General features: G+C 44.5%; 110 protein-coding genes and 3 tRNA genes (2 of these 113 running past the window's edge). 99 read left to right on the top strand and 14 right to left on the bottom strand.

Features of this window, described 5'->3' with window-relative positions:
- From hflK to K401_RS0103750, 12 genes are all read left to right on the top strand, one after another.
- On the top strand, positions 1 to 537 hold the 3' portion of the coding sequence (gene hflK, locus K401_RS0103805) for an FtsH protease activity modulator HflK (protein WP_024291726.1). The gene continues 462 nt to the left of window position 1, outside the view; 537 of the gene's 999 nt are visible here — the last part of the coding sequence; the start codon falls outside the window, past its left edge; it ends in the stop codon at positions 535 to 537.
- Positions 537 to 1,400, top strand: coding sequence for a protease modulator HflC (hflC, locus tag K401_RS0103800; protein WP_024291725.1), 864 nt, complete (start codon positions 537 to 539; stop codon positions 1,398 to 1,400). Before hflK ends, hflC begins: the two co-directional genes overlap by 1 nt.
- A gap of 117 nt (positions 1,401 to 1,517) precedes the next feature.
- Positions 1,518 to 1,994 (top strand): SAM-dependent methyltransferase, encoded by a 477-nt coding sequence (locus K401_RS0103795; protein WP_024291724.1) that lies wholly within the window; start codon positions 1,518 to 1,520, stop codon positions 1,992 to 1,994.
- A gap of 258 nt (positions 1,995 to 2,252) precedes the next feature.
- Positions 2,253 to 2,849: a cytidylate kinase-like family protein gene (locus K401_RS0103790; protein ID WP_024291723.1), complete on the top strand. Its 597-nt coding sequence runs from the start codon at positions 2,253 to 2,255 to the stop codon at positions 2,847 to 2,849.
- 124 nt (positions 2,850 to 2,973) lie between these two features.
- Positions 2,974 to 3,585, top strand: coding sequence for a L,D-transpeptidase family protein (locus K401_RS0103785; RefSeq protein ID WP_024291722.1), 612 nt, complete (start codon positions 2,974 to 2,976; stop codon positions 3,583 to 3,585).
- A 135-nt stretch (positions 3,586 to 3,720) separates the two neighbouring features.
- Complete coding sequence (locus K401_RS0103780; protein ID WP_024291721.1) at positions 3,721 to 4,896, top strand: aminotransferase class I/II-fold pyridoxal phosphate-dependent enzyme; 1,176 nt, start codon at positions 3,721 to 3,723, stop codon at positions 4,894 to 4,896.
- Positions 4,893 to 5,339, top strand: a complete 447-nt coding sequence (locus tag K401_RS0103775) for a VanZ family protein (RefSeq protein WP_024291720.1) — start codon at positions 4,893 to 4,895, stop codon at positions 5,337 to 5,339. The genes K401_RS0103780 and K401_RS0103775 overlap by 4 nt, the downstream gene beginning before the upstream one ends.
- A complete protein-coding gene (gene truA / locus K401_RS0103770) occupies positions 5,336 to 6,097 on the top strand; it encodes a tRNA pseudouridine(38-40) synthase TruA (RefSeq protein WP_024291719.1) in 762 nt (253 codons plus the stop codon). The genes K401_RS0103775 and truA overlap by 4 nt, the downstream gene beginning before the upstream one ends.
- A gap of 48 nt (positions 6,098 to 6,145) precedes the next feature.
- Positions 6,146 to 7,324, top strand: coding sequence for a cation diffusion facilitator family transporter (locus tag K401_RS0103765; RefSeq protein ID WP_024291718.1), 1,179 nt, complete (start codon positions 6,146 to 6,148; stop codon positions 7,322 to 7,324).
- 76 nt (positions 7,325 to 7,400) lie between these two features.
- On the top strand, positions 7,401 to 7,979 hold the full coding sequence (locus K401_RS0103760; protein ID WP_034619966.1) for an RNA polymerase sigma factor: 579 nt from the start codon (positions 7,401 to 7,403) through the stop codon (positions 7,977 to 7,979).
- Positions 7,980 to 7,987: 8 nt separating this feature from the next.
- The gene (locus K401_RS0103755) at positions 7,988 to 9,442 is read left to right on the top strand and encodes an anti-sigma-I factor RsgI family protein (RefSeq protein ID WP_024291716.1); all 1,455 of its coding nucleotides are present in this window, start codon (positions 7,988 to 7,990) and stop codon (positions 9,440 to 9,442) included.
- A gap of 88 nt (positions 9,443 to 9,530) precedes the next feature.
- Positions 9,531 to 9,602 (top strand) — tRNA-Gln (locus K401_RS0103750).
- Positions 9,603 to 9,671: 69 nt separating this feature from the next.
- On the opposite strand, the gene K401_RS0103745 is transcribed toward K401_RS0103750, so the two are convergent.
- From K401_RS0103745 to K401_RS0103735, 3 genes are read right to left on the bottom strand one after another with little or no spacing between them, the layout of a single operon-like run.
- Positions 9,672 to 10,784 (bottom strand): glycoside hydrolase family 88/105 protein, encoded by a 1,113-nt coding sequence (locus tag K401_RS0103745; RefSeq protein WP_024291715.1) that lies wholly within the window; start codon positions 10,782 to 10,784, stop codon positions 9,672 to 9,674.
- 1 nt (position 10,785) lies between these two features.
- On the bottom strand, positions 10,786 to 12,312 hold the full coding sequence (locus K401_RS0103740; RefSeq protein ID WP_024291714.1) for a response regulator transcription factor: 1,527 nt from the start codon (positions 12,310 to 12,312) through the stop codon (positions 10,786 to 10,788).
- A complete protein-coding gene (locus K401_RS0103735; RefSeq protein WP_024291713.1) occupies positions 12,306 to 14,087 on the bottom strand; it encodes a sensor histidine kinase in 1,782 nt (593 codons plus the stop codon). The genes K401_RS0103740 and K401_RS0103735 overlap by 7 nt, the downstream gene beginning before the upstream one ends.
- 215 nt (positions 14,088 to 14,302) lie before the next feature.
- Here K401_RS0103735 and K401_RS0103730 point away from each other — a divergent pair, with 215 nt between their 5' ends.
- From K401_RS0103730 to K401_RS0103660, 15 genes are all read left to right on the top strand, one after another.
- Positions 14,303 to 15,658, top strand: coding sequence for an ABC transporter substrate-binding protein (locus tag K401_RS0103730; RefSeq protein ID WP_024291712.1), 1,356 nt, complete (start codon positions 14,303 to 14,305; stop codon positions 15,656 to 15,658).
- A gap of 105 nt (positions 15,659 to 15,763) precedes the next feature.
- Positions 15,764 to 16,675 carry a carbohydrate ABC transporter permease gene (locus tag K401_RS0103725; protein ID WP_024291711.1) on the top strand — a complete coding sequence of 304 codons (912 nt, stop codon included), beginning with the start codon at positions 15,764 to 15,766 and terminating at the stop codon, positions 16,673 to 16,675.
- A 5-nt stretch (positions 16,676 to 16,680) separates the two neighbouring features.
- Positions 16,681 to 17,526: a carbohydrate ABC transporter permease gene (locus K401_RS0103720; RefSeq protein ID WP_024291710.1), complete on the top strand. Its 846-nt coding sequence runs from the start codon at positions 16,681 to 16,683 to the stop codon at positions 17,524 to 17,526.
- Positions 17,527 to 17,580: 54 nt separating this feature from the next.
- Complete coding sequence (locus tag K401_RS0103715) at positions 17,581 to 19,290, top strand: glycoside hydrolase family 2 protein (protein ID WP_242842291.1); 1,710 nt, start codon at positions 17,581 to 17,583, stop codon at positions 19,288 to 19,290.
- A gap of 115 nt (positions 19,291 to 19,405) precedes the next feature.
- Positions 19,406 to 19,478: transfer RNA gene (locus tag K401_RS0103710), tRNA-Gln, on the top strand.
- A gap of 178 nt (positions 19,479 to 19,656) precedes the next feature.
- Positions 19,657 to 20,382: an acyl-[acyl-carrier-protein] thioesterase gene (locus K401_RS0103705; RefSeq protein ID WP_024291708.1), complete on the top strand. Its 726-nt coding sequence runs from the start codon at positions 19,657 to 19,659 to the stop codon at positions 20,380 to 20,382.
- Position 20,383: 1 nt separating this feature from the next.
- Complete coding sequence (locus K401_RS0103700) at positions 20,384 to 21,223, top strand: CvfB family protein (protein WP_024291707.1); 840 nt, start codon at positions 20,384 to 20,386, stop codon at positions 21,221 to 21,223.
- Positions 21,224 to 21,252: 29 nt separating this feature from the next.
- Complete coding sequence (locus K401_RS0103695) at positions 21,253 to 21,837, top strand: class I SAM-dependent methyltransferase (RefSeq protein ID WP_024291706.1); 585 nt, start codon at positions 21,253 to 21,255, stop codon at positions 21,835 to 21,837.
- Between the two features lie 320 nt (positions 21,838 to 22,157).
- Entirely contained in the window at positions 22,158 to 23,270 is a 1,113-nt protein-coding gene (locus tag K401_RS0103690) for an ABC transporter ATP-binding protein (RefSeq protein ID WP_024291705.1), read from the top strand.
- 104 nt (positions 23,271 to 23,374) lie between these two features.
- On the top strand, positions 23,375 to 24,463 hold the full coding sequence (locus tag K401_RS0103685) for a PucR family transcriptional regulator (protein ID WP_013271513.1): 1,089 nt from the start codon (positions 23,375 to 23,377) through the stop codon (positions 24,461 to 24,463).
- 151 nt (positions 24,464 to 24,614) lie between these two features.
- Positions 24,615 to 25,301 (top strand): cell division ATP-binding protein FtsE, encoded by a 687-nt coding sequence (gene ftsE, locus K401_RS0103680; RefSeq protein WP_024291704.1) that lies wholly within the window; start codon positions 24,615 to 24,617, stop codon positions 25,299 to 25,301.
- The gene (gene ftsX, locus K401_RS0103675) at positions 25,291 to 26,199 is read left to right on the top strand and encodes a permease-like cell division protein FtsX (protein WP_024291703.1); all 909 of its coding nucleotides are present in this window, start codon (positions 25,291 to 25,293) and stop codon (positions 26,197 to 26,199) included. The genes ftsE and ftsX overlap by 11 nt, the downstream gene beginning before the upstream one ends.
- Positions 26,200 to 26,253: 54 nt before the next feature.
- Positions 26,254 to 26,568: a hypothetical protein gene (locus K401_RS0103670; protein WP_027352193.1), complete on the top strand. Its 315-nt coding sequence runs from the start codon at positions 26,254 to 26,256 to the stop codon at positions 26,566 to 26,568.
- A 37-nt stretch (positions 26,569 to 26,605) separates the two neighbouring features.
- Positions 26,606 to 26,740 carry a M23 family metallopeptidase gene (locus K401_RS34170; protein WP_084492777.1) on the top strand — a complete coding sequence of 45 codons (135 nt, stop codon included), beginning with the start codon at positions 26,606 to 26,608 and terminating at the stop codon, positions 26,738 to 26,740.
- A 39-nt stretch (positions 26,741 to 26,779) separates the two neighbouring features.
- A complete protein-coding gene (locus K401_RS0103660) occupies positions 26,780 to 28,087 on the top strand; it encodes a S41 family peptidase (RefSeq protein ID WP_024291701.1) in 1,308 nt (435 codons plus the stop codon).
- A 64-nt stretch (positions 28,088 to 28,151) separates the two neighbouring features.
- Here the strand turns inward: K401_RS0103660 and K401_RS0103655 are convergent, their stop codons facing one another.
- The gene (locus K401_RS0103655) at positions 28,152 to 29,174 is read right to left on the bottom strand and encodes a threonine aldolase family protein (protein WP_024291700.1); all 1,023 of its coding nucleotides are present in this window, start codon (positions 29,172 to 29,174) and stop codon (positions 28,152 to 28,154) included.
- A gap of 360 nt (positions 29,175 to 29,534) precedes the next feature.
- Between K401_RS0103655 and uvrB the strand changes: the two genes are divergently transcribed.
- The 5 genes from uvrB (at position 29,535) to K401_RS0103630 (ending at position 35,210) form a co-directional block, all read left to right on the top strand.
- A complete protein-coding gene (uvrB, locus tag K401_RS0103650; RefSeq protein WP_024291699.1) occupies positions 29,535 to 31,520 on the top strand; it encodes an excinuclease ABC subunit UvrB in 1,986 nt (661 codons plus the stop codon).
- A gap of 146 nt (positions 31,521 to 31,666) precedes the next feature.
- Positions 31,667 to 31,906: a FeoA family protein gene (locus K401_RS0103645; protein ID WP_242842346.1), complete on the top strand. Its 240-nt coding sequence runs from the start codon at positions 31,667 to 31,669 to the stop codon at positions 31,904 to 31,906.
- Positions 31,899 to 33,896 carry a ferrous iron transport protein B gene (feoB, locus tag K401_RS0103640; protein WP_024291697.1) on the top strand — a complete coding sequence of 666 codons (1,998 nt, stop codon included), beginning with the start codon at positions 31,899 to 31,901 and terminating at the stop codon, positions 33,894 to 33,896. The genes K401_RS0103645 and feoB overlap by 8 nt, the downstream gene beginning before the upstream one ends.
- 121 nt (positions 33,897 to 34,017) lie before the next feature.
- Entirely contained in the window at positions 34,018 to 34,794 is a 777-nt protein-coding gene (locus K401_RS0103635) for a threonine/serine exporter family protein (RefSeq protein ID WP_024291696.1), read from the top strand.
- Positions 34,791 to 35,210, top strand: a complete 420-nt coding sequence (locus K401_RS0103630) for a threonine/serine exporter family protein (protein ID WP_024291695.1) — start codon at positions 34,791 to 34,793, stop codon at positions 35,208 to 35,210. Before K401_RS0103635 ends, K401_RS0103630 begins: the two co-directional genes overlap by 4 nt.
- On the opposite strand, the gene K401_RS0103625 is transcribed toward K401_RS0103630, so the two are convergent.
- A complete protein-coding gene (locus K401_RS0103625; protein WP_024291694.1) occupies positions 35,173 to 36,138 on the bottom strand; it encodes a DUF5688 family protein in 966 nt (321 codons plus the stop codon). The two genes, K401_RS0103630 and K401_RS0103625, sit on opposite strands and share 38 nt — an antisense overlap.
- 439 nt (positions 36,139 to 36,577) lie before the next feature.
- Between K401_RS0103625 and K401_RS0103615 the strand changes: the two genes are divergently transcribed.
- The 4 genes from K401_RS0103615 to K401_RS0103595 all read left to right on the top strand — a co-directional run bounded on the left by K401_RS0103615 (position 36,578) and on the right by K401_RS0103595 (position 40,699).
- Positions 36,578 to 37,861 carry a LysM peptidoglycan-binding domain-containing protein gene (locus tag K401_RS0103615; protein ID WP_024291693.1) on the top strand — a complete coding sequence of 428 codons (1,284 nt, stop codon included), beginning with the start codon at positions 36,578 to 36,580 and terminating at the stop codon, positions 37,859 to 37,861.
- A gap of 775 nt (positions 37,862 to 38,636) precedes the next feature.
- Positions 38,637 to 39,596: a phosphotransferase enzyme family protein gene (locus tag K401_RS0103610; RefSeq protein WP_024291692.1), complete on the top strand. Its 960-nt coding sequence runs from the start codon at positions 38,637 to 38,639 to the stop codon at positions 39,594 to 39,596.
- 222 nt (positions 39,597 to 39,818) lie between these two features.
- The gene (locus K401_RS32720) at positions 39,819 to 39,977 is read left to right on the top strand and encodes a hypothetical protein (RefSeq protein ID WP_156882397.1); all 159 of its coding nucleotides are present in this window, start codon (positions 39,819 to 39,821) and stop codon (positions 39,975 to 39,977) included.
- Between the two features lie 464 nt (positions 39,978 to 40,441).
- Complete coding sequence (locus K401_RS0103595; RefSeq protein WP_024291691.1) at positions 40,442 to 40,699, top strand: hypothetical protein; 258 nt, start codon at positions 40,442 to 40,444, stop codon at positions 40,697 to 40,699.
- A gap of 465 nt (positions 40,700 to 41,164) precedes the next feature.
- Here the strand turns inward: K401_RS0103595 and K401_RS0103590 are convergent.
- Positions 41,165 to 41,236 (bottom strand) — tRNA-Arg (locus K401_RS0103590).
- Between the two features lie 112 nt (positions 41,237 to 41,348).
- Between K401_RS0103590 and K401_RS0103585 the strand changes: the two genes are divergently transcribed.
- The 14 genes from K401_RS0103585 (at position 41,349) to K401_RS0103520 (ending at position 57,072) form a co-directional block, all read left to right on the top strand.
- Positions 41,349 to 42,101, top strand: coding sequence for a hypothetical protein (locus tag K401_RS0103585; protein ID WP_024291690.1), 753 nt, complete (start codon positions 41,349 to 41,351; stop codon positions 42,099 to 42,101).
- Positions 42,102 to 42,163: 62 nt separating this feature from the next.
- Positions 42,164 to 43,213 carry a tRNA preQ1(34) S-adenosylmethionine ribosyltransferase-isomerase QueA gene (gene queA / locus K401_RS0103580; protein ID WP_024291689.1) on the top strand — a complete coding sequence of 350 codons (1,050 nt, stop codon included), beginning with the start codon at positions 42,164 to 42,166 and terminating at the stop codon, positions 43,211 to 43,213.
- A 120-nt stretch (positions 43,214 to 43,333) separates the two neighbouring features.
- Complete coding sequence (locus tag K401_RS0103575) at positions 43,334 to 44,017, top strand: redox-sensing transcriptional repressor Rex (protein WP_024291688.1); 684 nt, start codon at positions 43,334 to 43,336, stop codon at positions 44,015 to 44,017.
- Positions 44,014 to 44,928, top strand: a complete 915-nt coding sequence (locus K401_RS0103570) for a LysR family transcriptional regulator (protein ID WP_024291687.1) — start codon at positions 44,014 to 44,016, stop codon at positions 44,926 to 44,928. Before K401_RS0103575 ends, K401_RS0103570 begins: the two co-directional genes overlap by 4 nt.
- A gap of 132 nt (positions 44,929 to 45,060) precedes the next feature.
- On the top strand, positions 45,061 to 46,251 hold the full coding sequence (locus K401_RS0103565; RefSeq protein WP_024291686.1) for an iron-containing alcohol dehydrogenase: 1,191 nt from the start codon (positions 45,061 to 45,063) through the stop codon (positions 46,249 to 46,251).
- An 81-nt stretch (positions 46,252 to 46,332) separates the two neighbouring features.
- The gene (locus K401_RS0103560) at positions 46,333 to 47,196 is read left to right on the top strand and encodes a sirohydrochlorin cobaltochelatase (RefSeq protein WP_242837892.1); all 864 of its coding nucleotides are present in this window, start codon (positions 46,333 to 46,335) and stop codon (positions 47,194 to 47,196) included.
- A gap of 32 nt (positions 47,197 to 47,228) precedes the next feature.
- Positions 47,229 to 48,194, top strand: coding sequence for an FAD:protein FMN transferase (locus K401_RS0103555; RefSeq protein ID WP_024291684.1), 966 nt, complete (start codon positions 47,229 to 47,231; stop codon positions 48,192 to 48,194).
- 124 nt (positions 48,195 to 48,318) lie between these two features.
- A complete protein-coding gene (locus K401_RS0103550; RefSeq protein WP_024291683.1) occupies positions 48,319 to 48,744 on the top strand; it encodes a GtrA family protein in 426 nt (141 codons plus the stop codon).
- Between the two features lie 15 nt (positions 48,745 to 48,759).
- On the top strand, positions 48,760 to 51,651 hold the full coding sequence (locus K401_RS0103545; RefSeq protein WP_024291682.1) for a YfhO family protein: 2,892 nt from the start codon (positions 48,760 to 48,762) through the stop codon (positions 51,649 to 51,651).
- Between the two features lie 114 nt (positions 51,652 to 51,765).
- On the top strand, positions 51,766 to 53,139 hold the full coding sequence (gene argH, locus K401_RS0103540; protein ID WP_024291681.1) for an argininosuccinate lyase: 1,374 nt from the start codon (positions 51,766 to 51,768) through the stop codon (positions 53,137 to 53,139).
- Positions 53,140 to 53,423: 284 nt separating this feature from the next.
- A complete protein-coding gene (locus K401_RS0103535) occupies positions 53,424 to 54,509 on the top strand; it encodes a TRAP transporter substrate-binding protein (protein WP_024291680.1) in 1,086 nt (361 codons plus the stop codon).
- A 67-nt stretch (positions 54,510 to 54,576) separates the two neighbouring features.
- Positions 54,577 to 55,101: a TRAP transporter small permease gene (locus tag K401_RS0103530; protein ID WP_024291679.1), complete on the top strand. Its 525-nt coding sequence runs from the start codon at positions 54,577 to 54,579 to the stop codon at positions 55,099 to 55,101.
- Positions 55,101 to 56,393, top strand: coding sequence for a TRAP transporter large permease (locus tag K401_RS0103525; protein WP_024291678.1), 1,293 nt, complete (start codon positions 55,101 to 55,103; stop codon positions 56,391 to 56,393). The genes K401_RS0103530 and K401_RS0103525 overlap by 1 nt, the downstream gene beginning before the upstream one ends.
- A gap of 187 nt (positions 56,394 to 56,580) precedes the next feature.
- The gene (locus K401_RS0103520; RefSeq protein ID WP_024291677.1) at positions 56,581 to 57,072 is read left to right on the top strand and encodes a YcxB family protein; all 492 of its coding nucleotides are present in this window, start codon (positions 56,581 to 56,583) and stop codon (positions 57,070 to 57,072) included.
- Here the strand turns inward: K401_RS0103520 and sdaAA are convergent.
- From sdaAA to K401_RS0103505, 3 genes are all read right to left on the bottom strand, one after another.
- Complete coding sequence (sdaAA, locus tag K401_RS0103515; RefSeq protein WP_024291676.1) at positions 57,067 to 57,963, bottom strand: L-serine ammonia-lyase, iron-sulfur-dependent, subunit alpha; 897 nt, start codon at positions 57,961 to 57,963, stop codon at positions 57,067 to 57,069. The genes K401_RS0103520 and sdaAA overlap by 6 nt on opposite strands.
- Before the next feature lie 61 nt (positions 57,964 to 58,024).
- Entirely contained in the window at positions 58,025 to 58,684 is a 660-nt protein-coding gene (gene sdaAB, locus K401_RS0103510; RefSeq protein WP_024291675.1) for an L-serine ammonia-lyase, iron-sulfur-dependent subunit beta, read from the bottom strand.
- 39 nt (positions 58,685 to 58,723) lie between these two features.
- Entirely contained in the window at positions 58,724 to 59,521 is a 798-nt protein-coding gene (locus K401_RS0103505; protein WP_024291674.1) for a histidinol-phosphatase HisJ family protein, read from the bottom strand.
- 197 nt (positions 59,522 to 59,718) lie between these two features.
- Between K401_RS0103505 and K401_RS0103500 the strand changes: the two genes are divergently transcribed.
- The 22 genes from K401_RS0103500 (at position 59,719) to K401_RS0103385 (ending at position 91,834) form a co-directional block, all read left to right on the top strand.
- On the top strand, positions 59,719 to 62,421 hold the full coding sequence (locus K401_RS0103500) for a GH36-type glycosyl hydrolase domain-containing protein (RefSeq protein ID WP_024291673.1): 2,703 nt from the start codon (positions 59,719 to 59,721) through the stop codon (positions 62,419 to 62,421).
- A 66-nt stretch (positions 62,422 to 62,487) separates the two neighbouring features.
- A complete protein-coding gene (locus tag K401_RS0103495) occupies positions 62,488 to 62,892 on the top strand; it encodes a hypothetical protein (protein WP_024291672.1) in 405 nt (134 codons plus the stop codon).
- 57 nt (positions 62,893 to 62,949) lie between these two features.
- Positions 62,950 to 64,686 (top strand): cache domain-containing sensor histidine kinase, encoded by a 1,737-nt coding sequence (locus K401_RS0103490; protein ID WP_024291671.1) that lies wholly within the window; start codon positions 62,950 to 62,952, stop codon positions 64,684 to 64,686.
- Positions 64,661 to 66,229, top strand: coding sequence for a response regulator (locus K401_RS0103485; protein WP_024291670.1), 1,569 nt, complete (start codon positions 64,661 to 64,663; stop codon positions 66,227 to 66,229). The genes K401_RS0103490 and K401_RS0103485 overlap by 26 nt, the downstream gene beginning before the upstream one ends.
- Before the next feature lie 104 nt (positions 66,230 to 66,333).
- Complete coding sequence (locus K401_RS0103480; RefSeq protein ID WP_024291669.1) at positions 66,334 to 67,659, top strand: ABC transporter substrate-binding protein; 1,326 nt, start codon at positions 66,334 to 66,336, stop codon at positions 67,657 to 67,659.
- A gap of 67 nt (positions 67,660 to 67,726) precedes the next feature.
- A complete protein-coding gene (locus tag K401_RS0103475; RefSeq protein ID WP_024291668.1) occupies positions 67,727 to 68,620 on the top strand; it encodes a carbohydrate ABC transporter permease in 894 nt (297 codons plus the stop codon).
- 16 nt (positions 68,621 to 68,636) lie between these two features.
- On the top strand, positions 68,637 to 69,458 hold the full coding sequence (locus tag K401_RS0103470; protein ID WP_024291667.1) for a carbohydrate ABC transporter permease: 822 nt from the start codon (positions 68,637 to 68,639) through the stop codon (positions 69,456 to 69,458).
- A gap of 7 nt (positions 69,459 to 69,465) precedes the next feature.
- Positions 69,466 to 72,585 carry a hypothetical protein gene (locus K401_RS0103465; RefSeq protein ID WP_024291666.1) on the top strand — a complete coding sequence of 1,040 codons (3,120 nt, stop codon included), beginning with the start codon at positions 69,466 to 69,468 and terminating at the stop codon, positions 72,583 to 72,585.
- Between the two features lie 63 nt (positions 72,586 to 72,648).
- Positions 72,649 to 73,176: a GNAT family N-acetyltransferase gene (locus K401_RS0103460; protein WP_024291665.1), complete on the top strand. Its 528-nt coding sequence runs from the start codon at positions 72,649 to 72,651 to the stop codon at positions 73,174 to 73,176.
- Positions 73,177 to 73,400: 224 nt separating this feature from the next.
- Entirely contained in the window at positions 73,401 to 75,071 is a 1,671-nt protein-coding gene (locus K401_RS0103450) for a Na/Pi cotransporter family protein (RefSeq protein ID WP_024291664.1), read from the top strand.
- A 121-nt stretch (positions 75,072 to 75,192) separates the two neighbouring features.
- The gene (gene gap / locus K401_RS0103445) at positions 75,193 to 76,224 is read left to right on the top strand and encodes a type I glyceraldehyde-3-phosphate dehydrogenase (protein WP_024291663.1); all 1,032 of its coding nucleotides are present in this window, start codon (positions 75,193 to 75,195) and stop codon (positions 76,222 to 76,224) included.
- Between the two features lie 163 nt (positions 76,225 to 76,387).
- The gene (locus K401_RS0103440; RefSeq protein WP_024291662.1) at positions 76,388 to 77,599 is read left to right on the top strand and encodes a phosphoglycerate kinase; all 1,212 of its coding nucleotides are present in this window, start codon (positions 76,388 to 76,390) and stop codon (positions 77,597 to 77,599) included.
- 55 nt (positions 77,600 to 77,654) lie between these two features.
- Complete coding sequence (gene tpiA, locus K401_RS0103435) at positions 77,655 to 78,407, top strand: triose-phosphate isomerase (RefSeq protein WP_024291661.1); 753 nt, start codon at positions 77,655 to 77,657, stop codon at positions 78,405 to 78,407.
- Between the two features lie 247 nt (positions 78,408 to 78,654).
- The gene (gene gpmI, locus K401_RS0103430) at positions 78,655 to 80,193 is read left to right on the top strand and encodes a 2,3-bisphosphoglycerate-independent phosphoglycerate mutase (RefSeq protein ID WP_024291660.1); all 1,539 of its coding nucleotides are present in this window, start codon (positions 78,655 to 78,657) and stop codon (positions 80,191 to 80,193) included.
- 257 nt (positions 80,194 to 80,450) lie between these two features.
- The gene (locus K401_RS0103420) at positions 80,451 to 81,698 is read left to right on the top strand and encodes a hypothetical protein (protein WP_024291659.1); all 1,248 of its coding nucleotides are present in this window, start codon (positions 80,451 to 80,453) and stop codon (positions 81,696 to 81,698) included.
- An 8-nt stretch (positions 81,699 to 81,706) separates the two neighbouring features.
- The gene (locus K401_RS0103415; RefSeq protein WP_024291658.1) at positions 81,707 to 83,485 is read left to right on the top strand and encodes an ABC transporter ATP-binding protein; all 1,779 of its coding nucleotides are present in this window, start codon (positions 81,707 to 81,709) and stop codon (positions 83,483 to 83,485) included.
- Positions 83,486 to 83,523: 38 nt separating this feature from the next.
- Positions 83,524 to 84,390 carry a DegV family protein gene (locus tag K401_RS0103410; protein WP_024291657.1) on the top strand — a complete coding sequence of 289 codons (867 nt, stop codon included), beginning with the start codon at positions 83,524 to 83,526 and terminating at the stop codon, positions 84,388 to 84,390.
- A gap of 27 nt (positions 84,391 to 84,417) precedes the next feature.
- Positions 84,418 to 85,860 (top strand): sensor histidine kinase, encoded by a 1,443-nt coding sequence (locus K401_RS0103405; RefSeq protein WP_024291656.1) that lies wholly within the window; start codon positions 84,418 to 84,420, stop codon positions 85,858 to 85,860.
- A 17-nt stretch (positions 85,861 to 85,877) separates the two neighbouring features.
- Entirely contained in the window at positions 85,878 to 86,957 is a 1,080-nt protein-coding gene (locus K401_RS0103400) for a GerMN domain-containing protein (RefSeq protein WP_330363130.1), read from the top strand.
- A 62-nt stretch (positions 86,958 to 87,019) separates the two neighbouring features.
- Entirely contained in the window at positions 87,020 to 89,503 is a 2,484-nt protein-coding gene (locus K401_RS0103395) for a ComEC/Rec2 family competence protein (protein WP_024291654.1), read from the top strand.
- Positions 89,504 to 89,603: 100 nt separating this feature from the next.
- Positions 89,604 to 90,575: a DNA polymerase III subunit delta gene (gene holA, locus K401_RS0103390; protein WP_024291653.1), complete on the top strand. Its 972-nt coding sequence runs from the start codon at positions 89,604 to 89,606 to the stop codon at positions 90,573 to 90,575.
- Between the two features lie 56 nt (positions 90,576 to 90,631).
- On the top strand, positions 90,632 to 91,834 hold the full coding sequence (locus K401_RS0103385; RefSeq protein WP_024291652.1) for an AI-2E family transporter: 1,203 nt from the start codon (positions 90,632 to 90,634) through the stop codon (positions 91,832 to 91,834).
- A gap of 191 nt (positions 91,835 to 92,025) precedes the next feature.
- On the opposite strand, the gene K401_RS0103380 is transcribed toward K401_RS0103385, so the two are convergent.
- The 3 genes from K401_RS0103380 to K401_RS31705 are packed head-to-tail and all read right to left on the bottom strand — an operon-like array spanning position 92,026 to position 93,235.
- Positions 92,026 to 92,217: a DUF6774 domain-containing protein gene (locus tag K401_RS0103380; RefSeq protein WP_024291651.1), complete on the bottom strand. Its 192-nt coding sequence runs from the start codon at positions 92,215 to 92,217 to the stop codon at positions 92,026 to 92,028.
- Positions 92,218 to 92,274: 57 nt separating this feature from the next.
- Positions 92,275 to 92,736 (bottom strand): ImmA/IrrE family metallo-endopeptidase, encoded by a 462-nt coding sequence (locus tag K401_RS0103375; protein WP_334291565.1) that lies wholly within the window; start codon positions 92,734 to 92,736, stop codon positions 92,275 to 92,277.
- Positions 92,737 to 92,752: 16 nt separating this feature from the next.
- Positions 92,753 to 93,235: a helix-turn-helix domain-containing protein gene (locus K401_RS31705; protein ID WP_024291649.1), complete on the bottom strand. Its 483-nt coding sequence runs from the start codon at positions 93,233 to 93,235 to the stop codon at positions 92,753 to 92,755.
- 138 nt (positions 93,236 to 93,373) lie between these two features.
- On the opposite strand from K401_RS31705, the gene K401_RS0103365 reads away from it, so the two are divergent.
- Positions 93,374 to 93,667 (top strand): hypothetical protein, encoded by a 294-nt coding sequence (locus tag K401_RS0103365; RefSeq protein ID WP_024291648.1) that lies wholly within the window; start codon positions 93,374 to 93,376, stop codon positions 93,665 to 93,667.
- Positions 93,668 to 93,782: 115 nt separating this feature from the next.
- The gene (locus K401_RS0103360; RefSeq protein ID WP_024291647.1) at positions 93,783 to 96,347 is read left to right on the top strand and encodes a peptidoglycan-binding protein; all 2,565 of its coding nucleotides are present in this window, start codon (positions 93,783 to 93,785) and stop codon (positions 96,345 to 96,347) included.
- A gap of 51 nt (positions 96,348 to 96,398) precedes the next feature.
- Here the strand turns inward: K401_RS0103360 and K401_RS0103355 are convergent, their stop codons facing one another.
- Positions 96,399 to 96,926, bottom strand: a complete 528-nt coding sequence (locus K401_RS0103355; RefSeq protein ID WP_024291646.1) for a YcxB family protein — start codon at positions 96,924 to 96,926, stop codon at positions 96,399 to 96,401.
- 13 nt (positions 96,927 to 96,939) lie between these two features.
- Positions 96,940 to 97,461 carry a YcxB family protein gene (locus tag K401_RS0103350; RefSeq protein WP_024291645.1) on the bottom strand — a complete coding sequence of 174 codons (522 nt, stop codon included), beginning with the start codon at positions 97,459 to 97,461 and terminating at the stop codon, positions 96,940 to 96,942.
- 353 nt (positions 97,462 to 97,814) lie between these two features.
- On the opposite strand from K401_RS0103350, the gene K401_RS33130 reads away from it, so the two are divergent.
- The 25 genes from K401_RS33130 to K401_RS0103220 form a co-directional block, all read left to right on the top strand.
- Positions 97,815 to 98,051, top strand: a complete 237-nt coding sequence (locus K401_RS33130; protein ID WP_024291644.1) for a hypothetical protein — start codon at positions 97,815 to 97,817, stop codon at positions 98,049 to 98,051.
- A 129-nt stretch (positions 98,052 to 98,180) separates the two neighbouring features.
- Positions 98,181 to 98,594: a phage tail terminator family protein gene (locus K401_RS0103335; RefSeq protein ID WP_024291643.1), complete on the top strand. Its 414-nt coding sequence runs from the start codon at positions 98,181 to 98,183 to the stop codon at positions 98,592 to 98,594.
- A gap of 13 nt (positions 98,595 to 98,607) precedes the next feature.
- Positions 98,608 to 98,805 (top strand): hypothetical protein, encoded by a 198-nt coding sequence (locus K401_RS0103330; protein WP_024291642.1) that lies wholly within the window; start codon positions 98,608 to 98,610, stop codon positions 98,803 to 98,805.
- Positions 98,799 to 100,097 carry a phage tail sheath subtilisin-like domain-containing protein gene (locus K401_RS0103325; protein WP_024291641.1) on the top strand — a complete coding sequence of 433 codons (1,299 nt, stop codon included), beginning with the start codon at positions 98,799 to 98,801 and terminating at the stop codon, positions 100,095 to 100,097. Before K401_RS0103330 ends, K401_RS0103325 begins: the two co-directional genes overlap by 7 nt.
- Before the next feature lie 17 nt (positions 100,098 to 100,114).
- Positions 100,115 to 100,588: a phage tail tube protein gene (locus K401_RS0103320; protein ID WP_024291640.1), complete on the top strand. Its 474-nt coding sequence runs from the start codon at positions 100,115 to 100,117 to the stop codon at positions 100,586 to 100,588.
- A 22-nt stretch (positions 100,589 to 100,610) separates the two neighbouring features.
- Positions 100,611 to 101,039, top strand: coding sequence for a phage tail assembly chaperone (locus K401_RS0103315; protein ID WP_024291639.1), 429 nt, complete (start codon positions 100,611 to 100,613; stop codon positions 101,037 to 101,039).
- Positions 101,040 to 101,053: 14 nt separating this feature from the next.
- A complete protein-coding gene (locus K401_RS33125; RefSeq protein WP_166435253.1) occupies positions 101,054 to 101,221 on the top strand; it encodes a hypothetical protein in 168 nt (55 codons plus the stop codon).
- 57 nt (positions 101,222 to 101,278) lie between these two features.
- A complete protein-coding gene (locus tag K401_RS0103305; RefSeq protein ID WP_024291638.1) occupies positions 101,279 to 103,741 on the top strand; it encodes a phage tail tape measure protein in 2,463 nt (820 codons plus the stop codon).
- Positions 103,741 to 104,409: a LysM peptidoglycan-binding domain-containing protein gene (locus K401_RS0103300; protein ID WP_024291637.1), complete on the top strand. Its 669-nt coding sequence runs from the start codon at positions 103,741 to 103,743 to the stop codon at positions 104,407 to 104,409. The genes K401_RS0103305 and K401_RS0103300 overlap by 1 nt, the downstream gene beginning before the upstream one ends.
- Before the next feature lie 10 nt (positions 104,410 to 104,419).
- Positions 104,420 to 105,376: an XkdQ/YqbQ family protein gene (locus K401_RS0103295; protein WP_024291636.1), complete on the top strand. Its 957-nt coding sequence runs from the start codon at positions 104,420 to 104,422 to the stop codon at positions 105,374 to 105,376.
- Positions 105,369 to 105,683: a DUF2577 domain-containing protein gene (locus K401_RS0103290; RefSeq protein ID WP_024291635.1), complete on the top strand. Its 315-nt coding sequence runs from the start codon at positions 105,369 to 105,371 to the stop codon at positions 105,681 to 105,683. Before K401_RS0103295 ends, K401_RS0103290 begins: the two co-directional genes overlap by 8 nt.
- A 16-nt stretch (positions 105,684 to 105,699) precedes the next feature.
- Entirely contained in the window at positions 105,700 to 106,101 is a 402-nt protein-coding gene (locus tag K401_RS0103285; protein ID WP_024291634.1) for a DUF2634 domain-containing protein, read from the top strand.
- Positions 106,101 to 107,156, top strand: coding sequence for a baseplate J/gp47 family protein (locus K401_RS0103280; RefSeq protein ID WP_024291633.1), 1,056 nt, complete (start codon positions 106,101 to 106,103; stop codon positions 107,154 to 107,156). Before K401_RS0103285 ends, K401_RS0103280 begins: the two co-directional genes overlap by 1 nt.
- Entirely contained in the window at positions 107,149 to 108,066 is a 918-nt protein-coding gene (locus K401_RS0103275) for a putative phage tail protein (protein ID WP_024291632.1), read from the top strand. The genes K401_RS0103280 and K401_RS0103275 overlap by 8 nt, the downstream gene beginning before the upstream one ends.
- Before the next feature lie 15 nt (positions 108,067 to 108,081).
- Complete coding sequence (locus K401_RS0103270) at positions 108,082 to 108,477, top strand: phage tail-collar fiber domain-containing protein (protein WP_024291631.1); 396 nt, start codon at positions 108,082 to 108,084, stop codon at positions 108,475 to 108,477.
- Between the two features lie 12 nt (positions 108,478 to 108,489).
- Positions 108,490 to 108,924: a hypothetical protein gene (locus K401_RS31700; RefSeq protein ID WP_024291630.1), complete on the top strand. Its 435-nt coding sequence runs from the start codon at positions 108,490 to 108,492 to the stop codon at positions 108,922 to 108,924.
- Entirely contained in the window at positions 108,917 to 109,540 is a 624-nt protein-coding gene (locus K401_RS0103260; RefSeq protein ID WP_024291629.1) for a hypothetical protein, read from the top strand. Before K401_RS31700 ends, K401_RS0103260 begins: the two co-directional genes overlap by 8 nt.
- A 479-nt stretch (positions 109,541 to 110,019) precedes the next feature.
- Positions 110,020 to 110,292 carry a hypothetical protein gene (locus K401_RS0103255; protein ID WP_024291628.1) on the top strand — a complete coding sequence of 91 codons (273 nt, stop codon included), beginning with the start codon at positions 110,020 to 110,022 and terminating at the stop codon, positions 110,290 to 110,292.
- A complete protein-coding gene (locus K401_RS0103250; protein ID WP_024291627.1) occupies positions 110,285 to 110,425 on the top strand; it encodes an XkdX family protein in 141 nt (46 codons plus the stop codon). The genes K401_RS0103255 and K401_RS0103250 overlap by 8 nt, the downstream gene beginning before the upstream one ends.
- Before the next feature lie 11 nt (positions 110,426 to 110,436).
- Entirely contained in the window at positions 110,437 to 110,856 is a 420-nt protein-coding gene (locus K401_RS0103245; RefSeq protein ID WP_024291626.1) for a phage holin family protein, read from the top strand.
- Positions 110,857 to 110,935: 79 nt separating this feature from the next.
- A complete protein-coding gene (locus K401_RS32715; protein WP_156882318.1) occupies positions 110,936 to 111,091 on the top strand; it encodes a hypothetical protein in 156 nt (51 codons plus the stop codon).
- A 1-nt stretch (position 111,092) separates the two neighbouring features.
- Positions 111,093 to 111,923: a peptidoglycan recognition protein family protein gene (locus tag K401_RS0103235; protein WP_024291625.1), complete on the top strand. Its 831-nt coding sequence runs from the start codon at positions 111,093 to 111,095 to the stop codon at positions 111,921 to 111,923.
- Positions 111,924 to 112,130: 207 nt separating this feature from the next.
- A complete protein-coding gene (locus tag K401_RS0103230; RefSeq protein WP_024291624.1) occupies positions 112,131 to 112,964 on the top strand; it encodes a CPBP family intramembrane glutamic endopeptidase in 834 nt (277 codons plus the stop codon).
- A gap of 557 nt (positions 112,965 to 113,521) precedes the next feature.
- Positions 113,522 to 114,541, top strand: a complete 1,020-nt coding sequence (locus K401_RS0103225; protein ID WP_024291623.1) for a LacI family DNA-binding transcriptional regulator — start codon at positions 113,522 to 113,524, stop codon at positions 114,539 to 114,541.
- Between the two features lie 22 nt (positions 114,542 to 114,563).
- Positions 114,564 to 115,343, top strand: partial view of an ABC transporter substrate-binding protein gene (locus K401_RS0103220; protein WP_024291622.1) — the 5' portion only. Its footprint extends 579 nt past the window's final position; 780 of the gene's 1,359 nt are visible here — the first part of the coding sequence; the start codon lies at positions 114,564 to 114,566; its stop codon lies off the right edge, out of view.

The raw sequence follows: 115,343 nt of genomic DNA, 5'->3' as shown, positions 1-115,343 counted from the left end.
TCTTATATCAGAGATACCGTTGGTATCTATAATGTAGATGAGGTGATCACCACGGGAAAAGCTGAAATACAAGCAAAAGTAAAACAGCTTCTTTCTGAACGGTTGGAAAAAGAAGATATTGGCATCGGTATTAATAACGTAACCATACAGGACTCAGAACCGCCTACAAAGGAAGTCAGCAATGCATTTAAGGCAGTGGAAGATGCAAAGCAGAGTATGGATACGAAGATCAACGAAGCAAAAAAATATCAGTCCGAGCAGCTCCCGGCAGCAAATGCCAGAGCAGATAAAGCAAAAAAGGATGCGGAAGCCTACAAGCAGCAAAGAATTAGTGAAGCAGAAGGTCAGGTATCAAGATTTAACGATATGTACGAGGAATATATAAAGTACCCATTGATTACAAAAAAGAGAATGTTTTACGAGACCATGGAAAATATTCTGCCTTCTTTGAAGGTTATTATCGACGGATCAGATGAAACACAAAAAGTCCTTCCCTTAGAACCCTTTGTGAGCAGTGAGAAAGGAGAAGAAGAATAATGGTTAAAAAAATAAAATATGCAGTTATTATTCTGCTTTTACTATTTATAGGTTTCAATTCCCTTGTTGTCACAAAGGCAGACGAATACACATTAATCAAGCAGTTTGGTAAGGTTATGCGTGTGGAGAATACCGCCGGTCTGTCTTTTAAAACTCCTTTTGTTCAAAGTACACAGAGGATTCCAAGAAAAAAAATGATCTATGATCTCATTCCCAGTGATGTTACGACCAGGGATAAAAAAGTGATGAATGTTGACTCCTTCGTGATCTGGGAAATCACAGATCCGGTTAAATATTTATCTTCGTTAAATGCAAGCATTGAAAAGGCCGAGGTAAGGCTTGACAATGTTGTATATAATTCCATTAAAACGGTTATGTCTGCAACCAGTCAGGAAGATATTATTTCAGGCAGGGCCGGAGAACTTGCAAATGCAATTACAAACAATATAGGAACTTCCATGGACTCTTATGGAATTCACATCCTTGCTGTAGAAACAAAAAAGCTGGATCTGCCAGATTCCAATAAAGAGTCTGTATACCAACGTATGATCTCTGAAAGGAATAATATTGCAGCTCAGTATACAGCAGACGGGGATTATCAGTCTTCTCTGATCCATAACGAAACGGATAAAACAACAAAAGAGACTGTAGCAAAGGCGGAAGCAGAAGCAGAAATGATTAAGGCAGAAGGAGAAGCACAGTATATGCAGATTCTTAGCAACGCATATAATGATGAGTCCAAAGCGGATTTTTACAACTACGTCCGCTCACTGGATGCTTTAAAGGCTTCATTAAAGGGTACCAATAAGACAATTATTTTGAATAAAGACAGTGAACTTGCAAGAATTTTGTCTGGAAATTAACGAAATCTTCAGGGGCTTGAGAGTGCGGAAGATACCTTTTTATTATTGACTCTCACATGGTGTGAGGGTCTACACTGGATTTGCAGGTGAATTAATAATAATATGGAGGTATGAATTATGCAGAATTTTAAGGTAAGCCCTATCGGCAAAATCAACGTGAACCATGAAGGAATGTTTATTGAACTGGAACCAAAGTTTATTCCCGGGCTGCAGGCACTGGACGGATTCAGCCATATCAATGTGATCTGGTGGTTCAGTGATTTTAGCAGCGGGGAAGCAAGAAGTACTCTGGAAACGCCCCAGCCTTATAAAAAAGCTCCGTCTGTCATGGGAGTATTTGCCACCAGGTCACCGGTTCGCCCCAATCCTATTGCGTTAACTGCGGCACAGGTCCTTTATACCGACTTCTCAAAAGGCATCATTCAGATTGCTTATATTGATGCCAATGACGGAACCCCTGTGCTTGATATAAAGCCGTACACACCAAGCCTTGACAGAGTTGAAAAGCCCGGCGTGCCGGATTGGTGCTGCCATTGGCCTGAAAGTTTAGAGGAATCAGGAGAATTTAATTGGGAAAATGAATTTAATTTTTAAGGCATTTCGGCAGTAATCAATAAAAAAACAAACTCTCTTTGGCACAGGAAGGTCAAGACTTTTCCAGAATTTGCCTCCAACTATGAATAAGCGGGACGGATTTGTTGTATACAGGCATTTAAGAATGTGGTAAAATGCAGATATATCAAGATAACCAGGAAATTTAAAGCCCATTTGGCAGCCTTGTAGATATCCTGCTATACAGAAACTATGATGGGTAGCAAAAATTACTCAGCAGAAGATAAGGAGGAGCATATGTTGGATAAGGTGATTACAATTAGCCGGGAGTTTGGAAGCGGAGGACGAGAGCTGGGCATGAAGCTGGCTGAAAGGCTGGAGCTTCCATTCTATGATAAGGAACTGATTTCTTTGTCAGCGGAAGAGATTGATTTGGCGGAGGAGGCAGTTTTGCATTATGACGAACATGTCACAATCCAGCAGGAGCCTTCGGAACAGAAGTTTTATTCTCCCTTTTCTATGGTGTACGAGGTTTCCATGTCAGACCAGATTTTTCTGGCTCAGTCCCGTGTGATACGGAAGCTGGCGGACCAGGGACCTTGTATCATTGTGGGACGCTGTGCGGACAGGGTTCTTGAAAACAGCATTAATTTGTTTGTATATGCCAAGATGGAAAACAGGATTAAACGGATAAATTCTCTTGAAACAGGCGTAAGTCCTGAATTGATGGAGGAAAGGATCCGGGAAATAGATAATAAGCGAAAGGATTACTACCAGTATTACACGGGATGCGAATGGGGGAAGGCTCAGAATTACCACCTTTGTCTGGAAAGCAGCCTGGTAGGGGTGGAAGGCTGCCTAAATGCTTCCATGGCTTATTTACAATGCTTCGTTTAAATACAGTAAAGCGAATTGCGTTCAAATCATAAAATGGAAAATTTTGGAAGGAAATGTAAGAATATTGTAAACGATAGCTTCCAAAATGGATGGTATAATGTAACAAAAAAAGGAGTGTTAGGAAATGATGAAATGGGCAGGAAAAGGATATAAAGGTCTTATTGCAGCCGTTCTTGTCATTGCATTGGCGGCGTCTTCCAATGTTACAGGGTATGCAGAGCCCATAACCGGTCCGGGTGCCAACATTGCCGCAGGCAATTCCGGTTCCACGAATAATGTGACCATATATGTGAGCAAGAGAACAAAGACGCTTTCTCTAAAGCAGAATGGAGTCCTGATCGCGGAATATCCGGTTTCTCTGGGCGCGTCCTCGTCGGAAGGAAATAAAAAGATAGAGGGCGATATGAGAACACCCAGCGGGGAGTTCTATGTATGCACCAGAAATGATAAGAGTGTAGCTTATCTGGCATTGGGCCTTTCCTATCCGGCCATTAAAGATGCGGAAAGAGGATATGCTGACGGTATTATCACAGAAGCCCAGAGAGATGAAATCGTGAAAGCCAATTTAGAAGGAAGGCAGCCGCCTTGGGATACGCCCCTTGGAGGTGCCATAATGATTCATGGCTGCAGGGTTCCTGACGGAACCACCCAGGGCTGTGTGGCAGTGGACAACAGTACCATGGATGTTTTATGGAGTTACTGCAATTTAGGCGTACCGGTTACTATAGGACCATAAGAAAATTTCCCCAAATATGCGGTTTTAAGCCGTTTTTGGGGATTTTTTCAATGTCTGTCCTTGTATTATAACGGCCGTTGTACTATAATAGACGAAATTATGATAAATTACGGAAGACAGAGGTGAGGAAGACCCATGCATTTTTCAGAGAGAATGAATCGTTTTGGAGAAGGCATCTTTTCCAAACTGCTGGAAATAAAGAGGCAGAAAGAAGAAAAGGGAGAACCGGTAATTGATTTAGGCGTGGGCGCACCGAATATTCCGCCGGCAAAGCACATAACAGACGCATTGTGCCGGGCGGCGGCTGATCCGAAAAATTACGTATATGCCATCCGGGACCAAAAGGAGCTTTTAGAGGCTGCGGCCCAATGGTATCACAGAAGATATGGAGTAGATTTAGACCCCTCTCTTGAGATCTGTTCTTTGCTGGGTTCTCAGGAAGGACTTGCCCATATTGCCCTTTCTGTTGTGGATGAAGGCGATGTGGTGCTTGTTCCGGACCCCTGTTATCCGGTGTTTGCGGACGGCCCTGTGCTGGCAGGAGCCAGCCTTTTTTACATGGCTCAGAAACGGGAGAACGGTTATCTCATCGATTTTAAGGACATTCCGGAAGAGGTTGCAAAAAAGGCAAAGCTCATGATCGTTTCTTATCCCAACAATCCCACTGCTGCCGTTGCCCCGGATTCTTTTTATGAGGAACTGGTGGCCTTTGCCAGGGAGCATGATATTCTGGTCCTTCACGACAATGCTTACAGCGAGCTGGTTTTTGACGGCAGGGAATGCGGGAGCTTTCTCAAATTTCCCGGAGCAAAAGAGGTGGGGGTGGAATTTAATTCCCTTTCCAAAACCTATGGACTGGCAGGTGCCAGGATCGGTTTTTGTTTGGGAAACAGAGAGGTTGTCGGCAGATTAAAAACCCTTAAATCCAATATGGACTACGGGATGTTTCTTCCCATCCAACAGGCGGCCATTGCAGCCATCACTGGCGACCAGAGTTGTGTCCGGGAGACCAGACACGCTTATGAACGGCGCAGGAATGCTCTCTGTGACAGCATGACCCGGATCGGCTGGAGGATGGAAAAACCGGAGGCGACCATGTTTGTGTGGGCCAGGATACCAAAAGGGTTTGATGACTCCTTCTCATTTGCCATGGAGCTGGCAGAAAAGTCAGGGGTTTTGGTAACTCCCGGCAGCGCTTTTGGGCCTTCTGGGGAGGGATATGCAAGACTGGCCCTTGTCCAGGATGAAGAAGTGCTTAAGAAAGCCGCCGAAATGGTGGAAAAAAGCGGAATTTTGAGGAAACAGCCATGAAAAAGAAAAGAATATGGACGGTAGTGACCCTGCTTTATGTCCTGTTCATATTTTCCAATTCCATGAAACCATCGGAAATCTCATCAGCTGACAGCGGCTGGGTGCTTCGGGTGGTTCAGGAAGCATTCGTATCCCTGGGGATCAGTGCCGGGTGGCTGACAGAGCACATTATCCGCAAAGCAGGGCATTTTTCAGAATACACCTTATTGGGGATATTGCTGTATGGATGCGTAAAGTCCTATGAATTTCCGGCAGAAAGAAGATATTTTATCCGTTTTACGGCAGGTTTTATGGTACCCTTTGTGGATGAGACCATCCAGTTGATGGTAGAGGGGCGTTCGGGACAGATATCTGATGTATGGCTGGATTGCGGGGGAGTGGCTTTCGGAATACTGTTGGCCGCTTTATCGCTACAATATAGAAGAAAGTCGGGAAAAGTATGATAAAAAATTATCGAATGGTCCTGGAATATGACGGAAGCCGCTATGACGGCTGGCAGAAGCAGGGAAATACAGAACAAACGATACAGGGAAAAGTGGAACATGTTTTAGAGCGGATGACCGGACAGGCAGTGGAGGTACATGGGTCGGGACGGACGGACGCAGGGGTGCATGCATTGGCCCAGGTGGCAAATTTTTACTCAGATGTGAAAATGAAGCCGGAGGAAGTAAAGGAATATCTAAACCAGTACCTTCCCGAGGACATTCGGGTGAATACGGTGGAATTTGCACAGGAACGCTTTCACAGCCGCCTTCATGCCCAGGAAAAAACGTATCTCTACCGGATCGAGACAGGCGCAAAAAAGCAGGTGTTTGAAAGAAAATACATTTATGGCTTATCCAAGACTCTTAATATAAAGGCCATGGAACAGGCCGCCTCCTTGCTCATAGGAGAACATGATTTTAAAAGCTTTTGCTCTAACAGGAAGATGAAAAAATCTACGGTCAGAGTTTTAAACAGAATTGAATTCCAACAGCAGGGAAGCCGTGTTCTGATACGGTATACCGGAAACGGCTTTTTATATAATATGGTCAGGATCTTAACTGGAACCTTAATTGAGGTGGGGTTAGGGCAGCGTAAGGCAGAAGAATTGAAGGAAATCCTGGAGGCAAAGGACCGGAGTGCAGCAGGGTTTACGGCGCCGCCGGAAGGGCTTTTTCTTGAACAGGTGCGCTATAAAGAGTCAAATACTCCACAATAAGCTGCGGGGTATTGCCTTTTCGGGAGTAATAGATGGTAAAGGAGTTATATGACAGAATTTTTGGTTAGGACATTTGTAAAGGATTATAAAAATACAGAAGATACGCAGGTGCGGACCCGGTACGGACTTATGGCCAGTGTTGTGGGGATCTGCTGCAATGTCATATTGTTTGTCTCCAAGCTTTTTATTGGAATGCTGGTAAACAGTATCTCTGTTATGGCAGATGCTTTTAACAACCTTTCTGATGCCGCTTCTTCCATTGTGGGATTTGTTGGTGTGAAAATGGCCGGAAAGCCGGCAGATGAAGACCATCCCTTCGGACACGGAAGAGTGGAGTACATTGCTGCTTTTATTGTGGCCTTTTTGGTCATTCAGGTGGGCTTTTCTTTTTTAAAGACCTCCATTGAAAAAATCATTCATCCGGAAGAGATGACGTTTAAGGCCGTGTCTTTGGCCATTTTACTGTTATCTGTCTGTATAAAGCTGTGGATGGCGCTTTTTAACAATACTTTGGGAAAAAGGATCCATTCCACTGTCATGAAGGCCACAGCAGCGGATTCCCTTGGAGATGTGATCACTACTTCAGCCACCATCCTGTCCATCCTGGTTTATGGAATATTGGGACTTAATATTGACGGGATCATAGGGCTTGTGGTTTCCTGTATTGTCATGTGGGCAGGAGTGAAGATTGCCAAAGATACTCTTACCCCGCTCATTGGAGAACCCATTGATCCCAAGTTATATGATGAGATCACGGAATTTGTAGAAAGCTATGACGGGATCGTAGGAACCCACGATTTAATTGTTCATAACTACGGCCCTTCCAGAAGCATGGCATCCATTCATGCGGAGGTGCCTAATGATGTTAATATAGAAGTATCCCATGAGATTATTGATGCCATTGAAAGAGAAGCAGTAAGAAAATTTGGGATATTTCTTGTGATCCATATGGATCCGGTGGAAACAAAGGATTCCAGGGTCATGGAATTTGGCAGCATGCTGGAAAATGTGCTCCAGAAAATAGATCCCAGGATTTCTTTCCACGATTTACGTATGGTGGAAGGAAAGAACAAGATCAGCCTGATTTTCGATCTGGTGGTTCCACGGGAATATGACAAGAACAAGAAAGATTGTCTAAAGGAAGAAGTCACGAAAAAGGTAACTGAAATAGATAAACGGTGCTGTCTGATCATAACGGCGGAAAGCGGTTTTGGGGTGGAAAAATAAGGTAATAAAAATTTTCCAGTTTATGCAATAAGATGACAGTATTCCGCATTAACTTAGTAGAAAGGAAATCGGATCCATGCTATTTATGGGATTGATGAGCCTTGGCGGGCCTGAGGATTACGGCCGTTTGAGCGACGAAGAGCTTCTTAGAAAAGTTGCAGTTGGAGACCAGGAGGCCTTTCGGCAGCTATATCAGAATACGGACCGGACAATGTATAGCTTTATCCTGTCCATTGTAAGGCACCCCCAGGATGCGGAGGAGATCATGCAGGAGGTCTATCTTAAGATCTGGACTTCTGCGTCAGGCTATAAATCCCAGGGGAAGCCTTTGGCATGGATGTTTACCATTGCCCGGAATTTATGCTATATGAAATTTCGGGAACAAAAACATGATTCGGATGTTACGCTGGAGGATTTAACCGGAGCAGAAACGGGAGAAGTCTGCTCAGAAATTGAAATGGCGGCAGATAAAATGGTGCTTCTGGCCGCTTTGCAGATTCTTAAGGAAGAGGAGAGGGAGATCGTTCTCCTTCATACCTCAGGAGGCATGAAGCACAGAGAGATTGCCGCCAGCCTTAAGATTCCTTTGGCTACAGCCCTTTCCAGATATAACCGTGCAATGAAAAAATTGGAAAATTATTTGAGAGAGGAGTAGGCTTTGATATGGCTGACTTAGATCGCAGACAATTGAATAGACAACAGATTGAAGCCTGCTTAAAATCTGCGGCCAGGAACTTAACTCCTAATGTTCTGGAACGGATTGACTTGAGTACGCCTCAGATAAAGGCAGAGAAGGAAACCCGTTCTGTTTTCTTCTTAAGGCAGAGAATTCTTGCAACCTTGGTGGCTGCATGCTTTTGCATGATCGCCCTGGCTGGGGGAACCTATACTTATCAGAATGGAAAAGTGGATTCGGTCATTGGAATCGATGTAAATCCGAGTGTGGAATTATCCGTGAATAAAAGAAATAAGGTCCTGTCAGCAAAGGCTCTTAATGAGGACGCGGAAAGCATCATGCAGGACATGGATTTAAAGGGTGTGGACTTAAATACGGCCGTCAATGCTGTGATCGGTGCCATGGTTACCCATGGGTTTTTCAGCGACCTGGATAATGCTGTCCTGGTCACCGTATCCAATGACAGCATCAGCAAGGCTTCCAGCTTACGCTTTGCAGTGGTAAATGACATCCAGAATACCCTGGAGCAAAACCAGTTAAAGGCAGTGGTATATGACCAGCAGGTGATGGAAGAGGACGAAGTAAAACGGCTGGCAGAGGAATATAATATCTCTTACGGAAAAGCTTACTTTTTAAGGGAACTGATCCTGCAGAATTCTTCCCTTACCATGGAAGACATGAGGGAGCTGGCCCCTCTGACAATGGAAGAAATCGCGAAAGTGATAACAGAACGCTCTTATGCGGTAGGCGGCAAGACAGGTGCAGAGGAGGAAACCAGCCAGGCACACACGACCCAGGTTACCACCACAGCGGCTCCTGAAACGGCGGAGGAAAGCTCTGCTTCAGAGGAGTCCACAACAACGGCTTCTTCCTCAGAAACGGAAAGCCAGACTCCGGTGCAGCCTTCCCAGACCCAGCCGGCTACGACCGCGACTGCCACGGCAGAAGAAACCAGCTCAGGGGAGGAAGTTTCTTCAACGGAAAAGATCAAGATAGACTATGTGGACTATGACAGCGGTGTTGTCATGGTAAACTTTAAAACCAAAGTAAAGTGGAAAAATCCCACGGTTTCAGTAAACGACGGAGATGGGAATGCTTATTCCGCCAAGGTGGGAGATACGGATTCCTATTCCTGTGAGATCCATGTAACAGGTCTTCAAGGGGGAATGGAATATACCTTTACCTTAGGCGGCATTTCTCCTAAGATCGGAAAGCAGACAACGGTTAAGGGAGTTTTTGAAACGCCTGTGATCGGAGACGGAAATGCAGATCCGGATATAACGGAAGAAGAGAGCGAAGAGACGGAGCAGACGGACCCAGCCATGGAAAGCACGTCTGAGACAACAAAGGATGAGACGGAAACAGGAAAGAATCCTTCCCAGGAAGAAACACATACATCAAAAAGCCAGGAAGAGCCAACGAAAACGGGCAGCTCTTCCTGATGAGCAGCGTTTGGAAATATCTTTTTAAAATGTTAAAAAATGCTTGACCGGAGTGGAAAGCTATAGTATAATACATTCGTTGCACTGATGGGCTATCGCCAAATGGTAAGGCAACGGACTCTGACTCCGTCATTTCAAGGTTCGAATCCTTGTAGCCCAGTGATTAAAATAAACCAGTAATTACAAGGAGATTCTTGTACTTACTGGTTTTTTCGTGTTTGTATTGATTTTAATTCAATGCTTCGATCAGTGAAATCAGAGCCAATGACTGTCCGTAGGCCATGGGGCGAATGGTAATATTTTTATAATGATCTGCATCATAGCCCATTCCGGTTCCTGCGGAAACATTTAAAACGGTTCCATCTTCTCCTATGTTTTTGCATATCGCTTTTATTGCCCGGTCTGCACATTCATGGTATGATTCATCGAGAATGCCCATTTTTATCCCTTTTAATATACCGCCGGCGATTGCTCCCGTACCGGATACTTCTTCGTAGCTTGCAGGATCCATAAGGACGGTATTCCATAAACCAGATGGGGCCTGTAAGTCTTTTAAAGCATTTACCTGGGCTTTATAGGTATCTGTCAGGTAAGTGAGAAGACCTTTATCAAGAGTTCCTTCATAGGACTCAATAAACTCCAGAATTCCATAGGTAAACCAGGAATTGCCTCTGCACCAGAAGATTCCTCCGAAATTATTATTTAACGGAAAACTCCAGCCGTGATAAAATAATCCCGTATGTTTGTCGTATAAGTATTTGATATGTAATAATACCTGATGAAGAGCCTCGCTGATCCACTCCTGATTCTGGAACCGATGGCCCATTTTATTTAAAAACAGAACTGCCATGAATAACGTATCAATCCACATTTCCCCATGGTTTAACAGGACGCCGTCCCGGTTTCCGATGGCAGTTACCACATGCTGGAAGCCGCCTTCCTTTGTTTTTGGAAGCCCGGTCATCAGCCAGCGGGCGTGATCCAGACATAACTTTTCGTATTCCGGGTTTTTAAGAGTATCAAGCAGTTCGGCTAAAACCAGATAGGGGGCAGTGGTATTGATATTTTTACTGGGAAGTTCTTTCTTTAAATTGTTTTCAAACCAGTTATCAAAAAATTCTAAGTAACGGTTATCTCCGTAAAACCTTTGAAGCTTTAAAAGGCCATAGAGGCCTACGCCCTGAGGCCAGTCCCATTCTTCGATGCCAAAATCTCTGGCAATGATGCCCCGGCTTGCGTCCTCCTTTCCTACGGAGCGGTCGTTTTCATAGTCGCCCCCTCCCAGATTCATCAGTTTGTCCATCACAAGATGGATTTTTGGCAGTAATTCTTTGTTTGTCATGTCATTCTCCTCCGTTTAACTTTTTAGCATATGCGCTAGGTGTCATCCCCGTGTTTTTTTTGAAAATCTGGCTGAAATACTGGGGATTATTTCCACATCCCACCTGCTGGGCAACCCATTGAATTTGTTCGGTATGGCCTTCTGCCAATAACTGCTTGGCTTTTTGGATGCGCAGGGTAGTAATGTAGTTTGAGAATTTTTGTTTTGTTTCCTTGCTGAACCGTTTGCTGACATAATCCACATTCATGAAAAGGTAACTTTCAGCGATGCATTTCAATGTAAGATTGGGATTATCCAGATGTTCTTCTACATACTGCATGACCTTTTCAATAAAAGGACTGTATCGCTGAGAATGGCTGGACGGTTCTTTTAAAACCTCGTTAAGTTTTTCACATAACATGGCGCGGATGCCGGAAGTTTCATTCTGCTGGTTTAAATCCATTAAATATTCCGTAGTGTCTACGGATGAAAGATAGCTGCTTTCCGTAGCAAATTTAATTAGAATCCGTGAACCTGCCTGCTTTAAAAAGTCGGGGTTAGTGATGTCGTTTAAAATTGCAGTAAGTTCATCCAGACGTGATTTCAGCGCTGAACCGTCTGCATGAATCAAAAGTGTGGTCAGCTCTTCGATTTTGGAAATCAAATTTTTATAATTGCAGGTGGGGACCGGCTGCAGTCCATTCATAAAATAGATGATTCCGTAACGTTTGATCTTTGTAATCAGGGTTTCTAAAAGCTTTCCCAGGCCTGAAAAGGTAAAACGTTTATAATCCAGTTCCACAGATTGTGCTTTCGGATTTAAGCTTTGCATGAAGGAATCCAATGGATCATAGGAGACCTGGTATCCTTCAAAAAACAGAATCAGGGAGTTTCTTACATAGATACAGTATAATTCGATACCAGGTGCATGTTCGGCCATGTAATCGTAAATGCAGCTTAAAACAGAGATAAAATGATCTTCTTCCAGATAGTGGAGAAAACACATTTCATATCCTGTATTATAGAAATCCATAAACCCGGAATAGGCGTTCCAGACAAATTCTGCAGGTTCAGGCAGAAAAATCATTTCGTTGATTATATTTGCCAGAATGCTGTGGTGTAAGTTGGCAGTCAGCGCCTTCTGGCGTTCTCTCAAATCCTGAAACGCCTGGCGGTGATAGTATTCCTGGATCACATCCCGCATGCTTTCCATGATTTGCTCCTCATTGCATGGCTTGAGAAGATAATGATGAACCCGGTATTTCATCGCCTGTTTTGCATATTCAAATTCTCCAAAGCCAGACAGAAGGATAAACTGGGTATCCATATCGGCCTGGGAAATACGTTCTACCAATTCCAATCCAGACAGGCCGGGCATCCGAATGTCAGTCATAACAATGTCAGGCGATTCATCAAGAATCATGTTATAGGCCTCAATGCCGTCGCGGCAGGTTCCGATCAGTTCGATGCCCAGGCTGTTCCAGTCAATGAGGGAAGAAATAGACTCCCGGATCATTCGTTCATCATCAGCAATAATTAATTTCAGCATTTGCGCTCTCCTTTCGTATCAGAAATGGCATGAAGAGTAGGATTTAAGGGAAAAGATAGCTGGGCGACGGCCTGGTCTTCCTCATTATAGAGGGTAAGTCCGTAGTTCTCCCCATAAGTAAGCTCCATTCGCTCCAGAATATTTAAAAGACCGATTCCAAAACCATGAGGTTCAATTTTGTGTGTTTTCAGTTTCTTTAAAAGGTCGTCTTCAAAAAAGGAACTGTTATTTTTAACAGAAACAAAAAGGGTGGAACCATCTGATTCAGCTACAATCTGAATCCGGCATTCCTCCGTATTTTCCTCCAATCCATAGCGGATGGCATTTTCCACCAGTGGCTGGAGAGTCAGTTTCAGCACAGCACATCCGAAGAGATGCTGGGGAGCGGATATCTCATATTCCAGCCTGTCCTCATACCGGTATTTCTGGATTGTCATATAGCATTGCACAAGCTCCAGCTCCCGGCTTAAAGGAACTTCTTTGTATTTCTGGTCCAGAGTAATGCGAAGGAGAGTGCCCAGGGATTCTGTCATGGAAGAAATATCTTTTGCCCCAATGGTCTTTGCCCTCCAGTTGATGGATTCCAGGGTGTTGTACAAAAAGTGAGGATTCATCTGAGTTTCCAGGGCTTTTAGCTGGGCTTCTTTTATCAGGATTTCATTTAAGTAGTTGGTCCGGATCAGTTGGTTTACTTTATTAACCATCTGGTCGAAGCAGGAGTGCAGAATGCCCAATTCATCGGTACGTTTGCTGTAATCGTAGGAAATCTGCGGTGTTTCGGTCTGCCCTGCCGCAAAGCGTTCCATTTTTAATAGCAGATTGTCAAAATGCCTTGTAATAGAATCAATCAAAGCAGAGGAGAGCAGGATGGCCAGCCCTATGGAGACTGTAATGATTGTCAGGCAGATTTTTAAGCTGGTACGGAGGGAATCCGCGATGCTTCCATATGGTATCAGACAAACATAATCCCAGTCAAATTCCGGTATGATACCTTTTACGTAAAAGAAGCTGTTTCCATCAGGATTTACAAGACCGTATCTGGAATGGAAAAAGTTTTCAAAAAGTGGCATCTCGTTGGCCTTTAAACTGGAGGAGTTATAGATCAAGTCCTCCTGACCGTAAAGAATATAACGGGTGTCATCATAAAAGTGGCTGGTGCCGGTGGCTGCCTTGATCAGTCCGTCAATATTTAAGCTGACAACAAGCGTTCCCAGAGAATCAAGACTTAAATATTCCGACCTCCGCAGATTCTTGACCATAAACAGGCCGTATTCATCGCTGTAGTCGGTAATCCAGAGAGTACGTCCCTTTGCATTTTCGCCTCTTGTGACAAGGTCCTGAGTGACGGCTTCCGGAAGAGTATTTTCCGCTGAGATATGGGTATGAATGGAAAACCGATCCTGATATAGACTCATAAAGTTAATATTGTTTTTCCGGAAGGAAAAATAATATTCATTTAAAGTTCCGTAAAGAGCTTTGTATGCAATGGTACGGTCCTGAACGCTGGAAGAATCCTTTAAAGTCCCAAGTCCGTTTTGGATAATGGTATCAGCCAGAAACATATCGGCCATGGTGGAAACATTGTCCAGCCGGTTATTCAGCTCTTTGGCAGTATAGGATAAGGAGGAGGCCACAGATTGATAGAGCACTTTTTGGTGGGCCTTGGAAACCAGATGAATACTGAACAGAGAAACGAAGGCCAAAAGGATAATGCAAAGAAATACAATAGAATGAATCTTCTTTTTTAAAGAGAGATTTCTGATAAACTGCTTCATAAAGAACCGCCTTTCGCATACTGAACTGATGACAGCTAAATTATATATAAAACATCTCAGCAAAACAACCGGTTAGGGAAAAGAACTATTCAAATTATACAGATAACACGGTTTTTTCAACTTGGAACCCGGTTTTACTCATTTACTGGAATAATCGTGGGAAGTATAATGAAAACGCTTAATACAGCAAAAGTAAATGAATGGAGGAAGGTTTCATGAAGAAAAGAATTGCGTTACTATTGGCGGCAGCTATGGCAGCAGCTTCACTTGCCGGATGCGGAGGCGGCACATCCACAACTGCAGATACTACAGCAGGCTCCGCTGCAGAAGATACTACTGCAGCAAGTGCAGGAAATACAGGCGGAGATGCTAAGCTGACCATGAGCTGGTGGGGAAATCAGGTCAGAAACGAGAAAACTCAGGCTGCATTGGACTTGTATTCGGAGCAGAACCCGGGGATAATCATAGAAGGACAGTTTTCCGAGTGGTCTGATTACTGGAATAAACTGGCTACTTCCGCAGCTGGACAGGCGATTCCGGATCTTGTTCAGATGGATTATTCGTTTATTGATCAATATGTAAAAAACGGACTGCTGGTAGATTTAAAGCCGTATATGGAAGACGGTACTCTGGATGTCTCCAACATTTCTGACAACACCATAGCCAGCGGTACGGTAAATGACGGGGTATACGCGATCTGTGCGGGAATTAATGCACCCTCTCTGCTGTATAATAAAACTCTGCTGGAAGAAAACGGCATTGAAATCAAGGATTACATGACTACGGATGAATTCCTTGATGTATGCCGTCAGGTTTATGAAAAAACAGGGTATAAAACAAACATTGCCTATTATAATGCGGGAGCTTATCTGGATTATTTCATGAGAAGCTATGACATTGTTCTCTATGGAGACAAAAAGATGGGCGGAACCGCAAACGATTATCTTCCATTTTTCCAGATGTATGAGACAGGAATTAAGGAAGGCTGGTTTATTGATCCAGGTGTATTTGCAGAGCTTTCCATCGGTTCCGTTGAACAGGAGCCTCTGGTTTACGGCTCAGGTCCTGAAACCATGTCCTGGTGTGCTTTTTACAACTCTAATCAGCTGACTGCTATTCAGAAAGCAGCTCCTGAGGGTATGGAAATCGGTATTACCACCTGGCCGTCAGCAGATCCGAAGAAATCTGGTTATTTAAAATCCAGCATGTTTTTCTCTGTCGGCGCTCATACAAAGAATCCGGAAGAGGCAGTTAAGGTTCTGAACTTCCTGACCAACTCCAGCGAGGCAAACAACATTCTGCTGGGTGAAAGAGGAGTTCCGGCCTCCAGTGTTATTTCCGAAGAGCTTGCACCCAAGATGAGTGATGTGGATCAGGAAGTGATCCGTTATATCAATGAGGTTGTAACTCCTAATTGTTCTCCCATCAATCCGCCCCAGCCAGACGGCGCAAGTGAGGTTTCCAATTTGTTAAATCAGGTCCAGGAACAGCTGTGCTACGGCGCATATGATGCAGCTACAGCCGCAGAAGAATTCTTTAACGGGGCCAATAATATTATGAGCAAAAAGTAAATGAACCCAATCAGGTGGAGTACAAACTCCACCTGATAAGCAGCGAAGCGGATTGCCGAAGTCCGCTTGACTAAGTATACAGTTATCCATGAATGGAGGATGTCTATGAAAGATAACAAAGGTGCAGGACTCAGGCATTTCCTGAACAAAGAAAGTACAGCGGGAGTGATATTCAGCCTTCCGTTTATCGTAGGCTTTCTGTTGTTCATGGTGGTGCCCATGGGAATTTCCTTTTACTATTCTTTATGCGATTATAACATTTTGTCGCCGCCTGTTTTTGCAGGGCTTAAAAATTACATAAAAATGTTTACCGATGATAAAGTGTTTTTTCAGACCATAGGGGTTACGTTTTATTTCGCCTTAGTATCGGTTCCTCTGCGTTTGGTTTTTGCACTTATGGTGGCCATGCTTCTGCTTAATACATCAAAAGCAACCGGATTTTACCGGGCGGCTTACTATCTTCCATCCATTATCGGAGGCTCCGTGGCAGTCGCCATTCTTTGGAAGCGAATGTTTGCAACCGACGGTGTGATCAATCATCTTTTGGGTATTTTGGGGATTCAGACCAGCTTTGCATGGCTAGGAAATAAAAATACAGCGATTTGGACCCTTATTATCCTGGCAGTCTGGCAGTTTGGTTCTTCTATGCTGATTTTCTTATCATCTTTAAAGCAGATTCCGGTGACCCTTTATGAGGCTGCCAGAGTAGACGGCGCAAATAAAGTTTCTCAGTTTTTCAAGATCACTTTGCCTCTGTTAACACCCACTATTTTCTTTAATCTGGTGATGCAGATGATCAACGGTTTCCTGGCATTCACACAATGCTTTATCATTACCCAAGGAAAACCGCTGAATTCCACTTTGTTTTATACCGTTTATATGTACCAGCAATCCTTTGAGTTCTATAATACCGGATACGGGGCAGCTTTGGCCTGGGTAATGCTGGGAATTATAGGTTTCATAACAATGATTCTGTTCGCAACAAAGAAATTCTGGGTTTATACGGAAGGAGTGTGAGACAGATGAAAACAAAAAGAAAAATAGGAAAAGTTTTTTACCATGTTATTGTCTGCAGTCTGGGGCTTGTGATGATTTATCCTTTGATTTGGATGGTCATGAGTTCTTTTAAGGAAACCAATACCATCTTTATAACAGCAGGCCAGCTGATTCCGGAAAAGTTTGTGCTTTCTAATTATATGAACGGCTGGAAAGGCTTTGCAAAGATTACTTTTGCTACTTTTTTTAAGAATTCTCTGTTTATAGCCGTTGTAGCGACTTTGGGAACGGTATTTTCCTCTGCTTTGGTGGCCTATGGCCTTGCCAGATGCAGATTTTTTGGCAGAAGAGTTTTGTTTGTAGCAATGCTGCTCTCTATGATGCTCCCGGCTCAGGTTCTGATGATCCCACAGTATTTATGGTATCAGAAATTAGGGTGGGTAGGAAGCTATAAGCCGCTGATACTTCCTTATTGCTTTGCAATTCAGGGGTTCTTTGTTTATCTGATGATTAATTTCATAGATGGAATCCCCAAAGAGCTTGACGAGGCAGCCAAGATTGACGGTTGCTCTTATTATAGTATATTTTCCAGGATCATCATGCCCCTTATTTCCCCGGCACTTATTACGGCCAGTATTTTTTCCTTTATGTGGAGATGGGATGATTTTCTTTCTGCTCTGCTTTATATCAATGAGTCCGCCAAATATCCGGTCAGCCTTGCATTAAAATTGTTTAGTGATCCTGGATCTTCTTCCGATTACGGTGCAATGTTTGCAATGGCAACCCTATCCATTCTGCCTGCAGTCATTATCTTTATCTGCCTGCAGAAATATCTGGTGGAAGGCATCAGTACTTCCGGTTTAAAGGGGTAATACGCAACTCTTTTTTTAAAAATTACAAAAAAGCGATGAAAAAGGAGAATGAATATGGTCATTGATAATGTTCCAAGACCTGATTTTATAAGAGAGGATTGGACGGATCTGAATGGAGAATGGGATTTTTCCTTTGATGAACCGGTATTTGACCGGAAAATCCAGGTGCCGTTCTGCTATCAGTCTGAAATGAGCGGAATCGGGGATACAGAGGTTCACCATATAGTATGGTATCGGAAAGCTTTTGTGGTGGAGAAAGACAGATTAAATGGAAAAAGTCTGCTTTTGAAGTTTGGAGCTGTGGATTATGAAGCAGAAGTTTATATTAATCAAATCCATGCAGTTGGCCACAGAGGTGGTCATACTCCCTTTGAGGCAGATATTACCGGGCTGGTATCGGACGGAAAAAACATCATAACGGTTAAGGTTATGGATTACAGTGACGCGGATAAGCCGAGAGGAAAGCAGACATGGACAGGGGAGAATTTTGCCTGCTGGTATACTCCTACCACCGGCATCTGGCAGAGCGTATGGCTGGAATATGCGGGAAAACCCTATATAAAACGAATAAAGGCAACTCCGGATCTGGAACGGAATGAAGCATTATGCGAAATCTTCATTTCATCCATGGACCGTGTTGAAGGAGAAATAGCCTTTCACAGCCTCCCTGCGGAAGGTGGTATGGAAATGGATCTGGGCAGCTTAAAAATTTCCTGTGAAAATGGCTATGGAAAGGGGATTTTGGCTTTACCTGACTTGGATCTGCGCCGGGATCAGCTGACATGGACGCCGGAAAAGCCTAATTTGATTGAAATGGAGGTAAATCTTCCAAATGATAAGGTTACCAGCTATTTCGGACTTCGGTCTGTTTGCGTTACAAATGGAAAAATTCTGTTAAACGGAGAGGTTTTGTATCAAAGACTGGTTCTTGATCAGGGCTACTGGAGTCAAAGCCTTCTTACGCCTCCGGATGAGGAATCCATCCGGAATGATATACTGCTCTCAAAGAAAATGGGATTTAACGGGGCCAGGAAACATCAGAAAGTTGAAGATCCAAGATATTATTACTGGGCTGATAAGCTGGGATTTCTTGTATGGGGAGAGATGCCAAGCTGCTATATGTATACAGACAATACTGTGGAAAACACCTCTAAAGAACTGACTGAATTCATTGAACGGGATTATAATCATCCTTCCATTATTACATGGGTGACAGCGAACGAAAGCTGGGGAATGAGAAACATAAAAACGGATAACAGCCAGCAGAGCTTTTCTAATATGCTGTTTTATCAGGCCAAGGCCCTGGATAGAACCAGGCTGGTCAGCGGAAACGACGGCTGGGAGCAGACGGAGCACACGGATATTCTGGCCTTGCATGATTATGAACTGATGCCGGAAACGGAAAGAAAGTATGATTCCATGGAAGATATCCTAAATAGCCATGCGGAGCGCCGCTTTGTTCTGGCGGATCAGGAGGCGTACCGGGGACAGCCTGTCCTGATGACAGAGTATGGCGGTATTGCCTTTTCTGCAGAAGAAAAAGGCTGGGGATATTATAATAAGGTGAAAAGCGAAGAGGAATTTTTAAGACGCCTGGAGCCTATTACGGATTTCCTGATTAAAAGCAGAAAGTTCTCCGGTTTTTGCTATACCCAGCTTACGGATGTGATGCAGGAGACAAACGGTCTTCTGAAAGAAGACAGAACGCCCAAGCTTTCATTTGAAAAACTGGAAAAGATTTTCGGGAAAAAAATCTACGAATAAGAATTCTTCTGCCGTCCAAATGAACGGTAACTCTTTCATGGCCGGCAGAAAAATCGACTTAAAAAAGACTTGACTAATGTAGAAAAATCTTGTATAATTCCTCTTGTTGTATTGATGGGCTATCGCCAAATGGTAAGGCAACGGACTCTGACTCCGTCATTTTCAAGGTTCGAATCCTTGTAGCCCAGTCTGAAAACGGAACCTCATGGGGTTCCGTTTTTTGCATTGCAGATTGTTAAGTTCTTGTTAAAACTTTCCTTTTTGATAGAATTTCCCCGAAAACGCTCACAGGGTTCTTTCTGGTTTATCTGGACAAGAGCTTAAAAATGCTTTATAATGTTATATAATTTTGATGAGAGGTGTGAAATGTATACATTTGGCAGCAGGGTCCGTTACAGTGAAACAGACGAGTGCGGAAGACTGACATTAACAGGCATCATGAATTATCTGCAGGATTGCTCTACGTTTCAGTCAGAGGACATCGGCCTTGGAATTTCCTACTTAACGGATCGACATAAGGCCTGGTGGCTTTCCTCCTGGCAGATCGTGGTGGACCGTTATCCCGTGCTGGGGGAGGAGATCGTAGTGGGTACCTGGCCCTATGACTTTAAGGGGTTTTACGGCTACCGGAATTTTACCATATGTGATCAGGCCGGAGAGTACCTTGTAAGGGCTAATTCCGTATGGTTCCTCTTTGATACGGAAAAGGGACGTCCCGTTAAAATTGAACCGGAAGACATCAGGGGATATGGAAACGGCAGGGAAACGCAGCTTTCCATGGACTATGCTTCCCGTAAGATCCAGTTGCCGGAGGAATATGAGAACACAGAGCCGGTCATCGTCGGAAAGCATCATATTGACACAAACCATCATGTCAATAATGCTCAATATGTAGAGATTGCCAGAGAGGTGCTTCCCGATGAAGTGGAGGTATCCGAACTGAGAGTGGAATATAAAAAGGCGGCAGTCTTTGGAGATGCAATTTATCCCCGTGTGAGCCGGACAGAGGAAGGTTATACTGTTTCCCTGTGCGATGAGCGGGGAGCAGCTTACGCAGTCATCTGGCTGCGTGGAACAACAGAGAGGATGTAACATGATAGAATTAGGAAAGATGCAGACCCTGGTGGTACAAAGGGTCAAGGAGTTCGGTGTATATGTGGGCGAGGAGGCTGAAAGCCAGGTTTCCGTGCTCCTGCCTAAAAAGCAGGTGCCGGAGGGGACCGGGCCCGGTGACAGGATCCCTGTTTTTATCTATAAGGATTCAGAGGACCGGCTCATAGCCACCACAGCAGTGCCTAAGCTTTTGGTAGGTGAAACCGCTGTGCTTCAGGTGAAAGAAGTGGGTAAAATCGGCGCATTTCTCGACATGGGACTTGAAAAGGATCTGCTCCTTCCTTTTAAGGAACAGACCCATAAGGTTCGGCCGGGAGAAAAGGTGCTGGTGGCTCTGTACATTGATAAAAGCAAACGATTGGCGGCTACCATGAGGGTATATTCCTATATGAGCAATCAGTCGCCCTATAAAAAGGATGATCAGGTGACCGGGATCATTTATGAGATGAATGAGAATCTGGGAGCCTTTGTAGCAGTAGATCATAAGTACTACGGGCTCATCCCCCGGAAAGAGGTTTTTGAAAACTACCGGGAAGGTGATGAAATAACGGCCCGGGTCACCAAGGTAAGGGAAGACGGGAAACTGGATCTAAGCCCCAGGCAAAAGGCATATATCCAGATGGATGCGGATTCCGAAAAGGTTCTTGAGATCATAGAAACACAGTTTGGCGGAAGCCTTCCGTTTACCGATAAGGCAGAGCCGGAGATCATCAAACGGGAGTTTTCCATGAGCAAGAACGCGTTTAAGCGGGCAGTAGGCCACCTTCTGAAAGAAGGAAAAATCAAGATAACGGAAAGTAAAATTGAAAGAATCAGATAACGGGTAAAAAGGATAACAGGAGGATTATTTTGGACTCGATAGACTATTATAATAAGTATGCAGCAAAGGAATTTGAAGAAACAGTGAACCAGGATATGTCGGGGGTCATGAAGGAATTCTTAAATCTTCTGGAGGAAGGCGATACGATTCTGGATTTAGGATGCGGATCAGGCAGGGACAGCCTGACTTTCTATGATCTGGGATATGATGTGACGCCGCTTGATGCATCGGAGGAGATGTGTAAGCTGGCTGAAATCCATACCGGCCTGGAAGTGCTTCAGATGACGTTTGAACAGATGGATTTTGACAATGTGTTTGATGGAATCTGGGCCTGCGCATCCTTACTTCACATTCCGAAAAAGGAACTGTCTGACATTCTTACAAAGATAGCAAGGGCCTTAAATGATAAGGGAATCCTTTATATGTCTTTTAAACTGGGAGATTATGAAGGATTCAGAGGAAAAAGGTATTTCTGTGATTTTACGGCGGATTCTATTACGGAAGTGTTAAGGGATAACGGCCGGTTTGAGATCGTAAAGCTTTGGGAAACAGAGGATGTTCGTTCTGGTCATTCTGACGTAAAATGGCTGAACGTTCTTGTAAGAAAGCAATAGTAACACGTATAAAATTTACAAGACGGTGCCAAAATTATTGGCGCCGTCTTGTAGTTTCTGACTAAAACTGAGGGGCAATATCGGTAACCTATCGAATATAGACAGAAATATCAGAACGATTCTCTTGATATTTTGACGTTTCAATCATTTTTTTGACCCGTTATACAAATTAGCCAAAAGGCCGAAATGGATTTTGGTAAATAACAATATGGTAAAAGAAAAATAATTCATGTATGATTGTTTCAGAACAAAGGGCCGCAGCTATGGGGGCTGCCGGTTCAGATCAGAGAATAAACACTTTATTTTAGGAGGATTAGTAAATGGCTAGTTTATCACTGAAAAACATCGTCAAGAGATATCCTAACGGATTTGAAGCAGTTAAAGATTTTAATCTGGATATTGCTGATAAGGAATTTGTCATTTTCGTAGGACCATCCGGATGTGGTAAGTCCACAACCCTGCGTATGATTGCAGGTCTGGAAGACATTTCTTCCGGTGAACTTTACATTGACGGAAAATTAATGAATGATGTAGAGCCAAAGGACAGAGATATCGCAATGGTATTCCAGAACTACGCTTTGTATCCTCATATGACTGTATTCGATAACATGGCGTTTGGTCTGAAATTGAGAAAGACTCCAAAGGACGAGATTGATAAGCTGGTTCATGAAGCTGCAAGAATCCTTGACCTTGAGCATTTATTAGACCGTAAGCCAAAAGCTTTATCCGGCGGACAGAGACAGCGTGTTGCCATGGGACGTGCTATCGTGCGTGATCCAAAGGTCTTCTTAATGGATGAGCCCTTATCCAACCTTGATGCCAAGCTGAGAGGCCAGATGCGTATTGAGATTTCCAAGCTGCATCAGAGACTTCAGGCGACCATCATCTACGTAACCCATGACCAGACAGAGGCTATGACACTTGGTACCAGAATCGTAGTAATGAAGGATGGCGTTATCCAGCAGGTTGACTCTCCTCAGAACTTATACGATAAGCCAGGTAACAAATTCGTTGCCGGATTTATCGGTGCTCCTCAGATGAACCTGATTGAAGCTTCCGTAGCAAAGAAGGGAAGCGATGTTACTTTAACATTCGGCGGAAATACAATCGCTCTTCCTGAAGGAAAAGCGAAAAAGTTGGAGGATGCCGGTTATGTCGGAAAGTCTGTAGTCTTAGGCATTCGTCCGGAAGATTTACATGATGAGGAAGCTTTCCTTGAGTCTTCTCCCGCAAGTGTTATCAGTGCTACCATCAGAGTTTACGAGCTGTTAGGTGCTGAAGTTTACTTATACTTTGATGTGGAAGATGTAAACTTTACCGCAAGAGTAAATCCTCGTACAACAGCAAGACCTGGCGATACAATTAAGCTGGCTCTTGACTTAACAAAGATCCATGTGTTCGATAAAGATACAGAAATCGTTGTTTTAAACTAAAAATTAATGAAATTTTAAGCAAGCGGTTAACCTACCCGCTTGCTTTTTTTTTCTTTTTGCATTAATATATAATAAGGTAAATTTACGAAAAAGGAGAATATGCCATGATTTCGAATCAAATACTTCAAACAACCATTGAAGGATTAAAAGGGATTACGAGAATTGATCTGTGTATTTGTGATACAGAAGGAAAGGTATTGGCAACCACATTTCCTGATGCGGAAGATTATGAAAGTTCAATCCTGGCGTTCGTGGATTCTCCGGCCGACAGCCAGGTAATCCAGGGATATCAGTTTTTCAAAGTGTTAGATGAGCACCAGCTGGAGTACATCCTCCTTGCAAAGGGAGGAAGCGATGATGTTTATATGGTAGGCAAACTGGCGGCTTTCCAGATCCAGAGCCTGCTGGTTGCGTATAAAGAAAGATTTGACAAGGATAACTTCATTAAGAACTTATTACTTGACAATCTGCTTTTGGTGGATATCTACAATCGGGCGAAAAAGCTCCATATTGAGACAAACATCAAGAGAGTCGTATTCATCATCGAGACACAGCATGAAAAAGATGTAAATGCATTGGAGACAGTGCGCAATTTATTTGCCGCAAAGACAAAAGATTTCGTTACCGCCGTTGATGAGAAGAATATCATTCTTGTGAAAGAGGTAAAGGAAGGCGAGACTTACGAGGATTTAGAGAAGACTGCCAACACCGTTTTGGACATGCTCAATACCGAAGCAATGACTCAGGTCCATGTAGCTTTTGGTACCATTGTCAGTGAGATCAAAGAGGTTTCCAGATCTTATAAGGAAGCCAAGATGGCAATGGATGTGGGTAAGATCTTCTACAGCAATAAGAATGTGGTTGCCTATAGTAAACTGGGAATCGGACGTTTGATTTATCAGCTTCCGCTGCCCTTATGCCGTATGTTCATCAAAGAGATTTTCGACGGAAAATCCCCGGACGATTTTGACGAGGAAACTCTGACAACGATCAATAAATTCTTTGAGAACAGCTTAAACGTGTCTGAAACTTCCAGACAGCTTTATATTCACAGAAACACCCTTGTTTACCGTCTGGACAAACTCCAGAAGAGCACCGGCCTGGATCTGCGCGTATTTGAAGATGCCATCACCTTTAAGATTGCCCTGATGGTAGTGAAATACATGAAATATATGGAAAACCAGGACTATTAATTTTTACGTTACCAAGAACAGTGGAAAGAGAGGCAGTAATACAGCTGTTTTGCGCTTAAGCAGAAGCAGTTGTATTGCTGACTCTTTTCATAAGGCGAAGCCTGTTCCCCAAAAGCAAAAGTAATCAAAGCACAAAATTTAGAGGACTGAAATGATTGAACTTTGGAATGTAAGCAAAACATATGAAGCCGGAAACAAGGCGCTGCGCAATATCAGCATGACCATTGAGGATGGGGAATTCGTGTTCATCATTGGCCGCAGCGGTTCAGGCAAATCCACACTTTTAAAAATGCTTTTAAAAGAAGTGGAGCCAACCACCGGCAAAATTGTCGTGAATGATATGAATTTAAGCAAGATGCCCAGAAAGTTCATTCCCAAATACCGGCGGAAGCTTGGCATGGTTTTCCAGGATTTCCGGCTGTTAAAGGATCGGAATGTCTACGAAAACGTAGCTTTTGCACAGCGGGTGATCGGCGCATCTACAAGGAACATAAGAGAGTCGGTTCCCGCCATGCTTAAAATGGTGGGACTATCTTCAAAATACAAATTTTTTCCTCAGCAGCTGTCCGGCGGAGAGCAACAGCGTGTTGCCATTGCCAGGGCTTTGATTAACCGCCCGGAAATCCTGCTGGCGGACGAGCCTACCGGAAACTTAGATGGGCACAACTCCATGGAGATCATGAAGCTCTTAAATGAGGTCAATAAGCTGGGAACAACGGTGATCGTTGTCACCCATAGCCAGGAGATTGTGGACCGGATGAAAAAACGGGTGGTTGTGATGGACCGTGGGGCCATCATAAGCGACGAGAAAAAAGGCGGTTATACATATGAGAATTAGTACGTTTTGGTATTGCCTGAAGCAAGGTGTAAATAATATATGCAGGAACATTTTGTTTTCCCTGGCTTCCATTGCAACAGTTTCCGCCTGCATCTTTTTGTTCTGCCTGTTTTTCTCCATTGTTATCAATGTGCAGTATGTGATTAAGAATACGGAAAGCACGGTGGGAATCACGGTGTTTTTTAATGATGGGCTGGATGCCAATAAGATCAAGGAGATCGGCAATGAGATCAAAGCCAGAGATGATGTGAAGGAAGTGACCTTTACCTCGGCAGAGGAGGCATGGGCGGAAGCAAAGCAGGAATACTTCGGCGACTTGCAGGACCTAGCGGAAGGATTTGAGGAAGACAATCCCCTGGCCAATTCAGCCTCATATACCATATTTTTAAAGGATCTGGTGGATCAGGATCAGGTGGTGGACTGGCTGAAGAGTCTTGACGGTGTCAGGAAAGTCAATTATTCCAAAACAGCGGCAGAAGGCATGAACAGCTTAAGCAAGGTGATCGGAGTTCTTTCCATGCTGATCATCGGTGTTTTATTGGCTGTGGCCATATTCTTAATCAGCAACACCATTTCAGTGGCAGCGGCCTTCCGGAAGAGTGAAAACCAGATCATGAAATTAATTGGTGCTACCAACTACATGATCCGGGCGCCTTTTGTGGTGGAGGGCGTTATCATCGGACTGGTGGGAGCTTCCATTCCTCTTATTGCCATTTATTTTCTGTACCGGTCTACAGTTGAGTATGTGGTCACAAAGTTCAGCATCTTATCCGGACTGTTTCAGTTTCTGCCGGTGGAGGCCATATTCCCATATATGGCGGCAACTGCGCTGGCTCTTGGTGTTGGAATCGGATTTTTTGTAAGCTTCTTTACCATCAGGAAGCATCTGAAAGTGTAGGAAAAAAGCACCCTGATTTTAACTGCAGGGAATATAGAGGCAGCATTGCTGCATATGATAGGAAAATGCCGGAGAGTGATATCCGGTCCAGAAAAAATTCTAAGCTTTCCAGTTAGGGAAAACAGATTGAGGCCGATCAGAAAGCCAGAACCCCGGAGAAAGGCAGAAAAGGCGGGGAAAGCGGGGAAGCAGGCCATGAAAACGTATAATACGGTTGCTATGGGGAATATTAATTTTATATGGCTCTGCCCGCAGTTAAGCAGGAGCGTTTCAGACGCCGGTGCTTTTGCAGGCAGAGGCATCTTCCCTCCTTTTTCCGGGAACAGCGGCCAAACCTACATACAGTTATTCTGCCGGCATATATCATGATTCCTCATGATGGAGGTGTTTATGCCGTTTCTTTGCATTGCTTCCGGCTTTTGGTATTAAGCCGGAAGTTTGGCAGGGGCAGATAATTGCAAATGTGGGTTATACCGGATATTCCACAAGGCCGTATCTCCATTTTGAGATCAGGGCAGATGGCAGCTATGCAAACCGGTGAAATACGCAAGCCCATAAAGAGCTAGATAGGAGAATAACAGTGGAAAGTAAGAATAAATTTTGGAAGGGCGCCCTAGTAGGAGCGCTTCTGACCACATTGGCAGGTCTTGTTATTGTGGGAATGTCTCTCGGGATCTTTCTGATCGGCAGGGCAGCCATTGACGGAAAAGGTCAGGCAGCTGAATCCGCTCAGGCAGAGAACCAGGAAGGCAGCCTTGATATGAACCGGATCGTGAACAAAATCCAGACGATCCAGAGCGTGATTGATAAATATTATCTCTTTGATGAAAATACAAAAAATGTGGAAGACTGGATCTATAAGGGGATGCTCTATGGATTAGAGGACCCTTATACGGTTTATTATACTGCAGACGAGTATGAGAAGCTGATGGAGGACACTGCCGGGGAATACTGCGGAATCGGAGTCATGGTCAGCCAGAGCGCTGCCACTGGAATCATTACGGTGACAAAGGTCTTTGAAGGAACGCCTGGGGCTGAAGCAGGAATGCTGCCCGGTGACATGATTTATAAGGTAGGCGATGAAGAAGTGACCGGTATGGATCTGGAACTGGTTGTAAAGGACCATATCAAAGGGGCGGAAGGAACGCCGGTAACGGTAACGGTTCTTCGTCCGGATACGGGGGCCTACATTGATATGACTATGGAGCGGCGCCAGATCACAGTTCCTACTGTTGAGCATGAAATGCTGGCAGACAATATCGGATATATATCGGTCAGCCAGTTTGATACGGTTACAGCGGGTCAGTTTAAGAGTGCCATTGATGACCTGGAAAAACAGGGAATGGAGAAAATGATCGTGGATTTGAGAAATAATCCTGGGGGAGTCGTGGATGCAGTAGTTTCCATGCTTGATTACATTCTTCCCGACGATCTGTTGATTGAAGGTGATCCCAATCTGGTAAGAACCAAGAAGAATAAAACGCTTCTTGTTTATATGGCGGATAAAAATGGAGATGGAGAGCAGTATTACGCCTCTGACGGCCATAAAGTAGATGTGCCTATGGCTGTTTTGGTCAACGGCCAGTCAGCCAGCGCTTCTGAAGTGTTTTCCGGAGCTCTTAAGGCTTATGACAGGGCAAAACTGGTTGGAACAAAGACCTTTGGAAAGGGAATCGTTCAGACTCTGTTTCCTCTTGATCATGGTACTGCCATTAAGATGACGGTTGCCCATTACTATACGCCAAGCGGCTTTGACCTTCATGGAAAAGGCCTGGAGCCGGATATTGCGGTTGATCTAAAAGAGGATTTAAAAACAAAGATTAAAATAGAGCATAGCGAAGACAACCAGCTTGGGGAAGCCATAAAAGCATTGAATGAAAAACGTTAAATTGTAAAAGAAAAAGCCCTCTAAGGCAGGCCATTTTGACCACTGTCCTTAGAGGGCTTTTCAATCAGCAGGTTTCCAGAAGACTGATAAACCGGCGGCAGGCTTCTTCGCTGGTAGCCCAGGAGGTGACCAGACGGACGGAGGTATGGCTGTCATCCACCCGTTCCTGAACGATGAAAAGAAAATCCTTTTCCAGCTTTGCGATCACCTGGTCAGGAAGGATGGGGAAAAGCTGGTTTGTCATGGAATCGGAAAGGAAGGGATACCCGCACTTTTCAATCCCTTTTCTCAAAATGGCAGACATTTCATTGGCGTGGGCTGCCAGATCATAGAGGAGGTTGTTGGAAAACAGCTCTTCAAACTGGATTCCCAGCAGCCAGCCTTTTGCCAGCATGGCTCCCCGCTGTTTGATCATAAACCGGAAGTCCGGTTTTAAATCCTGGTGACAGATCACAAGGGCTTCTCCAAACAAGGCTCCGCCCTTAGTTCCGCCAATGTAAAAAACGTCGGTGAGCTTTGCAATATCTTCCAATGTTAAATCATTCACAGAGCTTGTGAGCGCAGAACCAAGACGTGCACCATCCAGGAATAAGTAAAGACCTTTCTGGCGGCAGATGTGGTGAAGGGATTCCAGTTCCTTTTTGGTATACTGTGTACCGATCTCCGTGGAATTGGAGATATAGACCATTTTCGGCTGTACCATATGCTCGTCCGTATGAAGGTCCAAAGCCTTCTGGATGTGGGCTGGAGTCAGTTTTCCATCCTCGCAGGGCATGGCTATGACCTTATGTCCCGTGGCTTCAATGGCTCCTGTTTCGTGGACATTTATATGCCCCATGTCCGTGGAGATGACCGCCTGCCAGGGGCGCAGGGCAGTGCTGATGGTGATCAGATTGGTCTGGGTGCCGCCCACTATGAAATGAATATCCGCATCCTCCCGGCCGATTTCTTTTCTAATGAGGGCGCGGGCATTGCTGCAGTGGTCATCCAGTCCGTATCCGGCATTCTGAATTAAGTTGGCATTGATCATGGCCTCCAAAATTTTTGGATGTGCACCTTCGCTGTAGTCGTTAATAAAACTGTACATAAAAATCCTCCTGCTGTTTCATAGTATGATATATCAAAAGTGTTCCTTACTTTCGATAGTATAACTTATCCGAACTTGCGACGCAAGTTCGGATAAAAGGGGCGTTCTTTGCCCCGTCCATCCGATTATCGAAAGTGTTCCTTACTTTCGATAATATAAGATGTATGATATACTAAAAGCAAGAGAATTTCAATACCAAAAGAACAGATGTTCCCTGTTTTGCTATACTTTTTTATTGCCGTATGCTATAATTGGCAGTGACGTATATTGTAATTCCTGCAAAAAGCTATATACCGGGCGGATATGGTTGCATGTTCATTTGGCGGCTGCCTGCGGGAAATGATTTGGAGGTAAATGATCATGGACTTTGTATTGCATTCAGAATATGCCCCTACCGGTGACCAGCCCCAGGCCATTGAACAGCTTGTAAAGGGATTCCAGGAGGGAAACCAGTTTCAGACTCTGCTTGGGGTCACAGGCTCTGGAAAGACCTTTACCATGGCAAATGTGATCCAGAAGCTGCAGAGGCCCACTCTTATCATCGCTCATAATAAGACGCTTGCAGCCCAGCTTTACAGTGAGTTCAAGGAGTTTTTCCCGGAAAATGCGGTGGAGTATTTTGTTTCCTATTATGATTATTACCAGCCGGAGGCATATGTGCCTTCCACTGATACCTATATAGAAAAGGATTCAGCCATTAATGATGAGATCGACAAGCTGCGGCACTCGGCTACGGCTGCTCTCTCGGAGCGGAAGGATGTTATCATCGTGGCATCGGTTTCCTGTATATACGGCCTGGGAAGTCCCATTGATTATCAGGAAATGGTTATTTCATTAAGACCAGGCATGATAAAGGACAGGGATGAGGTGGTCCATAAGCTGATTGACATCCAATATGACCGGAATGACATGGATTTCAGGCGTGGGACCTTCCGGGTAAGAGGAGATGTGGTGGAGATATTTCCTGCCTATTCCGGAAGCGAGGCTTACCGGATCGAGTTTTTCGGAGACGAAGTGGAGCGCATCACGGAGATCGATACCCTGACAGGGGAGATTCGGGCGGAATTGGGACATGTGGCCATATTCCCTGCTTCCCATTATGTGGTGTCCAGGGAGAAGATGGAGCTGGCTGCACAGACCATCCTGGAGGAATTAAAGGAGCAGGTGGCGTATTTTAAAAGCGAGGACAAGCTGTTAGAGGCTCAGCGGATTTCCGAGCGGACGAACTTTGATGTGGAGATGATGAAAGAAACCGGCTTTTGTTCCGGAATCGAGAATTATTCCAGGCATTTGACCGGAGGACAGCCCGGAGAGCCGCCCTATACCCTGATTGATTATTTTCCCGATGACTTTCTGATCATCGTGGATGAGTCCCATATCACCCTTCCTCAGGTACGGGGCATGTTTGCAGGGGACCGCTCCAGAAAGACCACCCTTGTGAATTTTGGTTTCCGTCTTCCCTCTGCCCTTGATAACCGGCCTTTGAATTTTGAGGAATTTGAGTCAAAGATCAATCAGATGATGTTTGTTTCTGCCACTCCTTCTGTCTATGAGGCGAATCATGAGCTGTTAAGGGTGGAGCAGATCATCCGGCCTACCGGGCTTCTGGATCCTGAAATCGATGTAAGGCCGGTGGAAGGACAGATCGACGACCTGGTTTCTGAGGTAAATAAGGAAGTTGCCAAGAAAAACAAGATTCTGATCACTACCCTGACCAAACGGATGGCAGAGGATCTGACCGATTACATGAGAGAAGTGGGGATCCGGGTAAAATACCTCCATTCCGATATTGATACTCTGGAGCGTTCCGAAATCATCCGGGACATGCGTCTGGATGTGTTTGATGTGCTGGTGGGAATCAATCTGCTGAGGGAGGGTCTTGATATTCCGGAGATCACTCTGGTGGCTATTCTGGATGCGGATAAAGAAGGGTTTCTCCGATCAGAGACTTCTTTGATCCAGACCATAGGAAGGGCGGCAAGAAATTCCGATGGCCATGTGATCATGTATGCAGATACGGTGACAGATTCCATGCGTGTGGCTATTGAGGAGACCAACCGTAGGAGAGCCATTCAGCAGCTTTATAATGAAGAGCATGGGATCACCCCAACCACCATCAAAAAATCGGTCCGTGACCTTATTGCCATCTCAAAGGCAGCCATTGAAGAGGAGAAGGGCTTTAAGAAGGATCCGGAATCCATGGATGCAAAGGAACTGGAAAAGCTTGCAAAGGAGCTTACAAAGAAGATGCACCAGGCTGCAGCGGAGCTGAATTTCGAGGAGGCAGCAAAGCTGCGTGACCGGATGGTTCAGATTAAGAAAATGCTTCAGGATATGGACGATTGAGGGCTGGCTTGACCGCCCGACAAAAATGTTGCCTGGCGGGGGAGATGGTATTGACAGTGATTCTCAATAAGAGTAAAATCTCAATGGACGCATTTAAGGCAAGAGCCTTGGAGCGCCGCCGGTAGGATTGGCTGCGTCCGGAGGAGATTATTATGAAGCTGTATGAAGGAGAAATCGGAAAAACCTACATTGTTTACAGTGTGATGGTAAAGGATGCCATCACCAGGCGTTTGGAGGCTCTGGGGGTCAATGAGCTGACGCCTGTTACCCTGATGAATAAGAAGGGGAGCGGTACTGTGATCATTAAGGTCAGAGGTACCCGCCTTGCCCTTGGAAGAAGGATATCGGAGGGAATCGAAATCAGGGAGGCTGTGGAACATGCGTGAGGAAAACAGGATGATTCATGTCGGGTTTGTGGGAAACCCCAACTGCGGAAAAACGACCTTATTCAATGCTTTTACAGGGGCAAAGCTTAAGGTGGCTAACTGGCCGGGCGTTACCGTGGAGAGAGTGGAAGGAGAGACCAGCTACAAGGGCCGTCCTATCCGGATGGTTGATACGCCTGGGATTTATAGCCTGACATGCTATACTCTGGAAGAAAAGGTAACAAGGAAATGCCTGGAAAATGGGGAAGTGGATGTGATCATCAACGTGGTGGACGCCTCATCCCTGGAACGGAATCTGTATTTGACCCTTCAGCTTCTGGAACTAAAAAAGCCGGTCATTCTGGCCCTTAACATGATGGACATTGTTGAAGACAGGGGAATGGAAATTGATTTACACCGTCTTCCTGAGATGCTTGGATCTATCCCGGTGGTTCCTGTTTCAGCAAGAAAACGGACCGGACTTGATGTGCTGCTTCATGCGGTGGTTCACCATTATGAAGAAGGGCCTCAAGGCGTGGTGGTGAATTATACGCCTAAAATTGAAAATAGGATTTCCAAGATTGAAACCGTACTAAAAGCCCATTACGGGAACATGGATAATCTAAGGTGGCATGCCATCAAATTTCTGGAGTATGATGAGGAGGTCTGGAATGACCATCCCTTGGATTTAAGCAATATTGTTGACCATAATTATGAGAAGGAGATCATAAACCAGAAATACGACTATATAGAAGGAATCATCAAGGAATGTCTGGTGAACAAGGAAGAGAAAGCCGCGTTTACGGATAAAATTGATGAATATCTGACCCATCCCTTTTTGGGCGTGCCTTTTTTCTTGGGCATTATGGCCCTGGTATTCTTTCTGACTTTTACTGTCGGTGACTTTTTAAAGGGGTATTTTGAAACTGCGCTGGGCTTATTTTCCACCAGCATGCAGCAGTTTATGGAAAGCATCCATGCAGCTGACTGGATCACTTCCCTTGTGGTGGACGGAATCGTGGCCGGAGTAGGAGGAATTCTCACGTTTCTGCCTAATATCTTTATCCTGTTCCTTGCGCTGGCTTTTCTGGAAGACAGCGGATATATGGCCAGGGTCGCTTATGTCATGAATGAGATCATGGGTCGCGTGGGACTTTCCGGGAAAGCCTTTCTTCCCATGCTTCTTGGGTTTGGCTGTACAGTTCCTGCTGTTATGGCCGCCAGATCCCTTCCCAGTGAAAAGGACAGGAAAAGAACTATTTTAATTACCCCCTTTATGTCCTGCTCTGCCAGACTCCCCATTTACGTACTGTTTTCCCAGATGTTTTTCCCGGAACATGCCTTGATCGTGGCATATTCCCTGTATCTCATCGGATTGATGGTAGCAATTGCCATCGCTTATGTGACCCACTGGAGCCATAAGGCGGAGGAAGAGGATACGCTTCTCATAGAGCTTCCCGAATATAAGACGCCAAACGGGAGGACGGTAGGTATTTATGTATGGGACAAAGTAAAGGATTATTTAGGAAAGGCGGGAACCACCATTTTCCTTGCCACCATTGTGCTTTGGTTTGTCTTAAACAGCGGGTCGTCAGGATTTGTCACTGATGTTTCACAAAGCTTTGCAGCTGCCATCGGCAGGGTTCTGATTCCCGTGCTGCGCCCTGCGGGCCTTGGAGACTGGAGGATCGCTGTGGCTTTGATTTCCGGGCTTTCTGCAAAGGAAGTGGTGGTTTCCAGCTTTTCAGTCCTGTTTGGAATCAACAATATAAATTCTGCGGCAGGAATGGGAGAGCTGTCCGGCATTCTTGGAGGCATTGGTTTTGGCGGTGTGAATGCTTATGCCCTGATGATTTTCTGTCTCCTGTATTCTCCGTGTATTGCGGCTGTGGCAACGATTAAAAAGGAAACCGGTTCCATAAGATGGACTCTTGGCATGGTACTTTTCCAGCTGGCAGTGGCCTGGGCAGCTTCTGTACTTGTATTTCAGCTTGGTAGTCTGATTTTTTAAACTTCATATTATGGGAAGTAAAAAGCACTTTCCATAATCGGATGAACGGGCTGAAAACAGCCCTTTTATCCTCACTTGCCTTGCAAGTTCGGATAAGTTATAATAATAGAGGAATAAGCCTATGAATGATAAGCTGCTTGTGGAGACTGCAGTTCTGGCAGGAGAGATCATGCTGGTGAGCGGTGCGGAGATTTACCGGGTGGAGAATACCATTGACCACATTTTACGAAAAGCGGGCAGAGAAACTGCGGAAGCCATTGTTTTTTCCACGGGGATCTTTGCATCCCTTAATGATCCCTCCATTGAGGCCATAACCGTAGCCAGAAGGGTTACGGGAAGATCCACCAACTTAAACAGGGTGTATCTGGTCAATGATGTTTCCAGAAGCCTGTGTGAAGACCGCATGACGGTGGAGGAGGCTTATGGAAGACTGAAAGAAATACGGAATGCAATTCAGTACGGCAGAAGATTAAAGGATATTGGAATCATGGGAGTGGCAGTATTTTTTACCCTGCTTTTAGGCGGGAGAGCAAAAGACTGTCTGGCTGCTGCTGTGACCGGAATTGCCCTGGCAGCGGCGATGGAGGTATCCGTAAGGACCAGACTCAATGATTTCTGCGCCAATGGAGTCTGCGCATTTATAATTGCCGTTTCCACCCTTTTTATGGAACGGTGGCTTATGCCCGGAATCAAAAGTGACATTATCATGATCGGTGCAATCATGCCTCTCCTTCCCGGTGTTATATTTACAACGGCGATCCGGGATACCTTAAACGGGGATTATGCCTCAGGAACAGCCAGGATCATGGAAGCCGTAGTGATCGCTCTTGCGGTAGCCGCAGGCGTGGGAGCGGGGATGGGATTATTTCAGTGGCTGACAGGAGGTGGGCTTTCTTGATAGTACAGACAATTGGGGCCTTCCTGGCTGTGATCAGTTTTTCTCTGATCCTGGAGCTTCCAAGGAAGCATGTGGCTTTGGCGGGAGGAATCGGCGCGGCCGGCTGGCTTGTCTATCTGTTGGTGGAAGCCGCAGCTGGATCTGTCATAGCCGCGGCTTTTTTATCCAGTATGCTGGTGGCCTTATCCAGCCACATTTTTGCACGGATTTTTAAGGCGCCGGTTACGGTGTTTCTGGTGGCGGGCATCCTGCCGTCGGTTCCGGGAACGTCCATTTACCGGAGCGTGTTTTATGTGATCAGCAATAACCCGGAGCTTTCCAGCCACTATCTGGTGGAGACGCTTCAGGTTTCGGGTGCCATAGCAATGGCTATTTTTATCATGGATTCTTTGTTCCGATTGGGGCAGAAGAGGTGAAGGCAATGGTCAGCTTATCGCTGCTTTTGGAATAGAAATAGATGTGATTGGACAGGCGGTCTTCTTCCGGGACTTCTTCCTGATTAATGGAGAGAACGGTTTCCGCCAATTCATCGATGGAGATATCTTTGTTGTATGGAATGATGAGGACTTCGTGAATGCTGGAGGGCAGTATGATCAAATCGCTGCCGCTGCATGAGGCGAAGTCTTTTAATATGCCCTCATAAAGAAGGCATCCGGCTCCGTTGATACCGGAAGAATTGGACAGCACGTACATAGGAGGAGACAAAGGAGCGGTATCAAAAAATTCTTCCAGGTCTTCTTCGTTTATATCGTTTTCAGACGATCTTGTTGCAATGTCTTTTATGGCTTCGGGAAGAGAGCGGATTCGGGCAGGGAACAGACGGGGAGTGTTGGATTTGGCAGCTGAGTATATTTCTTCTGCAGAACGGTTCCACGCTTTTTGATGACGGTTGCAGATAAGAGCGGTAAGGAGACTGTCTTCATCGTTTTGAAATGACAGGTAGAATATGATGGAAAGATCCAGCTCCGGATAGGAGATATGAGGTACTTCCTTTAGAAGCTCCCGGTTGGCCGGTTCGTTGATAAGGCGGAAGATGATTTTCTCCATGATCTGATCTGACGATAGGAATTCTTCAATGGGAAGGTCACCCGGCAGTGGACTGCTTTGGTAAAGGGACATGATGTCATCAAGGATGGCATGAAAAGGCCTGCCGTTTTGGTAGGATTCATAGAAATGATTTAAATAGATAGTGGGGGCGGCCCGTTCCTCCGCTTTCCCGATACAGAGCCCATGGAGGATCAGTCCGTTGTTCTTGGTAATGGGCTGAAGCACAAGGGTGAATTCAGGTCCAAGCCGTTCTTTCAGAGAATGTTTGACAGTTTCCAGAAATGTTTCGTATACCATATGTATACCTCCTTAGATTTGTTTATGTAAACTGCTTGATGCAGAATTACAACAAGAATAGAATTGGTGGTGGAATGGATGATTGAGTGTTGAAATATGAGAATTGCCGGATTTTAGGCTCTTTCATTATAATGGAGATGGTAATAAAAAACAATATTATTTTGGGAAGTTTTTCAGAAGCAGAGAATCAGGGATATTTCGTTTATCTTTACCGCATATTTTTTGTGTCAAACCGGGATAAACAATGATAGAGAAGCGTTTAAAGTACGAAAGCGTTTCAGGCCATGTGTGGGTATATTAAAAAAGGCTTGCAGAACAAGGGCTGCCTAATCCAGCCGTTGCGTAAGAGTATAATAATACAAAGAATTATTTATAACATAATGTTATGAACAGGTAAGATTAGCATATAATTAATTAATAAGATCATTAGAGGGAAGTTATGGTCATACATGTTGTTCAACCCGGTGAAACAATATTTTCAATAGCGGAGTATTATAAAATCCCTGTTAACAGATTAATATTGGAAAACGGAATTATAAACCCTGACAATTTAGCTGTTGGCCAAACTATTGTGATTGTTCAGCCGGAAACACTCTACACCGTCCAGACTGGCGATACTTTGGAGAGTATTGCAGAGCAGCACGGTGTTTCACCAATGGAATTATTAAGAAATAATCCATATCTTTCCGATAGAGAATTACTGTACATTGGTGAAACCATAGTCATAAGTTATCAAACAAATAAAACAAGAACAATTGCAACCAGCGGTTATATCTTTTCTTATATAGATGAATCTGTTTTAAAAAAAACACTTCCTTTTTTAACATATCTGACCATATTCAATTATAGGGCTACAACTGAAGGAGAAATTGTCATCCTTGATGATGATACGGAACTTATTCAGCTGGCTAAAACTTATGGTGTGGCACCCATGATGTTTGTTTCCGCTATTTCCGAAGAGGGAATCGTCAGCCGTGAAGTGACCTATCATATTTTAAATGACCCTTCCTTGCAGGATCGCCTGATTAATAATGCTCTTCAAATACTGAAAACGAAAGGTTTTTATGGTATCAACGTATATATCGAAAACATGACCAATGACAACATAGATGGCTTTGCAGAATATTTGAAAAAAGCCTCTGAGATATTTCGCTCAGAAGGTTACAGAATAGTGATTACCATAACACCGGTTACGAATATTGATACCCCGAACATTAGCTTTGAAAGGATAGACTATTCAAAATTATCTGGATTTGTAGATGGAATCATATTCTCTTCTTATGATTGGGCAAGATCATACAGTTATCCAAGCTCAATTTTTCCGGTTAATATCTTAAGAGAATGGTTAGATTATGCGGTCAGTATTATTCCTGCTGAAAAAATATTTCTGGGAGTCACCACTCTGGGGTATGATTGGACACTTCCCTATGTTCCCGGCGCCACAGAAGCTGTTGCAATAAACTTTAACAGTGCGGTCCAGATTGCTGCAGTAAACGATATACCAATACAATTTAATGAAGCTGCACAGTCACCCTACTTCTATTATGTGGATAGTGATGAGGTTATGCATGTAGTATGGTTTAAAGATGCCAGAAGTTTTGATGCAAGAGCTGGGCTGGTAGAAGAATATGGCCTCCAGGGCTTATCTCTTTGGACCGTTATGAGATTTGATACCCAAATGTGGCTTATTATTAATGCTCAATATTACATAGAAAAGATCTAAATACACTTTTCATTAACATTTTAGGAACCATGAATGATCAAACTGCTGCGCTGTAATGAGTATTTTATAATTGTATAGCAATGATAAGTTTCCGTCAGAAAGTTATCCATGACTCAGTACTTCATCTTATCTCCTTAAATAGACAAATACATTTAGTTTGATTTATATAGAGTTAAATATTATGATACTTTATGCCGCAACGTACGCTGAGCCAAAGAATATGCAGCAATCAGGTAATTGGCAATGATGTTTTTATTTACAGTCATAATAAAAAACGTATGGCTTAATTAAGGGAATTGTCCTCGTTATTATCATACACTTACATTGTACAAATTACATTTGAAATTCAAGTAAAAAATTCATTGAGTCGGCTGTTGCCGGCTCTTTTTGTATACAGAATTTAAGAATGTGGAGAACTTACAATAGAAAATTTGTATTAAGCAACGCCGACATGCGGGAAAATTTCGGATTTGGTCGAGACAATTTGAAAAAATTTTAGAAAAGGAATTTTGACAATAGTACGGGAGATAAGGATTATCTGATTTTGAAAAAAGAGCTTAACACATGGTTCAGGAAAATGCTGGAAAGGATTCAGAATGATGAGCGATATGAACAGAAAAGCCTAAAATGCGGATCAGCGGATTTGCTTGTGCAATAAAAAATAAATGAATATGAGAATAAATAATCAATATGATAAGGAATGATTAGATCTATCGGATTATGAAAATCTGGTGGCTTTTGCGTTGGTAAAATAGTATAATGAAGGCATAGCAAAATGAGTAAAAGAGTTGAATATACGGCGATCGGTAAGGTTAAGTCTGCCTTGCAGTGTGTGAAAGAAATTATTGGGAAACTGAAAAGGAATATAACTATGCCATTAGATATTAAAACATATTGGGATATTAAAGGAGAGCCAGTTGCCACTACACCAACAACCTGGGAAGTGGAGGGAAAGTATATCTTAAAGCTGGTGAAAGCAGATGACAATGTACATAGTAATATAAGGCTTTCCGCAGCATTACGTGCAGATGGGGTTCCGGTACCACATATTCTGCCGACAAAGGATGGCAGGGATTATGTGGCGACACAAGAGGGCTGTTATCTGTTGATGGAGAAGCTGGAAGGCAGTCATGTAAGAGAGGTATTTCAGCAAGACTATGCAGCCATTGCTTACCAAACCGGCATTATTATTGCAAAAATCCACTGTGCACTTATGACAATAACCCATATACAGATTGATAGGCCTCCTTTTGATGAGGAGCTGCGAGGCTGGATCAGCAATGGACTTTCTGCCGGCAATTTGCTGACACAAGAAGAGTGGTCTAAGCCAATAGAAGAACTTTGCAGAATTTACCCCCTGCTGCCAAAGCAGCAGATTCACCGGGATCTGCATTATGGCAATTTGCTGTTTGAAGGCACAACGTTGACCGGTGTACTGGATTTTGACCTGGGTAAACAGGATGCCCGCTTGTTTGACATAGCTTATTTCCTGCTGGGGCAGTTATCAGGTCAGAAAGACCTTGCGGAAATAAAGGATAAGTGGCTTACATTTGTCAGCCATTTTCTTAGCGGATATGAAAGTATTAATGTGTTAGAAGAAAATGAGAAAAAAGCATTGCCTTTCATGATGCAGTGCATTGAGCTTATGTTTATGGTCTTTTGGCAGCGGCAAGCAAATCAGGAAGCAGCTGAGGAAACGATTAATATTTTAAAATTTGTAAAACAGATGTTATAAGCAGGGCTGATGGAAAGAGATGGCAATAGTAAGCACATGTTAGGAGTTTAAGAATCCAATAAAGCAATAGCTGCAGCTGCCACCGGTTCCATCAAACCATTCGCTGCTTTTAATGAAATATGTAATACTGGTATTGCATATGGCAGGACTTACTATTGACGTGGACCGTTGGCCGGTATAGAAATAAGGCCGTATAGAAAATAACTGTTTTTAGGAGAAATAATGGAAGAGTATATGAATGAGCCAGTGAATTGTGTATTTACCGATGAGGATATTAGAAAGGAGTATGAGCGATTCAATGACATTAAGAGAGTGGCAGCAGTGTTTTGCCTGGATAATAAAACAGTGAAGCAGATATTGAAGAAAGAAGGGGTATTGTGAGTGTTGGAGACAGAATAATTTATAAATACAATGAACTGAGTAAAGATTATATGAAGACAGGAATCATTGTGGAAAGGTATGGAGATGAATATAATCTCTGTAAAGTATTATTTGATGATGGGACAAGCCATTACCATTTGATAAAGTATTTGAGCAGATTTGAATAGACGGAACTCCATAGTTACTTATCAAAAGATCAAGGGATACGCATGGATTTTACTTCCTGGGAATATAATGGCTGTTTTTATGGGAAGCTGAATTGTGAGGCAGAACAAAGTTTGTCAGCATGAGCAGAAAAAAAACCAGGTTTCCAATTGTTGAATCGGTTATGGTTTATTTTTTATGCTTCGTTCCCCTGAAAGAGCGAAGGTGAAAAGTGAAGCAAAACATAATGCTGGAGTTTTTTTGATTTTTAATGAAATTACAAGAATAAATAATATGATTTACCAGGGAGGAAGAGTATAGTGGAATTTTATTTTAAATCAAAAGGAGCAAAAACACATCTTTACCGGGAAAATGGATTTATCGATGAAGATTTGGGAGAATTGACGGAAACATTTACTGGAAAACTGATAACAAAGAATTTTTTCGGCGAAAACTTTGAGTTAGAAGATATATCCGGATTCTTTTCAAAGGGTAATAGGTATTCCATCAAGAGTTCTAAAGGACTTAAAGGCGTTATTGAGAAAAAGGGCTTTGGGGATAGATACATTTTGAAATAACAAAATTTGATCAAGGAATAAATACTAATTTTAAAGTGGTAAACAGGGCATTGGAGAATCCAGTGCCTTTATTTAGTTCTTATAGCTGCTATTGATTAAAACAAAATACTGGTGATTGAGAGTCTGTAAAATGGAGTGATCACGATCTTGAAGTTGAATTATCTGAGCAGCCTGCCTTAATAGCTGTGATGCAGAACAGGAGCTTGATGATTAAGTGAACAAGAGCTTAAGCGTATAATTAAGGAATAAAATGAGGACAGGGCAAAATATACTGTAAAAGCGGAAACCACATCTTCCCGGAACGATTCGGAATTTTGGATGAGAACAGTGCAATCATGATTACCGGCTTATGGAATGAGAATTGGTGAAGCTTTGGAATGGGAGGCTCAGCAAAGGGCTGATAAATACGAGAAAATCCTTATAAAATAAGGCTTTTTAGAGATGCAAAAACAGACAAAAAAAGAGTGCATCTGATAGGAATCGAACCTACGCACGCGGCTCCGGAGGCCACTGCTCTATCCACTGAGCTACAGATGCATCTTTTATATTCTACTATAGATTCTTTTAAAGCGCAATAGTATTTGTTGATTTTTATCGGTTTTTTTGTTAGAATGGAAAGGAGATTGATTCTCCAGGAGGTCAAGCCCATATGAAAGATTTAATCGAAAAATGGAAGAAGAGTTCAAAGGAAGAGACCAGAAGGCTTCTGAAAATTCTGGCCATTCCCTTGGCGGTAATCATATTGATTTTTGCCGTTGTTATTTTGGATGAGCCTGAACAGGCAGGAAATGATTCGGATCATGTATCAGCTGAGGCGACCGAAAGCACGGCGGCGGAGCCTGAAGAGAAGGAGATCACGCTGCAGGAAGAAACCATACCGGCAATTCATGATCTCATGGAAGCTTATTTCAAAGCCAGAAAGACCTGCGATTTAGAGGCACTTTCAACGGTATATGGCAATACCAGTTCTGAAGAGATCCTAAATGAACAGAGCGTCAGAATGGAAGAAGAAGTGAAATTTTACCAGAGCTTTGAAAACCTGGTGTGCTATACGGCGCCCGGCGTGGACGACGGTGATTACGTGGTTTATGCCAGGTTTGATATCAAATTCCGTCAGGCGGAAACCCTGGCGCCCAGCATGGTTGTATGCTATGCAAAAACAGCAGCAGATGGAAGCTGTTATCTGGTGGCGGATATCAGCCCGGAACAGTCTGAATTTATGAAGAAGGCAAACCAGTCTGAGGCCGTGCAAGGGCAAGCAAAAGAGGTAAATGACGGTCTTGAGAAAGCCTTAAAATCTGACGAAAATCTTTTGGCAGTCTACCACACTCTCATGGACGAGAAGGAAGAGCCGGAGGAGGAGACAACGGATTTAAGCACCAGCCCATCAAACAATACGTAAAACAGATGCTTCTCTGCGTAGCACCCTGCAGAGGAGCATTTTTGGCAAAGGAGAGTTACTTTATGAACGTTAGGGACTTTTATTTTGATCTGCCCGAAGAGCTGATCGCCCAGGACCCCCTTGAGGACCGTTCCGCTTCCAGGCTTCTGGTTTTGGATAAACATACAGGAGAGATCAGACATAAGCATTTTCGGGACATCCTTTCCTATTTGCGGAAGGGAGACTGTCTGGTCATTAATGATACCAAGGTCATTCCTGCCAGGCTGTTTGGAGTGAAAGAGGGAACAGAGGCAAAAATAGAGATTCTTCTATTAAAGAGAAGAGAAGATGATATTTGGGAGACCCTTGTAAAGCCTGGGAAAAAGGCAAAAGTGGGGACGGTGATCTCCTTTGGAGAGGGCCTGTTAAAGGGAACTGTAATTGATGTGGTAGAAGAAGGGAACCGGCTCATCCAGTTTTCCTATGAAGGGATCTTTGAAGAGATACTGGACCGTTTGGGGCAAATGCCTTTGCCGCCTTATATCACTCATCAGCTTAAGGACAAGAACCGTTATCAGACGGTTTATGCAAAGCATGAGGGATCGGCGGCCGCTCCTACAGCCGGACTGCATTTCACAAAAGAACTGTTAAAGGACATTGAGGAGTTGGGAGTATCCATCGCTCATGTGACTCTTCATGTAGGGCTTGGGACTTTCCGCCCGGTGAAGGTGGATGAGATCGAAGCTCATCACATGCATTCTGAATTCTATATCGTGGAGGAGGAAGAGGCAAAAAAGGTCAATGATGCGAAGAGGAATGGGGGCCGCGTCGTCTGCGTGGGAACCACCAGCTGCCGTACGGTAGAATCTGCCTCCACGGAAGAGGGGATCTTAAAGGCAGGAAGCGGCTGGACGGAGATATTCATTTATCCAGGGTACCGTTTTAAAACCCTGGATTGCCTGATCACCAATTTCCACTTGCCTGAGTCCACGCTTGTGATGCTGGTATCTGCACTTGCAGGACGGGATCATGTGCTCTTCGCATATAAAGAGGCGATCAAAGAGCGTTACCGTTTCTTTAGTTTTGGAGATGCCATGTTTCTTACGGATCTTCATGATGAAAAAGAGTCCTGAGAATGAAATGCAAATGCATTTTAACTGAATCAAGTAGCGAAGCGGATTGCGAATATCCGCTTGACTATAAAGAAGAATGGGGAATTCTGCAGTTAAAAAAAGAGGTAGGGGTACATGCTCATGGAAGAGAAGAAAAACATGGTCGGAGGAATATCCAGGAAGACCCTGGAACGTCTTCCGATGTATCATCATTATCTGGAACGGAAATGCCGGGAAGGAACAGAGACCATATCGGCGCCGGCCATTGCATTGGATCTTCGGCTAAATGAAGTCCAGGTGCGCAAGGATCTGGCAATGGTGGCCAAAACAGCCGGAAAACCTAAAATGGGTTATCTGGTAAAGGACTTGATCAGGGACATGGAGGAGTTTTTAGGGTTTCATAATACCAACCAGGCGGCCCTGGTGGGTGTGGGTTCCCTGGGGAAGGCCCTGCTGTCGTACAAAGGATTTGAGCAGTACGGTGTGGAGATTGTCCTGGCTTTTGATTCCGATGGAAGAAAAGTGAATACAAAGATAGGCGGAAAGCCGGTTTTTCCCATAGAAAAGCTGGAAAACCTCTGTCAGAGGATGAATATTCATATCGGCATCATCACGGTTCCCGCGGAATATGCCCAGGAGGTATGCAACCGCCTGGTGGCCGGCGGAGTGAGGGCTATATGGAATTTCGCTCCCACCCATCTGGCCGTACCGGGTCATGTACTGGTACAGAATGAGAACATGGCCGTGTCACTGGCAGCCCTGTCCAAATATCTTTATGAGGCGGACAAGGAAGGCGGGCAGTTGGCAAAGGAGGAAGATGATTGAATACTGTATTGTTGCAATATGCCCTTGAAGTGGAAAAGACAGGTTCCATTACCCAGGCAGCTGCCAACCTTTATATGGACCAGCCCAATTTAAGCAAGGCTATCAAAACTCTGGAAGAAAGCCTTGGTGCGCCGATTTTTAAACGGACTTCCAAGGGCGTGGTTCCCACGGCAAGAGGAAGGATTTTTCTGGAGCATGCCAGAGATGTCCTGGTTCAGATCGAGAGAATGGAGCACTTATACAAGCCGAATGAGGTAAAAGGGGTGGAATTCTCTCTTTCCATGCCCAGGGCAAGCTATTTAAGCCTTGCATTCTCCCGGTTCGTCCGAAATTTAGACCGGGAGGAAGGGATGAATATATGGCTGCGGGAGACAAATTCCACCGATACTTTAAAGGATGTGGAGACCGGTGAATACAATCTGGGTATCATTCGGTATCAGTCCTCTTTGGAAGGACAGTATGCCCAGGCCGCTGCCGCAAAGGGCCTTTTGTGGGAGCCGGTTTTCCAATACTCCTTAAGGCTTCTCATGTCCGCAGATCATCCCCTGGCAGGAAAAAAGGAAATTACCACAGAGGATTTGATCCCCTATATAGAAATTACCCATGGTGACGGAACCATTGGCCGCCGTGAGAGCTGGGAAAAGAAGGGAAGACTTCCGGAGTCTGCAAAACGTGTTTACGTATTTGAGCGGGGAAGCCAGTTTAATCTGTTATTGGAGGATCCCCACACGTATATGTGGGTTTCTCCAATGCCGGAGGAGATCCTTACAAGGTATCATCTGGTGGAACGTCAGTGCAGGAAAAGGGCCGGAACATTTCGGGATACCCTGATCTACAGAAAGGGATATTCGTTCACAGCCTGGGATAAAGCATTTTTAAAAGAACTGGAAGCAGTGAAACGTATTTTTTGAAATAAGAGTGTTAAATATATATCAGTATTTATATACTGATATATATTTTTTTACCTTTGTATTTCCTTTCTGTTTGAGCTACAATACTGCATAGATACAACTGAACTGGAAATTCATAAGGAGGAATATACGATGGCTAGATTTACATTACCGAGAGACTTATATCACGGAAAGGGCGCCTTAGAAGAGCTTAAGAATATAAAAGGCAAAAAGGCGGTCGTGGTGGTCGGCGGCGGTTCCATGAAACGTTTTGGTTTTCTTGACAGGGTGGAAGCATGCTTAAAGGAAGCCGGAATGGAAGTAAAGCTGTTTGAAGGCGTAGAGCCGGATCCCAGTGTGGATACGGTGATGAAGGGCGCTGAAATGATGCGGGAGTTTGAACCGGATTGGATCGTTGCCATCGGCGGAGGCTCTCCCATTGACGCTGCAAAGGCAATGTGGGCATTTTATGAGTATCCGGAGACTTCATTTGAGGACTTATGCATTCCCTTTAATTTCCCGACTTTAAGAACAAAAGCAAGATTCTGCGCGATCCCGTCTACCTCCGGTACTGCTACCGAAGTAACGGCATTCAGCGTAATTACTGATTATAAAAGAGGAATCAAATATCCGCTGGCAGATTTCAACATCACACCGGATATTGCAATCGTTGATCCGGATCTGGCCGAGACCATGCCTCAGAAGCTGACTGCCCATACGGGTATGGATGCCATGACTCATGCGGTGGAAGCATACGTATCCACTCTTCATTGTGATTACACCGATCCTCTGGCGCTTCATGCAATCAAGATGATACATAATGACTTGATCGATTCCTACAACGGGGACAAGGAAGCCCGCGCCCGTATGCATAATGCCCAGTGTCTGGCTGGTATGGCATTTTCCAATGCTCTTTTAGGCATTGTTCACTCCATGGCTCATAAGACAGGGGCCGCTTATTCCGGAGGTCATATTGTCCATGGCTGTGCAAACGCCATGTACTTACCCAAGGTAATCAAATTTAATTCCAAGGTTCCTGAGGCCACAAAGCGCTATGCAGAGATTGCCCGCTTCATGGGTCTTAAGGGAGGGAATGAAGAAGAACTGGTCGATGCATTGATTGAAGAGATCCGTTACATGAACAAAAAGCTGGATATTCCTACCTGCATTAAGGATTATGAAGGCGGAATCATTGACGAGGCAGAGTTCAATGAAAAATTAGTGTCAGTAGCTGAGCTGGCAGTAGGTGATGCATGCACCGGCTCCAATCCAAGGACCATTACGCCCGCGGAGATGGAGAAACTGCTGACCTGTTGTTACTATGATAAAGAGGTAGATTTTTAAATAATCTCCAGTTAATGAATGCAATGTGTGCGGCAGGCGCAGAACCTTTTGGTTTTGCGCCTGTTGTGCGTGAAAAGGAATTTGACAGTAAAGTTCATCTGTGATATGGTAATCGGGAAAAATGAAGAGAAAGCAAGGGATATCAGGATGAAACAGGCGATTTTAGTCGTGAGTTTTGGGACAAGCTATCATGAAAGCAGAAAAAAGACCATAGAGGCCATTGAGCGGGATATAATGGAAGAGTTTAAAGATTATGAGGTGCGCCGGGCATTTACCAGCCGGATCATCATTGAAATATTAAAAAAGCGGGACAACCTTTACATAGACAGCGTGGAGGAGGCCCTGGAAAAGCTGGCGATGGAAGGATTCCAGCAGGTGATCGTCCAGCCTACTTTGGTCATGGGAGGAGAAGAAAACGATGCAATGCTGGCCGCTGTAAAACAGTATGAGGATCGGTTTTTCCGGATCGTGCGGGGAAAGCCGCTGCTTTCTGAAGAAAAGGACTATGAAAGGTTATGCAGTGTGCTGACAGAGGATACAAAGGAATATGACACGGAAGGAACGGAGATCATATTCATGGGGCACGGTACGGAGCATGAGGCCAATGAGTGTTATTCCCGCCTGGCAGAGGTTTTCAGGCAGAATGGATATGACAGATATCATGTGGGGACTGTGGAGGCGGAACCGGATTTTGAAGCAATAGAGAAAGAAGTGAAGCAAACGGATTCCAGCCGGATGGTGCTTCAGCCTCTTATGATCGTTTCCGGCGATCATGCCAACAATGACATGGCAGGAGAGGATGAAGATACCTGGAAAAGCCAGCTGGAGTCTGATGGCTACCATGTGGTCTGCCGGTTAAAGGGCATGGGTGAGCTGGAGGGAGTCCGCCGGATATTTCTGGATCATGCCCGGGAAGCCGGAGAGAAGCTGGAGGATATGAAATGAAAAAAGGAAGGGCGGCAATTTTGATCACAGGTATGGCGGCGCTTTTGCTTGCAGGCTGTGAAAGACGGGTGGAGCCGGTGAGCCAATCCGGCTTTTTGCTGAACACTTTTGTGACGGTGACCCTTTATGATAAAGAGGATCCTGAAATCCTTTCGGGTTGTCTGGATTTGTGCCGGTCTTATGAAAATATTTTAAGCAAAACCATTGAGAGCAGTGAAGTTTATAAGCTGAATCACAGGCCGGCCGGTGAAACGGCCGTGACCGTATCACCGGATGTGGCGGCTCTTATTTCCAAGAGCCTTTATTATTCCCAGGTCTCGGACGGGGCCTTTGATATTACTGTAGAGCCATTGTCCTCCTTGTGGAACTTTACGTCCGAAAATCCAACGGTTCCGCCTGAGGAAAAGATTGAAGAGGCCAGGAAAAAGGTGGATTACCGGAATTTAAAGCTTGATGGAAATACGGTGACCTTTTTATCCCCGGACACTTCTCTTGATTTTGGGGCCATTGCCAAGGGATATATTGCGGACCGGATGAAGGATTATCTGCTGGAACAGGGAGTGAAAAGTGCTGTGATCAACCTGGGGGGAAATGTACTCTGTGTGGGGCAGAAGCCTGACGGCAAGCCGTTTAAAATAGGCCTTCAAAAACCTTATGCAGACAGGAATGAGACCATAGAGACCTTGAATATCAAGGATATGTCGGTGGTTTCCTCGGGGGTGTATGAGCGGCATTTTGAAAAGGATGGCGTAAACTACCATCATATTTTAAACCCCAGAGATGGTTATCCATATGAAAACGGGCTTGTGTCCGTTACCATTTTGTCAACGCAGTCCGCGGACGGAGACGCTTTATCCACCACCTGTTTTTCTCTTGGACTTAAGAAGGGAATGGAGCTTTTGGATTCTACAGACAGGGTGTACGGCGTGTTTATTACAGAGGATGGGGAGGTCTATTATTCCCAGGGTGCCAGGGAGTTTCTGGCAGCAGAGCCTTAGAATCCCTTTACAATTTCCTCTCCCTATAATACAATAGAGGAAATGTAATTTTGCAGGAGAAAGAGGAAACACCCTCCGGGTATACCTTTATGTCCAAAGGGCATGGACAGGAAAGAGGAAATTTATGATCAGAAAGATCTGGGACAAGGTCATGAGCCGGGAAGTCATTTCCTATCTGATATTTGGAGTGCTGACGACGCTGGTAAACTGGGTTGTCTATTGGTTCATGGTAAGGACAGGCATCGACTACCGGGCTGCAACAGCGGCCGCGTGGGTGGTTTCCGTCCTGTTTGCCTTTATTGTAAATAAAATCTTTGTTTTTCAAAGCTATGACCTGCATCTGAGGGTTGTCAAAAAGGAGATCGTATCGTTTACCGCATGCAGAGCAGCGTCAGGCGTCATGGAAATAGTTCTAATGGTGATAATGGTTTCCTGGCTCAATATGGATGAATACGTAAGCAAAATACTGGTATCCGTGGTAGTAGTGATTGCAAATTATGTGTTCAGTAAGGTTTTCATATTCCGGAAGAGAGAGGAAAAACCCCTGTAAAGAGAGGTAAATGGAATGGAACACGATGACGAGATTGAAAAGATATCGAAAGAGCTAGAGGATATGCTGCAAATGACATCAGGTGAAAAAGAAAATACAACAGGGGAAAAGGCTTTAAAGACAGGAAACAAAGAGGAAAAAGAGGCTTACGGTCCCCAGGGAAAAAATACAAAACAGGAATTTGATCCGGCTTCCGCGCCCAGAATCCGTCTTGATATTCCGGTTGACGGAATGGAGGAGCTGTATGATGACGGGACGGATTATGACAGGGATTTGGAGCCGTTGATGGAATCTGTGCCAGATCCGGATCTCATGGAATTTAGTGAAGAACCGGAAGAAGACGAATATGAAGATGGATTAGAGATACGGCAGGAAGAAGACTTTAAACAACGGGCATGGGGAAAGACCGAAGAAAAAGCCTTCAGCCTGGTGAAGCCTTCTGACGGCCTTTTGGCGGCATTTTTTGTGCCAATAGTGATCATGGTCATCATATTTGCCCAGCGGGGGATTTTTCCCTTTGGCGAGGAAAGCTTTCTGCGGACCGATATGTATCATCAGTATGCACCGTTTTTCTCTGAGTTCCGTTATAAGCTGACCCACGGAGGAAGCCTTCTGTACAGCTGGGATGTGGGTATGGGTGTGAATTTTGCGGCCCTTTATGCCTATTATCTGGCAAGCCCTTTAAACTGGCTGGTGATTCTTTGTCCGAAGAATTATGTCATAGAGTTTATGACCTATATGATCGTATTTAAGATCGGGTTAAGCGGTCTTTCCTTTTCCTGGTATTTACGCAGGCACAATCATACCAGAGATTTTGGAATCGCCTTTTTTGGCATCTTTTATGCCCTGTCCGGATATATGGCGGCTTACAGCTGGAATATCATGTGGCTGGACTGTATCCTTCTTTTCCCTCTCATCATGCTGGGGCTTGAGAAGCTGGTAAAGGAAAAGAAGTGTTTCCTGTATTGCATAACACTGGGATTATCAATTTTATCTAATTATTACATATCTATTATGATATGTATTTTTATGGTATTTTATTTCGTTGCTCTTCTTATATTAGAAGGCTGGAAATCCTGGAAGGAACTCCTGATCAATGCAGGGCTCTTTGCCTTGTATTCCTTGCTGGCAGGAGGCCTTTCGGCAGCAGTTCTGCTTCCGGAAGTTTATGCCCTGCAGTCCACTGCTTCGGGAGATTTTAATTTTCCCCAGACCATAAGCTCCTACTTCTCCATATTTGACATGATTGCCAGACATCTTCCTGCGGTGGAGCCGGAAATCGGGCTGGATCATTGGCCTAACATCTACTGCGGTGTAGCTGTTCTCATGTTTTTCCTTCTCTACCTGGGCTGCAGGCAGATCAGGCAGAGGGAAAAGATCGTTATGTGCTCCATGCTGCTGTTTTTCTTTGCCAGCTTTTCTGTCAATGTTCTGAATTTTATCTGGCATGGATTTCATTATCCAAACAGCCTGCCGTGCAGACAGTCCTTCATTTATGTTTTTCTCATGCTGCTGGTGTGCTATGAGGCCTATATTCACTTACATGAGATCCCTTGGAAGCATGTTGTAACAGCCTTTTTTGCTTCCGTGATTTTTGTTCTCCTGGCCCAGAAGCTCATAACGGATGAGGCTTATCATTTTTCCGTATTTTATGTGGCCATTTTGTTCCTTGCCATTTATGCGGGACTTGTGGGCCTGTACCAGAAGGGAGTCAGCCGGAATATGCTGGTGTTGTTAGCCCTTGGTGTGGTTTCTCTGGAAGCTGCCGTGAATACTACGGTCACCAGCGTGACGACCACCAGCCGTACCAATTATGTTAAGGATAATGAGGCCTCTTCAGAGCTGGCAGGAAGTCTGATGCCCAACACCTCCTTTTACCGGATCGAAAAGGTCACGCGAAAAACCAAGAATGACGGAGCCTGGCTGAATTTCCCTACGGTCTCCCTGTTTTCGTCCACAGCCAATGCGGACCTTACGGCGTTCTTTAAAAAGCTGGGCTGCGAAAGCTCCACCAACGCTTACAGCATTACAGGAAGCACGCCTCTGGTGGATGCCCTTTTTGCGGTCAAATATGCCCTGTACTCCGAAGAAACAGAGGACGACGGTGTATCGGTGCCGGTCTCCTCAAAGGATGAGATGTATCTTAAGGAAAATACCTATGCCTTATCTCTGGGCTTTATGGTTCCCTATGACCTTGAGAACAATTGGCAGCTGGACCGTACAAACCCGGCTGAGGTTCAGAATGATCTTTCCGTGGTGCTGGGAGCCAGCCCGGTGCTTTCTGAAATTCCAAGTGAAATCTCGGGAACCAGCTTTACCTTTACACCGGAGGCGGATGGAGACTATTATGTATACGTCAGCAATAAAAAGGTGGAAAAGGTAAATGCTCAGTTAGGAGAGCGGACCAAAAGCTTTGACAATATAAGCCGGGGATATATGCTGGAACTGGGATATTTAAAAGCCGGGGAAGAGATTACCTTGAAAAACGATGACAATGATCAGGACCTGGTAGCTGCTGCCTACCGTTTCCTGCCAGAGGGACTGGAATCGGTATACAATATTTTGAACAAGAATTCCATGAAGCTCACAAAGTGGACGGATACCCAGATACAGGGGACTGTTGAAGCCGAAAAGGCAGGGCTGCTGTTTTTAAGTATTCCCTATGATAAAGGCTGGACCGTTAAGGTTGACGGGAAAGCAGTGGAGCCTTATAAGATATTTGATACGTTTTTAAGTGTGCATATGACTGCAGGAACCCATGATATTTCTTTGGAATATATGCCTCAGGGATTGAAAACAGGCGGTATCATTACGGCAGGAAGTGTGGTTATTCTGCTGGCCCTTGCAGGTATATCCGCAGTTAAAAGGAAAAAGCGCAGGCCCATGCGGGTTCATTCTACAAGTTAAATACTTCGCAGGAAGCACACGGGTATTTGACTCCGTGGGCAGCCGCCAAAGTCAGGCAAGCCTGGCCTCGGCCCGCCGCCTTCGCCAGAATAAAGGAAAGAGGAGATTTTAATTATGAAACTATGGGGCGGACGCTTCACAAAAGAAACCAATCAGCTGGTTCACAACTTTAATGCATCCATATCATTTGACCAAAAATTCTATCATCAGGATATTGAAGGCAGCATCGCTCATGTGAGGATGCTGGCAAAACAGGGAATTCTCACGGCAGAAGACAGGGATAAGATCGTAAACGGTCTTGTGGAGATCCGGGAGGATTTGGAAAAGGGAGATCTGGTGATAACTGCGGAGCATGAAGATATCCATTCCTTTGTGGAAGCAGTATTAACAGAACGGATCGGGGAGGCCGGAAAGCGCCTTCATACCGGACGGAGCCGCAATGACCAGGTGGCTCTTGATATGAAGCTGTATACCAGAGATGAGATCGACGAGCTTTCTTCCCTGGTGAAAGGACTTCTTAAGGAGCTTTTAAAGCTCATGGAGGAAAATCTGGACACTTATATGCCTGGATTCACCCATTTGCAGAAAGCCCAGCCAATCACCCTGGCCCACCACATCGGCGCTTATTATGAAATGTTTGACAGGGACCGTTCCCGTCTTTCTGACATCAAAAAAAGGATGAATTACTGTCCTCTTGGCTCCGGCGCTTTGGCAGGAACCACCTATCCCCTGGACAGGGAATATACGGCGGAGCTTCTGGGATTTGACGGTCCAACCCTTAACAGTATGGATTCCGTGGCCGACAGGGATTACTTGATCGAGCTTTTAAGTGCTTTGTCAACCATTGCCATGCATTTAAGCAGATTCTGCGAAGAAATCATCATCTGGAATACCAACGAATACCGCTTTGTGGAAATCGATGATTCCTACAGCACCGGAAGCAGCATTATGCCTCAGAAAAAGAATCCGGACATTGCGGAGCTGATCAGGGGCAAGGCCGGCAGGGTCTATGGAGCGCTGGTTTCCATTCTGACAACCATGAAGGGGATCCCCCTTGCCTATAATAAGGACATGCAGGAGGATAAGGAGCTGACTTTTGATGCCATTGATACGGTAAAGGGATGCCTTGCCCTGTTTACGGGAATGATTTCCACCATGGCCTTCCGAAAGGATGTGATGGAGGCCAGTGCCAAAAACGGCTTTACCAATGCAACGGATGCCGCCGATTATCTGGTAAATCATGGGGTGGCCTTCCGGGATGCCCATGGAATTGTTGGGCAGCTGGTGCTCTTCTGCATTGAAAAGGGGATCGCCCTGGATGATATGAGCCTGGAAGAATATCAGGCCATCAGTCCTGTGTTTGAGGAAGATATATATGAGGCCATCAGCTTAAAAACCTGTGTGGAAAAAAGAATGACCATCGGAGCACCTGGTCAGGAAGCAATGAAAAAGGTTATAAAGATTTATAAGAAAAGACTTGAAGAATAAGATGTGAAAGAGCAGCAGAAGAGGAGCATCGCTCATGGCCTGAGGACGGTCATGGGTGGTGTTCTTTTTTCATATTAGTGGAAGCTGCATTCTTATATATTAAAATATTTCTCAATAGAGAATTGCTCTGCCTAGCCAACTAAAACACATGTGCATTAATTTTTTGTAAAGATTTGGGCGAATTATGTTAAGAAGATGTTAAAAAAATACTAGGATTCTTAAAAATTTACGGTAGTACTTCCTTTTTTTCCATGTTAAGATTGAAAAAAAGGAGGGTTCATAACATGAAAAAAAGAGCAATTAGTGTTTTAATGTTGGCTGCACTGACAGCCGCATCTCTTTCGGCTTGCGGCGGTTCCAATAAAAATGCAGCCACAACTGAAGCGGCCACAACGGCAGCTTCTGGGGAAACTACAAAAGGGGAAGAGTCCAAGGATGCTGCTTCTGCAGATCCTGAAGTAACATTGGTGTATGCCGAGGTTAATCCCCTGGATACCATTGTAGGAAAGACCGATCAGGCGTTTAAGGATAAGGTAGAGGAATTATCTGGTGGATCGATTAAGATAGACTTGCAAGCCAGTGGTGTTTTAGGAGCAGAGAATGACGTTCTTGATACCATGCTTGGCGGCGGCGGAACCATTGACATGTCCAGAATCTCCGCATTTGCTTTGACCAGCTACGGTGCAACCAAATCCAAACTGCTGTCTATTCCTTATACGTTTGCAGGAAGAGATCATTACTGGAAATTCGTAAACAGTGATCTGGCTCCCGAATTCTTAATGGAGCCCCATGATCTTGGATTAGGAGTAAGAGGTCTGTTCTATGGAGAGGAAGGCTTCCGTCATTTCTTCTCAAAGGATCCGGTAAGCAGCATGGAAGATTTAAAGGGAAAGAAGATCCGTGTTTCCAGTGACCCGGTTATGACAGGTATGGTAAGTGCTTTGGGTGCCAACCCCACAGTAGTCAGCATGAACGAGCTTTATTCTGCTCTTCAGACCGGTGTTGTTGATATTGCAGAGCAGCCCATCGCAAACTATAAAGGCAATGCATTCCAGGAGGTTGCTCCTAATCTGATTCTGGATGGACATACTCTTGGTGCCATTCAGGTTATCATTGCTGATGAATCCTGGGACAAGCTGACCGGGAACCAGCAGAAAGCTATGATCGAGGCGGCTCAGTATGCATCTGACTTTAATAAAAAGCTTTCCCAGGATGAAGAGAATAAAGTATTGGATGAGCTGAAAGCTGCAGGTGTCAATGTGGTAGACGTTACCGACATCACACCATGGCAGGAGGCCTGCAAGGATGTAATTACTGAAAATACAAAGGAAAACGCAGAGCTATATCAGCAGATCCTTGATATGAAATAATCAGTTTCAAAAGAAGGGCACAGAAGCCTTAGCCTTCTGTGCCCTGATCATTAGAAAGGGGATCTTTATGCCAGAAATATTTAAAAAGATTGACAAAATAAAGCCTGCTTATGACATGACTTATAAAGTTGTTCTGCTTATATGTAAGCTGCTTTTGATCGGCGATGTTCTGATCACCAGTATGTCGGTTGCGGGCCGGTACATTTCCTTTATTCCCGATCCTGCCTGGAGTGAGGAGGTCGTTCTGACCTGTATGGCTTATATGGCGGTTCTTTCCGCAGCCCTTGCGATCAGGAATGGTTCTCATATCCGTATGACTGCTTTGGATTCTTATCTGCCGAAGAACCTGCTAAAAGCCCTGGATATCCTGGCTGATGTAGCGGTCTTTGCTTTGGCGGTCATCATGCTTACTGTAGGCTGGAAGTATGCTGCCGGTATAGGAGCCAAGGGATTTTATACCAGCATGCCGTGGCTGTCCAGGTTCTGGATGTATTTCCCGGTTCCGCTGGCAGGTGCTGCTATGATCATTTTTGAATCAGAGGCCTTATATAATCACATAAAAAGTATCTATGTAAAGGAGGGAAATCTGTAATGAGCGGCAATATAGTAATTCTTATTTTATTGGGTAGCTTCTTTCTGATGGTACTCCTGCGTTTTCCAATTGCTTATGCAGTAGCTCTTTCTGCAGTGTTCTGTCTGCTTTCCCAGGGAAAATCCTTCACGATCATCTGTCAGCAGATGGTGAAAGGAATCAGTTCCTTCAGTCTCATGGCGGTACCGTTCTTTATTACCATGGGAGTTTTAATGGGATCCGGCGGCATTTCCGAGAAACTCATTGCTTTGGCCAATGCCTGTGTGGGATGGATGCGGGGCGGAATGGCCATGGTTAATATCGTTGCTTCCTATTTCTTTGGAGGAATTTCCGGTTCCGCCGCTGCTGATACGGCTTCCTTAGGCTCCATTCTCATCCCTATGATGGTGGATCAGGGCTATGATGATGACTTTTCAACAGCTGTGACCATTACCTCCTCCTGTGAGGGACTTCTGGTACCTCCCAGCCACAACATGGTCATCTATGCGACTACGGCAGGCGGAATCTCCGTTGGAAGCCTGTTCCTTGCAGGTTATATTCCCGGAGCCATTCTTGCACTGTCTCTCATGATAGGTTCTTATATTATCTCTGTAAAGAGAAACTATCCAAAGGGAGATAAATTCAGTATCAAGAATCTTGTGAAACAGCTTGGAGTATCCTTCTGGGCCCTGGCAGCCGTGCTGATCGTTGTGTTCGGTGTGGTAGGAGGCGTGTTTACGGCAACGGAATCTGCTGCTATTGCAGTTATCTATAGCCTGATCGTCAGTGTGTTCATTTACAAAGGTCTGGACTGGAAAGGCGTATGGAAGGTTATGGAGGATTGTGTCAACACCCTTGCCATTGTTCTAATCCTGATTGCCACCTCCAATGTATTTGGATATTGCCTGACCACACTCCATGTTCCGGATCTGGCGGCAAGTGCCATTACCGGAATAACAGACAATCCGATTCTGCTGGCATTGCTTTTGAATCTGATCCTCCTGATATTGGGATGTATCATGGATATGTCACCCATCATCCTTATTGCAACGCCTATTTTGCTTCCTATTGCAACCTCCATTGGCATTGATCCGGTCCAGTTCGGTATTATCGTGGTGTTGAACTGCGGCATCGGTCTTCTGACTCCTCCGGTAGGGGCCGTGTTGTTTATCGGTTCTGCGGTGGCCAAGCTCCCAATGGAAAAAGTTGTTAAGGCGACACTTCCCTTTTATGTTTGTATGATTATCACGCTCTTGCTGATCACCTTTGTTCCGGCCATCAGCTTAGGGCTGCCTTCCCTGTTGGTAAAATGATGATCCTGCAGCGCCCCGGCGGGCAATGGTAACATGAACCCATAAGAAGGCTATGGAATCAGGCATTTCTTTTATTAATGCCTGATTCTATTTTTTCATAATGAAATACACTTGGGGTATACTTTAACCGAATCAAGCAGCAAAGCGGATTGCGGACATCCGCTTGACTCAGGAAAGGAAGAAAGAAATGAAATACCAATATACTTACAGGAATACGGCGTCAGATATCTGGCAGTTATCCATGTACTATATTTATGGTTCCATGGTTGGTGTGTGCAATATCATTTTTACAGCGGCAGTTTTTGCTCTTGGAGTGGCCAGATGGAATTCATCCGGCCTTTTTTTCAAGATCTGTGTAATCCTGGGCTGCTGCCTGTTTCCGTTGATTCAGCCTGTTTTAGCTTATTGGAAGGCGAGGAACCAGGCTGCTGCCATCAGACAGGATACCTTGGTGCGCTTTGACGATAAGGGGATTTATGTGAAGCTGGGAGAGAACTGTTCGGAAACCAGGTGGGAAAAAATCAGGAGAGTTGCCCGGAAACCCGGCATGATCCTGATCTTTTCCGATTCCACTCATGGTTTTGTGTTGACAAACCGGGTTTTAAAAGAAGAAAAAGATGAATTTTACGCTTATGTTGTCTCAAAGATCAGAACAAACGGCAAGGGGACGGCTTCATGATGAAGGGGAATCCGAGCCAAAAATCTGCTTGCGAAGACGGCACCCTGTAGGGGTGGCGGCAAGGCCGCCTTCAGAGGTTTCTTTTAAGGAGGAGGACATCATGTTTCCCACCTGTTTCATGGCCAGGATCACCTCGTCTGCTGGGATGGCACTTGTGATCCCGGCACAGGCAAGCTCTGAGGCGGTAAAGGCATTGGCAACACCCATGGCGTTGCGCTTAATGCAGGGAACCTCCACCAGGCCTGCCACCGGATCACACACCAGGCCCATGGTATTTTTAAGGGCAATGGCGCAGCTGTCAGAGACCATCTGGGGAGTGCCGCCGAAGATTTCCGTAAGGGCAGCCGCCGCCATGGCGGATGCAGAGCCTACCTCTGCCTGACAGCCGCCTTCTGCACCGGCAATGCTGGCGCATTTGGCAATGACCATGCCAATGGCTGATGAGGTGAACAGGGACATGATGATGTCGTGTTTTGGAAGATCAAATTCCTCCATCACGGAAATAAGGGCTGCCGGAATGACTCCGCAGGAGCCTGCCGTAGGAGCAGCCACGATCTGACCCATGCAGGAATTATATTCCGTCACGGCCAGAGCCATGCTGATGGCATTGCCCAGAAGATGACCGTAATGGTTCTTTCCTTCGTCCACCGCCTTTTTTAGTCTGGCGGCAGCGCCTCCGGAAAGCCCGCTTGGAGAGCGGAGGGTTTCATCCATGCCGTCTGATACCGATTGTCTCATAACTTCAAAGCTGTTTTCCATGGTGGAGTATACGGTCTCTTCGGTGGTTTCCATATCCTCGGCCTGCTGTGCCAGCACGATTTCCGATATTTTTTTATTGGAAGATGAAGCGGCTGCCACAAGCTCTTCCACGGAATTATATTTTAATTGCATAGATTCCTCCTGTTGAGTATGCTTCTGACACGGTATCCCATTTCTGCTTCAAGGGACCGTGTCAGTTTAGTTTTAACAAAATTGTGTTATATACATGAGGGATGGTTTGGATCTGGGAGACAAGGGACTGGTCAAAATCAGAATCCATCTCAATGGTCATGATGGCAAGTCCACGTTTTTCCTGTCTGTTTAAACGGAAATTGCAGATATTGGCATTGCCTAAGGCCACCAGGTTTGTGACATGGGCAATGATACCGGGAACATCCTGGTGCATGACAATCAGGGTGGTGTTCTGCCCGGTAAAATAAACCTCCATGTCATTTACCTTGGTTATAACGATGTTTCCGCCTCCAACGGATGCTCCCTGGACGGAAATGCTGCTGCCATCAGCCGAGGTTAAGGTGACAAGCGCCGTGTTTGGATGGGCATTTTCAATGGTGCCGGTGCGGAATGTGATGGATATTCCCTGTTCTTCTGCCGTCTCAAGGCTTGTACGGATTCCCGGGTCCCAGGGGTCCAGTTTTAAGATCCCCCCTACCATGGCTTTGTCTGTGCCGTGCCCTTTATAAGTTTTTGCAAAGGAGCCGTGAAACAGGATATCTGCCTTTGCCACAGGAGCACCTAAGAGCAGGGCGGCCGTTTTGCCGATACGGGCGGCGCCTGCCGTATGGGAGCTGGAAGGCCCGATCATGACAGGGCCGATAATATCAAATACATTCATTGCAATCCTCCAATTCTGAGCATGGTTTCTCTCATTCGTTTATATTGGCTTGAATTCCGGATTGCGTCCGCGAAATTCAGTATAATAGGAAAATCCGCATTGCTTTAAAAGCTCCCTGGCTGTATGAAAGTCCGCGCCTAAATCTTCCGGTATGTGGGCATCGGAGCCTATGGTTATGATCTCCCCGCCTAATTCCTTATACCGCATTAATATTCTGTCACAGGGGTTTGGCTGTCCGATCCCTTTCCGGAGTCCGGCTGTGTTGCATTCAATTCCCTTACCCCGTTCTATAATGGCCCTTAAAATGCCGTCAAGAATATCCCGGTAGGCTTCGTAGCTGTAGTAAAGAGCCTTATTGGGGCCATAACGGACAATGTAGTCAATGTGGCCTGCCACATCATAGTTGTCAATATTTTTCACATTATCCAGTGTGGCCTGGAAATATTGAAGATATGCCTCCTGTTCCTCTCTTCCTTCAAAAAATTCAGGATAAGCAGGATCCTTTCTATTAATGAAATGAGTGGAGCCGATAACAAAATCAAAGGGATAGGCTGATAACAATTCCCTGTAATATTCCTTTAAATGAGTCTGAAGTCCCAGCTCAATCCCTATGCGAAGATCGATCCGGTCCTTATATTCGTCTCTTAAGGCAGACATTGCCTCAAAATACTGATCCGTCTGAAGGGTAAAATCAATGACAGAATCCACGTCATAATCATGGTGGTCCGTAACGCAGAGGGATGTCATTCCAAGGCTTAAGGCCCGCTCTAGCTGGGCACGCATGGGAGTTTGGGAGTCTCCTGAAAAATCCGTATGAAAATGGTAGTCTGGCAGCATGGGGTTCTCCTTTCAAAATTAAATTCATTATAATCAATCTCAGGAAGAAAAGCAACGCAGGAGAGCGGAGTTTTTACCGAAAGGAATCTGATAAAGTAAAAAAAATCACCTTTTCAGCAAAATAATTAAATTCAGTAATCCATCCGCTTGGGATATACTTTAAGAAAACTACCCGCTTGAAAGGATGGGAAATTGGGATGAAATATGAGTTTAAGGGAAACCAGGGCGATTTTTATATGGAAAATCCGGACCTGACCAGTTATTTATATTTTCCCCTGGCAAATGAGTCCGGGGTAATGAGCTGCGTATCTCCTGACCTGGGAGGGGACAGCAAGATGGATCAGAATTCCTTTTTAATGCCTCCTGTCAGCTGTGAAAATCTACATAACGACAAATCCTCCAGAAATGTATGGTGCAGGGTTGACGGCAGGGGGTTATGGTCCCTGACCGGCCGTTCATCCTGGCAGCAGGCTCAGCTGTTTTCCGATCATAAGGAATCAGCGGCTGTGGAAGCGGGCTTCATGCATCATAAGCTGACCAGAACTTTAAAACAGCTGGGCCTAAAAGGGACTATCAGCAGCCTTGTTCCGGCCACCGGAGAAAAGGCCGAGCTGATGAAGATCCAGATTGAAAATATTTCCGGCGAATATAAAAGTATTCAGATAGTCACAGCCATCCCTCTCTATGCCCGTTCTGCGGATAATATCAGGGACCACCGGCATGTGACGGCTCTTCTCCACAGAATTAAAACAACACCTTCCGGAGTCATTGTGACTCCTGCCATGACCTTTGACGAACGGGGTCATAAGAGAAACCACCGGTCTTACGGCGTATTTGGAGGGAATGAATTCCAGCGTCCTGTGGGATATTACCCGGTTTTAGAGGATTTTATAGGGGAAGGCGGAAATCTTGAAAATCCAAAAGCCTTATATGAAAACCCGCTGAAGCCTCAGGGTGTGGATTTTGAGACAGGCGGCTATGAAGCTCTTGGAGGGCTTTGCTTTCAGGAATGCAGGATAGGGCCGAAGGAAAAGGTAACGTATTTTGTGGCAATGGGATATGGAAATACGGAAGAAGAGCTGATACAAAGCTGTGAGCAGTTTCTTAATGAAAGGGCGTTTGACAGGTGCTGGGAACAGACCGCAGATTACTGGAATAACAAGGTCAATGTGAGACTGAACACAGGAAACCATGTCTTTGACCTTTGGATGCGGTGGGTAAGCTTTCAGCCCATGCTGCGGAGAATTTACGGCTGTTCCTTTCTGCCTCATCATGATTATGGAAAAGGAGGTCGGGGGTGGAGAGATTTGTGGCAGGACTGTCTGGCATTGCTGATGATGGATTCGTCAGGGGTCCGTCAGATGTTAATTGACAATTTCGGCGGGGTGCGTATGGATGGGACCAATGCCACGATTATCGGAAGTGGACAGGGAGAATTTATTGCGGATAGAAACAACATTGCAAGGGTTTGGATGGATCACGGGGTATGGCCCTTTTTAACCACGGAATTATATGTCCATCAGACCGGAGATCTTGGGATCCTCCTGGAAAACAACAGCTACTTTAAGGATGTTCAGGTTTGCCGCGGGGAGGAAAAGGATCTTAAATGGAAGGCAGAAGACGGGGAGCGGCAGCGGGATGGCGAGGGTCAAATTTATTCAGGAACAATCCTTGAGCATCTTCTGGTTCAGAACCTCACATCCTTTTATGATGTGGGAGAGCACAACCACATCAGGATCAGGGGGGCGGACTGGAATGATGCCCTGGACCTGGCTTCCCAGCGAGGGGAGAGTGTGGCATTTACCTGTATGTATGGGTATAACTTAAAGGGGCTGGCTGATTTTCTGGAAGAGCTGAAAGCCCAGGGAACGGAGGAATTGGAAGTTGCCCAGGAGATAAGGCAGCTGTTAACAGAGGACAGGGCTGTTTACGATGATATTGGTAAGAAACAGGAAATACTGGCTCATTACTGCAGAAGCTGTTCCCACCGCATTTCAGGAAAAAAAGCAGTCATAAATGGAGAGGAATTGCAGGCAGATCTGCGGGCAAAGGCTTCCTGGATATTTGATCATGTAAGAGAAACGGAATGGATTTCTTCCAGGAATGGGTATGGCTGGTATAACGGATACTACGACAATTCCGGAAACAAAGTAGAGGGAGAAGGGGCAGCAGAGGTGCGGATGATGCTCACCAGTCAGGTCTTTTCCCTTATGTCAGGAGTTGCAACGGACCGGCAGGTGGGGGAGGTCGTGAAGGCTTCCCATGCTCATCTATACAAAGAGGACATCGGGGGATACCGGTTAAATACGGATTTCCATGAGGTGAAAATGGATTTAGGCAGGATGTTTGGTTTTGCTTACGGACATAAGGAAAATGGAGCAGTTTTTTCCCATATGGCGACGATGTACGGAAATGCCCTGTACAGGCGGAATGCTTCCAGGGAAGGATATCATGCCCTCATGTCATTATTTGATCATTGCAGCAATTCCGAAAAGAGCAGGGTATACCCGGGAATTCCCGAATACGTGGATGCCAGGGGAAGAGGGGTGTACCACTATCTGACAGGAGCCGCCAGCTGGTATCTTGTTACGGTTATCACTGAAATGTTTGGAATCAGAGGGCAATATGGGGATCTGGTTTTTAAACCCCAGCTTTTAAAAGAGCAGTTTGACTGGCAGCATGAGGCATGGGCATCCCTGATATTTGCCGGTAAAAGCTTGAAGGTCATTTATAAAAATCCCCGGAGTCTGGATCCGGAAACCTATAGGATAACCGGTATCTCATTAAATGGGATTCCCTGCCAACCCTTAAACAGGGATTGGGGCATTGGGAGAGAAGAGCTTTTAAAGCTGCCGGGTCAGGAGCTTCATACCATTACGGTTGATTTGAATGCAGAATAAGCAGACCGGATTCAAAGCCAGGCGGTGCAGGGGCAGGGGAATGGCTGCTTCATTCAGGAGGACAGAGTGGATAGAGAATTGATTGATATCATTAAGATTTCCCAAGAGGGATATACCCCTCTTGTGGATTATGAAACATGGAGAGTGGCTGTGCTGCGGTATTGTGATGATGTGAGAGCAGAACGCCTGGTTTCCATGCAGAGACATCTGGAGACAGATGAGGTGTTTGTATTGCTGGAAGGGAACTGCGTTCTGATTTCAGGCGGAAGAGGAGACCGGCCGGGAGAGGTGGAATGTGTGAGAATGGTAAAAAACCGGCTCTATAATGTGAAGAAAGGAGTCTGGCATACCCATGCCCTGGATGAGGAAGGAAGCGTCCTGATTATTGAGAATCAGGATACCTGTGATAAGAATTCTCCTACTGAGCTTTTAAGCAGGGAGCAGATCAATGCAATCCCAACTTTCTTTTGACATTCCCCGGCAAAATCGCTAGAATAAGGGTAAAAAACGTTTGAATGGGAGGCTGCTATGGCTGGTTTGATGGATGCATGGAGGAATATGAGGATTAAGACAAAAATCCTGATTATGTATTTGACAGTCGTATTATTATCCTTTGTGATCACCTTTTCCGTCATATCCGTCATTAACAGCTCTTATACGAAAAAAGAGATTCTTAATGCAGGCACTCAGACGGTCAGCGCCCTGAAGGGAAACTTATCCCTGATCTTTGATAATGTGACCCAGTTCTCCAACCTGATCTATTTTGATAGAAATGTTCAGGAGGCTTTAAGAAATGTTGACAACAGGGCCATTGATCCGTCCATTCAGAGGACTATCAAGCAGAGCCTGGTCAATATGATCCTGTCAGGAGAATATATCTCCAGCGTGCTGATTATGGATTCCTACCATAATGTATACAGCTCCTATAAAAAGACACCCAAAGGCATTCACGGGGATAAGGCTCTGGAGTCTGAGTGGTACCGGAACTTAAGTGCGCACAATGGAAACGGTTTTTTTATGAAGGGCAGCGAAGGGGTCATTGAATTTTATGGAGACACTCCCTACATTACTTATATCCGTGAAATACGGGATGAAAATACATATAAACCATTGGCGATCCTGCTGGTCACGGTCAATGAGGAAACCATACGCAATTACTTTAACGGGGTCAGTAATTCCAGTGACAGCCACTTTTATATCCTGGGAGATGAGAATGAATACATTGTGGCACCTCAAAACCCGGAACAGCAAAACAGTGAAAACCGGCTGGTGATCACCCAGGATATCGGCATTGAAAACTGGAAGCTGGCCGGCTCCTTTCAGATGGATAATATGACGGCCATGGCGCCCTATTATTCCACAGTTATTCTGCTGATCATGTGCCTTAATGTAATTTTTGTATTTGTCTGCTCGGTCATGCTCACCCGTTTTATCTTCCGCCCATTATTAAAAGTGGAAAAGCATATGATGCTGGTGGAAAAGGGGCAGTTTGATGAAATGGAGGTGGACCGGCAGAAAAATGAAATCAATAACTTAAAGCGTGTATTTAATCATATGGCAAGGTCCATTAAGAATCTGATTTTAAAGGTAAAGGAAGAAGAACAGATCATTGCAAAGGTGGAGCTTGATCTGCTTCAGGCTCAGATCAATCCTCATTTCCTTTACAACACCCTTGATGCGGTATCCGCGCTGGCTCTCATGGGGGATTATGATAATTGCTTTAAAATGACCCAGGCTTTGGGCAGCTTTTACAGGAACAGCTTAAACAGCGGATTGGATTTTATTACGGTAAAGGATGAGATCAGCTGCATTCAAAGCTATCTGACCATTCTGAATATCCGGTATGACAATGAAATTAAGGTAGAGGTGGATGTGGAAGAAGAGTTAAAGGAATGCAGAATATTAAAACTGCTTTTACAGCCTTTGGTGGAGAACGCCGTCCACCATGGAATCAAGCCAAGGGAGGGAAAAGGTACCATTTCCATTAAAGCCTTTTCCGATGAGGATGAAATTATTTTTCTGGTGTCTGATGACGGGGTCGGCATGAGCGAAGAAAAGATCGAGGAAATTATGGATGGCCGGACAGTGACCGGCAAGTCGGGATTCGGCCTTTATAACCTGATGCAGCGGATCACCCTTTATCATGGGATCAAGCAGCCGGTCCTTATTCACAGCGAGATGGGAAATGGAACGGAAATAGCAGTAAGAGTAAAGCGTATGGGAGCAAAGGGGCTGGAGCATGGAGATCAAAGTTCTGATTGTTGATGATGAAAAACTGGAACGGGTACTGATTAAAAGAGGATTTCCATGGGAAGATCATGGATTTTCGGTCATAGGGGAGGCTTCCTCAGGAATGGAAGCATTGGAATTTATCAAGTACAGAAAGCCGCAGCTGGTTCTAACCGATATCAGTATGCCCCATATGGATGGTTTGGAGCTGGCAGAACGTATTTCAGCTCTGGATGAGAGCATTCATGTGATTATGATCACAGGATACCGGGAATTTGAATACGCAAGGCGGGCGGTGAAGCTGGGGGTGGAGGATTTTCTTCTTAAGCCCATTGATATGAATGAGCTGAAAGAAATCACTCTTAAGATCAGGGAAAAAATCATAAAGGAAAAGGACCGTAAGAATGAGGTGGAGATGTTAAAACAGAGCGTTTCCGCTGACCAGGACATATTAATGGAAAGTTTCTTTCAACGGCTGGTAGAAAAGCGGACCAGTGAGGAGGAAGCGGCAAAAAAGCTCCTTGCCTATGGCTGTGAGGCTCTGCTGGAAGGTTGCTGCTGCCTTAACATCCACTTAAAGGAAGAACGGCCGGGGGAAGCCCAGGCCGGGCTCCATAAAAGGGCGATGGACCTCCTTGGCGAAAATTCCATTAACGGAACCATATCTTTTCTTCATTATATGAAAAATATCATTCTGTTTTGTACGGCAGGAAGCTTAAATGACGGCGGGGAAATCGCCTGGAAGATCCATCAGATGCTGGAGGAAAATCACATTGATTCCACCATTGGCATCAGCCGCAGCCATCAGGGCTATGAGGGAATTGCAGAGGCCTTTGCCCAGTCGGAGCATGCTCTCAGCGCATCGGTGCTGTTAGGGGATAACCGGATCATCACTTACGAAGAATACATGCACATCATGGAAAAAAATCCGGATAAGCTGGCTTTTGACTGGGAGGATTTTCTTTTTTCCCTGACCAATGGAATTTCCGACAAGGTGTCCGCTGCGATCGAGGATTATGTGAGTGGGGTCAGGAATTCAAGGGTAACGGAAGTGGAGTATTTAAGGCTTACGGTTATGGATCTCATGTCAAAGGCGGGAAGCACCCTTAATAAGTATGGGGTCAGCTTGGAACAGCTCATCGGGGAAGACCGGTTGTATGAATCCATACAGTCCATCCAGACGGTGGAGGAGTGCCGTCCGTTTCTGGATGAATCCATCCGAATGATTCTCAGCTATCATAACAGCAAAAAGACAAAGCAGGGAAATAAGGTGGTAAACGAAGCCCTGGAATACATTGATGAAAACTTCTGCGATCCCGCGCTCTCTCTTAAAACCGTTGCCTCGGAGGTCTATTCCAATGAAAGCTATTTAAGCAGGGTGTTTAAAAAAGAGGTGGGTCAGAGTCTGATTGAATATATACTGAAAAAAAGAATCGAAGAGAGCATCCGTCTCCTCAATACCACGGATTTAAAGGTTTATGAAATAGCGGAAAAGGTGGGGTTCCGGGATTCCCACTACTTTGGTATCTGTTTTAAAAAGCACGTGGGAGTGACCATTAAGGAGTTTAAGCAAAGGTAGTAAAATTTCTAACCTTTTGGGTCAAAATATTAAATTGAGTAACAAAGGGAGTTTCGGTATACTGATACCATCAGGAAACAAAGAAAACCCAGGAGGAGATTGAGATGAAGAAAAGGTTATTGAAAAGAGTTTCAGCCGTTGCACTTATGGTGGCTCTGGCAGCAGGAATGACCGGCTGCACAGGCAAAGGCAGCGCCGCTCCCACAGCAGCAGGCAGTATAACAGACGGAAAGACGGAAAAGACCGTATTAAATGTATGGCACCAGTGGTCCAATGATACCAATGAATTGAAGAAAAAATATGACGAGGCGGTTTCCGCCTACTTGGCGGAAAACCCCAACATAGAAATCAACACCCAGACCCTGGATACGGAAGCTTATAAGACTAAGATTTCCGCAGAGTTTGCTGGAGATGCAAAAGGGATCGATGTGTTCTACTACTGGGGGGCAGGAACCGCAAGAAAGATGATCAATGCGGATAAACTCCTTCCTCTGGATTCCTATATCACGGATGAGATCAAGGGGAAATTGCTTGAGGGGTCCACGGCAGCTTTTGAATACAATGGAAAGACATATTCTCTTCCCTCCTTTTCCTGGTACATGACCTTATACTGCAATAAGGCTTTATTCGGTCAGGCAGGAGCAGAGCTACCCGATACATATGACAAACTGGTATCAGCAGTTGAAAAGCTGAAAGCCCTTGACGGAGTGACTCCTCTGGCTTCCGGCGCAAAGGATGGCTGGAATGCCGCATTCATTTATCAGGCGCTGGCATTAAGGACCGTAGGGGCAGAAGGAATCAACAAGATGCTCTCCGGCCAGGCTCCCTTTGAAGGAGAGGGTTATGCAGAAGCTGCCGATAAGGTGCAGGAATTATACGAGATGGGCGCATTTGGAGCCAATCCTCTGGAACAGAGCAATGATGATGCCAATGCAGCTTTTGGAACCGGAAAGGCCGCTATGAGGCTTATGGGAAGCTGGTTTGCAAACGGCATTTATACGGATAAAGCCATTACCATCAATCCGGAGGATGTGGTTGCAATGAAAATCCCCATGATTTCCGGCAAAGGAAATGAAACCGATTATTGCGGCGGATTCGTAGAATCCTTCTGGGTGAATAAGAGCTCCAAAAACCCGGATGAGGCGGCCAAATTTGCAATCTATATAAACCAGAAGATGGGAGAGGCTGCGTACCAGACAGGCACAGGCTTCAGCGGCTGGAAAACAGAGGTGGATGAAAACGGCTTAAATCCTCTCTTTGTACAGATCAAGGATCTTCTTTCCCAGGGTAAGACCTCAGTCCTTGCATGGGATACCTCTCTTGATGCGGAGCCTGCCACCATCCATAATGAACAGGTGCAGACCTTATTTGCACCGGGAGCAGATACCGGTGAGTTTATAAAGGAACATGAAGCAGCTATTAATAAGTAAGTAAGAGCAAGGGGGTATCGCTTACAAAAACAGGCGATACCCGTTTTTTGCCCAAAGGAGATTGATTATGAATAACATGTTGGGAAAAAAGAGCTTTGTGGCCTGCTTTGTGCTGCCTGCGCTCATCCTGTTTATCAGCTTCAGCATCATCCCCCTTTTTATCTCCGGAGCCTACAGCCTTTTCCAGTACGATGGCATGGGGAAAATGGAGTTTATCGGGCTTGGGAATTATATCAGGCTGTTTGCAGAGGACCGCCACTTTGTGAAGGCCGTTTTAAATTCCTTTCTTTTAGTAAGCGCATCCTTAATCATTCAGCTGCCCATTTCCCTTTTACTGGCAATGGTTCTGGCAAGAGGGGTAAAAGGAGAAAAGTTCTTCCGCACGGTTTACTTTTTGCCTGTGGTTATATCCAGCATGGTAATCGGTCAGCTGTGGATGAAGATGTTTAACAGCGAATATGGACTTTTGAATAACTTGATCCGGGCATTGGGAGCTTCTGATTTCAATTATTCCTGGCTTTCCAATCCTAAAACAGCATTTCTCTCCACATTGGTTCCTGCTGTGTGGCAATATATCGGCTATCATATGCTGATCTTTTATGCAGGGATCAAATCCATTTCACAGGATTATTATGAGGCGGCTCAAATCGACGGAGCCAGCAAGTGGCAGGTGAATACAAAGATCACCCTGCCCCTCCTGGCCCCTGTTATCAAGACCTGTGTCATATTCTCCATTACCGGTTCTTTGAGGGCCTTTGATCTCATCTATGTCATGACCGGGGGCGGACCCAACCATGCCAGTGAAGTGCCGGCAACCCTGATGTACAATAACTTATTCCGCAGAGGCTTATATGGGTATGGAAGCGCACAGGCATTTTTCATTGTAGTGGAATGCCTGCTGTTTACCTTTATTGTGAGCAGGCTGTTTAAAAAAGCGGAAGAAAATGCATCTGCCATATAAATGAGGAGGCGGTCCTATGAAGATTAAAAAAAAGATAAAGTTTTTGCTGCTGTGCCTCATTGCACTGACTCAGCTTTTCCCCTTATACTGGCTTTTTACCTTTTCCTTAAAAAGCAATGGAGAGATTTTCGGAGAAAACCCCATCGGGCTCCCCTTGGTCTGGAGATGGGAAAATTATGGAAACGCATTTACCCAGACAAACCTGATCCGGTATTTTTTAAATTCCGTATTCTATTCCATGGCGACAGTGGTTGTTGCAGGACTTTTGTCTGCCATGGCTGCTTATGCCATAGCCAGGATGAAATGGAAGCTTAAATCCCTGGTATTCGGAGTTTTCGCATTGGGAATCATGATTCCGGCTCAGGCTGCCCTGCTGCCTCTGTTTCAGGTCCTTGACAAAGCCGGTTTAAAAGGCGGGTATTTAGGGCTTTTGATTCCTTATATTGCCGGGGCGCTTCCCATGAGCATCATGATATTAATCGGATTTTACAAAAGCATCCCAATGGAAATTGAGGAGGCTGCCTGCATTGACGGCTGCGGGATTTTCCGGTGTTTTGCGGCCATCATACTTCCCATTGTCAAGCCTGCTCTTGCCACTGCCTCTATTTTTACCTTTTTAGGGACCTGGAATGAGCTGATGTTAGCCAATACCTTTGTGGACAGCGACCGGTACCGGACCCTGCCCGTAGGCATCATGTCCTTTGCAGGCCAATATTCCACTGATTGGGGCTTAATCGGAGCGGGCATGGTCATAGCCACCCTGCCTACCATTGTTATTTATTTTATGCTGAGCAATCAGATCCAGGATAGCCTGGTTGCAGGTGCGGTGAAAGGATGATAAGACTATGTTTGATTCAAAAGGAAGATTTATTATAGAAAATTATAGCCAAAAGCCGGTATTTTCCAGCTTTTTGCCGGGAATCAGCGGAATTTACGGCATCCCTCTCTGGTGTTTTTATACCAACAGGGGTCAGGCAGTTGCAAGCTTTGGAGTGGAAAACAAGAATCATTCCATTATGGAGTTTTATCCGGCCCACCAGGCATACCAGCTTGTGAGGAACATGGGGTTTCGCACTTTTATTAAGGTTGGGAGCGAGTTATACGAACCCTTTCGGCTGGATTCTGTGAAGACCCGGATGTATGTGGGAATGAATGAGCTGGAGCTGGAAGAAATCAATCATGATACAGGCTTAAAAACCAATGTCCTGTATTATACCCTGCCTGATGAAGAGATAGCCGGTCTGGTGAGAAGGGTGACAGTACAAAATATTTCCCGGCAGGAGCTGCGGCTGCAAATACTGGATGGAATGCCTGGAATCCTCCCTTATGGCATCGGATTAAAAGAAATGAAGGAAATGGCACAGACCATGAAAGCCTGGATGCAGGTGGAGGACGTGGAAAAGAGGATGCCTTATTACCGGGTAAGATACAGTACAGGAGATTCTGCAGTTGTTTCAAGGGTGGAAAAGGGAAATTTCATGGTTTCTTTATCAGAGTTCGGGCAGCTGCTGCCAATAATCGCAGATCCTGAGCTTGTGTTTGAACACGATACGTCATTGGAACATCCGATAGGCCTGATCCGTCACAGCCTTGAGGAACTTCTGCAAAAAAAGCAGATCACTCAAAATCTTGTGCCTTCCGGTTTTGCCTGTATGACCAGGATCCTGTCTGCCGGTGAGGCAATGGAGTGGAACAGTGTGGCAGGCCAGGCCTCAACCAAAAAGATCTTGTCAGATTATGGGAAAGGGAATCTGGACAGGAGCTATTTCGAAGACAGATACAACAGGGCAGCAGAAAAAACGAGGGAACTGGGAAGTTTCATTGATACGAAAACCTCTGATCCGGTTTTTGATGCTTATTGCAAGCAGACTTATATAGATAACGTGCTGCGGGGCGGGTTTCCAATAAAAGCAGGGAAGGATTCCGTCTTTTACGTGTATTCCAGAAAGCATGGGGATATGGAACGGGATTACAATGATTTTTCCATGTTTCCGGAATATTACTCCCAGGGAAACGGAAATTTCAGAGATGTAAACCAGAACCGGAGAAGCGATGTTTTATTCACGCCCTATGTAAAGGATCATAACATCAAGCTGTTTTATAATCTGCTGCAGCTGGACGGGTACAATCCCCTGGTGGTCCGCCAGATCACCTATCAGGCCCTCCGGACTGATGAGATTCTTAAATTTGTGGGAGAGGAAGGCAGAGGCTCTGTGGAAGGATTTTTCCAAAAGGAGTTTTCCCCGGGAAGTCTGTTCGCTTTTCTGGGACACCACTCCATTTCCTTAAAATGCGGCAGGGAGGAATTCCTCAGTGCAGTGACAGAGCACAGCAGACTTAAATTTCACGCGGATTTTGGGGAAGGATACTGGACTGACCACTGGACATATCACATTGATTTGATTGAAGCCTACCTTTCCGTTTATCCTGAAATGGAAAAACACCTGCTGTTTTCTGATAAAAGCTACACTTATTATGAATCAAGGGCGGTTGTAAGACCGCGCCATGAGCGTTATGTAAAGACGGAACGGGGGATCAGGCAGTACCACGCCCTTTGTGAGGACCGGAAAAAAGAAGATTTAAAGGAAACGGTATTCACTGATCATGGAAAGGGAACCGTTTATGTCACAAACCTGATGACAAAGCTGGCGGTAATAGCTGCCAATAAAACCGCTTCCTTAGACATGTCCGGCTTAGGGATAGAAATGGAAGGGGGAAAGCCCGGCTGGTACGATGCATTAAATGGACTGCCGGGTCTCTTAGGCTCCTCCATGCCGGAAACCTTTGAGCTGTACCGTCTGCTGAAATTTATGGAAAGCGCTCTGGAACGGTTTGAAGAAGGGGTTACAGTGCCGGGCGAGCTGTATGATTTTATCAAAGGTCTGGATAAAACCTTTACAACCTATGAGGAAGAAGCTAAAATCAAGCTGTGGGTATGGAATGAGTGCAATGATTACAAGGAGCATTACAGAGGGATTATTGCCAAAGGAGTCCGGGGAGATGAGGCATTCATTTCCGGACAGGAGTTTCTGGGAATCCTTGGGAAGTGGATTTCCTATGTGGAAGACGGCATCCAATCAGCCTGCAAAAAGGATGGAAGGATTCCTACTTATTTTATTCATCAGTTTGACAGCTATGAATTGGCTGGGAACCATATCATTCCTGAAAATCTGCAGGTCACTGCCCTTCCTCTGTTCCTGGAAGGATTTGTCCGGTATATGAAACTGCCCGTATCCAGGGAAGAAAAATTGTCCTTGTACCAAAAAGTTAAGGAAACCGGATTATATGATTCCAAATTGAAAATGTATAAAGTCAATGAGTCCCTGGACAATGCCCCCTTTGAGATCGGGAGAGCAAAGGCATTTTCACCCGGCTGGCTGGAAAATGAATCCATCTGGCTTCACATGGAATATAAGTATCTGCTGGAATTGCTCAAATCAAAATTATATGATGAATTCTTCCGAGATTTTCACAATGCATGCATTCCGTTTTTGGATGAAGAGAGATACGGAAGAAGCCCTCTGGAGAATTCTTCGTTTCTTGTGAGCAGCGCAAATGCCGATGATAAGCTTCATGGAAGAGGCTTTGTGGCAAGACTCAGCGGTTCCACTGCTGAATTCCTGCAAATTTGGCAGATTATGATGTTTGGAGAAAAGCCCTTCCGCATAATAGAGGGGCAGCTTTGCTGTTTTTTTAAGCCTGCAATTCCCGGATATCTCATACCGGAGAACAAAACCGTTGAAGCCAGATTTTTAGGAAAAACCAGGGTCGTCTATCAGTTTTTTGAGAAGCAGGATATGATTCCGGGCTGCTACCGCATTGAGGGGATGGAACTGGAATACTTTGATGGGCAAAAATCAGAAGAAAAGGAAGCCGGGCTTTTTGGAGCGGCTGCCATGAAACTAAGAGATGGAAAGGTGAAATCTCTTGTTATAAAGCTTGGAAAAGCAAAGGGTATCTCATAGGTTAAATAGGCTCGCTCCTGCATTCATACCAGTCGTAAAATTCTGAAAGGTTAAAGGTTACATATGAACATTCTTATTGAGAAGGGAACAAAATACCATATTGATCAGCTTGAGCAGCTCTATGACGATCTGAATGACTTTCTGGAGAACAGCATTAACTATCCCGGTTGGATAAAAGGCATATATCCTACACGTGAAGATGCAGTTAACGGTATTGCAAATGACAATCTTTATGTAGCAAAAGCTGAAGGAAAAATCGTGGGTTCAATGATATTAAGCCATGAGCCCGAACCTGCATATCATAAGGTTCAATGGGGAATACAAGCTGACTGCTCTGATATATTTGTGATTTATACTTTCGCTGTTCACCCTGGGTATCTTAAAAATGGAATTGGCATGGCATTGATGAATTTTGCGGTTCAGCATGGCATGAAAGAACACGCAAAAGCCATCCGCCTTGATGTTTATGAAAAGAACCTGCCTGCTGTAAGGCTGTATGAAAAATGCGGTTTTAAGTATGTGGATACTGTGGATCTGGGGCTAGGAAAATATGGACTTCATTGCTTTAAGTTATATGAAAAAATACTGTAAATTTCTCCGCGGCAAAAGCCGCCCGCTGGTTTCCGGTCAGCAGGGCGGTTTTTTTGTCGGAATGGGGCAGTTGTTTTACATAGATTTCACCCAAATTTTACATATTTTTTAAAAAACATTGAAAAATCAATTCCGCCTATGCTATATTTTAAACGGTGCGTCTTCCGGAAAGGGAGAAAAGCGCCGGAATAAAACCATAATCAGTGTTTATAAGGAGGTAACACATGTCTATAAATGACATATCGAGTCTGTTTGGTTTTCTAGGGGGACTGGGAATGTTCCTGTATGGCATGAACACCATGGCGGATGGAATGCAGAAGAGTGCAGGAAGCAGGATGAGCCGGTTTTTGGGAATGCTTACAAACAACCGTTTCCTGGCGGTGCTCTTAGGGGCGCTCATAACAGCCATCATTCAGAGCAGCGGGGCAACCACGGTTATGGTAGTGGGTTTTGTAAGTGCAGGAGTGCTGAATCTGACCCAGGCGGTAGGTGTTATCATGGGAGCCAACATCGGTACCACCATTACGGCCTGGATTGTATCCATGAATCAGCTGGGAGATGCATTTTCCATATTGCAGCCTTCCTTTTCAGCTCCTCTTTTTATTGGAATCGGAGCGGTCCTTCTTTTGTTCGGCAAAAAGCAGAAGATGAAAACCATAGGGGAGATCCTGGTGGGCCTTGGCATGCTGTTTATCGGCTTGGATTTTATGTCAGGAGCGATTTCACCTTATACCGATGCTCCCATTTTTTCTGAAGCATTCCGCCTTTTAGGGAGAAACCCCTTGCTGGGTATGCTGATCGGAGCCATGGTAACAGCACTGCTCCAAAGCTCTTCCGCATCGGTGGGAATTCTACAGACTCTTGCCATGAACGGGGTGGTTACTACCAATGCGGCTATTTTCATCACCCTTGGGCAGAACATCGGTTCCTGTGTTACAGCCCTCATTTCCAGTATCGGCGGTTCCAGGACTGCAAAGCGTGCGGCAGTGATCCACTTGTCTTTTAATGTGCTGGGAGCCGTTACTTTCGGCATAGGTTCCTTTGCCCTTTTTATGGTCTCCCCGGCGTTGGCGGCCCATAACATTACGGCGGTACAGATTTCCATCTTCCATACGTTTTTTAACCTGACAAACACCCTTCTTCTGTTCCCGTTTGCAAAGCAGCTGGTGAACTTATCCGGGTTGATGATCCCGGAAGACAGAACCGGTGAAGGGGAATCGGCAGGGGAAGAAGCCGTGACCATGAAGCATCTGGATGAGAGAATTTTTGAAACCCCGGCTTTTGCTGTGGAAACTGCCGCCATGGAAGTAGTACATATGGGACAGATTACCATGGAAAATGTGAAGCGGGCAATGGATGCGGTCATAACGAAAAATGCGGATGAAGCGAAAGAAGTGTATAAAACAGAAAAGACGATCAATAATATGGAAAAGATGCTGATCGAATATCTGGTCAAAATCAACAATCTGTCCCTGACAGAGGAGCAGAAACTGGTAGTCAACAACTTATTTTACAGTGTCAATGATATCGAACGGGTGGGTGACCATGCGGAGAACCTGGCGGAGCAGGCGGAATATATGATCCGGCATGAAATCAGCTTCTCCGATACAGGTGCTTCTGATTTACAGGTCATCTGCCAGGCAGCCTACAAATCTTTCTTCCATTCCATAGAGGCCAGAAGAAAAGGGGACATGGAAGATGTCCGGAAGGTGAGCCAGTGGGAAGATGAGGTGGATCTTTTGGAGGAAGAGCTGAGAGAAAAGCATATTGAACGGCTTTCTGCGGGAGAGTGCAATACTTCTTCAGGCGTTGTGTTCCTGGAACTTATAAGCAATCTGGAACGGATTTCCGACCATTCCTATAATCTGGCCAGCTATGTGAAGAATGAGCTTTAGGGTAAGCGGGGAATTTAAAATAAAAAAGGACTTGCTATTTACTGGATTATTAGGTAAAATAAAGGGTAGTTGATTATTATTTAACAATCAAATTAATTTTATTCTTAGGAGGAATTGAATTATGGCAGTAAAAGTGGCGATTAATGGTTTCGGCCGTATTGGCCGTCTTGCATTCAGACAGATGTTTGGCGCAGAAGGCTATGAAGTAGTAGCTATTAACGATTTAACAGATCCAAAGATGTTAGCGCATTTATTAAAATACGACACTGCACAGGGCGGATACGCTGGATACTATGGTGAAGGTATTCACACCGTAGAGGCTTCCGAGGACTCCATTACTGTAGATGGAAAGACCATTAAAATTTATGCTCAGGCAAAGGCTGCTGAACTTCCATGGGGAGAGATCGGTGTTGATGTAGTTCTTGAGTGTACAGGATTCTATTGCTCCAAGGACAAGGCTCAGGCTCACATTGATGCAGGCGCTAAGAAGGTTGTTATCTCCGCTCCGGCAGGAAATGATCTTCCAACCGTTGTTTACAGTGTAAACGAGAATATCTTAACAGCAGATGACAAGATCATCTCCGCTGCTTCCTGTACAACAAACTGTCTGGCTCCTATGGCAAAAACTCTTAACGATTATGCTCCGATCCAGTCCGGCATCATGAGCACAATCCATGCTTACACTGGCGATCAGATGATCCTTGACGGACCTCACAGAAAAGGCGACTTAAGAAGAGCAAGAGCAGGCGCTGCCAACATCGTTCCCAACTCCACCGGTGCTGCAAAGGCAATCGGCCTGGTTATTCCGGAATTAAACGGCAAGTTAATCGGTTCCGCACAGCGTGTTCCGGTTCCTACAGGCTCTACCACCATCTTAATAGCAGTTGTTAAGGGTACAGACGTAACCAAGGAAGGCATCAACGCAGCTATGAAGGCAGCAGCATGCGAATCCTTCGGATACAATACAGATGAGATCGTTTCCTCTGATGTTGTTGGCATGAGATTCGGTTCCTTATTTGATGCTACTCAGACCATGGTTTCCAAGATCGGCGATGATTTATATCAGGTTCAGGTTGTTTCATGGTATGATAATGAGAATTCCTATACAAGCCAGATGGTTCGTACAATTAAGTACTTTGCTGAATTAGGCTAATGATCCACAAAGGGTCCGGTCGTTATGGACCGGGCCTTTTATTTTTTAATGTTTGAAATAACAGTAAATGGAAATACCTTCCAGGTATCCCTTTACACCCGATAATGCGGGGTGGGCCCTGCCCAGAAAACGTGGGCAGTAAATAGGAAAGGAGCATTGAAGCATGCTTAATAAGAAAACAGTTGATGATTTATCCGGATTACAGGGAAAGAAAGTTTTAGTGAGATGTGATTTCAACGTACCGTTAAAGGATGGAGTGATTCAGAACTTTAACAGAATTGACGGAGCCGTTCCTACAATCAAGAAATTATTGGATCAGGGTGCAAAGGTGATTCTGTGCTCCCATTTAGGAAAGCCAAAGGGCGAGCCTCTTCCGGAGATGTCATTAGAGCCGGTTGCTCCAGCTTTAAGCGAAAGACTTGGCGTAGAGGTTAAATTTGTAAACGATCCAAAGGTAACAGGTCCTGAGACAAGGAAGGTTGCTGAGGAATTAAAGGATGGAGAAGTTCTGCTTCTTCAGAATACCCGCTACAGAGTGGAGGAGACAAAGTACGGCAAGGATGAGAGTGCAGAAGAGTATGCAAAAGAGCTGGCGTCTCTTTGCGACGGTATATTCGTAAACGATGCATTCGGTACCGCTCACAGAGCTCATTGCTCCAATGTGGGCGTTACCAAATATACAGCCACCAACGTAGTTGGTTATCTGATGGAAAAGGAAATCAAATTTCTTGGCCAGGCAGTGGAGAATCCCGTACGTCCTTTCGTCGCAATCCTGGGAGGAGCAAAGGTTTCCGATAAGATCAACGTAATCAATAACCTTCTTGATAAAGTTGATACCTTAATCATCGGCGGCGGTATGGCTTACACCTTTGCAAAGGCTCAGGGCAAAGAGATCGGTAATTCCTTATGTGAAGAAGACAAGCTTGATTATGCTTTGGAGATGATCAAGAAAGCGGAAGACAAAGGCGTAAAGCTGCTGCTTCCTGTAGATAACTTAGAAGGCAAGGAGTTTTCCAATGATACGGAAAGAAAAGTGGTAGAGGTCATTGACGCAGGCTGGTCAGGCTTTGATATCGGACCGAAAACCATCGAACTTTTCAAGAATGCTTTAAAAGGCGCCAAGACCGTTGTATGGAACGGGCCTATGGGAGTATTTGAATTCTCCAATTTTGCAGAAGGTACTTTAGAGGTTTGCCGCGCAGTTGCAGAGCTTTCTGATGCCACTACGGTAATCGGAGGCGGTGATTCCGTGAATGCGGTTAAGAGACTTGGTTTTGCTGACAAGATGACACATATCTCCACAGGCGGCGGCGCTTCCCTTGAATTCCTGGAAGGCAAGGAACTGCCGGGCGTGGCTGCAGCAGACAATAAGTAAGAGAAAAGGGAGATCCCGGTCTTCTGAATGACGAACATAAAGGAAGGTTGATACTATGTCCAGAAAGAAAATTATAGCAGGTAACTGGAAAATGAATATGACTCCCACCGAAGCGGTGGAGCTGGTAAATACATTAAAGCCTCTGGTAGCAAATGATGAGGTAGACGTTGTTTTCTGTGTTCCGGCTATTGATATCATACCGGCTATGGAAGCCGCAAAGGGAACCAATATCCACATCGGCGCTGAAAACATGTACTATGAGGATAAGGGCGCTTATACCGGAGAGATTTCTCCTGGCATGTTAAAGGATGCAGGCGTGAAATACGTGGTGATCGGCCATTCCGAGAGAAGGGAATACTTTGCCGAAACAGATGAGACCGTGAACAAGAAGGTTTTAAAAGCCTTTGAATACGGCATCACTCCTATTGTTTGCTGCGGAGAATCTTTAACCCAGAGAGAACAGGGAATCACTCTTGACTGGATCCGTCAGCAGATCAAGATCGCTTTCTTAGGTGTGCCGGCAGAGAATGCGGCAAATGCGGTCATCGCTTACGAGCCAATCTGGGCCATTGGTACCGGAAAGGTGGCAACAACGGAGCAGGCTCAGGAGGTTTGTGCTGCTATCCGTGTGTGCATCGCTGAAATCTATGATGAAGCGACTGCAGAAGCGATCCGTATCCAGTATGGCGGTTCCGTATCCGCTGCAAGCGCACCGGAGCTGTTTGCACAGCCTGACATTGACGGCGGCCTGGTTGGCGGAGCATCTTTAAAACCGGAATTTGGAAATATCGTAAACTACAACAAATAAGTATATAAAAGCTGCTGCCCCTCTTCCTTAATCGGTGGGGCAGCAGTTTTTGGCCCAGGGGAAAATACCAGGCATCAGAGCCCTGATATTATTTTGTCATTCACCGGTTGCAAGAAATGTGCAAATCATGTAAAATGTAATCTGTGAGACAATGATTTCCATAAGATTTCCCACATTTTGGAGCATGATGATATATCAGGATGCTTCCATTACAATAGAATGAAGAAGAGGAAAAGGAGAACTAGTTATGAGCAGAAAACCAGTTGTATTAATGATACTTGATGGTTACGGATTAAATGATAACTGCGATCATAACGCTGTTTGTGAAGGCAAGACCCCCATCATGGATCAGCTTATGAGCCAGTGTCCTTTTGTTAAAGGCAATGCCAGCGGACTGGCGGTAGGTCTTCCTGACGGACAGATGGGTAATTCAGAGGTAGGGCATTTGAATATGGGCGCAGGGCGCATCGTATATCAGGAGCTTACCAGGATTACAAAATCAATAGAAGACGGCGACTTTTTTGAAGTTGCGGAATTTTTACAGGCAGTGGAAAACTGCAAGAAATCCGGATCAGCCCTTCATATGTGGGGTCTGGTATCTGATGGCGGGGTACACAGCCATAACACCCATATTTACGGCTTGTTAGAGCTGGCAAAGAGAAACGGTCTGGACAAGGTTTTCGTTCATTGCTTCCTGGATGGACGTGATACACCTCCTGCTTCCGGAAAGGGCTTTGTAGAAGCACTGGAAGAAAAGATGAAAGAAATCGGCACAGGCAAGGTGGCTTCTGTTATGGGCCGTTATTATGCCATGGACCGTGATAACCGCTGGGACCGTGTGGAGCGGGCATACAATGCCCTGACAAAGGGAGAAGGAAACCATGGGGAATCGGCTGCTGCCGGAATCCAGGCTTCCTATGACAAAGAGGTTTATGATGAGTTTGTGGAGCCATTTGTTGTGACAGAGGCTGGAAAACCCCTAGCAACCGTAAATGACGGCGATTCCGTGATCTTCTTTAATTTCCGCCCTGACAGGGCCAGAGAAATCACCAGAGCGTTCTGCGATGATGAATTTAAGGGATTTGCCAGAGAAAAGCGCTTAAACCTGACCTATGTATGCTTTACGGATTACGATAAAACCATTGATAACAAGGTGGTTGCCTTTAAAAAGGAATCCATTGCAAACACCTTCGGTGAATTTTTGGCCAAGAACAACATGACTCAGGCCAGAATCGCGGAAACTGAAAAATATGCCCATGTAACATTTTTCTTTAACGGCGGTGTGGAAGCGCCTAATGAAGGAGAGGACAGGATCCTGGTTCCGTCTCCAAAGGTCGCCACCTATGACTTACAGCCTGAGATGAGCGCTCCCATTGTTTGCGACAAGCTGGTGGAGGCTGTCAAATCCGGAAAATACGATGTGATTATCATTAATTTTGCAAACCCGGATATGGTAGGCCATACAGGAATCGAGACCGCAGCCATCAAAGCCATTGAGACAGTGGATGCATGTGTGGGAAGAACTGTGGATGCCATCAAGGAAACAAATGGCATTCTGTTCATCTGTGCTGACCACGGAAATGCGGAGCAGCTTTTGGATTATGAGACAGGAGAACCTTTTACTGCCCATACCACCAACCCGGTTCCGTTTATCCTGGTAAATGCAGACCCATCCTACAAGCTGAGAGAAGGCGGATGCCTGGCCGATATCGCTCCGACTCTGATCGAACTGATGGGATTAGAACAGCCAAAAGAAATGACAGGAAAATCTTTACTTGTGAAATGAGTTTAGGAAGTTATGTCAAAAAAGGGCTTTCCAGTGCTGCACTGGACGGCCCTCTTTTTTTCTCCAAGTGAATCAATGGGATATGTTTGCCCATTCAGGGTTGAAGACATTTTTCTTTCAGCCTTGAATGTCCGGCTGAGGCAGACAAGGTTTTTTAATGTAAATTGAAAAATTAAATTCGTCCATATTCGTTTTATGCTTCCATTTCTTATGAAAATACGATAGAATAGAGAAAGATATCTTAGGAAGGGTTTCAGATGAGTATTCGAATCAGATTTTCTTTGGAGCCAAAGAAAAAAATTTTCTCAGGGATTAGCTGGAATTGCCAGTCGGCAGAAGGTATGGCAAAAAAGCTGGCAAAGGAAATGGGGTACCATTGTTTTCGGATCGAAGGTTTTTTGCTTGTCCAGCTGTGCCAGGAAGGCTATATCTGGCTTAAGTGGAGCAGGAACAAGCTTCAGGGGGAGAGTCAGACTAACATTGCCGGCCCAGGTTTTCATGCGGCGGCCATTCATTTTCTGGAGAGGCTTGCAAAAGAGGAAAAGCTAAGGCTAAAGGTCGAGGACAGGACCGGATATTATATGAAAAGGGATTTTCTTGCCATGAGGCAGAAGCACTTTTATCAGTGGTTTTCTGACCTTATGAAGCTGGTGTCCGGATGGGGCGAAGATGGGGAATACATGTTTTGCTGGCCTTCGGTTTATTATGTACCGGACCGTCAGGAGGGAAAACTGATCACCCATATTCGGTCATTTTCTTTTAAAGAGATAAAAGGGATGATACATTCTGGTATAGGGGTCGTATTTGCCAGGGATTTTTTTGTATGGAATGAACTGGAAAAGGATGCCTGTTTTTACAGAAACAGTGCCCTGGTCCTGCTTCACCAGTTCTGCTATTTCATGCCGTCAGGCCGAAGCAAACAGGATCAGCAGGTGAACCGGGAGATCATCGAACTCCTTGAAAAGACGCTTTCCATGGATCGCAAGCTTCCCTTTCCAAAGAAAGAATATTTGGAGGTATGCAGCCTTGACGGCCATATTCCTGTGGATTTGAAAGGCGTGGTGTCCTTGACGGAGGAGGATTCCATCGGCTGTCGAAAGCATCTGGTTTACCGGAAGATCGGCAATATGAGCTTTGGGATCCCGGGGAATTTTCTTTACGATGAGTCATATAACGGCACCATGGACCACTACTATGACGGAAAAGGGTATGGGGGCCATGATTATTACGTTTACGCAGCGGTTTTTGAAGGACGTAAGGCTGAGTTTAAGAAGCAGTGGTTTGAGCAGGGGAAAGGGCCTGAAATCATGGACTTTGACGTAGGAGAGGCCAAGGCCCGGGCGGCATTTTATGAGCCGGAGGAACGGGAAGGAGAAATCCTTTATGGGATGTCAGCACAGGTATTATATAAGGAACAGCGTATGAACATTAATATTGTGAGCAGAAAGCCGGGGGAAAAAGATTGGGCTTTAGGGCTCATTAAGAATATTAAGATTACAGAGTAGAGGATTATATGAAACAGAATGAGATGCGAACGGGCACATTGCTGAAGCGCTTTGTGCCCTATTATAAAAAATATACGAAAGTCATGATCATGGATTTATTCTGTGCGTCGCTTACCACCATTTGTGAAATGGTGCTTCCTTTGATTCTGCGTTATATCACCAATCAGGGACTAAGAGATATCACAACCCTTACGGTACAGATGATCGTAGGAATCGGCGCTCTTTATTTCGGTCTCAGGATCATAGACGGAATGGCCAGTTTTTATATGGCTTACACAGGTCATGTCATGGGAGCGGCCATTGAGACAGACATGAGACAGGATGCATTTGCACATTTGCAGAAGCTGTCGGATAACTATTTTAACAATACAAAGGTTGGGCAGATCATGTCCCGGATCACCAGTGACCTATTTGATGTGACGGAATTTGCCCATCACTGTCCGGAGGAATTTTTTATTGCCTTCCTAAAGACAGTGGTATCCTTTATTATATTGTCGGGAATCAGTCTTCCTTTGACGCTTATTATTTTCCTGTTGATCCCGGTTATGGCAGTATCCTGTACTTACTTTAACTTACAGGTGAGAAGGGCCTTTAAACACCAGAGAAACCACATCGGAGAGCTGAATGCCAGGATCGAAGACAGCCTTCTTGGAAACCGGGTGGTCCGGGCCTTTGCAAACGAAAAGATCGAGATCGAAAAATTCAACAAGGATAATCTGGAATTTTTGGAGATCAAGCGGAAAACCTATAAATACATGGCTGCTTTCCAGAATACCATCCGGATGTTTGACGGCCTGATGTATGTGGTGGTCATTGTTGCAGGCGGTATATTTATGATAAAGGGGCTGATTGAGCCGGGAGATCTGGTGGCTTACACCCTGTATGTGACCACGCTTCTTGCCACCATCCGAAGGATCATCGAATTTGCGGAGCAGTTCCAGAGAGGAATGACCGGAATTGAACGATTTATGGAGTTAATGGATGCCAGCGTGGATATCTTTGATGAAGAAGGGGCAAAACCTCTTCATGATGTAAAAGGAAATATTACCTTTCAACGGGTATCCTTTGAATACCCGGATGACCATAATCCGGTGCTGACTGATGTGAACCTTGATATCAGGCCAGGAGAAAGAGTGGCTCTAGTTGGCCCTTCCGGTGGCGGAAAAACCACGTTATGCAACTTAATCCCCCGTTTCTATGATCCTACAGAGGGTGAGATCCTCATTGACGGCCAGGATATTAAAAATGTGACCCTGGAGAGCTTAAGAAGCACCGTAGGCGTGGTGCAGCAGGATGTGTACCTGTTCTCAGGAACAGTTTTTGAAAATATTGAGTACGGGCATCCGGGAGCTTCCAAAGAGGAAGTGATCCAGGCGGCAAAACTGGCCGGTGCCCATGAATTTATAACAGGGCTTAAAGATGGCTATGATACTTATGTGGGAGAACGGGGCGTAAAGCTTTCCGGAGGACAGAAACAGCGCATCAGCATTGCAAGGGTATTTCTTAAGAATCCTCAGGTGCTCATCCTTGATGAAGCCACCTCTGCACTTGACAATGAGAGCGAGCATCTGGTTTCCCAGTCCCTGGACCGCCTGGCAGTAGGCCGAACTACCTTGACCATTGCCCACCGCCTTACCACCATTCAGAATGCGGACCGGATTCTGGTGCTGTCTGACAGCAATATTGTGGAGGAAGGAAATCATGAGGAACTGCTGTTAAAGCGGGGTATGTATTATCAGCTTTATACTTCTGCAGGTGAGGAAGAGCAGACTGCCCTGACAGTGTAGTCAAATATTATTGCCTACAGAACTAAAGGAGAACGGAAATGAAGGTAGCGATAGTAACAGACAGCAACAGCGGAATGACCCAGAAGCAGGGGGTGGAAGCCGGGATTTATGTAGTGCCCATGCCCTTTATGATGGCTGGGGAGACGTTTTATGAGGATATCAGCCTGACACGGAGGGATTTCTATGAAAAGCTGGAGGAAGGGGTAGATATTTCCACCTCTCAGCCTTCTCCTGCGGATATCCTGGATTTGTGGAACAGGCTTTTGGAGGAATATGAGGAAATCGTCCACATTCCCATGTCCAGCGGGTTAAGCAGCGCATGCCAGACCGCCCTTATGCTGGCAGATGATTACGAGGGAAAGGTGTTTGTGGTCAACAACCAAAGGATTTCAGTCACCCAAAGGCAGTCGGTTCTGGAAGCCAAAAGCATGGCGGATTCCGGTATGAACGCTGCTGCAATCAAAGAGAAGCTGGAAGACACCAAGCTGGATTCCACTATATATATTACCTTAGATACGCTGGAATACTTAAAAAAGGGCGGCAGGATCACTCCTGCGGCGGCTCTATTAGGAACATTTTTAAGGATCAAACCGGTTCTTACCATTCAGGGAGAGAAGCTGGACGCCTTTGCCAAGGCAAGAACCATGAAACAGGCCAAAACCATGATGGTCACAGCAGCAAAAAAGGATATGGAGGAGCGTTTCGGTGATCCGGAAGGGCTTCGCACCGGCATAGCCGTTGCCCATTCCAATAACGAAGCGGCTGCCATGGAATTTAAGAAGGAGCTGGAAGAGATTTTCCCGAAGACAGGGGAAATTTACGTGGACAATCTTTCTTTAAGCGTATCCTGCCACATTGGGCCGGGAGCCCTGGCAATTGCCTGTACCAAAAGGCTGGACGTATGACAGAAATGAAGTTGGAGGTGGGCGGACATGTTCCAGATAAAGATTTTTAATCAGAAACATGCCATGAGCCTGCGGTTCACCCTGATCATCGTTCTTCTGGTGGTGGGCTGCATACCTATAATGATCCAGAACTCGGTCATGCTGGGGGCTTACCAGCAGAACCTCATTGAGTCCAGAATGCAGGAAATTCAAAACCAGTGCTGGATCTTAAGCAACAAGATGACAAGGATCGGATACTTGACCATGGAGCCAAAGGACCCGCTTCTTGACAACGAAATGTCCGTAAAGGCTGATATGTTTAATGGACGGATCGTGGTGGTGAACCGGAATTTCAGGATCATCAGCGATACCTTTTCCCTTTCCGTGGGCAAGCTTAACGTATCTGAGGAGGTCATCCGGTGTTTTGACGGGGAAAACAGCAGCAAGTATAATTCTGAAAAGCATTATTCAGCGCTGACCATCCCCATTTATTCCAACAGCCAGGAAAAAGAAATCGCAGGAGTCATGATCGTGACGGCATCTACAGAGGATCTGCTGAACCGGATCTCCATTGTGTCGGAAAAAGGACAATTCCTTCAGCTCATGATCGTTTCCGTTCTGGCCATATTTGTGGTTTTACTTGTAAAGTTTCTGATAAAACCCTTCCGGGAGCTGCAGCGGATGCTGAACAGGGCCGCGGAAGGAGATATGGATGAGGAGGTCAGTACCTATGCCTATAAGGAAACCATGCAGATTACGGAGACCATTAACCTGACCTTAAAGAAGCTGAAAGCGGTGGACCAGTCCAGGGAGGAATTCGTCTCAAACGTTTCTCATGAGCTGAAAACCCCCATCACTTCTATCCGGGTGCTGGCGGATTCCCTGATGGGGCTGGAAGACGTCCCGGCAGAACTTTACAGGGAGTTTTTAAGCGATATATCCGAAGAAATCGAGCGGGAAAACAAGATCATTGATGACCTTCTGTCTCTGGTCCGCATGGACAAGACTTCCGGAGGGAATTTAAATATCGCTCAGGTGAATATTAACGGCCTGCTGGAGCTGATCTTAAAGAGGCTGCGCCCTATTGCCGGAAAACGCAATGTTGAGCTGACCTTTGAAAGCATTCGGGAGGTCACTGCCGATGTGGATGAGATGAAGCTGTCTCTGGCTTTAAGCAATCTGGTGGAAAATGCCATTAAATACAATGTGGAAGGCGGCTGGGTCCGGGTGACCCTTGATGCGGATCATAAGTTTTTTTATGTAAAAGTGGCCGATTCAGGGATCGGAATCTCAGAAGAGTTCCAGGAGCATGTGTTTGAGCGGTTCTACCGGGTGGATAAGGCCAGATCCAGGGAAACAGGCGGCACTGGCCTTGGTCTTTCCATTACGAAAAAAATTGTGCTCATGCATCAGGGAGCATTGAAGCTTCAGAGCAAAGAGGGAGAGGGCTCCACATTTACCGTACGGATTCCCCTCACTTATATTTCTTAGAAACAGGAGGCTATTAGATGAAACGCCTTTCAGGCATCACTTTACGCCCGGTACACCCCATAATACGGGGTGCGCTGAAGCGGGGCGGGTTCTGCCCCGGCATACGGGCAGTCATAATAAAGCGGCTGACCACCGTTCTCCTCCTGGCCTGTGTTTTATGTCTGACCGGCTGTGAAAAAAGGGAAGGAAAGGAAACGGAAGCCATTGCTGATGTTTATCAGATTTATTACTTAAATTCCGCCATGACAAAGATGGAGCCACAGGAGTATCAGATGCCCCAAAAGCCGGAGGGGGACTTGGAAGAGCTGACGGACTGGAAAATCAGAAACTTAATGGAACAGCTTCGTACCGTGCCAAAGGACTTGGACCGGCAGGCCGCTGTCCCGGATAAGGTGGGCTTTGAGCGGTATAAGCTGGAGGATACGGTCCTTTATCTGTATTTTGATAATAATTATGCCATGATGAATGCCACCAGGGAGATCTTATGCAGGGCCTCTCTGGTAAGGACTCTGACTCAGGTAAAAGGGGTGGATTATGTTGCCGTATATACGGCGGAACAGCCCCTGATGGACAGCTCCGGAAGTCCGGTAGGCCCTATGGCAAACTCTGATTTTATTGACAACATCAGCAATGTCAATTCTTATGAAAAGACAGAACTGCCTTTGTATTTTGCCAATGATACAGGGGAGAAGCTGGTGAAGGAGACAAGGGAAGTGGTGCATAATGTAAACACTTCTCTGGAAAAACTGGTCATTGAGCAGCTGATTGCAGGTCCGGGCAGGCCAGGTTTGAATCCGACCCTGCCAAGGGATATAAAGCTTCTTAATGTGTCGGTCAATGAAAACATCTGTTATATTAATTTTGATTCCGCATTTCTTAATAACACACTGGAGGTAAAGGAATACATCCCGATTTATTCTATTGTGAATTCCCTGGCTGCGGCCTCCTCCGTCAATAAGGTGCAAATCACGGTGAACGGTTCTCAGGAGGTCATGTTCCGGGATTCTATTTCCTTAAACCAGCTTTTTGAACGGGACCTGGATTACAATGCGGAAAATGAAGAAGTACCAGATGATATAGGAGGAACAGAACAATAAAACGCCCATTATGTCTGATCGCAGGGGGATTTGTACTTGGAGAGACTGCTGCTTTGCTGGTTATGACATCCTGGCTTTTGATTCCGGCTTTTTTAGCTGCCGGGATTGTTCTTTATGGTTATTGGAGAGGCAGAAACCGGCTTTGGGTTCTTTTGCCTCTTCTTTTTTTATTCCTTGGCGCGGCCTGGGCTGGGCAAGACAGGGAAAGATGGAAAGGACGGGAAGCAAAGGCAGAACGAATATCAGAGGCCTATGTGGAAGTTCAGGGAAAGGTGTCATCACTGGAAGAAGTGAATGGGGTATTGAGGCTCACCTTGAAAGGGAACCAGGTGTGGGAATATGGGAAAGGCGGAAGGAATGAAGACTCCCGGCTTCTCCTTCCCGGCATTCTCGTGACAATGAAATCAACCTTTCAGATGAAGGAAGACGAATTATGTCTGGGGCAGATCGTAAGGATCAGAGGAGAGGCTCAGCCTTTCTCCCAGGCCAGAAATCCGGGGGAGTTTGATTCCAAAGCCTATTATCAGGCACAGGGACTGGACTGCAGGCTTTCCGGGGAGGAGCTGGAGATGGTAAATTCTGATCCTTCTCCCCTGCTTGAGGGGCTGCGACGGATCAGGGAGCGGGGGAAAGAAATCCTTTACCGGTATGGGGAAGAGGATGATGCCGGAATTTTTACGGCCGCAGTATTGGGGGATAAGGGCGGCATTTCCAGGGAGATTAAAACTCTATATCAGAAAAACGGGATCGCTCATCTTCTGGCGATCAGCGGCCTTCACATGTCCTTTGTGGGGATATTTCTTTACCGGATACTCAGGAAAGCCGGCCTTGGCTACGGCGGCTCCGGTCTGGCCGGGACGATTCTGATCGTTCTCTACGGAATTTTAACAGGGGGAGGACCTTCGGTCATGAGAGCGGTTATTATGATGAGCACGGGATTTTTAGCCTCCTATCTTGGGAGGACGTATGACCTTTTGTCTGCCGCCTCCATGGCACTCCTGCTTTTGGCCGTTGAATCACCCCTTCTTATCACTCAGGGAGGGGTTCAGCTATCCTTTGGGGCTGTCTTTGCCATAGGAGGGGTGAGTCCTGTAATAGAGCGCTGGATCGGGAAGGAAAAACCCCTGGCAGGCACTGTGTCCGCTGCCTTAGCCATTCAAATGGTCACCATGCCCTTCCTGTTTTATCATTTTTATCAGATTCCGCTTTACAGCCTTTTTCTTAATCTTCTTGTGATCCCACTGATGGGGGGCGTACTCTGCTCTGGATTCGCAGTAATTTTTCTTGGAAATGTAAGCCCTGTCATGGGTGTTTTTGCAGCAGGAACGGGACATTATATTCTGGTCTTATATGAGTTCCTTTGCAGGAAAGTGTCCCAACTTCCAGGCTATAGCCTGACCTTCGGGAGACCGGGGGCAGAACGGATGATGGCTTATGTTTTTCTGATGCTTGCAGGGCTGGTGCTTTTGGCAGTGTCGGGGAATGACCAGGGGGAGGCAGGAGGAGAAAATAAGGCTGGGGAGAAAGCGGAGAAGAAAAAAACTGAGGCCAGGAAAAAGGAAGAGGAGAAAGAAAAAGAAAATGGAAAGGGAAAGACTGAGACGAAGGAAAAAGAGAATAAAAAAACAAAGGTAAAGGAAATTTCATATCCAGGGAAAATGCTTATTCTTTTTGTGATGTATTGCCTATGCATCCTAATCTTTAAGCCTGGCCCGGTAAAGGGGCTGGAAGCTCTGTTCATTGATGTGGGGCAGGGGGACGGCATTTTGCTTCGGACGGAGAAGTTTTCAGTGCTGGTGGATGGAGGAAGTTCTTCAAAAAAATCTCTGGGAGAATACACCCTTGAACCGTGCATAAAGAGCCTGGGAGTTTCCGTGATCAATTACGCGTTTATCAGTCATGGGGATCTGGATCATTTAAGCGGAGTAGAATATCTTTTAGAATCCTGCGATGACATAAGAATACAAAATCTCATGCTTCCTTACCACGGAAGGCAGGACAAGTCCGTGATCAGGCTGGCAGAGCTTGCAGGGAAACGGGGGACAAAGGTATGGTACTTAACTGGGGGAGACAAAATTCAGGTTGGAAAGCTCCGGATCACCTGCATTTACCCCAAAGAGTCGGATGTACCGGAAAATACCAATGAGGAATCAGAAGTGCTTAAGATGGATTATGGAAACTGCCATATGCTGTTTACCGGCGACATGGGAGAAAGGGGGGAGGAACGGCTTCTTGAGCGGCCTGTGGAAATCAGGATGCTGGAAGAGGTCAATGTGTTGAAAACCGCGCATCACGGCTCTAAGTATTCATCCAGCCAGGCATTTCTTGATGTGGTTAAGCCGCGGTGGGCCGTTATATCCTACGGGGAAGGCAATTCCTACGGCCATCCTCATGAGGAAGTTTTGGATCGTTTGGAGAGACAGAAGGCAGAGGTTTTAAAAACCGGTGTGAGCGGGGCAATAAGGATGTGGACGGATGGGGAAATGATCCGGTTCACAAGTTTCATTGACGGAGATGGATTCTCCCGGTATAATAAGAGGAAATGAGGTTGGACAAGGCTTTCTTTCAACCTTGAGATGCCAGTTAAGCGGATATGCAGGCATATCCTTTAACTCATCAGTATGCAAAAATGAGAGGAATGACATCATGCAGACGCTGACTCAGGATATCAAAAATCACAGCTTCAAGCCGGTCTATCTTCTATATGGAGAGGAAGCATTTTTGAAGAACAGCTATAAAAATCAAATGAAGGCGGCCATTACGGCAGGCGATACCATGAACTTCAATCAGTTTGAAGGAAAGGGGATCGATGTGCGGGAGATCATCAGCCTGGGGGATACCATGCCCTTTTTTGCGGAAAAACGCCTGATTCTGGTGGAGAACAGCGGCTTTTTTAAATCAGTTTCTGAAGAAATGGTATCTTACCTGTCCCAGTTGCCGGATACCACCTGCCTGATCTTTGTGGAATCAGAGGTGGATAAGCGGAGCAAAATGTTTAAAAAGGTAAAGGAGCTGGGTTATGCAGCTGAAATGGAACGCCAGGATATGGCTCAGCTTGCCAGATGGGCGGGAACTTTGCTCTCCAGGGAAGGGAAGAAGATCACAGGTCATACCATGGAGCTGCTTCTTCACATGACCGGGGATGATATGGAAAACATCCGCATGGAACTGGAAAAGCTCATAAGCTATACTTTGGGAAGAGAGGTCATTACAGATGAGGATGTGGAAACCATCTGTACGGTTCGGACGACCAATAAGATTTTCGACATGGTGGCAGCGATCGTGAACCGGCAGACCAAAAAGGCCATGGATCTTTATGAGGACCTGCTAACCTTGAAAGAGCCCCCCATGAGGATCCTGTTTCTTATTGCCAGGCAGTTTAATCAGATTTTGCAGGTTAAGGAGCTGATGGGAAAGGGAATGGATAAGGGCGGTATTGCCTCAAAGCTTAAAATCCCCCCCTTTGCAGCAGGAAAGATCATGCCTCAGGCAAGGACCTTTTCCAGGGAACAGATTTTGTCTTATGTAAACTTGTGTGTGGAAGCGGAAGAGGCTGTGAAGACAGGAAGGCTTAATGACAGGATGGCAGTGGAATTGCTGCTGACACAAAAATATTAGGCTTTAAGGATTAAAACAGGTAAAATCTGGTTATTTTATTTGGAAAGGAGGTCAGGATGGAAGACTTACTGAAAAAAGAGCAGATAAGAGTATTTTTATCAAGACTGCTGCTTGCCATGCTGGTTATTATATTTTATAAAATTGTTATAAATTTTTCGGACGCAGTGATTTGGTTAAAATCATTTACAAAGGTGCTCATTCCCTTTTTTTATGGATTTGTCATAGCATATCTGTTAAATATTCCATGTTCCGCCCTGGAACGGCGTTTGAACAGGCCTGGATTTGGTCCCTTTAGAAAAAGTTCCAGAGGGATCAGCGTTTTTATTATTTATGCCCTGTTTATTGCTGCCGTTGTTCTGATCATAAACACGGTTATACCCCTGCTCCAGAAAAGCATATTGGATTTTATATCAAACTTCAATATTTACTATAATAATGCCATCATGTTCCTGGAGCATCTGCCGTTGGAAAAACTGGGCCTGTCGGAAATGGTGGAAAATATTCTGCCGCCCCAGACTGCCTGGAAAACTATGCTGGAGGGAGTCGGCCTGAAAGAAGTATTGGGTTCATTAAGTGCGGTTCTGGGTGTGACTTCCCATATTTTCAGCGGATTTATTACGATTGTAGCTTCCATATATTTTCTCCTGGAAACTCATAATTTTAAATTCCAGGTGAAACGGCTCATGAATTTGTTTCTTCGTGAAAGGGTCAGGAAAGCAGTTTTAAGATACGGAACCATAATCAATGACAGTTTTAAAAAATTCATTGTCTGCCAGCTTTTAGATTCTTTGATTTTATGTACCATAACTACCGTTGAATTTACCATACTTGGTTCCAGATATTCGGTAGCCCTTGGAATTATATTGGGTATCTGTAATATTGTACCTTATTTTGGCTCTATTTTTGGCTCCATTGGTGCTGTAATCATCATTGCATGCACAAGCGGAATCAATACTGGGGCAATCGCTGCCCTGGTCTTACTTGTCACCCAGCAGCTGGATGGAAATGTGATACAGCCAAAGCTTATGGGAAACTCATTTTCCTTAAGCCCGGCTTTGATTGTCATAGGAATCACTTTAGGCGGTGCAATTGCGGGGATATGGGGAATGATTTTGGCTGTGCCCGTTGTTCATATACTGAAGGTCATTGCCGGGGATTTCATAGCGGTCAGAGAAGAAAGGGCTGGTGAGGCCTGTGCAGGTCCCTATAAAGTCACTGCGGATCCTGCTCCCAAGGTCTCGTCCGATGGTAATGAATAAGGAGTTGTCTCATTTTATTGTATAGCTGGTTTATTGCTTTGAATCAATTAGGAAAAGCAGGTTCTTCGGAATCTGCTTTTCTGCTTGAAGGGTAAGAATGGAGCGCTGCTCTTTAAGATGATTGTTCATCTGTTATGCAGCACTTCATTCTTTATGGATCGGATTTTTACGAAATCCCCTTTTTATGGCTATCATTTACATTCGCTGGTGTCTTTTTCATCATCGCATTCACAGCAGAGATCCTGATGGGCTGATATGGTACCCAGTGTGTCACCAAGCTGTGAGAATATTGTGCTTAATAAAGCAAGTTCATCGGAAGACCGGCCTTCTGCGATGCAGCAAGCCAGGGAAGATACAAGCATTACAAGTTCACAGGATTGCATAAATAAATCACCTCTGGATAGTATATGTGGCAGAGAGGCGACAAGACAGAGAAAACCTCACACTAGCTTGTAAATATTGAAAGGTTCAAAGAGGATTAAGTAATTGTCTTTTTGTAATCCTTTTCCGTATTTTGCCTGATAGCATTGAAGGGCCTCCTGTAAAAACTCTTCCGTCACATTTAAGTGTTCCGCAATTTCATATCCATTTCGGCATCCCGCTTCCTTGGCTGCCACCAGCCTTTCTAAGGTTATCATTTTGTTGTAGGCCCATAAACGGGCGGTGCGTTCCTGCTTCTGGTTTGATACATCAGACTGGTCCAGAATGTCTCCGGTAGTGGTATGGTAGTGTCCCAGCTCTTCAGCCAGGACACAGGCCTTCTGGCAGTCCGTCATATCCTGGCGGATCAGGATCTGGGTGCCTCTGATCCTGCCGTCGTTAGCTATGAGCGGCCGTTCTTTTATGATGATTCCGTGGGAATCCGCTTCTTCTAATAAAGATTCATAGTTCAAATAAATCACCTCAATGAGTTATTTCTTATTCATCAAAAAAGGCATCATCATGCTGTTTCATTTCTTCGGTCACCTTGATGTCAGTTCTTTCATGAGCTGCTACCGGTTCTAAGTAAGCCCTGTTATTTCCATTTAAAATTTTTGCAATGTTTTGTTCCTTGCTGTATTCAGGGATATGGACCATCTCTCTGACGCGTTTTAAGGCTTCCTTCTGTCCCTTTTCATTTAAATGGTGAAAATTCTCAAGCATTTCTCCTGCATATTTCCCAAAACAGCCGCTTACGTAGTTAAATGCGGAAGCAGTATCACTCTCCCAGCCCATGAGATAGGCCGGCGTCGTCTTTAAGGCATTGGCAATGGCTATAATCTTTGACTGGGGAAGCCCCCTCCCGTCTACTTCGATCTTGTTGATGGAAGACCGGGATTTGTAGCCTGCTTTTATTGCCAGTTCTTCCTGGGAGAGTCCAAGTTCTTCCCGTCTTCGTTTAATGATCTGTCCTATTTCCAAAGGATCACCTCCATAAGAATATTATATCATGGTGTAGAAGAAAATTCAACAAAAATTCGAAACGGTGTTGACAAATATGGTACAGTGGAGTATGATAATGAATGTAGACAATATGACTACAAAAGAGGAGGAGATCGTATGACAGATACGGTTCGGCTAAATAATGAGATCAAAAAGTCCGGACTGAAAAAGGGGTGGATCGCGGCAGAACTGGGTTTGTCCAGCTACGGATTTTGGAGGAAAGTAAACAATGAGAACCAGTTTAAGGCAGGAGAGATCAAGGTGCTGTGCCGGTTGCTTAAGATTACGTCATTGAAAAAGAAGGATAAAATTTTTTTTGCTGACGAAGTAGACATAATGACTACAATTGGCGGCGGAGAAAGGAGGTTTTATATGCAGAATAGAAATGAGCATAGAGAGGTTGAAATCTAGTACAATACTCAAGATTAAGATTATACAATTTTTTTCCCATTATCTTATACGAGTATTAAACTGCAATTAATATCGCAGCTAGTAACACAATCAATATAAAAAAGGAGAGATACTTATGCTATTAAAAGGCGGAGATAAGGGTATTCAAGTAAAATACCTTCAGCAAGCATTAAAAATCATGTGCTGCAATCCAGGTTCCATTGATTCTGATTATGGACCAGGCACACAGGCAGCAGTTGAAAAGTTTCAGCAAGAGTGGGGCCTGGGGGTTGATGGAATCGTCGGTGATAAGACGTGGAATTGCCTTGTTGATGAAATTAAGCCGATTCAGCAGGCATTAAAGGATAAAGGCTTTTATAAAGAAGCAATTACCGGTATTGCTAAGGAAACTACCTATGGCGCTGTCATTTCTTTCCAGGAAAGCCGTGGATTGACAGCCGATGGTATGGTAGGCAATTCTACCCGCGCAAGGTTATTTAATGATGAAAATGGTGGAGATGATTTGATGCTTCCACTTAGTACTGGAGATAAGGGTGATTATGTTTTATATCTACAACACGGTCTGCGTATTATGTGCTGCAGCCCAGGCAGTATTGATGGTGTGTACGGATCTGGTACTGCGGCGGCAGTATCAAATTTTCAGAGCAAATACGGCATAGCTCAAACTGGCACATGTGATACTACAACGTGGAATAAATTAAAACAGTTAATTATAGAAATACAGAAGCGTCTTCAAAACAGAGGCTATAACGTTCCCTTAATTGATGGTATTGCAACATCTGCTTTGGCAGAAGCCATTAAGCAGTTTCAGGAAGCGAATTACTTAACTGCTGATGGTCAGGTTGGTCCTTCTACCTATGATATTCTTATGAGTGATATTCCAGATGGAGCTACTGATGCTTTACCGCTTAAACTAAAATCACGGGGGCCGAGAGTTCTATATTTCCAATATGCTCTGCGGATTAATTGCATTAATCCAAACGGCACAGATGGTGTCTTTGGGGCTGGAACTGAGGCTGGTGTAAAACGTTATCAGACCAAAGCCGGCATTACTTCGGATGGAATCGTTGGTACAGCTACCTGGGAGCAGATGCGTAAAGATATTACACCAATTCAGACTGCGTTGGGGAACAAGGGATATGATGTTGGATTTGTTGACGGCATAGCAACTGATAAGGTTTATAATGCAGTACTAAAATATCAGACAGAAAATGGTTTAACTGCCGATGGTATGGTTGGGACGGCGACAAAGGCTATGCTTTTAGGGGGGACTTCAGGCAGCGGCACAATATCCTCAACATTAAAGGCTGGATCTAATGGTTCTCTGACCTTATATCTGCAGAGATTACTCAATGAATTAGGCTTTCAGGTGGCATTAAATGGAATTTTTGATAACCAAACTCGTGATGCTGCGATTGCGTTCCAGAACGCAAATGGATTGGTAGCAGATGGTGTTGTAGGTGGAGGTACATGGAAAAAACTCTTTGAAATGTACCATGTGAACGTTTCTGGCAAAGGTGTTGAAAAGCTGATTCATGTTGCAAAACATGAGTTGGAGTGGGAATTTAAAGAAGATAACGCCAATAATATCACTCCTTACGGCCAGTGGTACGGAATGAATGGAAGCGCTTGGTGTGCAATGTTCGTTTCTTATTGCGCTTATCAGGCTGGTGTTATTGGCGATTTGGTTCCAAATTATGCATGGTGTCCGTCAGGTATGACATGGTACAAAGAAAGAAACAGATATTATAAGCGTAATAGTGGATATATTCCAAAACGGGGAGATATTATTTTCTTTTACAATAACGAGCTTGGAAGAGTTGCCCATACCGGTATCGTAATTGAGGGCGATGACAAATATATTACAACAATTGAGGGAAATACAAGCTTGGATCGCGTGCAGAAGTGCACATATAACCGTAACCATTCTACAATAGACGGATATGGCAGCAATGGCGGGGAAGCGATAGAAGTCCCAAAACCACCTACAGAGAAAGAAATAGAAAGTGTACTGCTGGATTATTACAGGGAGTTTTTAAAGGTATGTTATGTCGTACTCCCGTCTGATAAGATTAAGTTAAACCAGGCAGTTGAAATTCCTGTGCCGCCTGATAGCAAGATTATTGTTGAGGCAAGTGCAGAATCTACTTTGTTTGACAATAGTGCTAATAACTCCGGTTCTATAGTATGTGATATTAGCAATGGGAGGGCAATGTCAGGGCAGATAGATCTTAAAGATAAGATTTCTATTTCCTTAGAGGGATTTGAAGAGGCCCAAAGCATCTTGGACATTGTATTTGATATAAATTCGTCTGTTGAAGTAGGTGCTTCTGTGCTTGAATCAGGACTAAGAAGTGACACTACAGGAAATTGGGTGTATATAGCATACACTATTAAAAAAGAAGTCCAGGTTAAAGATGGTTTTCCACCGATTGAATTTGCATTCAAATATACATATTGTGTAAAAATTGAAAATGGTGGAGGTACTTCTGTGTTTGAACCAGTCTTTGCATTTGTTGAAAAATATAAATGGGAAATTGCAAAAGTTGGAGCTGGAATATTGGTAGTTATTGCAGTTGTCATTGCAGTTAAGGCAGGCGTGATAGCGGCAGGAGCAGGAGGATTAGCCACGCTTATTGCAAATATTTTAAGTAAACTTGCTCAAGTTGTCTTTGCTTAATTCAGAAAGGAAGGTTGCCTCTGTTTTCATAGGCAACCTTTCTCTCCATATTTATTTCTCAAATTTTATCTTTTTAGCACTGATACATTTCTTTTTTAAAAATTTCAACCAGTCCTCTTTGGTTATATTAATTAACGATTCTTTTGTTATGATCACTGGGGTTCCTGCCTTGGTTGCAATGAAATAAAAGTTTTTTGTTTCAACTATTTTGATAAAATCTGAATATGGGACATGAACAGATATATTCATGGCGGCAATCGTTATGCAAAGGTCGTCTTCACGAAAGCTAAGCTGGTATACAATATTTTCCGTATGCAAATATCCTTTCATCATTTGTATATACCGATTAACAATAGAAATCAAACTGTAGAGATATATTATATAAGCGGATAAAGCTAAAAGAAGAAAGAAAAACGATATAAATGGCGAAGCATGGAGGATTTCATACACAGATTGACACATAAAAGTAACACATACTATTGCGGTTAAAGGGCGAATAAAGCAAGGAAGCAGATATTTTCTTATTTCCATCAAAGAATCTTTATTTGAGATCCCTACTGCCTCAATTGAATATTCCATACGCTAATTCTCCTCACTGTATATTGTATAATTTGATTTTATTATTCCTTTCTACCACATAATCCAGCCATTCATATTTATGATTTTCATTAAGAAAAATTTTGTTAATAGGAAAACACATGTTCTCACGAGTGAATAAAGCAATATATTTTTTTGTTTCAACAATTCTGCTGATATTTGAATAATCCATATTAAATCCAGATCCTTCTGTTTCTTTCGATATTGTCAGGTAGTTATTGTAAAAATGCAATTTATAATTAAAATCACTTTGCCCTGGTTTTAATATATTGTTGAGTTCTTTTTTTATAAGTATTTCCCTGAGGATGATTTTTTCAATATATAGAAACAATGCACCTACAAAAAAGATACTCGTGATTAAAGAACTTCTGAGTAGGAAAAAGAGAAATGCCAGCATTCCAGATAAAAATATCGCCATATTCAAAAAAAACGTAAATTTTGGCGGATATAAATATTTTTTTAAGCTGTTTAGTGCCTTTTTATTTATAGATCCATTTATCACATAATAAGATCCCATACGATCTCCTCAAATTTTTTATTAATATTATACTATGCAAGTTGCGCCGCTGTAAATGATATATTACCATTTGTCTGAGTTGATCGAAAATATTATTTATTCAGATAATGAACAGTAACATATATTATGAAAAGAAGTCCACAGTAAAGCCGGTTCTTCCTGGGATATCCCCGGTTATTTCCACCTTCTATTAATGATCTTTCCTGCTTCAACAGGATTATCTCAGTAGGAGCATTATGTCACGTTGTAGAAAAAAGTTCAACAAAATTTCAAAATACTGTTGACAAATATGGGACAGTGGAGTATGATAACGAATGTAGACAATATGACTACAAAAGAGAGGGAAAGATAGTATGACAGATACAGTTCGGCTAAATGATGAAATCAAAAAGTCCGGACTAAAAAAGGGCTGGATCGCGATGGAATTGAATCTGTCCAGTTATGGATTTTGGCGGAAGGTAAACAATGAGAACCAGTTTAAGACAGGAGAGATCAAGGAGTTGTGCCGGTTACTTAAGATTACGTCGTTGAAAAAGAGAGATGAAATTTTTTTACTGAAAAGTAGACAAAATGACTACTTCAAGCGATGAGGAAAGGAGCATTTAATGAAAATAGGAGATTGGGGGAAGGTGAGGAGCCCCACACAAATGCAATATGCCCGGTATGAGAAAAGTCTGGTGCCCAAAGGGAGGGCTGGTGCTGTATGAAAGGAGGATTTTATGTATAACGAAATCATGGAGGGAGTCCTGAAAAGGCTAAGAGAGCTTTTTCCGGAGACCAGGATCGGTACAATTCCCTTGGGGGAGGGAATTGCTGAACCATATTTTGAGGTCGGGTTCCTGGAAACATCAGAAAAACCTGTAAACGGTCAGCGTTATTTCTGCAGCGTGAGCGTGTATGTGAAATATTACTGTCAGGATCCAGAACAGCGGCTAAAGGACAGGAATCTTGTTCTGGAAATTCTGATGGACAAGCTGGAATACATTACTCTGGAAGATGGCTCCTTAATAAGAGGCAGCAGCAGAAAGGGAAAATATGAGGAGGCTGCTTTAAATTTCCTGGTTGATTATCAGGTCTATATTTTAAAAGCCAGAGAATCGCAGGAATCCATGGAAGATATAAAAATAAAGTGAAAGAGGTGTTGTTGTGGCAAAAAAAAGTGTAAAAGAAACGGGCGGGACTGTCGTTGCACGTTTCACAAAGGATCAGCTGATCCGCTCGGAAAGGTATCGCAATCAAAGGGACTTATTAAGCGCTTTGCTTGACGATAGAAAAGTATACTCTGCAACAGAAGCAGAAGAAATTATGAATCGATTTATGAAAGGAAGGGTGAAAGTATGTTAGGTGGAGGAAATTTTACAATTCAAAATAAGGTATTTCCTGGTGCATATATCAATTTTGTCAGTACCGCTTCAGCTGGTGCCGCCATGGGAAGCAGGGGAGTGGCGGCAATCCCTATGGTTCTTGAATGGGGACCGGAGAAGGAAGTGTTTGAGGTTACCGCAGAGGATTTTCGAAAAAGGTGTAAAGAAATTTTTGGCTATGCAATGAACGATGCAGCGATGCTTCCAGTAAGAGAGCTTTTCAGAAATATGACAAAAGGTATTTTCTACCGCTTGAATGCAGGGGTACATGGGGCCAATGATTACGGCACGGCAAAGTACTCAGGTATTCGTGGAAACAGCCTGATGACAATTATTTCTAAAAACGTGGATGATCCTTCCAAATTTGATGTAAAAACACTGCTTGCCGGAAGAGAAATTGATTGCCAGACGATCACAGAAGCAGGAGAACTGAAGGATAACAGCTATGTGATATTTAAAAAGGAGTCTGCTCTGGCAGAGACGGCAGGGCTTCCGTTTACAGGAGGCACCAATGGCGCTGATGTGACAGGAGAGGACTACGCAGAATTCCTGGAAAAGATGGAAAATGCCTTCTTCCAGATTCTTTGCTGCCCTTCCGCAGACGATAATGTGAAGGCTTTGTTTACAGCATTTACAAAACGCATGAGGGATGAGGCCGGCGTTAAGTTCCAGACAGTATTACACCAGTATTCCAAGGCTGATTACGAGGGAGTCATTTCCGTGGAGAATGAAGCAGAGGAATCAGCTGTAGGGCTTGTTTATTGGGCTGCCGGTGCAGAAGCGGCTTGTGCTGTCAACAAGACCATTGAAAATAAGGTTTATGACGGCGAGTATACAGTTAAGACTTCCTATACTCAGGCCCAGCTTGCTGATGCCATAAAAGCGGGCAAGCTCATGCTTCACAAGGTAGGAAGTGAAATACGGGTTCTGACTGACAGTAACACATTGGTTACTTATACGGAGGAAAAGGGAGAAGATTTCTCTAACAACCAGACGGTACGTGTTCTGGATCAGATTGGAAATGATATTGCATCTCTTTTCCATACACGTTATCTGGGCAAAATCTCAAACGATGATGCTGGGCGGGTAAGTCTTTGGAATGACATTGTTACATATGGAAAGCAGCTGGCGGTGTTAGGGGCCATTGAAGCAGTGAATTCAGAAGAAGTAACCGTGGAAAAGGGACAGGACAAGCGGTCTGTCGTCGTAAATTTACCAGTGAAACCGATTAATTCCATGAGCATTTTATACATGACAGTAGTTGTTTCATAAGAAAGGGGTAAGAAAATATGAGCAATATTACAATGGACGCGTGGGACGCGATCAGCGCCACAAAAGCAGAGTGTTTTATCACAATTGAAAATGAGCGGTACAATTTTATGCAGGCACTGAATCTGGAGGCAAAGATTGAAAAGGTGAAATCAGAGATCCCGATTCTGGGACGGGCCATGAAGGGAAATAAGACCGTGGGAATGAAGGGAAGCGGATCTGCTACTTTTCATTACAATACAAGCATTTTCCGGGATATTTTATACAAGTTCCAGCAGACTGGAAAAGATATTTATTTTGATATTCAGGTAACCAATGAGGATCCTGCTTCCAGGGTCGGCCGTCAGACTGTGATTTTAAAAGATTGCAACTTAAATGGAGGCATTATCACCAAATTTGACGCAACAGGGGAATATCTGGAAGATGAGTTTGAATTCACATTTGAAAGCTGGGAAATGCCGGAAAGATTCAGCAACCTTGCGGGAATGCAGTAAAAGAAAAAGGGGATAAGAGGACATGGGAGATTTAAGTTGTTTTTTGAGCCAGAACGCAGTTAAGGCAGAGCATGAAAAATATGTTGCCTCCAAACGCTTTTTAGGTCCGGACAAAAAACCGGTGGAATGGGAGATTAAAGCAATTTCCTCTAAGGAGGATGAAGCTCTGAGAAAAGAGAGCACAAAGCGGGTTTCAGTGACCGGAAAAAAGGGACAGTATACCCAGGAGACGGATTATAACCTTTATCTTGGAAAGCTGGCGGCAGAATGCACGGTTTACCCTAACTTAAATGATAAGGAACTGCAGGATTCCTATCACGTTATGGGGGCAGACGGGCTTTTAAAGGCCATGCTGACTGCAGGGGAATATGCAGGTTATCTGGAACGCATTCAGCAGGTAAATGGTTTTGATATCACTCTGGAAGAGCAGGTGGAAGAGGCAAAAAACTGATAGAAGGAGGTGATATGGAAGCAAATATTGCCTACTATTGCCTCCACAAGCTCCACAAATGGCCTCATGAGTTTTTGAGCCTGGACCGGTATGAACGGGCGTTTATTATGGCTGCAGTACAGCTAAAACTGGAAAATGATAAGAAAGAAGCACAAAAGGCGAAGTCTGCAGGGAAAAGATAGAAAAATGGAAGGACACCTTTCAAGGTGTTCTTCTAGAAAGGAAAGGAGGGAAGGTATATGGCAACAATACAAAACTCAATACAGCTTCAGGATGGAGCCTCCTCCATATTAACGAGGATCAATCATTCAATCAATATGACTAGCGAGTCCTTTCGAAAGTTCCAGGTGGCAGCAGATAATTTTATGGGTCTGCCGGGAATATCAGCATCCGTAACGGATATCCATAGCATGGGAATCCAGTTTGAACAGGTTACGGAAGTAATTGTGCAAGCCAAAGAGCAGCAGGAAGAATTAAATAAAAGCATAGATGAAGGCAATGACAAATTCCAGAAAATGAAGAAACTCTGTGATAAGGCATTATCTGGTCTGGGTAAGATGGGAATCAACACCAGTCCAATGGAAATATTTAACCAGGCAAATGATATAAAAGCAGCCGGTAATCTCATACAGTCCAGGACCGGAATGCAGGGACAGGATTTAGAGGCGGCAAAACAAAGCACGAAAAACCTGTACGTGGATAACATAAGCGGAAGTCCGGAAGATGCCGCAAAGAGTTTATCATCCATTCATCAGATGACCGGACAGACAGGGAACAGCCTGGAACAGCTTACAAGAGCAGGATTGCTCCTGGAAGATACTTTTGGTTACAGCCTGGCAGACAGTATCCGTACTGCAGGAGTGCTGCAAGCGCAGTTTGGAGTTACCGGTGCTCAGTCATTGGACTTAATCGTGCAGGCAACTCAGGCAGGTCTTGATAAAAACGGAGAGCTTTTGGATACGATCAATGAATATTCTCCCCAGTTTAAAAGTTTAGGCCTTGGCGGAGCTGATATGTTTAACATGCTGGTCAATGGAGCACAGAATGGAGAAATTTCAGTCAGCACGTTAGGCGACGCTGTAAAGGAATTTACATCAAGGACTGTTGGAGGAGGAAAGGACGCCCGGGAAGGTTTTTCCGCTTTGGGGCTTGATGCTGCAAAGATGACGGAAGCTTTCGGAAGCGGTGGCGATACGGCAAAGCAGGCATTCCAGCAGACGATAGCCGCTTTAAGCAGTATGGAAGATCCTGTGAAAAGGAATGTAGCAGGGATGAAATTGTTTGGCAGCACCTGGGGAGCGTTAGGCAGCGAAGGGGTTATGGCATTGTCTAATTTGGATGGCTCCGTACAGCTGTCAACGGAACATCTGGAAGAATTAAATAATGTAAAATACAATGATGCAGCCAGTGCACTGAGCTCTTTGGCTAAAACAGTCAATATGGGGCTTGCCGGTCCTATAGGCAATATGGTTGACAATGTGACCAAAGCCATCAGCAGCTTTACAGCCGGACTTAAGGGAAATGTCGGTGAAATCACCGGGATTTTTGGAACCATTGGATTTGTGGCCGGAACCGTGGGTAGGGCTTTTGCAGAAGTATGGCCTGTGATAGAGCCTGTTTTGTGGGGAATTATTGGGGCGTTGATTGTTTACAATGCAACGTTGAAAGATGGGTGGATTGCTACAATAAAGAATGCAGCTGGCCAAGTGTGGAAGACGATCTGCGATTGGGCGGAGACTGCAGCGATAATTGCATTGATAGCTGCCCAGGACGGATTAAATGCAGCATTAGCTGCCTGCCCTCTTAATTGGATAATTATGTTTATTATCATTTTGATAGGACTGTTTTATGCAGGTGTGGCTGCCTTTAATAAATTCGCCGGAACCTCTTACAGCGCAACCGGGATGATATGTGGCGCAATTGCGGTAGCCGTTGCATTTATAGCCAATGCTCTTATGGGAATCCTGGAAATCGGGTTTGGGATTATTGAGTACTTTTATAATGGCTGGGTAGCTTTTGCAAACTTTTTCGGAAATCTGTTTCATGATCCGGTAGCTTCGGTAATTCACTTATTTGCAGATTTAGGTGATACAGTTCTTGGCGTTATACAAAAGATAGCACAGGGCCTGGACTTTGTATTTGGTACCCATATGGCAGATACCGTGAAAGGCTGGCGGGATAATTTATCTAATCTTGCCGATCAGCTTGCTGAAAAGTATGGAAACGGGACCTATGAGGTCAAAGCAGATAAACTGGACATGGATCAGGTATTGGCTGATTTTGGTATACCACTGAAACGGTGGAATTATGGTGATAAAGCCCATAACGGATATGAATTTGGAGGAGAGTTGGGAGATAACATAAAGGATAAATTTGGCGGGATAAATAGTTTCCTTGACAGGAATTCCTCAGAATCTGGTCTGCCTGGTGTAACTGACAGCATTGCCCAAAGTACCGGAGATACAGCTATGAATACGGCAGCTATGGCAGACTCAATGGATATCATGGATGAGGAGTTAAAGTATATGCGGGATGCTGCGGAACAGGAAATCATCAACCGATTTACCCTTGCTGAACTAAAAGTAGATGTGAATAACAACAACACCATAAAGAATGTAGCTGATATTGATGAAATGTATCGCAGACTCGGTGATGCTACCAATGAAATTCTTGCTTCAGCTGCGGAAGGAGTGAACTTTTAATGGCATATGAAGTTTATATTGATGATATGCTTCTCCCGTTGCCGCCGGAAAAGATCCCTATTAAATATAGCGGGCAAAATAAGACGGTGAACTTAATAAATGGCGAAGAAATCAATTTGATCAGGCCCTTTGGCCTTGCAGAAATCGGAATTGATGCAATAATTCCTCAAATGGATTATCCCAGCGCAGTTTGGGATGGCAGCATTGACAGTGCAGAAGATTTTCTGGAACGGCTTCAGGAGTTGAAGGATGGCAAAAGTCCTTTTGAATTCACCGTTATCCGCCAGGGAACGGGAGGAAACAGCCTTTTTGATACCAGCATTGATGTTACTTTGGAAGATTATAAGGTTACGGATGATGTGAGTCAGGGGCTTGATCTCATAGTGTCCCTTACAATGAAGGAATATAAAAATTATGGAACTAAAATTATGAATTTTTCTATTGTTGAAGAAAATCAGAAAATAGAGTCTGTACAACCGCAGGAGGAACGTCAGGGAGAACCGCCGCCGGTGAAAACTTATGTGGTTAATAAGGGAGACTGTCTGTGGTCCATAGCGAAAAAACAGCTTGGCAATGGGAGCCGGTGGCAGGAAATCCATAATCTGAACCGGGATAAAATAACAAATCCCAATGTTATTTATCCGGGGCAGGTTCTCACTATGCCATAGGAGGTAGGAAATGGAAGTACATTTATATATCCAGAACGGTCAGACCGTATATGAGCCGGTAGTAAAAGGAGCCATTACCTGGGAAACTCAGCGCAGAGGGCAGCCCGGAAAGTGTTCTTTTACCTTGGTTCCGGACAAACGCCTCCAGATCGAGGAGGGCAACGCCCTCCGTCTGGATGTGGATGGGAAACCCGTTTTCTTTGGATTTATTTTTGAGCGTAACTGGAGCAGTGATGGGGAAATGAAGGTTACTGCTTATGATCAGCTGAGATATTTAAAAAATAAAGATACCTATAATTACACGGATTTAACTGCAGGAGAGGTGATCCAGATGATAGCCAGGGATTACAATCTAAACACAGGAGAATTAGAGGATACAGGGGAACGAATCTCCAGAAAAGAAAAGGATAAAACCCTGTTTGATATTATTTTAAACAATCTGGATCTCGCTATGATACATACAAAGAACTTGTTTACATTTTATGACGATGCAGGAAAACTGACTTTGAAAAATATGAATAACATGAAGCTTGACATCATGATTGATGGCAAGGCGGCTCAGGATTATGACTATAAGGTCAGCATTGACAGCAATACTTACAACCAGATCAAACTGTATTGTGACAACAATGATACAAAGCAAAGAGAAATCTATATGACAAAACATACTGAAAATATCAACAAATGGGGAATTCTCCAGAAAGACGAGTCCATTGATAAAGGGGTAGACGGCCAGGCCATAGCGGAAACATATTTAACTTTGTATAACCGCCCTTCCAGGACTTTGACTGTAAAGGATGCTTTTGGAGATATCCGGGTGCGGGCGGGCTGCCTGATTCCGGTGTTCCTGGATATAAAGGACATGGAGTTGAAAAATTATCTGGTGATCGAGTCTGTGACCCATAAAATTGATGAGGGAGTACATACCATGGATTTGACATTAAGGGGGGCGAAGGTCAGTGGCTGATGTGGAATGGATCGAAAATATAAAACGGATCGTAATTCAGGCAATCGAAGCGGGAGATCCATGTGACGTGATACCAGGAACTGTAATTAAAGTAAATCCTATGGAAATACAAATTGATCAGAAGACAATCCTGTCCGAATCACAGATCATTCTGCTGAAACAATTTACGGACCATACGGAGGAAATGAATATTCCTGGAATCGGTCAGGTGGCTGTAACTGTAAAAGATGGGTTAAAAGCAGGTCAAAAGGTGCTTCTGCTTCAGAAGAGAGGCGGGCAACAGTATGTGGTAATGGGTACGTGGTAGGAAAGGAGGTGTTGCCATGCTTCCGGTGACAGGTAATATTTTAGAGCAGGATATTAAGGTGGTCCAGATGCCGTCAAAAACCTTTCGTCTTGATACGGAAACAAAGCGCGTGGTCGGAACTGTAGATGGCTTGGAGGCGATAAGGCAAACCGTGTTCTGTATTCTTAATACAGAACGGTTCGATTGGCTGATTTACAGCTGGAATTATGGTGTGGAGTTTAAAAACTTATTTGGAAAATCAACAGGGCTGGTAAAGGCAAAGATCAAAAAGAGAATCAAAGAAGCGTTGCAGCAGGATGACCGGATACAGAGTGTTGATACGTTTTCTTTTGAAAGCAATGGGCAGTCGCTTCATGTAAGGTTTATGGTTCATACCATTTTGGGAGAAATCGTAGTTGAGAAGGAGGTGAACATTTAATGTATGAGGATATGACGTATGAAGTTATTTTGAAACGAATGCTGGATCGGGTTCCAAAAGAACTGGATAGAAGGGAAGGATCTGTCATTTACACAGCTTTAGCTCCATCAGCAGCGGAAATTGCAATTACATATATTGAGTTGGATCATGTTTTAAAGGAAATGTTTGCTGATTCAGCAAGTCGGGAATTTTTAATTCGTAGGGCAGCAGAGCGTGGAGTAATACCAAAAGCAGCTACCTATGCAGAATTAAAAGGAGAATTCAATGTAGAAATATCCATTGGTAGTCGTTTTTCATCAGATGTTTTAAACTATACAGCTGTAGAACGATTGGGTATCGGTGAATACAGAATGCGATGTGAGACAATCGGAGCAGCTGGTAACAGCAACTTTGGCAGATTAATCCCTATTGAATATATAAAAGGGCTGACAAAGGCAGAATTGACGGAATTATTAATACCTGGAGAAGATGAGGAAGAAACAGAGCGATTTCGCAAGCGATATTTTAATAGTTTAAAATCACAGGCGTATGGTGGAAATATAGCAGATTATAAAGAAAAGGTATCTGCAATTTCTGGAGTGGGAGGGGTAAAAGTCTTTCCTGCATGGGCCGGTGGTGGAACTGTGAAGCTGGTTATTATTGACTCATCTTTTAGTATTCCTACTGAAGATTTGATTCAAACAGTACAGGATCAAATTGACCCGGAGCCGAATCAAGGGAAGGGTTATGGACTGGCCCCCATTGGCCATGAGGTAACTGTAGTTGGCGCAGAGGGGGAGAAAATATCCATTGTAACTAATATTACATATCAGACAGGGTATGATGCCGGTCGGTGCTATGATGATATCAGTAATACGATCGATGGTTACCTGGCGGAACTAAACAAATCCTGGCAGGAGTTTAGTGAAAACGTAGTGAGGATTTCCAGAATTGAAAGCAAACTGCTGGATGTGGAAGGAATTCTTGATGTGTTTGATACATACATCAATGGGAAAAGTGAAAATTATGTTATTCCATCGGATAGAATAGCTGTGAGAGGTGAGATTCATGTATGATCGGAGGGAAAATGATTTAAACTCTTATTTCCCAGAGTACGTTAAGGAAATTGTTGAGTTTAACACTATCGCGAAACTAGAGGCGGAAGAACTCAAAAATCTTTATGATAGCTGCCGGTATATTTGGGAAGCTGGATTCATTTTGACGACAGACTATCAGGGAATAAAGAAATGGGAGCAGTTTTTAGATTTAAAACCAGATCCTCAATTTACGCTTGATGAGAGAAGATCAGCAGTTTTGGCAAATTGGAATTACCAACTTCCTTACTCCAGAAGTAAATTAAGAGAGCAGCTAACGGCTTTGTTAGGTGAAGACTACGAATTATATATTTTTCATCATATTTATAAATTGAAGCTTGTAGTGAAGGAGAGACCAATAACAGTCTTAAAAAGTATTCAAGGAATGATTCAAGAAATGGTACCAGCTAATTTGGAAACAGTTTTTTTCAGTAAATATTCTGGAAACTATAATTTTCAGACTTCTTGTAAAAATTCAATCCGCTACCGGATAGGTTTTTATCCTCGCTACAATCTTTCGTACTTATATTTGGATAATCTCTGGCCGTTAAATGGCAGCTGTAGGCTGAATGGGTATAACAGTAGAGAATTTATCGACTTTTACCCGATAAGATCCAGACTGGAAGCGAATGTTTCAGAATTTGTTAAAGGAGCAGAACGAATAAAGGTACCGACGGTATTTGTGGAGCAGAGTAACACAGGTAATAACATATTGAGATTTAAAACTGATTTAAGGAGAGATATACAATGCAAAATGAAAGCAGCTTTATTATTTGAAACAGAGGAACAGGCAACAGCAGGTACGATCCGTGTTATGAACATAAATAGGGTGAATAGCACTTGGAAATTAGATAGCAGGCGAAAGTTAAATGGTGGCTTATCAATTTTATAAGAGAGGAAGAGAAAAATGACAAATACATCAAATGGAGTAATAACAACAACAGGAAGGAAGAAGTTTTGCAAGGCTCATGCCGGGGATATAACACTCCCAATTATCACACATATGGCATGGGGAGACGGAGGAGTGGATGAAAACGGACAGCCTAAGACAACAACAGGCAATGAAATCGGGCTTTATAATGAGCTGTTGATGAAGGAGATCGAAACCCATGCATATGTAAATGATATGGAATCGACATGCCGTTTTACTGCTACTCTGGATAAGGACGAGCTTACAGGAAGAGAAATATCGGAAATGGGGTTGTTTGATTCGGATGGCGATTTAATTGCCTATCGGACATTTATGCGTAAAGGAAAAGATGCAGACATCCCGCAGATCTATGATATGGATGAAATCTTTTAAGGAGGTTAAATTATGATATTTTGCAATGTAAAAACCCCACCTGAATATACTATGGAAATCAGAAAGTGGGATAGAGAGACTCTGGCAGATGGTCAGGAAATGGCTTTTGAGATAGAACAGCTTTTCAATAATACTTTCTATAATAAGATGATTCTGGAGCAGCATGAACGGCCGATAGAGGTCATTATTCCTGCCTCTGGTTGGAGCAATATGATTCCATACAGCCAGAAAATCGCGGTGACTGGGATAAAAGCATCAGATAATCCTATAATCAGTCCATGTACTCCAAAGGAATTATCACCGGCAGAGGTAAAACTTAGAAGAAAAATGGTTGGAATGATAACTGACGGTGAAACAGAAGATGGATATGTAACGTTTTACTGTGCAGAAAAGAAGCCGACCGGAGATTTCAGCGTGTATTTGAGGGGGGTAAGTGATAATGGGTAAAGTGATTATCGCCGGAGCTGGCGGATCAGGAGCAGGTTCTGATGAGTGCACAGCTTCAAAGGCAGAGGTTTTAAAGGGGTATAGAGCAATTACATCAGATTCCGCTGATGAAGTGGCTGAAGGAACATTGGAACTTACTGGTGACGTGTCAGATAGTCAGGTACTGGAAGGAAAAACATATTATAATTCGAATCCCAAAATTAAGAGAACAGGCTCTATGGTAAACCATGGTGCGGTGGCCCTGAATTTGAATGCTGGTGCTTCGTATACGGTTCCTGCTGGTTTTCACAATGGGGGCGGTAAGGTGACAGCTAACAGTTTGGCAAGTCAGACCAGCGCAACGGCTGCGGCGGCACATATTTTAAGCGGGCAAACGGCTTGGGTGAATGGAAGTAAGCTTACAGGAAATATTGCCTCTTTGGCAGGGCAGACAATTAACCCTACTGCTTCCCAGCAGACGGTTTCCAGCTCTGGGAAGTATATGACTGGGAATGTGGTGGTGAATGGCGTGTCAAACCTTACAGCCGCAAACGTCAAAGAGGGAGTTAATGTTGGCGGTACTATTGGCACAATGAAAGACTATTCTTATCTGGCGGTAGGGCAGGTGGCTTTTTAAACGGCACGTTCTCGGGTGTCCTCTCTGGGGGCGTGCAGTCGACAGGAACAGATAGAGGAGGATTTTATATTTCCACAGGAACTTATCCAGGGATATATTTAAGAGGGAAATACTACAATAGCAATGATGGTGATGATTATATATACTCTCAATATATTGTAAACTCTAAGAGTGTTAACCTGACGCCATTTAGCCAACTGAAGGTTACATTTAGATCTAATTATGGGCGAGGGTCAGATGGACTGGGTGGGGAGTGTCGCATTGTATTACTAAATACAAGTAAGAGTACCATTAAATCATCCAGTCAAGTAAGCGGCGGCTATTTTGTTTCAACAGTGGTTTCCTTAGATGTATCCAGTATAAATGTGCAAGCATTTTTCAGAATACAATCTGAAAGCGTAATGGCAACCTATGGTGAAATGATAATTGAGAAAATTGAATTCACAAAGTAATAATAATTAATACGAGGAGGTTTTTTATTGAAGGTTTCAGTCATTTATGATCATGAAAATGGTCGTATATTAGCCGTTCAATATGGCCAGGAGATGGCAAGCAAGGACGTTAGAAATATTATTGTTGAGGTTGAAGACGGGGAACAGTTAACAGGCCTTACTATTGATGAAGATACTGTTGCTCCCATCATAGAAGAGACTCAAATGTCGGTTTTGACGAAAACATTGAAGATGATGAATGCTCGGATAGAGTACCTCTCCATGATGTCAGGCACAGGAACGGAGGTAGACGATGAGTAAAAATTTTGAAAAAGTAAAGAGTTTTTATGATTCTGAACTGTGGTCAGAGGAAATGGTGTGGAACTCGGTAGGCCGCTGGATCACAGTGGAGGAATACCGGGAGATCACAGGAGAAGAATATAAGAAAGCGTGAGGTAAATGAGAATGAAAAATATATTATGTACAGCTGCAGGAGCAGCAGGCAGTTTCATAGTGTCTGTATTTGGAGGGTGGGATACCGCAATCGGAACTTTAATACTTTTCATGGCTGTTGATTTCCTTTCAGGCCTGGCAGTAGCCGGAGTGTTCCATAAAAGTGTAAAAACAGAATCCGGAACATTAGAATCAAAGGCGGGCTTTAAAGGCTTATGCAGGAAGTGTATGACGCTCCTGTTTGTGCTGGTGGCCCACCGCTTAGACCTATCCCTAGGCACCCCCTACATACGAGACACTGTCATCATCGGTTTTATGGCAAACGAGCTCATATCCATCGTAGAGAATGCAGGCCTTATGGGCCTGCCCCTCCCACAGGTCTTAATCAGAGCCATAGACATTTTAAACAAGAAATCGCAGCCATCACAATAACGATAAAAGGCCCATTTCAGCCCGGTACATCCCCGCCCTTTCCGTCATATTATAATAATAAAAAGGACAAGGAGACATTATGGTTAAAAGTGAGGCTACAAAAGATATGCCGAACATGGAGCTGCTGGGAATACAGGAAAATCTAAAGAATGCCGATTACACGGAAATAGAACGTTTCCGGGAATCTTTTGATGCGGATGAGATGGGGTTCGTGGGCATAAGGGAAGGGATTTAATATGGAAGTTCACAAACTATTGACACCATACAACTACAGCAACGGTCAGATAGACCGAATTAAATATATCGTGATCCACTATGTAGGGGCTTTAGGAGGAGCCGAAGCAAACTGCAAATATTACGCCTCCCAATACATCGGAGCCAGCGCTCATTATTTTGTTGGCTTCAGCGGAGAGATCTGGCAGTCCGTTGAGGACAAAGATATTGCATGGCATTGCGGGGCAAAAACATATATCCATCCGGAATGCCGAAACAGCAACAGTCTGGGAATCGAGCTCTGTGTCAGGAACAATGGCAGTCAGTCAGATACAAGCAGAGACTGGTATTTTGAAGATGCAACAGTAAAGGCCGCCGCCCAGCTGACAAAAGAGCTGATGAAGCATTACGATGTCACGGCAGATCACGTAATACGCCACTATGACGTAACGGGAAAAATCTGCCCCAATCCTTACGTTTACAATCACACCCAGCATACGTGGAATGATTTTAAACTAGCATTGACAGAAGCGCCCCAGAATCAATCCGGATGGATAGAAGAGGAGGGCGGCTGGAGGTTCTACCTGGGAGATACCGGAAACTATGTTAAAAACGACTGGTACAAGGACGGGGAAAACTGGTATTGGTTCGATGGTGCCGGATATATGGTAAAAGATACATGGAAGACCGGATCAGACGGCAGATGGTACTATCTGAATAACGACGGTGCTATGGCAAAAAGCCAGTGGATCATCTGGAAGGAAGAACTATACCGGGCTACAGAAGACGGAAGCATGCTGGAAGGAAAACTGTATCTGGGTACAGATGAAAAAGGTGCACTGCACATTATCTGAAAATAGGCGGGAGTCCGGAAAAATCCGGCCCCGCCTAAAGTTATGTATACCGCCCAAAGATGGTGGAAATTATCCATACGCTATGTTAAAATGATTTGTATGAACAATCATTGTGCTGTCCCCGGATATTCCGCTAATGATGCTCCAATGAATCAGCGGCAGCAAAATATTTCCTATTTCAAAAACAACAGTCAGAGAGGTATCCCTATGCAGTATTACAAGCGAAACCCGATCCCATTTATTTTTATATTTTATGCCATTTGCTTTGCATTCCGGGCGATGGAATATTTCCTGTTACGTACTGACCAGTCCATAATCGGGGAAGCATTTATACATAAACTGGCCGGTATTTTCCTGCTGGCAGCTGCCTTGCCATTTTTCCGGTATTCATGGTCAGAAATCGGTTTTACTTCTCAAAAGTTGTTCCGCAATATTTTATTGGGAACTTTACTGGGCACCGTTGTTTTTACAGCAGGCTATGGGGCAGAAATACTGATGCAGTCGGCAGCAGGTAATTCCCCGGTACTTAAGCTTTACGTGACCAGCTATTCCATTTTAGGCAGCCGTGAGATGAAAAATGGCCTCCTGTTCCTTCTTATCTGCGTAGCAGGAAACATGATCAATGTGATTATGGAAGAGGGAGTTTTCCGCGGATTGTTTGTCCGGCTGTCTGAAGAAAGACATTCTTTTCCCGCCGCATGCATGCTCTCCTCTGTACTCTTTGGAATCTGGCATATTATGCAGCCCCTAAGAAATGTAATAGACGGCAGTCAGTCTATGGAAGGCGCATTCTTAGCCGGTCTGGTACTGGTGGTCACCAGCACATTGCTTGGCATTCAGTACTGCATGCTTTGCAGGCTTACAGGATCCCTATGGGCAGGAATGGCAGCGCATTTTGTGAATAATACCACGGTTAATCTGCTGCATGTGGTTACGGCTTCCGGTGTAGATGAACTTTTGACCATTCGCATCACCATTGCCCAGACCCTTTCTTTTCTCATTGTGCTCTTCCTTTATATATCCCGTTACAAAAAGAAATGAGCCAATCCGGTACATTCCATTGTTCCCTTTAAGAACCTTATAATCCTAAGCTTTCCGACAGGTCCGGTCGCCGGGCATTTTCTCCCTGCAGCCTTGCTCTCAACACCAATGATTCAATGCCTAAATGCATAAATATCTGAATCCTTGATCCCTGCCCCTAATCCTAATCCCAAAACAACCGCTACCAGAATATAATAAGGTCAATGCTTCCGCTGCCAGCAACAAACAGAAACACAACGGAATATAAGAGGAATGTAGAAACAATAAGTAAAAAGACAGAAAAAGGAGCATGAGCAAAATCCCAGTCGTTCCGCTGCATTATAAAAGTCTGAGAAATAGCTGTTCAAAGAACTGCCCTATACTAAAATGCATAAAAATATTGATAAAAATACAGCATTTATAACAAATAATATAAAAAACATTGACACAGATCTAATAAAATGTTATTTTGTAATCATCAAAAACGTTTTCGTAAATAACGATTTCGTACAACACTTCTAAAAGAAGTGTTAAAAAAAATCAAAAACCAAAAACGTTTTTGGAAAAAGAGGTGTGAAATGGCAAAATCAATTTACGATGTGGCACAGGAAACGGGATTATCTGTAAGTACGGTATCAAGAGCGTTAAACGGATACAGTGATGTATCGGCCAAAACCAGGGCGCGCGTGGTGGAGGCTGCGGAAAGACTTGGGTATGTTCCAAATACCAGTGCCAAAAATCTGTCTTCAAAGAACAAGAAAAATGTGGCTTTGCTCATCTGCGGACTTTTGGAGGAAGCCCAGTCAAACGAGTTCATGATGAATGTTATCCAGGGAGCTTATACCTACATGATGAAGCATGAGATCAATCTTGCCATGTATTCCATTGGGAAGGAAGAACAGGAAAAAAAGGATTTTGACACATTTTGCAGAGAATATTCATTGTCAGGAGCCGTGATTATGGGACTCAGGATAACCGATCCTTTGGTAAAAACCCTGCCTCATTCCACCCTGCCCTGTGTTTCCATTGATATTCCGCTGGACGGAGCATGTACGTCGGCTGTCATGACAGATGACAGAAAGGCGTTTGAACAGATCACGCAGTATGTGATCGACCATGGACACCGGAAGCTGATTCTTGTCTATGGGCGGAAGAAGTCTGATGTTTCCATCAGGCGTCAGCAGGGGTACCTAGACGTTCTTGAAAAAAACGGCATTGAACCAAAAAGCTGTAAAGTGATCTATACGGATTTTATGGAGCAGAAAGCGTATGAAGGAACGAAGAAACTGCTGAAAGAATATGGGAAAGAGGCTGGCACCGCTTTTATCTGCATGAGCGATTTAACGGCCATAGGAGTTCTAAGAGCAGTACAGGAGCTGGGATACGAGAGCCCGGAGGATTTTTCCATCACAGGTTATGACGGCAACTATTTTATGAAATACATTGACCCCTTTGTTACTCGCATCAACCAGAATATGTGGCAGAAAGGCTACGACGCGGCAAAACTTCTCATGAAAATGGTAAATGACGAAAAGTATTCAAAGATTCATATGACAAAATATTTTCTTGAGGAAGGCAAGAGTGTAAAGCAATTGTAAATAAATATTAAGGAGGATTCATATGAAAAGCAAATTGGCGGGATTTATGGCGGCTGTTATGGCGGCTGCAGCATTGATCAGCGGCTGCTCCGGCGGAAGCAGCAATACAACTGCATCAGGAGCGGGAAAGGGGGAAACCGGATCCGGCAAGGAAATCCAGATGACTTTTCCAACCTATCTGGCAGGTGAAAATGTAGGGGCTGTTTTCTTCCTTCCTGAGGTAGAACGGTTTAATGAGAAGTATGCGGGCAAGTATAAGATCGTGATTGAAGAGGTTCCCCAGGCCCAGTATGCGGAAAAGATTAAACAACTGGCCCAGCAGAACAAGCTTCCGGCCATAGTCCATGCACCCGGTTCCGGCGGAATTGATCTGCAGTGGTTTAAGAACGTGGCTCTCGCCAATGGCATGGCATATGATCTGACTGAATTTGCAAATTCCAATCCAGAGGTAAAAAAGAACTGGATTGACGAATCCATAGATTACTGTACCGTAGACGGAAAACTGATCTGCAAGCCTCTTTCCGTATTAAAGCCTGTGGGCCTTTTCTATAACAATACCATGTATCAGCCGGAAAAAGCGGTTAAGGATATGACTCTTGATGAATTTACGGAAAGCATCGGAGATAACAGGATCGCGTTCCAGACTGCGGAAAACGCATGGACCACAGGACTTCTTCTCACTGCCCTTATTGCCAACCAGGAGGGAGGCGAGGGGTACCTGGCTCAGTTTGTGGATGACAAGCTGTACGATTATACTGACGAAAAAATCATTTCCGCGACAACCATTCTGCAGGAGCTCCTT

It is taken from the genome of Lacrimispora indolis DSM 755 (genome assembly GCF_000526995.1).
GTDB lineage: Bacteria > Bacillota > Clostridia > Lachnospirales > Lachnospiraceae > Lacrimispora > Lacrimispora indolis.
This window is presented reverse-complemented; position numbering and strand designations above follow the sequence as displayed.

Excerpts from the sequence above, each read along its gene's own strand:
- K401_RS0103250 (WP_024291627.1), top strand. The coding sequence starts at position 110,285 with ATGAGTAAAAATTTTGAAAAAGTAAAGAGTTTTTATGATTCTGAACTG.
- tpiA (WP_024291661.1), top strand. The coding sequence starts at position 77,655 with ATGTCCAGAAAGAAAATTATAGCAGGTAACTGGAAAATGAATATGACT.
- holA (WP_024291653.1), top strand. The coding sequence starts at position 89,604 with ATGCAGACGCTGACTCAGGATATCAAAAATCACAGCTTCAAGCCGGTC.
- K401_RS0103505 (WP_024291674.1), bottom strand. The coding sequence starts at position 59,521 with ATGCTGCCAGACTACCATTTTCATACGGATTTTTCAGGAGACTCCCAA.
- K401_RS0103315 (WP_024291639.1), top strand. The coding sequence starts at position 100,611 with ATGGGAGATTTAAGTTGTTTTTTGAGCCAGAACGCAGTTAAGGCAGAG.
- K401_RS0103465 (WP_024291666.1), top strand. The coding sequence starts at position 69,466 with ATGTTTGATTCAAAAGGAAGATTTATTATAGAAAATTATAGCCAAAAG.
- K401_RS0103285 (WP_024291634.1), top strand. The coding sequence starts at position 105,700 with ATGCTTCCGGTGACAGGTAATATTTTAGAGCAGGATATTAAGGTGGTC.
- K401_RS0103440 (WP_024291662.1), top strand. The coding sequence starts at position 76,388 with ATGCTTAATAAGAAAACAGTTGATGATTTATCCGGATTACAGGGAAAG.
- K401_RS0103625 (WP_024291694.1), bottom strand. The coding sequence starts at position 36,138 with ATGGTATACGAAACATTTCTGGAAACTGTCAAACATTCTCTGAAAGAA.
- feoB (WP_024291697.1), top strand. The coding sequence starts at position 31,899 with ATGCGTGAGGAAAACAGGATGATTCATGTCGGGTTTGTGGGAAACCCC.
- K401_RS0103420 (WP_024291659.1), top strand. The coding sequence starts at position 80,451 with ATGAGTATTCGAATCAGATTTTCTTTGGAGCCAAAGAAAAAAATTTTC.
- K401_RS0103300 (WP_024291637.1), top strand. The coding sequence starts at position 103,741 with ATGGCATATGAAGTTTATATTGATGATATGCTTCTCCCGTTGCCGCCG.
- K401_RS0103700 (WP_024291707.1), top strand. The coding sequence starts at position 20,384 with ATGATAGAATTAGGAAAGATGCAGACCCTGGTGGTACAAAGGGTCAAG.
- K401_RS0103785 (WP_024291722.1), top strand. The coding sequence starts at position 2,974 with ATGATGAAATGGGCAGGAAAAGGATATAAAGGTCTTATTGCAGCCGTT.
- K401_RS33130 (WP_024291644.1), top strand. The coding sequence starts at position 97,815 with ATGACAGATACAGTTCGGCTAAATGATGAAATCAAAAAGTCCGGACTA.
- K401_RS0103670 (WP_027352193.1), top strand. The coding sequence starts at position 26,254 with ATGATAGGAAAATGCCGGAGAGTGATATCCGGTCCAGAAAAAATTCTA.
- K401_RS0103405 (WP_024291656.1), top strand. The coding sequence starts at position 84,418 with ATGTTCCAGATAAAGATTTTTAATCAGAAACATGCCATGAGCCTGCGG.
- K401_RS0103365 (WP_024291648.1), top strand. The coding sequence starts at position 93,374 with ATGACAGATACGGTTCGGCTAAATAATGAGATCAAAAAGTCCGGACTG.
- K401_RS0103730 (WP_024291712.1), top strand. The coding sequence starts at position 14,303 with ATGAAGAAAAGAATTGCGTTACTATTGGCGGCAGCTATGGCAGCAGCT.
- K401_RS0103735 (WP_024291713.1), bottom strand. The coding sequence starts at position 14,087 with ATGAAGCAGTTTATCAGAAATCTCTCTTTAAAAAAGAAGATTCATTCT.
- K401_RS0103480 (WP_024291669.1), top strand. The coding sequence starts at position 66,334 with ATGAAGAAAAGGTTATTGAAAAGAGTTTCAGCCGTTGCACTTATGGTG.
- K401_RS0103575 (WP_024291688.1), top strand. The coding sequence starts at position 43,334 with ATGGAAGAGAAGAAAAACATGGTCGGAGGAATATCCAGGAAGACCCTG.
- K401_RS0103335 (WP_024291643.1), top strand. The coding sequence starts at position 98,181 with ATGTATAACGAAATCATGGAGGGAGTCCTGAAAAGGCTAAGAGAGCTT.
- K401_RS0103780 (WP_024291721.1), top strand. The coding sequence starts at position 3,721 with ATGCATTTTTCAGAGAGAATGAATCGTTTTGGAGAAGGCATCTTTTCC.
- K401_RS0103760 (WP_034619966.1), top strand. The coding sequence starts at position 7,401 with ATGCTATTTATGGGATTGATGAGCCTTGGCGGGCCTGAGGATTACGGC.
- K401_RS0103610 (WP_024291692.1), top strand. The coding sequence starts at position 38,637 with ATGAGTAAAAGAGTTGAATATACGGCGATCGGTAAGGTTAAGTCTGCC.
- K401_RS0103530 (WP_024291679.1), top strand. The coding sequence starts at position 54,577 with ATGCCAGAAATATTTAAAAAGATTGACAAAATAAAGCCTGCTTATGAC.
- K401_RS0103395 (WP_024291654.1), top strand. The coding sequence starts at position 87,020 with ATGACATCCTGGCTTTTGATTCCGGCTTTTTTAGCTGCCGGGATTGTT.
- gpmI (WP_024291660.1), top strand. The coding sequence starts at position 78,655 with ATGAGCAGAAAACCAGTTGTATTAATGATACTTGATGGTTACGGATTA.
- K401_RS0103270 (WP_024291631.1), top strand. The coding sequence starts at position 108,082 with ATGACAAATACATCAAATGGAGTAATAACAACAACAGGAAGGAAGAAG.
- K401_RS0103295 (WP_024291636.1), top strand. The coding sequence starts at position 104,420 with ATGGAAGTACATTTATATATCCAGAACGGTCAGACCGTATATGAGCCG.
- uvrB (WP_024291699.1), top strand. The coding sequence starts at position 29,535 with ATGGACTTTGTATTGCATTCAGAATATGCCCCTACCGGTGACCAGCCC.
- K401_RS0103385 (WP_024291652.1), top strand. The coding sequence starts at position 90,632 with ATGGAAGACTTACTGAAAAAAGAGCAGATAAGAGTATTTTTATCAAGA.
- K401_RS0103765 (WP_024291718.1), top strand. The coding sequence starts at position 6,146 with ATGACAGAATTTTTGGTTAGGACATTTGTAAAGGATTATAAAAATACA.
- K401_RS0103500 (WP_024291673.1), top strand. The coding sequence starts at position 59,719 with ATGAAATATGAGTTTAAGGGAAACCAGGGCGATTTTTATATGGAAAAT.
- K401_RS0103745 (WP_024291715.1), bottom strand. The coding sequence starts at position 10,784 with ATGACAAACAAAGAATTACTGCCAAAAATCCATCTTGTGATGGACAAA.
- K401_RS32720 (WP_156882397.1), top strand. The coding sequence starts at position 39,819 with ATGGAAGAGTATATGAATGAGCCAGTGAATTGTGTATTTACCGATGAG.
- argH (WP_024291681.1), top strand. The coding sequence starts at position 51,766 with ATGAAACTATGGGGCGGACGCTTCACAAAAGAAACCAATCAGCTGGTT.
- K401_RS0103725 (WP_024291711.1), top strand. The coding sequence starts at position 15,764 with ATGAAAGATAACAAAGGTGCAGGACTCAGGCATTTCCTGAACAAAGAA.
- K401_RS0103305 (WP_024291638.1), top strand. The coding sequence starts at position 101,279 with ATGGCAACAATACAAAACTCAATACAGCTTCAGGATGGAGCCTCCTCC.
- K401_RS0103400 (WP_330363130.1), top strand. The coding sequence starts at position 85,878 with ATGAAACGCCTTTCAGGCATCACTTTACGCCCGGTACACCCCATAATA.
- K401_RS0103380 (WP_024291651.1), bottom strand. The coding sequence starts at position 92,217 with ATGCAATCCTGTGAACTTGTAATGCTTGTATCTTCCCTGGCTTGCTGC.
- K401_RS0103280 (WP_024291633.1), top strand. The coding sequence starts at position 106,101 with ATGTATGAGGATATGACGTATGAAGTTATTTTGAAACGAATGCTGGAT.
- K401_RS0103550 (WP_024291683.1), top strand. The coding sequence starts at position 48,319 with ATGATCAGAAAGATCTGGGACAAGGTCATGAGCCGGGAAGTCATTTCC.
- K401_RS0103470 (WP_024291667.1), top strand. The coding sequence starts at position 68,637 with ATGAAGATTAAAAAAAAGATAAAGTTTTTGCTGCTGTGCCTCATTGCA.
- K401_RS0103355 (WP_024291646.1), bottom strand. The coding sequence starts at position 96,926 with ATGGAATATTCAATTGAGGCAGTAGGGATCTCAAATAAAGATTCTTTG.
- K401_RS0103775 (WP_024291720.1), top strand. The coding sequence starts at position 4,893 with ATGAAAAAGAAAAGAATATGGACGGTAGTGACCCTGCTTTATGTCCTG.
- K401_RS32715 (WP_156882318.1), top strand. The coding sequence starts at position 110,936 with ATGGTTAAAAGTGAGGCTACAAAAGATATGCCGAACATGGAGCTGCTG.
- ftsX (WP_024291703.1), top strand. The coding sequence starts at position 25,291 with ATGAGAATTAGTACGTTTTGGTATTGCCTGAAGCAAGGTGTAAATAAT.
- K401_RS0103705 (WP_024291708.1), top strand. The coding sequence starts at position 19,657 with ATGTATACATTTGGCAGCAGGGTCCGTTACAGTGAAACAGACGAGTGC.
- K401_RS0103585 (WP_024291690.1), top strand. The coding sequence starts at position 41,349 with ATGAAAGATTTAATCGAAAAATGGAAGAAGAGTTCAAAGGAAGAGACC.
- K401_RS0103320 (WP_024291640.1), top strand. The coding sequence starts at position 100,115 with ATGAGCAATATTACAATGGACGCGTGGGACGCGATCAGCGCCACAAAA.
- K401_RS0103410 (WP_024291657.1), top strand. The coding sequence starts at position 83,524 with ATGAAGGTAGCGATAGTAACAGACAGCAACAGCGGAATGACCCAGAAG.
- K401_RS0103360 (WP_024291647.1), top strand. The coding sequence starts at position 93,783 with ATGCTATTAAAAGGCGGAGATAAGGGTATTCAAGTAAAATACCTTCAG.
- sdaAB (WP_024291675.1), bottom strand. The coding sequence starts at position 58,684 with ATGAATGTATTTGATATTATCGGCCCTGTCATGATCGGGCCTTCCAGC.
- K401_RS0103615 (WP_024291693.1), top strand. The coding sequence starts at position 36,578 with ATGGTCATACATGTTGTTCAACCCGGTGAAACAATATTTTCAATAGCG.
- K401_RS0103685 (WP_013271513.1), top strand. The coding sequence starts at position 23,375 with ATGATTTCGAATCAAATACTTCAAACAACCATTGAAGGATTAAAAGGG.
- sdaAA (WP_024291676.1), bottom strand. The coding sequence starts at position 57,963 with ATGCAATTAAAATATAATTCCGTGGAAGAGCTTGTGGCAGCCGCTTCA.
- K401_RS0103225 (WP_024291623.1), top strand. The coding sequence starts at position 113,522 with ATGGCAAAATCAATTTACGATGTGGCACAGGAAACGGGATTATCTGTA.
- K401_RS0103230 (WP_024291624.1), top strand. The coding sequence starts at position 112,131 with ATGCAGTATTACAAGCGAAACCCGATCCCATTTATTTTTATATTTTAT.
- K401_RS0103740 (WP_024291714.1), bottom strand. The coding sequence starts at position 12,312 with ATGCTGAAATTAATTATTGCTGATGATGAACGAATGATCCGGGAGTCT.
- K401_RS0103490 (WP_024291671.1), top strand. The coding sequence starts at position 62,950 with ATGGCTGGTTTGATGGATGCATGGAGGAATATGAGGATTAAGACAAAA.
- K401_RS0103720 (WP_024291710.1), top strand. The coding sequence starts at position 16,681 with ATGAAAACAAAAAGAAAAATAGGAAAAGTTTTTTACCATGTTATTGTC.
- K401_RS0103275 (WP_024291632.1), top strand. The coding sequence starts at position 107,149 with ATGTATGATCGGAGGGAAAATGATTTAAACTCTTATTTCCCAGAGTAC.
- K401_RS31700 (WP_024291630.1), top strand. The coding sequence starts at position 108,490 with ATGATATTTTGCAATGTAAAAACCCCACCTGAATATACTATGGAAATC.
- K401_RS0103325 (WP_024291641.1), top strand. The coding sequence starts at position 98,799 with ATGTTAGGTGGAGGAAATTTTACAATTCAAAATAAGGTATTTCCTGGT.
- K401_RS0103655 (WP_024291700.1), bottom strand. The coding sequence starts at position 29,174 with ATGTACAGTTTTATTAACGACTACAGCGAAGGTGCACATCCAAAAATT.
- K401_RS0103415 (WP_024291658.1), top strand. The coding sequence starts at position 81,707 with ATGAAACAGAATGAGATGCGAACGGGCACATTGCTGAAGCGCTTTGTG.
- K401_RS0103525 (WP_024291678.1), top strand. The coding sequence starts at position 55,101 with ATGAGCGGCAATATAGTAATTCTTATTTTATTGGGTAGCTTCTTTCTG.
- K401_RS0103555 (WP_024291684.1), top strand. The coding sequence starts at position 47,229 with ATGGCGGCGCTTTTGCTTGCAGGCTGTGAAAGACGGGTGGAGCCGGTG.
- K401_RS0103260 (WP_024291629.1), top strand. The coding sequence starts at position 108,917 with ATGGGTAAAGTGATTATCGCCGGAGCTGGCGGATCAGGAGCAGGTTCT.
- K401_RS0103565 (WP_024291686.1), top strand. The coding sequence starts at position 45,061 with ATGGCTAGATTTACATTACCGAGAGACTTATATCACGGAAAGGGCGCC.
- queA (WP_024291689.1), top strand. The coding sequence starts at position 42,164 with ATGAACGTTAGGGACTTTTATTTTGATCTGCCCGAAGAGCTGATCGCC.
- K401_RS33125 (WP_166435253.1), top strand. The coding sequence starts at position 101,054 with ATGGAAGCAAATATTGCCTACTATTGCCTCCACAAGCTCCACAAATGG.
- K401_RS0103485 (WP_024291670.1), top strand. The coding sequence starts at position 64,661 with ATGGAGATCAAAGTTCTGATTGTTGATGATGAAAAACTGGAACGGGTA.
- K401_RS0103450 (WP_024291664.1), top strand. The coding sequence starts at position 73,401 with ATGTCTATAAATGACATATCGAGTCTGTTTGGTTTTCTAGGGGGACTG.
- truA (WP_024291719.1), top strand. The coding sequence starts at position 5,336 with ATGATAAAAAATTATCGAATGGTCCTGGAATATGACGGAAGCCGCTAT.
- K401_RS0103545 (WP_024291682.1), top strand. The coding sequence starts at position 48,760 with ATGGAACACGATGACGAGATTGAAAAGATATCGAAAGAGCTAGAGGAT.
- K401_RS0103690 (WP_024291705.1), top strand. The coding sequence starts at position 22,158 with ATGGCTAGTTTATCACTGAAAAACATCGTCAAGAGATATCCTAACGGA.
- K401_RS0103535 (WP_024291680.1), top strand. The coding sequence starts at position 53,424 with ATGAAAAAAAGAGCAATTAGTGTTTTAATGTTGGCTGCACTGACAGCC.
- K401_RS0103520 (WP_024291677.1), top strand. The coding sequence starts at position 56,581 with ATGAAATACCAATATACTTACAGGAATACGGCGTCAGATATCTGGCAG.
- K401_RS0103635 (WP_024291696.1), top strand. The coding sequence starts at position 34,018 with ATGAATGATAAGCTGCTTGTGGAGACTGCAGTTCTGGCAGGAGAGATC.
- gap (WP_024291663.1), top strand. The coding sequence starts at position 75,193 with ATGGCAGTAAAAGTGGCGATTAATGGTTTCGGCCGTATTGGCCGTCTT.
- K401_RS0103715 (WP_242842291.1), top strand. The coding sequence starts at position 17,581 with ATGGTCATTGATAATGTTCCAAGACCTGATTTTATAAGAGAGGATTGG.
- K401_RS0103245 (WP_024291626.1), top strand. The coding sequence starts at position 110,437 with ATGAAAAATATATTATGTACAGCTGCAGGAGCAGCAGGCAGTTTCATA.
- K401_RS0103475 (WP_024291668.1), top strand. The coding sequence starts at position 67,727 with ATGAATAACATGTTGGGAAAAAAGAGCTTTGTGGCCTGCTTTGTGCTG.
- K401_RS0103755 (WP_024291716.1), top strand. The coding sequence starts at position 7,988 with ATGGCTGACTTAGATCGCAGACAATTGAATAGACAACAGATTGAAGCC.
- K401_RS0103235 (WP_024291625.1), top strand. The coding sequence starts at position 111,093 with ATGGAAGTTCACAAACTATTGACACCATACAACTACAGCAACGGTCAG.
- ftsE (WP_024291704.1), top strand. The coding sequence starts at position 24,615 with ATGATTGAACTTTGGAATGTAAGCAAAACATATGAAGCCGGAAACAAG.
- hflC (WP_024291725.1), top strand. The coding sequence starts at position 537 with ATGGTTAAAAAAATAAAATATGCAGTTATTATTCTGCTTTTACTATTT.
- K401_RS0103795 (WP_024291724.1), top strand. The coding sequence starts at position 1,518 with ATGCAGAATTTTAAGGTAAGCCCTATCGGCAAAATCAACGTGAACCAT.
- K401_RS0103350 (WP_024291645.1), bottom strand. The coding sequence starts at position 97,461 with ATGGGATCTTATTATGTGATAAATGGATCTATAAATAAAAAGGCACTA.
- K401_RS0103460 (WP_024291665.1), top strand. The coding sequence starts at position 72,649 with ATGAACATTCTTATTGAGAAGGGAACAAAATACCATATTGATCAGCTT.